We start from the raw sequence: 115,343 nt of genomic DNA on the forward strand, positions 1-115,343 counted from the left end.
CCGCGAGCTAAAAATGCAGCAACCTCATCTTCCAATGCTTGGCGCTGTTTTTGTTTCGCAGTTACGGTAAGCGTTTCTGCTTCTGCAAGATCGGCATCCGTTAAGTTGCCTGCTTCTTCATCAGCCGCGCCGCTCTCAGCCGCTTTGGCTTCATCTTCATCTACAGCAGAATCTTCTGCATCTTCATAATCATTGATATCTGTCATATTTACACTCCCCACAATGATTTGTATTGCATCATCGCTATGGCCTTTGAGACCTCAGAAATTTAGCAATCTCTTTGCATTTAGCAAAGAGCCAAATTGGTCAAATCCGTATCTTTTCTGACCGAATTGGTAATGATATATAAATGATTGTTTAAAAAATATCTACTGATATTTATTTAGACCAGTAGAGCATAAACTTCGTAATTATTTTAACGACTATACAGGGTGTTTTGTAAAGCCCCTAAACCGTTCGCTTGTTGCATAAAACGCTCTTTTAAGAACGAAATTTGTTCAACCTGCTTAAGTCCCGCATTTCGAGCCAAAATAAATGGGAACAACTCAGAACTTTCTAGCCAACCAATCGCAGACATGCTGTGCATCATCGCATCGTTTTGTCCTTTACGACGGTGTTCATAACGTCTTAATGTTTGTTCATGCGCCCACACACCACGGCCTAAATCATGCAGTAGCGCATCACAGAGTACAGCGGCATCTAAACAGCCAATATTTACCCCTTGTCCAGCAAGCGGATGGATAACATGAGCGGCATCACCGATTAGGGCTAAACCAGCCTTCACATATTGTTTTGCAGCACGAGCCTTAAGTGGGAACTGTGCTCTTGAACGAACATCGAGCACTTCACCCAACATATGCTGGCTTTCACGAGTTAGAAGCTGCATAAATTCAACATCACTTAAAGCCGAATATTCATCGGCATAATCATCTGGCAGTGTCCAGACAATTGACTGCCAGTAACCATTTTCACTTGCATCCAGACTCGCCATTGGCAAATATGCCAAAGGTCCAGTAGGTAAGAAAATTTGACGAGCAACATGCTGATGCGGCTTAGACGTTTTAATTGCACAGCTGATGGCTGCTTGTTTGTAATCTAGGACATCTAGGTCAATAAAAGCTTGCTCACGTACAAATGAATTGGCACCATCTGCACCAATAAGCAGTTTAGTTTTAAGTGTAGATCCATCAGCCAATTGGATATGCCAGCACCCAACACCTTGCTCAATACGCGTAACACGAACTTCAGCACGATAATCGGTTAACTGCTCTAGCATCTTTTGCTGAATGGCAACATTCAATACGCTCGGCTCAACCATAGAACCTAAGGCTTGCTCTGGCATTGGTCTTTGTACAGACTCATGGCCAAAATTAATTTCACCATAGCCATTTAGATTCCACACCTGCATGCCGGTATAAGGCATTTGACGTGCTAAATCATCCCAAACATTCACTGTTTTAAGTAAATGAATCGTCGCTTGGCTAAGTGCTAAAACACGTGGGTTCATCACACTTAATGTTTTTTCAACATCAAGTACAGGGGCAGCATCAAGCACGGTAGGCTGTACACCACCTTGAGCAAGTAATAAAGCAGTTAAGCCACCGACCAGTCCACCACCAACAATAACGACATCTAAGACTTCACTCATGCTTTTAGCCCCATTGCATAGTTCGCTACCAGTGGCTTAACACCCGGAATAACATCAAATGCAATTAATCCCGTATTACGGATTAATTTTAATAATGGGTTTTGGTTACTAAAACCGCGAACAACAGTATCGCAGAACTTAATTACTCGCTGTTGGTCTGATAAACGGGCTTGTTCATAAGCAAGCAAATTATCTGGGTTACCAATATCATCAGATGCGCTTAGCTGGTTTACCAAATAACGTAGCAATACATCTGCATCACGTAGGCATAAATTAAAACCTTGGCCTGCAACTGGATGAATGGTGTGCGCTGCATTGCCCATTAAAATAACGCGCCCAACCGCTTGTTTATGCGCAAGCACTTGTGAAAGCGGATAGCTAAAGCGTTTACCTGTTTTTTCAAATTTACCCGCTCTGTCACCATAAGTTTTTTGCAAGGCATCTAAAAAGTGTTGGTCATTTTCTTCGCCTAACCATTCATCTTCAGTGCCCTTTTTAACAGGCCATACTACCGAGCGACGGTATTCACCCGGTAATGGCAATAAAGCCAAAGGCCCTAATGCGCTAAAACGCTCAAATCCCACCTGCTCATGTGGTTTCGATGTTTGTACAGTCGTAACAATCGCAACTTGATCATAGTCGTGGACATCAACACCAATACCAATTGCTTGACGACAGAAAGAATCACGTCCATCTGCTGCAATTAATAATTTTGACTCAAGCTTTAAGACTTCATCACCACGCTGAGCTTCAATATGTACTTGTTCAGCATCTTGAGTTAGAGCAGTAACTTGTACGCCATCAATTAGCTCAATCAAAGGCTGTTGGCGTACTTGAGTTAATAAAACACGACCGAGCCATGCATTCTCAATGACTTGTCCAAAGCTTTCGACTTTTTCTTGTTCCGCAACTAATCGTGCTTTACCAAAACTACCTTGCTCAGTAATGTGAACTTGTAAAATTGGAGTGGCATGTTGTTGTAATGCATCCCATAACCCTAGCTTCTGATAAATCTGTACGCTACGACGTGACAAAGCCGTATTACGTGCATCGAAACTAGAATGGTAAGGGGCAACATTTTGATCATCATAGTTTGGGTATTTCACAGCTTCTAATAGCTTGACTGCGATATTAGCCTTCGCCAGCATCAGGGAAAGGCTCAAACCCACCATACCCCCACCTACAATAATCACTTGTTGTTGCATCGAATTTGCTCCTTTGGCGAATACGTTTAATTATGCTTTAGCTTGCGCCATTAAATGTTCAATATCTGCAATATCTTTAACTACATTAGCAGTTAAAACTCGTGGGCCTTTTGAGGTTGCGACCACATCATCTTCAATACGAATACCAATACCACGCCATTTTTTATCTACAGTTTCGTCATCTGGTGCAATATATAAACCTGGTTCAACAGTAACCACCATACCTTCTTCATATTGGCGCCAATCGTCATCTTTTTTATAAGAACCGACATCATGTACATCCATACCTAACCAATGGCCTGTACCATGCATATAAAATTGACGATATGCTTCAGTTTCAATCAGCTCACTCACATTACCCTTGAGCAAACCTAAATCAACTAAGCCTTCAGTTAAAATTTTGACTGCAACCTCATGAGGCTCACGGTACGAATTACCAATACGTACTGCATCAATCGCCGCATATTGAGATGCCAGTACCACTTCATACAATGATTTTTGTTCTGGACTAAATTTTCCGTTCACTGGAAAAGTACGGGTAATGTCCGATGCATAAAATTCATATTCGCATGCAGCATCAATTAAAACCAAATCACCGTCTTTAAGAGGCTGGTTATTTTCAACATAGTGCAAAATGCAAGCGTTAGCACCACCACCGACAATACTGTTATATGAAGGCACACAGCCGTTTTGCCCAAATATATAATTAAGCTCGGCTTCAAGTGCATATTCCATCATGCCGGGGCGAACAGTTTGCATTGCACGAGTATGTGCCTTAGCACTAATTGTTGAAGCAATTTGCATTAGCTCAATTTCTTGCGGTGACTTGATTAAACGCATTTCATCAATAATGCGATCAAGTTGAACCAACTGAGCTGGAGCAGCTTCATGACGATGCTCGGCATTCGCTTTTTTAATCCATTGGCTTACTCTGGCGTCAAATGCAGCATTGTGCCCAATTCGATAATAAAGGCATTCTTTGTTTAATAATTTTTCAATAATTTCTTCATCAAGCAAATCAATTGCATAGGCTTCATCTGCCTCATACTCTTCAATTGCGCCATCAATTCCCGCACGGTAACCATTCCAGATTTCCATCTCACGGTTACGTTCACGACAAAACAGACTATAGCTATAGTCAGTAACGTCATCAAAGGTTTCTATAACAGCTACTGCCTCAGGCTCTGCAAAACCAGTCAAATAGAAAAAACTACTATCGGCACGGAATTTATAATCCGCATCACGATTACGGTACATTTCCTCACGCGTTGCAATAATCGCAATGCTGTTTGGACCCATTTTTTCTGCTAGACGATTTCTGCGATGTTGAAAATCAGCTTGAGGCAATTTCATAATGATCTACTTGATTTAGAATTTTAAAGTCAAAAAATTAAACACAGCCAATAACACATCGCCTCAATTAACTTGGGCGATGTGGTGTAAACATTTCTACAATATTTTGATCTGTAGTGCCTACAGCAGAAGTTTTACTTTTTGCATAAAAGTTTTTCAATAATGAACTTTCAGCAACTGTTACTTTCTTTCTGCCAATAGATAAACTCACAGGAATAAGGCGTACAAATTCGTACAATTCTTCGTAACTGCTTTCGCCTTCTTCGTCGTTATCAGAGTCTTCAAACTCTACTGCTGCGACATCTTGTAGATGTTCAATTAATTCGCTCTCATCAGCACGGACATGACCCGATGCCAAACCAAAGCCAAGAACAACACCAGCACACCAGTCTGATAATGCTTGTACGCGATCTTGTAGGGTGTGTTCATCATCTGGAAGTATTGGCAAATAGTCCAATTCATCTTCCGATAAAGCATGCGCTACATCTTCTGTTTCATCAGTTAAAAGCGCTAAAGCTTCTTCATTTAAATCAGGTACATTAAGAGTTGTTAAAATTTGTGTCCATTCTTCACGCGTTGGCGCTTCTGTCACACAAACAATACCTGTTAGTAAACCATGTAACTCACTAGGGCTTGAAATTTCTTCAATTCCTTCAAAATGAGCGTTCCATTCTGTCCAGCCTGAAATATCGTCTTGCATTCGTTTATCCAATCTCTATACTTCGTATATATTACCTTTGATTGCAATTCTGTGCGACCTCGTTATGTTAGAACAATTACAGCGGCTACAAGCGCATATTGGCGTTTTAAAAACACGCTTACATCATCTAGAGAGTGAAAATTCTACTCTCTCGGAAGCTAAAGAACTGGCTGAAACAGAGCATCACGCACAAGTTGTGCAAAAAAATAGCATCATTACTAAAAAACAAGAGGAAATTGAGACATTAACTGAGCAATTGACTCAGTTACAAGGCCAATTTCAACAATTGAATCAAGATGCTAATACACTTGCTGAACGTTATAGCCGTCTAGAAAAAAGTACCACTGATTTAAAAAATCGTTTTCAAGAAATTTTGGCAGAGCGTAATGAGTTACGTGTAACCAAAGAAAAACTTCAGTCACATCAACGACAGACTCAACAAGAGTTGCATGATTTACAGCAAGATCGTGACCGTTTGTTACAAAAAAATGAACTTGCCAAAGCCAAAGTTGAAGCGATTATTCAACGTTTAGCAATTTTAGGTACAGCTCAAGATCAAAATGCACAAGAAATTCAGCAACTTGCTCACCCAAATGCTGAAACTGGCGAGGAGACGCAATCATGAGTGAACAAGTCATGGTAGAGCTTCGGCTTATTGAGCAAACTTTTAGACTTGCGACTACCTCTGATAAAAGAGAAGAACTTGAGCGTGCAGCTGAACTTCTCAATGAGAAATTTAACGAAATGCGTCGCAGTGCTCCCCGTGTTGAGCACAACAAACTGGTCATTATGGTTGCCCTACAGCTCACCCAAGAAGTATTAAGCTTGAATAAATCTTTGCAAGAATATACACACTGTGAACGTCTACTACAGGCAATTTTGGAAGATGTTGAACAAACTGTTTAATTAACCTCTTTCAACAAAAAATGCCTTGCGCTATAAGTAATAGAGCAAGGCATTTTTTTATTGAAGTTACCTCGTGTGTCTCATGATTACTATATGTACTTTTAGTGTACAAAGCTTCATCAAATGAAGACTAACTTTACAGTTCAATAAACTCAGACGATTGCCAACTGAATAAGATCGTTTATAATTAAGCTATCTCTGGGATGTTCGCCAGCGGGTCTATTCCCCTGCCGATACTTAAACTTATGGATTGCGTTCTGTATATTTAGAGTGTATGCCTACCTTCGAGTAGGAAACCCAGCAAGTGTACGTCGCGTCCACCTTGAACTCATCGGGTTCAGGGTAACGACACATGCAGCGGCATCTTCGGAGTATTTATTTTCTAGAAAATAAGTATAAATATAATTTTTATTTCAAATTAAAGTCTCTATACAGACCTGTCAGTCTAGTACTCAATTTCATTTTTATTTATTAGTTAAACTTAAAAATTAGTGAATTATCATTTATTAATTATTGTGCATTTCTTTTCAAACATTCTTGATACCACCCTGTTTGAAAATCTTCGATAGCTTTCTGTTTAAAAAAACTCGTTTTAAATATTTTTGCAGCATAAGCTGAATTAATTAAGTCTTGATAAAACTGCTTTGCTTTTTGATCTATAAGACTATCAGCAATTTGTTGCAATTCCTGCGCTGGTACTTTTTTCTGCCGAGCTTCCATTACGTTGTAAGCAACTTTTTTCACGATATTACAAATATCTGGATCATCTGTATTGTCATTAGCATAGCAACCCGTTGCAATAAAACTTATTAATAATATTTTAAATTTCATATCCCTACCTTGTATTAATTATTCAACTTCCATTTAAGATAACGAATAGATAAAATGATTTTTCTTTAAATGTTCATGCAGGATTGATGACATAAAAGTAAATCATCATGACCACTAACAAGATAGAAGCAAGTGTTAAATAGGTACCAATCGTATTAAAACTCCGCAAAAATTTTATGATTTGCATTTCAAGTCCAGTGAAAAATTTAAATAATGAACATCAATAAATTTAGCATATCTAAATAATGCCAATCAATTCACAATTATTGATTTTTACGTGACACTATGCATTTTTTCAATTATCGCATTTTATTCCTAAACTTCCTTTATAGTAATCCCTTGCACTTTTCAAATCTGAAAGTAGTTTCTCTTCAGTATAGGGCTTTGGTGAAATTTTCATTAAGGCAGGCATGTACTTTTTTTTGTAAAGATCAGGATAGTCGTGACATAAAATTTTAACCTTAACTTCCTGCGGTGTTTTAGGATTATCCAATTGGTCTAAATACTCGCCAATTTTTTGGTCAGATTCTTCAAATTGAGCTTTATAGTCAACTTGAGGAGCTTCTGAGTCTGCCTGTTTGGTACAAGCACTCAGTAAAGCAGTACACATCATCATCGTTAAAATTTTTAACTTCATAGCCTTCACAGTTTCATATTCATCTTTAAATATACTTATCCTGATTACATGTAAATAAATACTGTAGATACGTAAAAAAGCTAAAAAACTTATATAGATGCCTTTTTTAGAAAAAAGTAATTTTTATGCTATCGATTAAACTATATTGTTTTTTTATAATACTTAAATTTCGGTAAAACTATAGAAAAATAGGTATAATTTTGGACGACTGATTTCAAATCTTTATTAGATTTATACATGAACGAACTAAGTTTTATTAGAAAAAATTTAAGATCTAAAAGACGTTCTTTAACCCAATTTGAGCAAAAACAGGCTCAACTTAACGTTTTACATTACCTAAATAGACTTCCTATTTTTCACTCCTCAAAAAAAATTGGCTTATATCTACATGCTTTCGGTGAAATTCATACTGATCTTATTATCAAACTCTGCTTTAAAAATAACAAAAAAGTCTATTTACCTATGATTTGTTCAATGAATCAACGTTTAGTATGGATAAAGATCAATAAAAACCAATATTTAAGTCGACGTTTTTCTCATCATCCACTCGGAATGAAAGAACCTATGGCAACGCGAGGAAAACATGTCTCAGAGCTTGATTTACTGCTTATGCCGCTTTTAGCTTGTGATCACTACGGGACACGTATTGGTATGGGAGGTGGCTATTATGATCGTACATTGGCAAGTACTGAGCATAAACCTTACCGTTTAGGATTGGCTCATCAATTTCAATTTATTGAACACACGTTAGAACGTCAAAGCTGGGATCAACCCTTAGATGGCTTACTCACACCACAGAACTTTTATTATTTTAAAAGATGATTTTTATATAAAATTTATAAAAAATAATATTTTTAAATATATCCTTTTACTTTGTTAGTCCCTTAAAACGAAAAAGTAACCACCTTATGGATGATTACTTTGCCGTGACAGACCGTTTTACCAATTGATATTAACACGTCTATTTGGTGCTAAACATTGAATAAGTTGTGAACTATTGTTACCGCTACACTGTTTATATAAATCGGTCTGACTATTTGCCTGTATTTGGATTCGACTTGCTACAATACCCTGTTGCACCAATAATTTGGCAACAGTATTAGCACGTTGTGAAGACAATTGTTGGTTATAGCTAAATTTACCTAACCGATCCGTAAAGCCTGAAACAATAATAGGATTCCTTGTTTGACTTTTTTTAATCTGCTCAGCAATTTTGGTAATGCTCTCAGCACCTTTTTCAATAGCACTCGCATCAAATCGATCAAAGGCAAATAAGACACTCGCTGTACGATCTGCAATTACAGTGCTATGTGCTGATGCCTGATTATTTTCTCCCCAAGCAACCAACCCTTCACAAGCCTCACCTTTCCAAGATAAACGTTCTGCTAAATAGCGCTTATCAAAATCAACACGTAACTGGCAACGTTGGTACTGGTTTGTGTTAGGAATACGGACATCTAATACATAGTTCCAAACTTTTACTGCAAAAAGTCCTTCACTAAATTGCGGATTGCCTAGTAAAGCTCGAATTTGGTCTTTATTTAGGCCTTGGTCTAAACGTACAACATCTTGGTATTCATAACGTTTTACTTGTTTCAAATAGCTTTTTTCAATCGCTGGAAAATGAATTTCCTGTGGCTGAGCTGGTTCATTTGCATAAGTTGTTACCGTGAAACCAGCAAAAGCTGCTACGACTAAGCTTTGGATTGTTTTATTCATTTCTATAATCTCTTTAATCTGTCGAGTAAGGAGAGCATTGCTACTCTCCTAACCAGTTTCTTAGTTAATAACACCACTAATACCAATACGAACGCTTGGCTCACCTTGAGAAGCAGCTGCTACACCACCTGTGATTGACCAACGGCCATTGTCAGAGGTTTTACGTAAGGTCACACCGACTGCGTTCTCACCACCATGATATGCAGCACCAACAGCATAGGTATATTTACCTGCTACAAATGGCGCATTTTCTAAAGCCATAGCAGCAGCAATACCCGCATTGGCTTTTTTCTCAACGTCATCAATACGTTTATTGGTGTCATAGAATACTTGTTGTAACTGATCTCCCAGATTGGTAATTTTGTTGCCTAATTCTTGGTTCGACTGATTTAACGTACCAATGGCATCATGAATATTGTCTTTACCTGTTCCACCAATATTCTTAGTCGTGATTGAACCATCACTATTTACTGATGTATTTCCACCAATACTGTTTTTAATACTGTCTGAAATATTGTGAATCTGACCACCATTTACGGCTTGGTTCGAACCAGCTTTAATCTCGCCATCTTTAACACCTTGGATAACTCGATCACCGTCTTTACCAGCCATATTTACGCTAGTACCACCCGTGTCTTTACCGACCGTGATTTCAGCATTTGGTTTTTGCTGTTGAACTAAACCGGCTTTACCATTAGAAATGTTGTCAATGTTGTTCTGAATGTTCTTAATATCATTCGAGTTCTTATCGACCTGATTTTGAACATTCCACAATTGGCCACCATTTACGGCGTCTTTAGAGCCTTCAGCAACTTTACCATCAGCTACATTTTTCAGATTGGTACCTTTATCTCCACCACCTAAAGTGACTGAGTTCTTGTCGACATTGCCATTTTTATCTTTGTCATACTGCACAGCATGATCAGAAAGTTTGCCAATATCTTTACCAATTTGATCTTTAATTTCATTAATTTGCTTATCTAACTGGCCTTTATTGACTACGTCTTTTGCATTAACCCCATCTGCAACATTGGTGATTTGCTTACTTCCAGCATCAATACCATTAATTGTGACACTTGGACCGTCTTTAATGATGAGACCTTGCTGATTCAAGATATGACCACCGACATTTACACTGTCGAATTTCACATCTTTTAGCATCTCAATTTTGATGCCATCTTCTGTGGTACGAGTAATAATGTTTTCACCACTGGTTTTATCTTCAGCAGTTTCTGGATTAGCACCACCTACAATATTAATGGTGTCACCAAGCTTACGATGAACAGCTTTACCCTGAGTTGCTTTCTGGTCATTTGCACCAAAATTCAGCCCTTTTTGGGTCAAGTCATTTACACCATTAGTGACTTTGTCATCTACCGACTTGATTGCGTCATTGATATTGTTTTTACCCGTGCCACCAATGTTATTAGTCGTCAGGCTACCGTCTGGGTTTACAACTGTATTTCCACCAATGCTATTTTTAATACTTGTTGAGATGTTATGAACCTGATTGCCATTTACAGCATCTTGAGAGTTTTGTGCAATAACGCCATTCGCGACATCAGTAATTTTCTTACCGCCGGCATTAATGCCATCTTTAGTCATGCTTGGACCATCTTTAATAGTCAAACCATTATGATTAAGTATGCTATCGCCTGTAGTAACGCTATCTAAAGTTAGATCTTTCTTGGTCGCTACCTCGTAGTTAGTACTACCATCTTTATTAACAGATTGTTTTACAACAATGTTGTCACCTTCAGTTACGGTCGTTTTTGCTTTAGTCGCAGTATTTTTTACTTCACTAATTGCATCATTAATATTGTTTTTACCTGTTCCACCAATGTTATTGGTCGTCAGGCTGCCGTCTGGGTTTACAACGGTATTTCCACCAATGCTGTTTTTAATACTGTTTGAAATATTGTGAATCTGGCTGCCATTTACTGCTTCTTTTGAAGTCGATGAAATGTTGCCAGCTTTCACGTTATCTAAAACCGTGCCGTCTTTACCTTTTAAGGTAACTTTATCTTTGGTTTTGGCGTCATCGTATTTCACCGCAGCATCATCAGTTGCATTTTGCTTGGCAGCAAGATCATCTAACTGACCTTTATTCACTGCATCTTTAGCATTTACACCATCAGCTACATTGGTAATTTGTTTACCACCTGCATTAATACCGTCTTTAGTAATGCTTGGACCTTCTTTAATAGTCAAACCGTTATTGTTCAAAGTGGTATTGCCAGTAGTCACACTGTCAAACTTCGAGTCTTTTAATAGCTCAATCTGAATACCATCTTGAGTAGTACGGGTAATAACATTTTCACCACTGGTCTTGTCTGCTGGAGTTGAAGCAGCTGCACCACCTACAATGTTGAGCTTCTCACCAAGTTTACGGTGGACATCTGCTCCACTGTTGCCAGCAAAGTTCAGGCCTTTGTTTTCAAGCTCAACCTTGGTATTGTCGATTTTGCTATTCAGCTCAGTTTTTGTGTTACCAATCGTGTTGTTTAACTCATTCTTGGTATCGTTAATCTGAGTCGTTAACTGATCTTTAGTCATGTCTAGCTTGGTGTTGGTATCAGTGATTTTGCCATTTAAGCTGTCTTTGATTTTAGTTACCTGATCAACATTCACTGCATCTTTAGCATTTACACCATCTGCCACATTGGTAATTTGTTTGCTACCAGCATTTATACCGTCTTTAGTAAGGCTTGGACCTTCTTTAATAGTTAAGCCATTATTAGTAAGTACGCTATCGCCTGCAGTTACGCTGTTTAATGTCAGATCTTTTTTAGTCGATACTTCGTAGTTAGTACTACCATCTTTATTAACAGTTTCTTTTACAACGACATTATCACCTTCAGTTACAGTGGTTTTTGCTTTAGTTGCAGTATTTTTTACTTCACTAATTGCATCATTGATATTATTCTTGCCTGTTCCACCAATATTATTCGTGGTCAAACTACCATCTGGATTTACAACTGTATTGCCACCAATGCTGTTTTTAATACTGTTTGAAATATTATGAATCTGGCTACCATTTACCGCTTCTTTTGAAGTAGATGAAATGTTACCTGCTTTCACGTTATCTAAAACCGTACCATCCTTACCTTTTAAGGTAACTTTGTCTTTGGTCTTGGCATCATCATATTTTACGGCAGCATCATCAGTTGCATTTTGCTTGGCAGCAAGATCATCTAACTGACCTTTATTCACTGCATCTTTAGCGTTTACACCATCAGCTACATTGGTAATTTGTTTACCACCAGCATTAATACCTTCTTTAGTAATGCTTGAACCATCTTTAATAGTTAAACCATTGTTGTTTATAGTCGTGTTACCGGTAGTCACACTGTCAAACTTCGAGTCTTTTAATAACTCAATCTGAATGCCATCTTGAGTGGTACGAGTAATGACATTTTCACCGCTTGTTTTAGCTGCTGGAGTTGAAGCATCCGCCCCACCCACAATATTGAGCTTCTCACCAAGTTTACGATGGACATCTGCTCCACTATTGCCAGCAAAGTTCAAGCCTTTGTTTTCAAGCTCGGTCTTGGTGCTGTCAATTTTGGTATTTAATTCAGTTTTCGTATTACCAATCATGTTGTTTAACTCAGTTTTAGTGTCATTAATCTGAGTTGTTAACTGATCTTTGGTATTGTTTAACTTGGTGTTGGTATCGGTAATTTGATTACCAAGATCATTCTTAGCATCATTTAAATTCTTGTTGGTATCTGCGATCTGATTACCCAAATCGTTTTTCGCATCATTTAACTGATTATTTGTATCAGTGATTTTGCCATTTAAGTTATCTTTCACTTTGGTGAGCTGATCAACATTCACTGCATCTTTAGCATTTACACCATCTGCTACATTGGTAATTTGTTTGCCACCCGCATTAATACCTTCTTTAGTAATGCTTGGACCGTCTTTAATTGTCAAACCGTTATTGTTCAAAGTCGTATTGCCAGTAGTCACACTGTCAAACTTCGAGTCTTTTAACAGTTCAATCTGGATACCATCTTGAGTGGTACGGGTAATGACATTTTCACTGCTTGTTTTTGCAGCTGGAGTTGAAGCATCCGCCCCACCTACAATATTGAGCTTCTCACCCAATTTACGGTGGACATCTGCACCGCTATTACCGGCAAAGTTCAAGCCTTTGTTTTCAAGCTCGGTCTTGGTGCTGTCAATTTTTGTATTTAATTCAGTTTTCGTATTACCAATCGTGTTGTTTAACTCAGTTTTAGTATCATTAATCTGAGTCGTTAACTGATCTTTGGTATTGTTTAACTTAATGTTGGTATCAGTAATCTGGTTACCCAAGTCAGTTTTTGTATCATCTAACTTTTGATTTAGATTGGTAATATTCTGAGCATTTTTACTAATATTGCTCGTGTTTTGGTTTACACGTCCATCAACATTTTTAAGCTGGCGTACTGTTACCGCATCTGAGTCAGCTGAGCCATCTTCAACATTGGTAATACGGCGTTCTTTTCCAGCCGACCCAACAGAAATAACACCATTAGATTTAGAAGCATCACGATTGGTCAGGAAAGAGCTTCCTGTCGCTTCGGTTGCTACAGCATCTTGGCCTAAAGCAACACTATTTTTAGCTTCTACTTTACTACGTGCACCTAAAGCGACACCACCTTCAACTAAAGACTGGGCACCTTGACCAACTGCAACTGCATTTTCTTGGTCGGCAATTGCACCACCACCAATGGCTGCAGCATTTTTACCAGCTGCTTTTGCACCGCCGCCGACAGCAGCAGCATTTTCATTTGTAGCCTCAGCCCCTTTACCAATTGCAGCCGAGTTATCACCTGTTGCTTGTGCAACAGCACCGAATGCAGCAGCACCTTTACCTGAAGCATTAGACATGACGCCAAAAGCAGATGAAGCATCACCAGTTGCTTTAGATGTCATACCGAAAGCCGATGAAAATGCACCAGTACCTACAGCTTGAGTACCTACAGCAGTTGAGCCGTGATTCGCTTCAGTTGTTGGATACTTACCTGCTTTAAGTATCCCTCCCGTAATTTCTGTATAGGTTTTACTCAGCTCAGCATCTTGTGCAATTTTATCTACATCATCACCACCAATAGCAACAGAAGAGTTTCCTCTTGCAATGACATCGGCACCAATCGCAATCGACTGATCTCCAATCGCTTTGGTCTGGTCACCAATCGCAATTGATTGGTTGCTATAACCAGACGGTGTCCCTTCTGCTCCTTTAGTCGATGCATTACGGCCAATCGCAACATCACCACTGCCAACTGTTTGGCTGCTGCTACCCATTGAAATTGCACCAATTCCCGTTGCTCGTGCATATCCACCAATCGCCATTGCATCACGAGCAGTAGCAGAAGTATTCACTCCAACAGCAATTGCATTACGTCCAGTCGCCCCATCATTTTCAAAATTGCTGCCTTGCTGACCATTATCATTAATACTGACATAATGAGTACGAGCCGCTTTTAACTGACGTATGGTGGCAGCATCCGAATCTGCTGAACCGTCTGCTACATTTTGAATACGGCGTTCACTTCCCACATCACCAATTGATAAAACACCAGTTGGAGCTGATTGTTTAGTTAAGAAACTTTCACCCCTAGCTTGGACTGCTTTTGAATCTTTACCTACAGCAATACTATTTTCAGCTTCTGAACGTGCACCTTTACCAATTGCTACACCACCATCAAAAGTAGCTTCAGCTTGGTCTCCAATCACAACGGCATTATCTTTTTGTGCTTTTGCGCCTGTACCAATTGCAACAGATTTTTTACCTTTAGATTCTGAAAATGCACCAATCGCTAAAGCATTTTCTTCAGTGGCCACTGCGCCACCACCAAACGCAATCGAGTCTTTACCCGTTGCTTTTGTTGCCATTTTAGGTTGATAAGCAGCACCCGCCTGTCCCGCAACTGGGTCAGCGTTTTCAATATCTGGCGAACCAATTGCAATTGAACGGTAACCTTCTGCCGTTGCCGAGTGACCAATTGCTAAAGAGCCTTTACCTGTAGCTGCTGCAACATTACCAATGGCTTGAGAAAAATCGGCAGTCGCCGCAGATTGGCGACCAACCGCAAGAGCAGTATTTCCAGAAGACAAAGCTCCAGTACCAATTGCTACACCTGAAATACCTTGAGTTGTCGCATAAGAACCAATTGCAGTACCTAAACCTTTCTCAACTACAGCGCCAGTACCGACACTGATTGCTCCACCTTGTTTCATTGCACCAGCGTAAGCACCAGTAGAATTATTATAAGGATTGTTACGGTTTGCGATGTTAGAGCCTGTTCGGTCTTGAGTTTGGGCTCCACAACCAATAGCGACATCTTTTTGATTGGCAGTACTTGCATTCCCTTCACGACAAGAAGTGGTACCTGAAATAGATGTTCCTTGGCCTACTCCACCCTCGGTATTTGTTCCTGCAAAAGCATTTGGCGTAAAACTAATTAAAATAGTTAAAATAATCGCTGATGCATTTAAAGTTTTTGATTTAGTCTTTGTTTTACCTTTTGCAATTTCAGATGTTGCAACCCATGCTCCAATCGAAGCATTCCAAATGACCTTATAAACTTTATTCATAAAAATTCTCAGACAAATACCAAACTCAAAGACCAATAAAAATGTACAAATACATTTTTAAAATTTTCGGCCCAAAAAAAGAGGCGGCATCCTAATTGAATAAATTTAAAGGGTAAATATAAAAACAAAATAATGATAAGAAAAATTGTGATTTTAATCACAAATTACATTTTTATAATTAATTTCAAATTACTGAATTTAATAAATAAAAAATTAATTAACGATAGAGTGTTTTGTTTTTGTTAAAAATAAGTAAACTTATTTTAAAATAGAATAATAACTCTAAATATATGATTAATTTTTATAAAGTTAATAAAAATAAATACATTTTAAAATACATCTGTATATTATAAAAATAGAATATTAACTCTAAAATAAATATCATTATTAATATAATTATTTTGCAAAAATCATTTAATTTAAAATACACCTGTATATTATAAATAATAGTGTATTTATTTCACTCATAATAAATTATAAAATAAATAAAATTTTAAATATACTTAATAAAAATACTTATTATAAAATAAAACTAAACAAAACATTTGTTTCGAAAACTGACCTCCTTACTTGTACGGCAAAGAGTAATTATTAAGTAAAAATGCTTAGCTTCACTACAAAATTTTATTCTTCTTAAGAATTAATCTATTGATTCATAACATTTTAAAAAAAAAGTTGACTAAATTAGTCATTTTTTCAACATTTTCTATTGTCATGCCCTTGTAATTTTTGAAATACACATCACTATAAAAAACATGGCAACCTCGTTGTCACTCATTAGGAGTGCCCATGTCTGAACTTATTATGAATGAAAAAACTGACTTAGAGCCTCAGGTTCCAAGTGTATTACCACTATTAGCCTTACGTGATGTTGTGGTTTATCCACACATGCAAATTGCGCTATTCGTGGGTCGTGAAAAATCGATCAATGCAGTTGATGTGGCTCGTAACAGTGACAATTTAGTATTTGTAGTTGCGCAAAAAGATTCGCTTACAGAAGAAATTGATCACGACAATTTATACCAGTACGGTACAGTCGCTAAGATTGTACAAGTAGTTAATCATGAAAATGATGAAAACTGCATTAAAGTACTTATTGAAGGCTTACATCGTTCTAAGCTCACAAAAATTATCGATGAAGATAGTTATTTGACTGCTGAACATGATCTAAGTCCAATGACTATTAATGTAGATAAGGCAACTCAAGAAACTCGTTTACAAGAGTTACGTAACTTATTTGCTCAATATGCAGAAGCAAAATTACGTAATGCACGTGAACTCGTTGCTGCTGCCAATAAAATCGAAGACTTATTGCAACTTATGTTCTTCGTAGCAACTCGTGTACCTCTAAATATTGAAATTAAACAGAAGTTTTTAGAGCACGATGAGTTTGAAGCACATTTGCAAGAGTTAATGAACTACTTGATGAATCAATCTGCTGAACAGCAAATTGAGCAAACTTTACATGACAGCGTAAAACGCCAAATGGAAAAGAACCAACGTGAATACTTTCTAAATGAAAAAATGAAAGTCATTCAACGTGAACTTTCCGATATGAATGGCGGTGCTGAAGACGACGTTGCTGAAATTGAGAAACGTCTTGCTGAAGCTGATTTACCTGAACACGTACGCAAAAAAGCTGAAGCTGAGTTCCGTAAACTTAAAGCAATGCAGCCAGCATCTAGTGAAGCTGCCGTTGTACGTAACTATCTAGAAGTGATTTTAGATACGCCGTGGAACAAAGCAAGTAAAGTCAGTATTAACTTAGCTAAAGCACAAGAAATTCTTGATGCTGACCACTATGGTCTTGATGATGTTAAAGACCGTATTGTTGAATACTTAGCTGTTCAATCACGTGTGAAAAAACTCAAAGGCCCTATCCTCTGTTTAGTAGGTCCTCCAGGGGTTGGTAAAACTTCACTCGGTGAATCAGTAGCTAAAGCAACAGGTCGTGAATTTGTTCGCATGGCGCTTGGTGGCGTACGTGATGAAGCAGAAATTCGTGGACACCGTCGTACTTATATTGGTGCGATGCCAGGTAAAATTGTGCAGTCTTTAACAAAAGTTGGCGTGAAGAACCCATTGTTCTTACTCGACGAAATTGACAAGATGGCGCAAGACTACCGTGGTGACCCAGCTTCTGCATTGCTTGAAGTACTTGATCCATCACAAAACAGTAAGTTCAACGATCACTATTTAGATCTTGATCTTGACCTTTCTGAAGTAATGTTCATCTGTACCGCAAACAGTATGAATATTCCAGAAGCATTACTGGACCGTATGGAAGTCATTCGTCTACCGGGTTATACCGAAGATGAAAAAGTAAATATTGCTGAGCGTTACCTTGTTCCTAAAGCAATTAAGAACAACGGATTACGTCCAAAAGAGTTAACAATTCATGAAGAAGCGATTCGTGACATTGTTCAACGCTATACACGTGAAGCTGGTGTTCGTAGTTTAGAACGTGAAGTCTCTAAAATTGCGCGTAAAGTGGTAAAAGAAGCGGTAAGTAAAAAGTCTAAAAACTTACAGCTTGACGTTACCTCTGCCAATCTTCCTGAATATCTAGGTCCACATAAATTTGACTTTGGTATGGCTGAAGACGAAGCACAAGTAGGCCGTGTAAATGGCTTGGCGTGGACTTCTGTTGGTGGTGAGTTACTAACTATTGAAGTTGCAGCTGTTAAAGGTAAAGGTAAATTTATTACAACCGGTTCACTCGGTGATGTAATGAAAGAATCGATTACCGCAGCAATGACTGTAGTACGTACACGTGCTGACGAACTTGGTATAGAAGCATCTCGATTTGAAGAAACTGATGTACACGTTCACTTACCTGAAGGTGCAACTCCAAAAGATGGTCCATCTGCTGGTTTAGCATTAACAACTGCACTTGTATCAGCATTTACTGGTATTGCGATTCGTCCAGACATCGCAATGACAGGTGAAACAAGTCTTGGTGGTCGTGCGATGCGTATCGGTGGCTTGAAAGAGAAACTTCTTGCTGCACATCGTGGTGGAATTAAGCTTGTCTTTATTCCTCAAGATAACGTTCGTGATTTGGCAGAGATTCCTGACAATGTTAAAGAAGGATTAGAAATCAAACCTGTGAAAAGCATTGATGAAATCTTACCTTTAGCATTAACTGCAATGCCAAAGCCTTTACCCAAAACACCGATTGTAAAACCGGTGGAAGGTTCAAAAGCAGCGCGTCACTAATTGAAAAATAAAAAAAAGAGAGCTTCGGCTCTCTTTTTTTGTTACATAATTTGATTGAAAAATATCCAACCATCCTCATAATAAGAAGTAAGAGTGATTAATTTTATTATTTACTCTTATCTATCTTATGTTACAGATAGCCTTGTTTTTATTCTCTATGGTCATCTGAACTCCAGACAGATGATCATTTGATCGCAGTCCAACACCATTTTTTGGACTGCGTTTTTTATGCCCAGTTGCACCCCGCGGTTATCATCTCCTCAGGTATAATGTGTCAGCTGTTTTGACTGAATAGACCACATGAAAATTCGTATTCTGACCATTGGTCAAAAAATGCCTGCTTGGGTACTTACTGGTTTTGAAGATTATTTCAAACGCATCCAGCCTTTTGTCCAGACTCAAGTGATTGAACTTCCAATGGCAAAACGCGGTAAAAATGACTCGGAAGCGGATATTTTAAAATACTGTCAAATTGAAGGTGAAAGTATTTTAAATGCGTTAAAACCAAACGAGACACTCATCGCTTTAGAGGTGGGTGGCCGTGAACTCAGCACAGAAAAGCTAGCTGACACCATGAAACAATGGATGCTTGAAGGTAATGATGTTGCACTGGCTATTGGTGGCCCAGATGGTTTGTCAGATCAAGTACGTAAAGCGGCTGCTTGGCATTGGTCACTCTCAAAACTTACCATGCCCCATCCTTTAGTACGTGTTTTATTAATCGAGCAGCTTTACCGAGCGATGAGCATTAATCATAATCATCCTTATCACCGTGCATAAAAAGAACAAACGTTTCATTTTAAGAACAATCCGTTGAAATCAGAATACTTTTAACATGTCCTGATTTTGGCATAATGACTATTATTCTGCTTTTCAACTCAGGTGTAATGAAATGGAACTACAAACCCTTCCCGGACTGTTTATTTCACATGGTTCACCCATGCTTGCACTTGATCCAGAACAAGTGGGTCCTGCTTTACATCGTCTTGGTATAAATCTACCTACTCCAAAGGCAATCATCGTGATGTCTGCTCACTGGGAAAGTAAAGCACTTGAAGTAAGTAGTTCGACTCGTCCGGAAACATGGCATGACTTTCGTGGTTTCCCACCAGAGTTGTACGAGATTCGCTATAGCGCACCTGGTCAACCAGAGCTTGCCGAAGAAATATTGAAGTTATTGGCAGATGCTCATTTTGTTGCACACGCCAATAGTACTCGTCCTCGCGACCACGGTGTATGGATGCCTCTTTTACACATGTATCCAGATGCAGACATTCCCGTTGTTGAAATTTCTTTGCCGATGACCTTAAGTGCTCAAGAAATTTATCGAATTGGACAAACGCTTGCACCTTTACGTGAAAAGCAAATTTTATTGATTGGTTCTGGAAGTATTACCCATAATCTTGCTGAGTTGTCTTGGCAAGGTGACAATTCAAAAGTTCCTGAATGGGCTTCAACTTTTAGAAATACTGTCGTTAATAAGCTTTCACATCAAGATTACGATGGCGTGTTGGAATGGCAATCACTGCCTTATATAAAACGTAATCATCCAACTCTTGAACATTTTGCACCGTTATTTTTCGCTATGGGAACTGGTCATCGTTTTACGATTGTTCATAGCAGCTTCACAATGGGTTCATTAGGTATGGATATATATCGTTTTGATTAATTTTTAGGAAATACCCCGTTTTCGCGGGGTATAGCATTATTTTTATTAAAAATTCGAATAATTTACAAACTTATACATTTTAAAAACCGAAACAATCATATGTTTACATTTTCTTTTTTTAAGAATGTTTTAAGCTTAGTGCTGTTGTTTTTTTTACTTGAAGTTTTTAAATGAAAATTAAATATTTAATTCTTGCGTTATTACCTTTTTCTTTGATGGCGTGTCAAACAGTTTCACATACTCAAGCTCCAATTGTATCTGAGCAACAACAAAATCTTGCAGCAACTCTAAGTGAATATACTTGGACTTACCAAAATGTAAAAGCATCTAAGCCACTTGTTCTTAACTTTAATGCAGACGGCAAATTAGCAATTAACACAGGTTGTAATGGTCAAGGTGGTACTTGGAAAGTTGAAGGTAACCAGCTTGTAACCTCTCCACTTGCATCAACAATGATGGCTTGCCAAGACGATTTAATGAAACAAGAACAATTGTCTAATAGCATCTTTAGTGAAGCAAAATTGCCAATTGAAATTAGTAACAGCAATGGTCAGGTAATCTTAAGCATGACAGATAAAGCAGGTCAAAAGCATATTTTCCAAGGCGTAAAAGCAACTAATACTCAAGCTTTAACTGATTATTCTTGGTCATATCAACCTGAAAATACTAAAAAGCCGATTGTTCTTAACTTCACAAACGACCGTTTATCTATCGCAACAGGTTGTAACCGCCAAGGCACTACTTGGAAAGTTGAAAACAATACCATCGTAACTGCTGATGTAATGTCGACTATGATGGCCTGTGAACCTGCATTAATGAAACAGGAACAATTCTCTAGCAGCCTGTTCCAAAAACGTGCGATTCCATTTGAACTTAATACATCAAATGCCGATCAACCAACATTGACAATCGTTGATGCTCAAGGTCAGAAATATACGTTCACAGGTAAAATGACACCTGAAGCAAAATACCAGTCTGAAGGTAAAACTGTTTTTCTTGAAGTAGCGCCAGAAACTAAATCTTGTACGGGTGTTGCGCCACAAACTTGCTTGCAAGTTCGTGAAGTTAAATATGATGACAAAGGCGTTAAAACTTATGCCGACAAAAACTGGTCATTATATTATGGTCAAATCGAAGGTTTTGAACACAATCCAAACCAACGCGTAATTTTACGTGTAAAACGCTTTGAAGTGAAAAACCCAGCAGCAGATCAATCTAGCCAAGCAGATGTGTTAGATATGGTTGTAGAGCAAGAAATGGTTAAAAAGCCTAAAAAATAATTTTTAGACTAAAAAAAATCCGATGCTTTTGCATCGGATTTTTTATTTCTATATTTTAATAAATACCTTGTGCAAGCATCGCATCAGCAACTTTTACAAAGCCTGCAATATTGGCACCATCTACATAGTTCACAATACCGTCTTCTTTAGTACCGTATCTAACACAATTGGCATGAATGTCTTTCATGATTGCATGTAAGCGTTCATCAACCTCAGCATGTGTCCAGCCCAAACGAATTGCATTTTGAGACATTTCTAAACCAGAAGTGGCCACCCCACCCGCATTAGATGCTTTACCCGGAGCATATAAAATCTTAGCTTCAATAAAATGTTCAACAGCTTCAAGTGTAGATGGCATGTTAGCGCCTTCAGCTACACAAATGACACCATTAGCGATCAGTGTTTTAGCATCTTCATCGGTTAATTCATTTTGTGTTGCACATGGTAAAGCAATATCTACAGGAATATGCCAAGGTGTTTTACCTTCAAAATATTCAAAGCCATGCTTAGAAGCAAACTCTGAAATACGTCCACGTTTAACGTTTTTCAACTCCATAACTTCAGCCAGCAACTCATCTGTAAAACCATTTTTTAGATAAACAGTACCATTAGAGTCCGATAAGCTGACCACTTTTGCGCCCAAGAACATTGCCTTTTCCGCAGCATATTGAGCAACGTTACCAGAACCAGAGACCGAAACAGTTTTACCAGCAAAAGATAGCCCACGTGTTTTTAGCATTTCTTCTGCAAAATAAACCGTACCATAGCCTGTAGCCTCCGGACGCATTAAGCTACCACCAAATGAAATTCCTTTACCAGTAAATACACATGCAGTGTCATTACTGAGTTTTTTCATCATGCCAGCCATGTAGCCCACTTCACGCGCACCCACACCAATATCTCCAGCAGGGATATCGGTATTTGGACCTAAATGACGGTAAAGCTCAATCATGAGTGCCTGACAGAATCGCATAATTTCAGCATCAGATTTACCTTTAGGGTTAAAATCTGAACCACCTTTCCCACCACCCATTGGTAAAGTGGTCAGTGAGTTTTTAAAAGTTTGCTCAAAACCTAAAAATTTCAAAATAGATAGGTTGACCGACGGATGGAGACGCATTCCCCCCTTGAATGGACCAATTGCTGAATTATATTGAACACGAAAAGCACGGTTCACTTGAGTCTGGCCTTGATCATCCATCCATGAAACACGAAATTGAATTACACGCTCTGGTTCAACCAAACGCTCTAACAATCCCTGCTCTGCATATTCCGGATTTTTTTCAATAAATGGCCACAAGCTTGTCATGACTTCTTCGACAGCTTGTAAAAACTCAGGTTGATGCGGATCACGCGCTTGCACGTAATTCAGGAATTCATTCAGGTTGTTATATTTCAATGCACGGTCCTCAGCATAGTAATGAATTAAATTGGTGCAATACATTTTAAAATGCATCATTTAGCAGCAAAATATTAAATCCCTTTCCATCAATTTTAACAATAGTTATTTTAAATTATTTTATTTTTCTTAATTATCATAAAGTTAATTTTAGAAAAACTATCTAAAAATCAATAATAGTCATTTATCATTTCAATTTTTTTGATCTATTATTGTGCAATATTAGCTACATTTTAGGTCAATCAAAAAGCCTATAAATTCGTTAAAATCCATTGACCTTACTTAGGTTTTTCTTCATTATCGCATCGTTTTAAACAAGCTATTTTCCTCTATGAATCCATCTATTTCTCTCATACGCGAGATCGATGCGTTATTGCCACAAACACAATGTGGTTTATGTGGACACCGTGACGGTTGTCTACCTTACGCAAAGTCAATTGCTGAAGGTGAAGATGCAAATAAATGTGTTCCTGGTGGACAGCCAGTGGCCGATGCGCTCGCAAAACTATTAAATCGCTCGTCGTTACCTGCTGAAACAAGTGTATGGCCTGTACAAGCCGATGGACGCCCACAACGTATGAAAGCGATTATTCGTGAAGACGAATGTATCGGATGTACAAAATGCATTAATGCCTGCCCTGTAGATGCCATTATTGGTAGTGGTAAGCTCATGCATACGATTTTAACTGATCTATGCACAGGTTGTGAGTTATGTATTCCACCCTGCCCAGTTGACTGTATTGATCTGGTCGAAGACACTCAAGCTTTACCAAATGAACAGCAAAGAATTGCGGAACAAAATGATTTAAGACAACGTTACTACGCGCATATTCAACGCGAAGAGAAACGTCGTATACATCGCAAAGGCCCTGTCGTACGCGCTGAAATTGACACACAATTTTTTGCAAAGTTCTCTCAAGCACTTGATGATCTGCCTTCAATTCAAATCATTGAGAAGCCGAAAGAAGTAATTGTAAATGACGCAAAAACGACTATTGAATTAGCTAAAATTCGCACACAAATTAAAAAGTTGGAAAAGCAGCTCAGTGTTCGAGAAGATTCAAAAAAGCGTCTTCAACTTGATGAATTACACCAGCAACTCACTCAATTACAGGAGGTCTGAATGGCCGTCAAAAATATGACGAAAAAGCAGATTCAAATTTTCTTTGAACGCCTTCGTGAACAAAGACCTTCTCCAGAAACCGAATTAAAATATTCATCACCTTTTGAATTATTAATTGCCGTCATGTTATCGGCACAAGCGACCGATGTTAGCGTAAACAAAGCAACAGATAAGCTTTATCCTGTCGCCAATACTGCTGAAAAAATCTATAACTTAGGCGTAGATGGACTTAAAGAATATATAAAGACCATTGGCCTTTATAACGCCAAAGCTGAAAATGTCATAAAAACCTGTAAGATTTTAATGGAGCAATTTAACGGTGAGGTTCCAAGCAATAGAAAAGATTTGGAAGCTTTACCAGGTGTAGGACGTAAAACAGCCAATGTGGTTTTAAATACTGCTTTCGGACAACCAACTATGGCTGTCGACACGCACATTTTTCGTGTGGGAAACCGTACTGGCTTAGCAGTAGGCAAAAATGTACTTGAGGTTGAACACCGTTTAGTTAAGGTGATTCCTAAAGAATTTATTATAGATGCACATCACTGGTTGATATTACATGGCCGTTACTGCTGTATTGCCCGTAAACCGAAATGCTCAGAGTGTGTGGTTGCCGATGTGTGTAACTGGCCAGACCGCTTTGAATTTGGTGCTATAAAAGCAATTCCAACAAAGAACCTCAGTTAATCCTGAGGTTTTTTAATCTGCTGCAATTTAGGATGTAGTTGACGTTCTCGTCCGTTCTTTTTATTTTCCAAAGCCTGTTGTTTCTGCACATGACGTAGCATTTTTTGACTTTGATATAGTAAAAATAACAGTAGAGCTAAACTTAAAATTACCACTACAATCAAAATAATTTTCAGCAAAGAAGTATCCTCAATCCACTCAAACTTTGAGTGTTATATGCCATAACATAATCTTTAACTACTATTATGTCAGATTTTGTTGGCTTGCATACCATGCATGAATATCCTGTTTTTCAATTGCAGTTGCCATGAGTTCGGGAAATTGATCAGGTGTACAGGCAAACGTTGGAATCCCCATATCAGCAAAGATCTGTGCATGTTGAGTGTCGTACCAAGGGGCACCATCATCAGACAATGCCAGTAGCGTAATGACTTGTACCCCACTGTCCAGCATTTCAGCCACTTGTTTGAGCATTTGCTTAGCATCACCACCTTCACATAAATCGCTAATGAGGATAAAAATCGTGTCTTCTGGGCGAGTAATTTTACTACGGCAGTATTTAATCGCTTTAGCAATATCGGTTCCCCCACCTAACTGTGTGCCGAATAACACATCCACAGGATCTTCTAACAAAGGGGTTAAATCAGCTAACTCGGTATCAAATACAATCATTTGCGTACTGACTGCACGGATACTTGCCATCACCGCCGCAAAAACACTGGAATAAATCACTGAAGGAGCCATCGAACCACTCTGATCAACACAGAGTATAATGTCTTTTAAAGCCGTTTGTTGACGTGGATGTCCATGTAACTCATGTGGAATAATGGTTTTAAAATCTTCTTGCCAGTGTTTCAAATTGGCCTGAATAGTGCGCTTCCAGTTAATGTCTTGCATGCGTTTAGGACGTCGTGTATGGGCTGAACGGTTAATACTGCCTCTAATCGCTTGCTGCAATGGTTGTTTTAGTCGGTTTTCAAGCTGCTCTACCAACTGACGTACCACAATACGTGCAGTTTCTTTGGTTTTCTCAGGCATCAAATGATTGAGTGAAATCAAAGTTGAAACCAAATGAATATCAACCTCAACACTCGCCAACAATTCAGGCTCTAACAACATTTGCTGTAAATTCAAACGCTCTAAAGCATCTTTTTGGATGACTTTCACTACCGAGGATGGAAAATACTGACGAATATCACCTAACCATTGCGCAACTCGAGGACTCGAATGCCCAAGACCACCTCGGCGATTAGGCTGCTGCGTCTGATAAAGTTCATTCAAACACTCTTGCATCTTACTATCTTGCATCGACCAATTCGGTAAATGCGAAGTCGAATTTGGGACTTGTCCTAAAATCAAACGCCAACGTCGTTCTTGTTCCGCAAAGTCTGATTGTTCTAAAGTGATTAGTTCTTCATTCATGTTCATCACTTAAACCTCGACAGAAACAGGCTGTAAATATGTGTATATTTCATCTAATACCGTTTGAGCACGTTCGATGTCTAAAGTACCGAGCTCTTGTTTGATTGTGGTCGATTTTAGCGTCACTTTCTGAATTAATTGCTGTGATTCAGCAGGACTAAAACTGGAGGCTGTTCTCGCCAAAATTGGCAATAACTCAATAAATTGCTGCTCTTGTAATTGATTGACCCATTGGCTCACAGTATCCCAAAGGCTTTGCTCATGAATCAATAACAAAGCTTGATGAGTCAGAAAACCTTCAAACCAAGCGGCACTAAAGTCGGCTGTCTGCCCAATCGATAAAGCTCGTGAGAGAAATCCCTGTGTCTGTTCCACATCAATTAACTGCTGTTCTCGTGCTAAACGTACACAACAACCATGCAAATAACCTTGCATATATTCCAGCTGCAATAACTGTTGTAAGGTCTCCTGCCAGAGCTGCAATAATTCATCATGTTGCAATTGTTCTAAAAGTTCATATAAGGCTTGTAGTTGTTGAGCAAACTGCTGCGCCATTTCGGCATTCAGTTGTACACAATAACTTGGCAAACTCAACATCAAACGAATCGCTAAATGTTCTACCACTTGATGCAAATGTTGCATCGAAAACTGGCGCACGCTGCCATAACGAATTGCGGTAATTAGTGGCTTTAAGGTTGCCAAAATAATACTTGGATCTTGATGCTGGGTGGTAAGTTCATTCAGTTTATCCAAAGCCAAATTTAAGCTTTGGTCCAAACCAGACAATAAAATGCTTTCAATCAGTTGAGCAATTTGTCCCACATCTTCACACTGTTTGATCTGATGTTCTACATAACTTTGCGTAGCAAGTTGCACGCTATTGCCCCACAATGACATTTCATTCAGATATAAACTACTTTCAGGCTGCCAAGACAACTGCCAAATTTCTTTAAAATTCCCTTGCTTCGCACCTGTATCTGCTAACTCTGCCCAAGCAACGCCAAGTAATTTAATACAATGCAGAAATTGACTTTTTGCCAAGTCGAATGCTTCACGTAAATCTAGCGTAATATCACGATGTGGTGCTTCAAGTTTTAAGCGAAAATGCTTCACTTGCTGTAAAAAGTCTTTTTGAATTGGCAACTCAATCAATTCAGCAGGTACTTGTCCCAATTGCTCATCTTCAAGCAATTTAGCTAAAATCGGTTGTGGAATATCTAAACCATGATTCAAGACCGAGCGAATTACCTCAAACAAATCTTCCAAATCAGGGATACGGCGTCCACGTAATTGCAATAAAGATTGGATCAGTTGTACCGCATCAATAATTTGGGCACTAGAGGCGTCATGACCTGCTTGGCGTAAGGCTTGGGCAAATTGACTTAACCAATCAATGGTAATTTTTTCGCCATCAACATTTCCGTCTAAAGCTTGTTGGTAATGCTTCCAAAGATGGGTATACCACCCAACCGCTTGTACACCTGCGCCATAACCATTATCTCGGCTCAATCGTCCATGTGTCCACGCAATCCATGCAGCATCAACTTTGATTTTAGGCAAACCTTTCAGTAAAGCGGTATCCGCTTTAGTTTGAGCTTTTAAATCCACCAACACTGGTGCATGCCATGCACCACAAATCACCACAATATTTTGATAGCCTTGCTTTTCTGCCTGCTTAATCACTTTGCGCATATAGGCTTCACGATACTGCTCCAGTAATTGATCTTCGCTACTGTAATTTTCAGGTTGCTGGCTTAGTAAATGATCACGTAAAGCTGCCATCGCATCGCTAATAGCAGTGAACATTTGTCCAGCATGTGGTTGCTGTTCGACTAGATGTTCCCAAAACCGTTCACTATCTTGATAGCCAGCCTGTTCAGCCAATAATTGAATTGGATCTCGACGAATCGAAAGATAATGTTGTTCCAGATTATATTCTGACTCAATATCATCTTGCTGATTCAGCTCAACCTCTTGTTCATCTGTTAATGCCTGTTCATCCACCGAAGCTTTCTGTAGACGTTGTTCTGCCCATTGTTTTTCTAATGCAAAACGATGTTGCAAGGGTAGATCCATAAACTCTACTGCAACTTGCTGACGCAGCGCATATTGTAAAGCTTGCCACTCAGGTGAAAACTCAGCAAAAGGATAGAAGACCGCCTGTGATCGTACTTCTTTTTGTACAGGAGTATTCAACAACAATGCTACAGGCGGCTTAAAATCGGCATGTTGTAATTGAGCAATGATTGGATTGGCATCAGGTGGTCCTTCAATCAGAATACAATCGGGTTGAATCGAAGCCAAAGCATTACATACACTACGTGCCGAACCAGGCCCATGATGACGAATACCGAGAATATGCAGCATTTTTCTATCCTTTATTTCAATCACATCTTCTCCTTTTCAAGGAGAAGATTGGGATGAAGTCATTTATTATTAGGTTTTATTCTAAATCACGACAAGCACGATACAGGTCTTGCCAACCCTCACGTTGTTTAATCACGGTTTCCACATATTCTTTCCAAGGCACAAGATCTTGAACTGGATCTTTTAATACAGCACCCTGTAAACCTGCTGCTAATTCATGGTCAGTTAAATTACCTGAACCAAAATGCCCAGCCATTACCCAACCATGACTCATCACAGAAATAGCTTCAGCTGTTGATAAGGTACCCGTAGTGGTTTTTAGCTTTTGCTTACCATCTAAAGTTTGTCCATGACGCAACTCTCTAAAAATCGTCACCAATTTTTGAATTTGAGCATCCAAAGGCTGAATCTCGGGAAGTTGCAAACTTTTACCTAATGACTGAACACGCTTTTGTACGATCTCGACTTCTTCTGAGATTGTGGCAGGCGGCGGTAAAATTACCGTATTAAAACGACGCTTTAACGCAGAGGAGAGTTCATTCACCCCTTTATCACGGTTATTGGCTGTTGCAATCACACTAAAACCTTGTATCGCTTGATACTCAATACCGAGCTCAGGCACAGGCAGATTTTTTTCAGAAAGCAACGTGATTAAAGTATCTTGAACATCTGCAGGAATACGAGTTAATTCTTCTACACGAGCGATCTTTCCTTCTTGCATCGCGCGCAACATCGGGCTTTTGACTAATGCATCTTCACTAGGACCTTTAGATAAAAGTTGTGCATAGTTCCAGCTATAACGTAAAGTATCTTCACTAGTGCCAGCCGTACCTTGAATCAGTAATGCACTATTTCCAGAAATAGCGGCTGCTAAATGCTCAGATACCCATGATTTTGCCGTACCCGGCACCCCTAATAATAACAATGCTCGGTCAGTTGCCAAAGTTGCCACTGCAATTTCCATTAAACGGCGATTACCAATATATTTAGGTGAAATCACAGTTCCATCAGCTAAAGTGGTCCCCAATAAATAATCTACAACAGCTTTCGGTGAAAGTTGCCATTGTGGTGGTTTTGCTAAATGGTCATGTGCCTTTAATGCATCTAATTCATGAGAAAACTGTTGTTCTGCACGTGCACGTAAAACTTGTTGAGACATGTTGATTATCCTAATTTATGATTTATTGATCATTAAGAAATAAGTTTTTGTTTATACTGAATAAAATTACTCATTTGTTTCCATTCAGAAATAGAAAAAAGAGGTTGTAGACAACTGAAGTCTATTGGATAAGCTTCCAAAATCAGCCATTGCGCATGCTCTTTTAATAATGCAAATTTATTTTGATCCTGCTGCAAGTCCAAATTCCCATACGCGTGTTGTATTAACACAGCTGCCATTTCTGAAATTTTCTGATCTTGATGTAAAACTTTTGCTCTTTGAAATACATAGCAAAAATGTTCTAAATCTTGATTTCGATAATAGGACTCAAGTTGTTCTAATAATAATTTGCTTGCTGGCTCCTGATCTAGCAAACCAAAGATTGTCTCACGCTCGATCCTGCTTCGAGTTGATATTGTCACAGCTTCATACCATTTGGTCTGATGTTGATAAAACCATAAAGCTAGATCACGGCGCTGCTCTCGGTAACAGCACAAAATAAATGCGCTCCACAGTGAATCTTTTTGTCGCGAATGTAATAAAAATAAATGATCCCAAGTACCAAATAATTCTAACCAATAGGCAAGTGGTAATTGGATTAAAATTCTTTTGAGATAAAGTACGCCCTGTGAACTTTCACAAAACTCCTGATAAGCCTGTTCGACTTGAGAACTTTGGTAAGCCGTTTTTAAACTTTTACGGCTTTCAACCAAATTTGCTTCTCGATCAAAGAAACCATAATCATTCAATGCATCATCTTGATCTAAGTTAATGTTGAATTTAACTTTTCTGGCTTGAACATCGTAGCTTAAACATGCACGCAGTAACGCCATAACCTCGTTATAGAGGGTATTATCTTGATAATATAAATAAAAGCTTAATGCTGCATTATTACGTACTGTCGCTGCATTCTGGGGTTCTAGTGTTTTCACATGCTGGTATAAAGCTTCAAATTGGGTTACTGGCATGTTATATGTCACTAGACTTTCAGCATGACTTTGCAAATGATTTTTCTGAATAGATTGTGACCAGAATTCCGCAATATACTGGTTAATAAAGTCTGGTAATTGACCGCACAATTGGCTCATCAATAAAGACCAATCACTATTTTTTGATTTCAACAACTGACGGATCAATGGTTCGGCATTTTGTTGTTTCAAATATTTCCACACTCTTTTCGCATCATCTACACGTGTTGTCACATCTCCCTGAAATGCAAACTCAGGTAAGACTGATGCCAATAACACTAGGTTCCGACACAGTGGTAAAACTTTCAACACCAAATAACGTGGAATCACTTGCTGCTGTTGTTGAGCAAGTTTTAAAATTTGATTAACCCAATCCTGATATAAAAATGGCGACTCTTGTGCAACAATCCATTTCAAAATTTGCACGAGCCCATCATCTAACTGCTTTTCATTTTCTATCTGATCAATCTGTGCGATATTTTTCTGAAATGTTTCGGGCATCTCTTGCAGTTGATAACCTGCTTGTTGCATCAGCACCCAATATTGGTTCAAGACCAATAAATCTTGGGCTGAATCAATCTCTTTAGGTACATAAACCTGCAATTCCTTAGGAGTTTTGATAACCTGCTTAAATTGCAGCCCTAAAGTCAGCTTGAGTAGTAACTGCTGATTAAACTCACTGTATGATGGAGTTAAAGACATTCAAATTGCCCTCCTTGCCAAATACTAACGAGTTTTAGTTGTAATCCATTCCATTCAACGCCTGCACTAAATGGCTCAGCCCCCACTAAAAACCATAACTCAACAAATTGTTTAATCTCAATTTCACACATTTTTTGATTCTGATCGACCAAATAAATTACTTTGTCATGTTTAACTAAGTGCAATTGCTCAAGCCAAAAAAAGCGTACTAACTGTAAAGGATATTGTTTTAAGCCATTCGCATATTGAGTAAATGCCTGATCAAAATTTTTAAAGCCTTTTGGCGCAACGAGCGTTAGGCTCAAATCATTGAACGACATTAAATTATCTTCTAAACGAAGACGTTGTTGGCTTATCACTGGATAAAGCTTAGCATTTAAAGCCAATTGTTTTTGATAAGGTAAGGTCACTCCAAAACTTGAATGAGGAGGTATTTCAAAATCCAGTATCAAGTAATCACGTAGGTTCTGACTATCCCATAACCATTGACGACGATAACGTCCACGAGTATTCACCAACTCCTGTGTTACTTGTCCTAAAGCGTATAGACCAAATTTATGAACTGGTATGTTATCCCATATATCAGCTGGCAAATTAATACCAAATAACTGTTTTACCTCTTCATACAGCTCAGGTTTAAGATGATGACGATTCTGCCATAAATGAATAGCAGTTTGTAATTTAGCCAACCAGAATGAACTTTCTATTTGCCAGTTGGTTTGATACAAAGCACTAGAAAATTCATCTAAATAACTCACCAAACCTGCAACTTGAGCATCTACTAAACGGCTTTGAATATCTCTGAATTTTTCGTGTTGTTGTTGGCGTAATCTTGCTAGCCCTATAGTAATTACATCATTTAGCCATGTTTGTAATGCATAAATCCCAGCATCCATTTTTTTCTCACGCGCCAATTGGCGTTTAAGTCGAGCTTCTTCATCAATAGGTTTATCAATCTTGTTTTCTTTTTTCTCAAGTGTTTTCGTTTTTTTATCACGCCATTTTTGTACACGATCAGGTATGTTTTGTTGGTCTGATTGCACAATAAATTTATCTTGATACTCGGTATACACTAATAATAATGCTAAGGCATGTTTACAAGGCCGTTTAAAACTTGGACAACTACATTCACACTTCAATTCAGGTAAAAAAATTGCACTTTGATAAATTGAACTACCTTGAATTTCTCCCCAAATCCATTGGTCAACTGAACCAGATATATTATTCCATGCTTCAAATTTCGCTAGTTTTTTAGCTGATTTCGCTGAACTTGCATCTGGAATAATTTGTTCCACCTGATCAGACTGAATCGTCAGCAACATAATTAACCCTTTAAAATAATTTTTTAATTTCAATGTTTTGGTTTATAGAATGGGACACACTATAAATGTTTTAAATTTAATTTTACATACTATTATTACATAGTGCGACATCTTATGTCGCCAACTATTCTTGATATAAAAAAACTGCTCAATGTAAACATTAAGCAGTTTCAATAAAAATAAAATTATTTGTCTAAGATGTTGAACAAATCTTTTTGTACATCTTCAATTGTACGTAAGCCATCAAGCTTGTCATAAGTTGGTGCATTTTCACCAGAAGCAGCACGACCTTGGTAGAAACCAACTAATTGCTCTGTTTCAGTATGATAAGACGCTAGACGCTTACGGATTGTTTCTTCTTGGTCATCTGGACGTTGAACAAGATCTTCACCAGTTTCGTCATCTTTACCTTCCACTTTAGGTGGATTGTATACAGTGTGGTAAACACGACCAGAAGCTGGGTGCTGACGGCGGCCAGAAAGACGTTTTACGATTTCTTCGTCAGGCACATCAATTTCAATCACGTGATCAATGCTGATGCCTTCTTTTTCCAATGCTTCTGCTTGAGGAATAGTACGTGGGAAACCATCGAAAATGCAGCCATTTGCACAGTCAGGTTGAGCAATACGTTCTTTTACTAAACCGATAATAAGTTCATCTGAAACTAAACCGCCAGATTCCATTACGCTTTTAGCTTTTAGACCAAGTTCAGTACCTTCACGAATCGCAGCACGGAGCATATCACCGGTTGAAATTTGTGGGACATTGTAGCGCTTACAGATCAACTGAGCCTGAGTACCTTTGCCTGCCCCAGGTGGTCCGAGTAAGATAATGCGCATAAAAAACATCCTCATTTAAAACAATGAATGAAGTCTGGCAGAAAAAGTCTCATTAATCTTCAATAGATCCTGCCCGACGTCGAATTATAAGAAAGCTACAAACAAATGTATTGTACCAGCAATAAATCCGGTTACCCCACCTAATACAATAAGAATCCACTCGTCCTCTTGAAATGCAGGACGTAATAAATTCTGAAACTCTTTTGGTGTTAGTTCACGAATACGCTCTTTAAACATTTGAAAAATCTTCTGTGCCCGGCTTGCATTTAGTGCAGGGTCACATACGGGTCCCATCGTAATTTCAATTGAACGATCAATCAAGTCCGTCTTTAATCTTGCGTACTCTCTTGGCCCTAAAGAAAGCTGTAAAGATGTACGAACAAGTGGTGTTTCCATAATTTCGTTAATATGACGCTTCACAATACGGCGCGTCTTATCTTTACGCGGCCCATACATCATTTCAGTCATAATCGATTTTAAGGTGATCAGATCTTCTGTAACTACACTTGAGAACACATCAGAGACTTCCTCTTGACGCTTCATGAAAGCACCTTGGAAATTATACGTTCCAATTCGAAGAACGGGTACAATCCAAGGGAACTTACGGTCTTTTGTTAATCTAAAAATCTGTGGGTAACGAATATAATTTGGTTCAATTGGATTAAATACCATCCAGATTGCAATCCAGTTGGTTAAAAAACCCCAAATTGAAGCCCAAAACGGAACAGTCCAGTGCCAAGGTACAACGAACCAAACAACCATTTGGAAAATACCAAAGAACATCCCGATTAAAGCACTAATATGCCAAATAAAGTTGATCTCTTTTTGGCCTACTTTTAAAAACATACGTACCATTAAACGGCGATCACCTTCCATCTGGCTCACGACCATTTCACGCATATTCACCAGCGACTCGACGTTCATGGTCAGCTCAGTCACTAATTCTCTTAATACACCGGGTAATTGTTTATGCGCCTGTGCATAAATACGGCGTTTAATTGAATAAGGCAAATTTTCCCAAAGTACGGCATTACGATCGATCATCACCTCATCAATCAAATGCTCAAGTTCAAATCCGACTTGCTCACCAATAATACGTGCCATGTCTTCAGGGTCCATGGCCTCTAAAAACTCACGTAAAGAACCTAATTTAGATAAAGTATTATCGGTGATAATTCCTGAAATACGTCCAGCTTTGCGCGGCACAATTCCTTGCCAACCGACTGGTAAAGGGCCTAAATGAAAACCCCAAAATTTGATTGGGTAAAATACCATTTTTAACGCCATCCACACATGTGCCCATGTGACAAAGGCAGTAACTGGGATGATACTTAAAACGGCCCAAAAATCAGGTCTGTGTAAAAAGGTCTGCCACAATCCGCTGACGTACTCTAACATGTAAGACTCTCGTATTTATTTGTGCTCTGCTTATGGCGAGTTAACGATAAACTGCTTTGTTTTATAAACCAAAACTTAGAGAATAAGAAAATTGAATTTGTGGTTTAGTCTTCGCAGCAACTGCTCCGTTCTTGTCAGTCAGTTTTTCAGCTGCACCAATACCGACACTAAAAGTACTAATTCTTTCTGAATTCAACAATACATATGCCAAATCGACACCAGCACCTAAACGAGATTTATACTCTCCATCTACCGGCTTACTATCAAGGTGTCCAGCATAAAAGCCAATATAGTAGCCATTTTTATCTGTTCCAGTCAGATAGTAAGGATAGCGAAATCCAACCTGCCCACCAGCAGTTTTATCACCATTTAAAAATGCGCCAACCTTGGCATAGGCAATACCATAAGGATTTACCCACTCACCATTAAGATGTAACAATTTTTGAGTAAAACCTGCACCTACATTCCAAGTAGATGCTTTGTGATCTGCTAATTTTGCTTCTGGAAGAAATGAATAATCTTGAGCATTTGCCCAACTGCTTACTGTCAAAACTGCAAGTAAGGGATAAATTTTTCTCATTATTTTCTCCATTTTCCCTAATCGTATAGTGAGAACAACCCTATTCTATTGAATGAAAGACTTTAACAGAATTATTTTGCTTCTTATATACAAGACTCTACAATTTTGTTGTCTACAAAGTCAAAAAAGCCAATTTTCCTCTTCACTGAAACTTTGAAAATTATGCAATATTTTAACTGCGCTTGCGTTAGAATAAGCAGCTATTTTTCTCACCCTATGTCATTAAGTCGATCCGTATGAAACAGCACTTTCCTTTAAAAGATATCCAGCAAGAAAAGCGCATTTATCGAGGTCGTATATTTTTTGCCGTAGGTCTTGTGATTATCTGTCTATTGGTACTAGCCAGCCGATACGCTTATCTGCAAATTTTTCATTACGATGAGTTCTCAACTGCATCGGATAAAAACCGTATTCGTTTACAACCGCTCCCCCCTGCTCGTGGTTATATTTATGACCGTAATGGGGTTTTACTAGCAGATAACTATCCGGTCTTTACCGCAACATTAAGTAAGGCAGATGTTGAAGATCCGGATGCAGTTATTGAACAATTACAGCCTATTTTAGAACTTACTCAAGAAGATGTAGACCGCTTTAAAAGTCGTATTAAAACGGCACGAAAAACTGAACGCGTTGCAATTAAGCTAAACTTGACCGAGACAAACATTGCCAAGTTTAGTGAAGTTAAATACAAATTCCCTGGGGTTAGAATTGAAACCCAAATGACGCGCTATTATCCGCATGGTGAATTGTTTGCTCATGTGATTGGATATGTTGGCCGTATTAACGATAAAGAATTAAAAAGTATTGATAAAGACTTATACGCTGGAACAAACCTGATTGGTAAAATTGGCGTAGAGAAAAGCTATGAAGATTTACTTCATGGAACACCTGGTTATGAATCAGTAGAAGCCGATGCTCATAGTAATGTATTGCGTCATTTAGGACGTAAAGATCCAACTCGTGGTAATGACCTCTATTTATCATTAGATTATGGTTTACAAGTCGTAGCATCACAGCAACTTGCTGGTCGTCGTGGTGCAATTGTTGCGATAGACCCACGTACTGGTGAAATTCTTGCGTTGGTTTCAAGCCCAAGCTTTAACCCAAACCTATTTGTGACGGGTATTAATCATAAAGATTATAGCTCTCTACGTGACAACATCGACCAACCTCTTTATAACCGTGCTGTTCAAGGCGCATACCCTCCTGGTTCGACTATTAAACCAATGGAAGCAATGGGCGGTTTACATTATGGTATTGTCGACTGGTCTACTGCTATTTCTGACCCAGGTTATTTCCATTTACCTGGTGACTCTCACAAATTCCGTGACTGGAAAAAAACTGGTCATGGCATCGTGAACATGCACAAAGCCATTATCATGTCTTGCGATACCTATTTTTATATTTTGGCAAATCAAATGGGCATCGACCAGATGAACCAATGGATGCGCCAATTTGGCTTTGGTCAAAAAACAGGTGTCGACTTACCAAGTGAAAGTGAAGGTTTATACCCAAGTCCAGAATGGAAAATGCGTACGCGCAAAACTAAATGGATGAAAGGTGAAACAATTTCAGTCAGTATTGGTCAAGGTGCATTTACTGCAACTCCATTACAACTTGCAATGGCAACTGCTATTACAGCGAATCACGGCTCTCATGTAGTTCCACATGTTTTACGTGCATCACATGGTGCAAAACCTTTTACAGTCCGTAATGCGCCTGATGGAAAAATTAATTTCAACGGTACAGACGAAGACTGGGTAAAAATGCGAGAAGCCATGATTGATGTAATTCAATCAGGTACTGGACGAGGTATCCGTACATCGCTTTATCAAATTGCCGGAAAAACAGGTACAGCACAGGTTAAAAGTATTGCACAGGGTAAACGTTATAACGAAGCTGCGCTTAGTGAACGCCAACTTGACCATGGTTTATTCGTTGGGTTTGCACCTGCTGACAAACCTGAAATTGCTATTGCGGTCATTTGGGAAAATGGTCGTCATGGTGGTTCCGCAGCTCAACTTGCTAAGCCGATATTTGATTACTGGTTATTAACCCGCAATAAAAATCCGATTCGTCCAGCCAACCATCAAGTTAATGGTGGCCTTATGACGGCAGGAATTAAACCAGGTGAGCTTCCAAGTGGCGGCGAAACTGCTAGCTCTACGCCAGCACCTGCTACAACTACCGCAGCAGCATCTGCTCCACAAGCTACTCCTGCTCGCCCTGCTACAAATGAGATCGATGAATAATGAAAAATCAATTACGCATTATTGGGGGCGAATGGAAAAGACGAGTTTTACCATTCGCAAGTATTGAAGGTTTAAGACCCACCCCAGATCGTGTTCGTGAAACGTTATTTAATTGGCTCATGTGGGACATTCAAAATGCTCAGGTTCTCGATATCTGTACAGGTTCTGGTGCATTAGGCTTTGAAGCGCTTTCACGCGGTGCCGCATCTGTTTATATGATTGAACCTGATAAGACTCAAGCACGATTTTTAAAAGAGAATATCCAGCTTTTAAAAGCGCAGAATTGTCATTTATTCAATGCAACTGCTCAGCAAGCATTACCGCGCTTAAAAGAACAATTTGATGTCGTTTTTTTAGATCCGCCTTATAGTCTCGATCTATGGCAAGAGCTCGCTCAATTGGCAGATTCACATATCAAAAATAATGGATACATTTATGTTGAAGCTGACCGAGATTTATCTCAGCTTCACCTTCCTGCATCATGGCAACAAGTGAAAACCACTAAAGCAGGTACTGTCCACGCGGGGCTTTACCAGAAAATTTAAACATGTAGGATTTTATAAAGAATTAATTTACCTGATCTATTTATTTGAATTAGATTATTTTAATTTTTTATTTCAGAATAAATAGATCGTAAAAAATCGAATGAGTTGACCTCGATCATAAGGAAAACTCGAAATATATTCATAACCAATTTTCAGTCTTGGATTAACACTATAATTAACTCCATACCCAACTGAAATGGATAAATCTTGAATATTAAAATGATTCGTTAAACCATTGCTGTTTTTGTTCTGAAGTTGCCCGGTATCATAGGCCGTATAATTATAAATTACCCAACGCTCATTTGAATAAAACTCGTTTTTGAGCACATTATAGTTATTAACTTCATCATCATGCTCAATGGCTAACCGCCTTTGTTCCAAGTTTAAATCTGATTGATCTAACAACTGCTCTGTATCTAGTAAAGTAGAATCACTTTCTGGTTGAAAAAAATCATAGGCCTGAACATATCCACTGTAAAAGATAATCAGCGCTGTAAAAATAGGATAAATATTTTTATGCACACACATTTTATTTTGCAAATCCAAAAAGGTAGCTTAAAGCTACCTTTTTTTGCAAGGGTTTAATTAACTTAAACCAATGACTGCAACAATTGCTGCGCAAGTACCCATAATTTTTTTGCCATAAGGTACATATCGCGTAAACAATGCACCTAGTGCTAAGCCACAGCAATAGATAAGTGCCATACCAGTAACCATACCAGCTACTAATGCAACAATATGTCCCGCATGTGCGAGTTCAACACCATGCGCTATACCATGAAAGCTTGCAAGTAATGCAGCAGCAATAGGCAAAATCCGATTTGATTTTGTCCATAGTGCAATCGCTGTAACAATCAAAGAAGCAATAATGCCGTATTCAGCAATACTGGCTGGTACTAAACCTTCAGAACCTACTAAAAAACCTACAATCAAAGTAATGCTTAGTGTAATGACACCAGTAATTTTCCATTGTTTAGCGGCTGACCATAACAAGATACCAAAACCTAAAGCCATGACTAAATGATCAAGCCCAGTAAAAGGGTGAATAAAACCTGCCATAAACCCTGAATGTGCATGATCATGTCCCGGATGTGCCATGGCTAATGCCGGTAACATGCTAAGGAGCCCAATGCCCCATTTCTTAATGAAGTTCATAGTTACTCCTTAAGCCTTAAACAGCCCTTGTTTCTCAATAAATTGAATAATTTGTTCAAGACCATCTTGTGTTTTCATGTTTGAAAATAAGAATGGCTTTTCCCCGCGCATGCGTTTCGCATCTTGGTCCATGACATCAAGGTTTGCACCAACCATTGGCGCAAGGTCAGTTTTATTAATAATCAGTAAATCTGACTTGGTAATACCCGGCCCGCCTTTACGAGGGATTTTTTCACCACCTGCTACATCAATCACATATAAAGTTAAATCAGAGAGCTCTGGGCTAAATGTAGCGGCTAAATTATCACCACCACTTTCAATAATAATAAGCTCTAAGCCATCAAATTTTTCGCATAGATCATCAATCGCAGCCAAGTTAATTGAGGCATCTTCACGAATTGCTGTGTGTGGGCAACCACCTGTTTCCACACCCACAATACGATCTGGCGACATCGCTTCATTACGGGTTAAAAAGTTTGAGTCTTCTTTAGTATAAATATCGTTTGTCACTACAGCCATATTGTATTTATCACGCAAGGCACGGCATAAGTTAAGCGTAAGTGCTGTTTTACCCGAACCTACTGGTCCACCAATTCCAACTCTTAACGGGCTACGTTCTGTCATGATTTTTATCCTTCTTTCCTAAACTTAAGATCTGAATAACCGTGAATATTGTGTTTCGTGTTTCATGCTCAGCATGGCATAACGAGGTAAAGCGCTGCTTAATTGTTCATCATTAAGTTTCAAAGCTTTCTGTACTGCCTCTGGTACTAAACCATGCAAGTGCCATAAAATTCTTTGCCCAGCCATTTGTCCCAATGGAACCGTTTTTACTGCTGCCAAAACCTGATTTTCTAAAACGGTAAAGGTATATGCCGTAAGCACATCCTCTTCTTTAAGCTTTAAACGACCGCAAAGCTGTGCATAGACAGGCACAAAACCAAACTGCTTTTTAACCTCAACCGTTTTTTTTAAAACATCTTTAATCCATGCATTTAAAGAAAATGCCAACTGCTGTGATTCAGCCAAAAGCTCTTTACTTTCTCGACTCGCCTTATATAAATTTGCCCAAGTCAGGAACTCGTCTGGTTCATCATAATGTTGCATAAGACGTTTGAGTACCGGTAGCTCAAACCTCACTAACAGCATTTCAAGAACTTCTTCAAAGTAAGCAATTGCCGAACTTTCATCGTGTATTAAGCCAATATCGATGGCTGTTTCCACGCCTTGCGAATAACAATACGCTCCAACTGGCAGTGCCGTTGAAGACAGTGTCAGCAATTGCAGTAATTGCGCAGCATTATGAATGGACATGGTGTAAAGCTTTGATTGGGCTTAAGCGATGGTCATGACTATGCTGAGCATAGGCACCGCTTTCAGGTTCAAAAGGATGATCCGTTTCTGTCACTGTAAGCCCCAATCCTTCTACCATTTCTGCAAGCACATGATCAGGCTCAAAATACAAAGCTGTAGGTGTGAGCATTAATGGTACATGTCTATTACCTAAGTGATAGGCAGCTTTAAGTAAATCAAAATCGGTTTTAGCACTAACTTGCATTAAACGTTCAGGTTTTGCGTCAACACGTAATACATCACCCTCTTGGGTTGCAATATACGAACCACTACGCAAAATTCCAGTACGCGGCAAATCAGCTCCAATATCTACGCCACTTGCCAAGGCCGCTCGAAAACGTGATTTTTGACGGGTATCAAAAGTTAGTTCAACCGTTTCAAATGCCTGATCAGGAGAAATATCTTCAAGACGTTGGGTATAGATTTTCATTTAATTTTTCTCTCCTTTATTCAGTTCATATATATAAGTTCATAAAACAAAATCATCTCAATAAAACTTATCAAAACAAGAAATAACGCTGAGCCATTGGTAATACGTCAGCAGGTTCACAAGTTAATAGTTCACCATCTGCTCTTACTTCATAAGTTTCCGGATGTACATGCATAACTGGACAATATGTATTATGTTTCATATCCGCTTTAGTAATTTCACGTGTATTTTTACAGGGGCTAATTAGCTTTTTAAGATCTAACTTTTCAGCAACTTTTTCATCAATGGCTGCTTGAGATAAAAAGGTAATACAAGTGTTATGCACACCACGCGGATAGGCACCAAACATTGGACGATAATGAACTGGTTGAGGTGTCGGAATGGAGGCATTAATGTCACCCATCGGCGCCGCCGCGATCATGCCGCCTTTAATAATCATGGAAGGCTTCACACCAAAAAAGGCCGGCTTCCATAACACCAGATCAGCAAGTTTTCCGACCTCAATCGAACCAATTTCATGACTTAAACCATGGGTAATGGCTGGGTTAATTGTATATTTAGCAATGTAACGTTTAACGCGATTGTTATCATGAAACTCGTTGTCACCCTCTAGAGGGCCACGTTGAATTTTCATTTTGTGTGCAGTTTGCCAAGTTCGTAAAATCACCTCACCCACGCGCCCCATCGCCTGAGAGTCAGAAGACATCATGGCAATTGCACCTAGGTCTTGCAGAATATCTTCGGCAGCAATGGTTTCACGGCGAATACGACTTTCTGCAAAAGCAATATCTTCAGCAATTGCAGGGTCTAAATGGTGACATACCATGAGCATATCTAAATGCTCATCAATAGTATTAATGGTATAAGGTCGCGTTGGATTCGTTGAAGATGGCAACACGTTACTTTGTCCAATTGCTTTTAAAATATCTGGAGCATGTCCACCACCCGCACCTTCTGTATGGTACGTATGAATGGTACGGTCTTTAAATGCGGCCAGTGTTTCTTCTAAAAAGCCACCCTCATTTAATGTATCCGTATGAATAGCGACCTGAACATCAAATTCATCTGCCACACTCAAACAGTTATCAATCGCTGCTGGTGTTGAACCCCAGTCTTCATGCAGTTTTAGCCCAATTACTCCAGCCTTAATTTGCTCACGAATTGGGTCTGGTAAACTCAGATTACCTTTACCTAACAGACCAATATTCATAGGTAAATCATCAATCGCCTGCAACATGGTCGCAATATGCCAAGGACCTGGAGTCACTGTGGTTGCCGAAGTTCCTGCTGCTGGTCCTGTACCGCCGCCCACCATTGTTGTTGTACCAGACATAAGCGCGGTTTCAACTTGCTGAGGACAAATCCAGTGAATGTGGGTATCAATACCACCTGCTGTTAAAATTTGCCCCTCACCCGCAATCACTTCTGTTGCTGCACCTAGAGGAATGGTAATGTCAGGTTGAATATCGGGGTTGCCAGCTTTTCCAATTTTCCAGATTCGGCCATTTTTTAAGCCAACATCAGCTTTTACAATTCCCCACCAATCCACAATTAAAGCATTGGTAATGACCGTGTCAGCAACTTCATCGGCTAAAAGTTGAGATTGCCCCATCCCGTCACGAATGACTTTTCCACCACCGAACTTAACTTCTTCACCATAGGTCGTTAAATCTTGTTCAACCTCAATAAAAAGCTCTGTATCAGCTAGTCGAATACGATCACCGACCGTTGGACCAAACATTTCAGCATATGCACGACGTGACATTTTCATAATTTTTTACTCATATCTTTCATTATGGTTGTTATGTTTAATCCAACTTACCCATGACTCGGCCTGCAAAACCATATACTTCTCGCTTACCAGCTAAAGCGACAAGTTCCACTTCTCGGCTTTGGCCCGGTTCAAAACGGATTGCAGTACCCGCTGCAATATTTAAGCGAAAACCCTTTGCAGCTTCACGGTCGAACTGTAGTGCATCATTGGCTTCATAAAAATGAAAATGCGAACCTACCTGAATAGGTCGATCACCAACATTAGCCACCATAACTTTTAAAGTTTCACGCCCAACATTTAGCTCAATGTCAGTCTTTGGAGTAATGATTTCGCCGGGGATCATAACTGCTCCTTTTATACGATTGGCTGATGAACAGTGACTAATTTCGAACCATCTGGAAAAGTTGCTTCGACCTGAACCTCAGCAATCATTTCCGCTACACCATCCATAACATCTTCACGCTTTAACAAAGTCGTTCCAAAGTGCATGAGTTCACTCACTGTCATTCCATCTCGTGCACCTTCGAGTAAGGCTGCTGAAATAAAGGCAACTGCTTCCGGATAATTCAGCTTTAAACCTCGTGCTTTACGACGCTCAGCCACTAAGCCTGCGGTAAAAATGAGTAACTTATCTTTCTCTGTTGGATTGAGTTCCATATCTCTTTCCTAATAGCATCTAGTTTTCTTTAAGCAAAATGCGTGCTCAAAAGCAGCATACTTGTTCTAATCGTTTTTAAAATACGCAATTTAACGTAAGTTAGGTTTTCCAAATTCTTGGAAATTCTTCATCTAAATCAAACCAATAACGTCTTAATCTTGCGCGTATGGCAGCAAATGCATCATGACAATGCCGTACATCATTCCCTAAAAAACGTGCACAGAGCACATCTTCCAATAAAGTCAAAGTAACCGGGGCATCCATACGCATGATTAACTCACGGACAAGTTCAACATGTTGTTCTAAATAAAATGGAGAGCGAAATTTTTCAGGCGGTACAGCCCAAAAACTTGCCATTACAGCCTGATTATTCATTCCTAAACATGAGCTTAACCAGCGATCTCCTCCCTCAAAATATAATGTATCGGCAACTAATAATTTATTTTCACGCCATAACTTAAACTGGTTGTGATAACTGCCCTGAACAAAATTTTCAGCTCGAGCTTGCCGTCCCAATACCAGCATATCCCAACCAATGAAACTTGCTGTTTGTTCAAGGTGAATATGTGTTTCTGAGTACGCTACAGCACCATCAAACAACATCGTTTCTTGAGGCATCCACTCTAGAATAGAGTCGTTTTTTACAGTCAAATAAATATGTTGAAAAGCCTGTTTACCATTCGTTCTATACCATTTTCCAGCCCCAGGCGTGGTAATAACGGCATGCGCCTGTTCAGCTGTTTCAATTTGAAAAGTAAGATGATCGCCTCCTGCAATGCCTGCTGGTGGATGAACAATAATAGCGTGGCAAACTCCAGTTTTTTCAGGCCAGAGCATTTTTTGCACCCGAACAGGGCCATAATGTTTTCTATGATTCATTATGGTGCGACTTTCTTTAAAACAAAAACCAAGTTCTAATTGCGCATACCAAAATGGTGCTAAAGAAGTGTGAGAAAATTGTTGAATCCGATTCATTTTGGCTCATTTTTATTAATGGCTTTATTTAATAAGCAAAATATGCACCATATACAAAAAGAGGTCATTACAAACTTGGAAACAATTTTTTTATTTTAATGAGTTAAAAAATCATCAATGTCTAACATAAAACCACAGTAAAGCATGGAATTATTTATACAATAGCGCCCATCCTCGCTCTTATAAATTTTTTTCCATGAAAATCTTTTTCGTGTTAGTACCTTTTGTATTTTTAACTGGGTGTATTTTTGGCCAATCTAGTGAGGTCAAACGCGCAGAAAAACTTCTAAATAATTTCCAATGTAAAAACGTAGAAACCAGGGAGATTTCAAATAGCTCAATTAATTCTTATTACCAACAAACTTTAGCAGTAAGTAAAGAAAAAGCGACCTCTTATGTAGAAAGCTATAAAGATGGTGAGGAATTATTTGCAATGCCTTTAGACGAAGTAGTAAAAAAACAATATGAACTCTATAAATCAGCGTGTGATTCTCTAGGTGGAGTTTCTGCTCATCCATAATTTTTTAGATGTATCCATTAACTCAGTTAGTGGATACTTTTTTTACTCGTTATAAATTTCAATAAAAATCGTTTAAATGAACAAAAAAATATACACTTTACCTTTTGTTAAATTTTGACTACATACAAACGCTTTTATTTTTTATGATCTTTTTCTAGGCTTTAAAGACTTTTTATTTTTATTTTTGAGGTTTTCTTCATCATGAAAAAATCATTATTAGCAATTGCACTTATGAGTACTCTTCTTGTCGCATGTAACAAACATGAAAATAAAACAGAGACAACTTCTGATGCTTCTGCCCCTGTACAAACAAGTGAAGCAAGTAGTGCTGTTGCTGTAGATACTGAGCACACAGCAGAAAATTCTTTAGATTGGAATGGTAAATATACAGGTACCCTTCCATGTGCAGACTGTGAAGGCATCAAAACAGAACTAAAATTAAAAGATGATAAAACTTACGAATTGACTGAAACTTACTTAGGCAAAGGTGATACAAAACCATTTGAAACACATGGTAAGTTTGCTTTCGATAAAGACAATACTTCTATCATTACCTTAGATAATAAAGCTGAAAATCGTAAATTCTTTATTGGCGAAAATACTGCAACTGCTTTAGATATGGAAGGTAAAAAAATTGAAGGTTCTTTGGCAGAGCACTATGTGTTGAAAAAACAAGATTAATAAATTTTCAATATAAAAAACCCGCTCATTTGAGCGGGTTTTTTATGGAATCAATTCTTAGTTAGCTGCGAATTGGTTCATTGTGTTTTTAGCATCGTCATGTGCTTTAAGAGCATTATCACCAGAGAAGATTTCTTTGTGATCATCACCGATGTCAGAACCCGCCATTGCTTGGTGTTTAACACAAGCGATACCACCACGGATTTCTTTACGTTGTACGCCAGCAACATAAGCCAACATACCTTCAGAACCGAAGTAACCTTGTGCAAGCTCATGAGTAGAAAGCGCAGCAGTGTGGTAAGTCGGAAGTGTGATCAAGTGATGGAACACACCTGCTTCACGAGAAGCATCTGCTTGGAATGTACGGATCTTGTCATCAGCATCAGCAGCTAATTCAGTATTGTCATATTCAGCACTCATTAATTTAGCGCGGTCATATGCAGAAACATCTTTACCTTCAGCAACCCAACGGTCGTAAGCTTGTTGACGGAAGTTTAAAGTCCAGTTAAATGATGGGCTGTTGTTATAAACAAGCTTAGCATTTGGAACAACTTCTTTAACACGGTTAACCATGTGTGCGATTTCTTCTACGTTTGGAGTCGCAGTTTCGATCCAAAGAAGGTCAGCACCATTTTGAAGGCTAGATACACAGTCAAGTACAACACGGTCAATTTGAGTGTCAGCACGGAACTGATATAAACCTGAAGGTAAACGTTTAGGACGGTGTAACTTACCATCACGCTTGATTAAGATTTCATCTTCTTGCGCATCAGCAATGTCAATTTCTTGAGTATCTAAGTAGCTGATGTATTGAGAAGCGATGTCACCTGGCTCTTTAACCACTGGGATTTTTTGAGTCAAGTCAGCGCCTTCAGAGTCAGTACGCGCAACAATGATACCTTCTTCAAGACCCATTTCTAAGAATGCATAACGTAATGCATGGATCTTAGCAATAAAGTCTTCGTGTGGAACAGTTACTTTACCAGCTTGGTGACCACATTGTTTAGCATCAGATACTTGGTTTTCGATTTGAAGCGCACAAGCACCAGCTTCGATCATTTTCTTAGCAAGTAAGTAAGTTGCTTCTTCGTTACCGAAACCAGCATCGATGTCAGCAATAATTGGCACAACGTGAGTTTCAAAGTTGTCGATTTGAGCTGTGATTTCAGCTGCTTTAGCAGTATCACCAGCTTCTTGTGCTTTTTTAAGGGCACGGAATAAATCGTTTAATTCTTTTGCATCAGCTTGACGTAAGAAAGTGTAGATTTCTTCGATCAAAGCAGGAACAGAAGTTTTTTCGTGCATAGATTGGTCAGGAAGTGGACCGAACTCTGAACGAAGAGCAGCAACCATCCAACCAGAAAGGTAGATATAACGTTTGCTTGTAGTACCGAAGTATTTTTTGTTCGCAATCATTTTTTGTTGTGCGATAAAACCATGCCAGCAACCTAATGATTGAGTGTATTTGCTTGAGTCAGCATCGTATTCAGCCATATCACGACGCATAATCGCAGCTGTATACTTAGCAATATCTAAACCAGTTTTGAAACGGTTTTGAAGTTGCATACGAGCAGCATCTTCTGGGCTAATGTCTGCCCAAGTGTTGCCAAATTTTGCTTTTAATTGACGTACTGCATCAATCGCTGTTTGATATGTAGTCATGATATTGTCCTGTATTCATTTTAGGATTTCATCGATTGAAGCCTAGAGTCACGTTACTTAAATTTCTTATGACACCAGCTGCTTCCTCATGAACACAGCTTAGACTTAGCCAATCAATTAATCCAATATCCTTCGTTAATCTTCAGTATTTATTTAAAAAATATACCAATAAATCGATATTATAAGTAAAACTAAAAAACATAACACTTTGTTTATAAAAACAAAATAATCCTAAAGGAGTATAGTATTTTGATCAAAAAACTCTCCAAGTTTTATTTTTATACAATTTTTGAGATTTTTCCATTCATTTTTAGTATCAAAAGTCAATTGTAAATTAGGCGATTTTTGCCAATGTAAAAAGTCAATTTTAATGATAGAACATGGTTAAATATAAAAGAAAAATTTTACGTCTATAAAGATAAAGTCAAAAACAGATCAAAGATAATAAAATCGAGCATTTGAGGTCCTTTTCAAGCATACTTAATTTCAACAAAAAATGTCGTTTTTCTCATCATTTTTTCACACAATGTTCTTTAAATATGGCATAATTTGAAACAATTTTAGGGTTTTATTTTCGGTATTTTTTTTATGAATCTGGAACGGGTAGATCTTAATCTATTAATATATCTTGATGTTCTTCTTCGTGAAAAAAATGTTACACGCGCAGCAGAACAGCTTGGCGTTACTCAACCAGCCATGAGTAATATTTTACGTCGCTTGCGTAATTTATTTAACGACCCTCTTCTAATCCGCTCATCGGAAGGAATGACACCGACAGAACGCGCACTCGAATTACAACCACGTATTCGCGATGCCCTTTCTGATCTTTCCATGATTTTGGAACCGCGTACCGAATTCCGCCCTTATACCAGCAATCGCGTTTTTCGCATTATGACTTCTGATTATGCAGAAGCAACTCTGGTTCCTCGTCTTGTAAAAGCTTTACGTTCTGAAGCTCCAAATGTAGTGCTCGACTTTCTTACCCCAAGTGATGTGTCATATAGAGACATGGAACAAGGTAAAGTTGATCTGGCAATTAATAGATTTAATGAAATACCGCAAAGTTTCCACCAAGTGTTAGTTTGGCGTGATAGTTTCAGCTGTATTTTGAATGACAAACACCCTGCTGTTACTCATTTAAATCTTAAAAGTTACCTAGATGCACAGCATATTTGGGTATCTAAAACAGGTATGGGTGTTGGTTTTGGCGTAAACCCAGATAAACAAGGTGGTTTAGGCTGGATTGATCAAGCATTAGAACGTATTGGTCAACGCCGTAAAATTTCAGTATTTACTCGCCACTACCAAATGCCAGCCTTGCTTGCTCAAAATGTTGACCTCATTGCAACGCTTCCAACTCGAATGGCGCGCCTACAAACTCAAAATCCAAAACTGGTTATAAAGGATCCTCCTTTTTATATTCCAGAATTTGAACTTAAAATGGCTTGGTGCCCACTATTACACCATCACCCTGCTCATCGCTGGTTACGCCAACTTATTCTATTCGTTGCTCGCCAAATGATCGAAGAAGAAAATCGTGAATTTCTTACCAACAATTCACAATTTTCTCACTATTAAATAAATTTTAATTTAATTGTCTCTTTCAAACATTATCTTTAAGCGCTGAGCAATCAATCTGATCACCTCAGCGCTTTTTTGTGTTAAAACATAGTCATAATAATGATGAACCTCGGGTGATTTGTGAGTCTCTTTCAAAATATCATTATCATCGTACTGCTCATCATCGCAGCAGGCTTTTTATCTTTAACTGAAATTGCACTGGCTGGTGCCAGAAAAGTGAAGTTAAAAATTTTAGCTGAAGCTGGTGAGGAACGTGCTCAACAGGTACTTGATTTACAAGAACAATCTGCAGACTTTTTTGCAGCATCCCAAATTGGACTAAATGCTGTTGCAATTTTAGGCGGTATTTTAGGCGAAGCTGCTTTCCGTCCTTTTTTTGTGACTTTAGTTGACCGCTTCTATGTAGGTCCCTGGTCGCAAACAATTGGTTTTGCTCTATCTTTTACTTTAGTAACATCGCTATTTATTTTATTTGCCGATCTTATGCCAAAACGCTTGGCTATGATTGCCCCAGAAAAAATTGCAATTAGTGTTATCAATCCAATTCAAGTTTTTATTAAAGTTTGCAAACCTTTGGCTTGGGGAATTAATGCCATCGCGAACCTGTTATTCCGCTTATTTAAAGTAAATACAACTCGCGAAGACAATATTACTTTTGACGATATCTCAGCTGTTATGGATGCAGGTGCCCAAGCAGGTGTACTTCAAAAACAAGAACATCATTTTATTGAAAATGTTTTTGAACTAGAGGAACGCAACGTACCATCGAGTATGACAACGCGTGAAAATGTTGTTTATTTCACTTTAAACGAACATGAAGACAGTATTCGACAAAAATTAGCAGAATATCCTTATTCTAAATTTTTAGTGTGTAATGAAAATATTGATCAGGTTATTGGGTATGTAGATGCCAAAGATTTTCTTGTTCGTATTTTAAATAACCAATCACCCACTCAATTAAATGAATCTACTATTCGTAATGTTCTGATTATTCCTGACACATTAACGCTTTCTGAATTACTTGATCGCTTCCGATCAACAAAAGAAAAGTTCGCTGTTGTAATTAATGAATATGCGCTTGTAGTTGGTGTTATCACCTTAAGCGATATCATGATTACCGTAATGGGTGACTGGGTCACCCCAATTGAAGAAGAACAGCAAATCATTAAACGTGACAATAACTCTTGGTTAATTGATGGCAGCACACCAATTGATGACCTGAGACATGCTCTCGAAATTGACGAAATGCCCGATGAAGAGAATTATGAAACGCTAGCAGGTTTTATGATGTATCGTTTACGCAAAATTCCTCGTCCAGCCGATTTTGTCGAATTTGGTGGTTATAAATTTGAAGTTGTCGATGTGGATCATTTTAAAATCGATCAACTATTAGTTACTCGCGTATTAGAAAAATCTGAATTACATTCACCGCCTGACGAAAATTGATTTATTTTGGTGCAAAATATCCTGCCAAATGCAGGATATTTTTTTAATATGAATAAGTAATTATTAAATTCACGCTTTCATTTAATATTCTTCATTATTAAAAGTTTAATTAATTATGCTAATCATATTTATAAATATAAAGATTAACCTCTTAATTAAAATAAAAAAATTAAGTTCAATTGAAATGAAAATTTGCGAATAAAGCATTTACAACCCCATCAGCCTTAGGTAACGTAGGCATTACAAGCCTTGTAAATGGATCTTCTTCTCATCTCAACGCTCAAAGCAAGTATAATTCTTCAAAATATATGATAATTTTAAATATGATAAAACCTTTATATAAATATAAAAGCTACTATATATAATAAATAAACTAAGCCATTAATATATATGTTCAGTATTTCCTGAGAATATACCTTTTAATTGAATATATATTAACCAAATAAACTAAATATATTATTTGTTTTTTTAATAAAAATTCATAAGAATAATAAAAGTCAAAGTTTGGAATAAACTTGTTCAGTAAAACTAAAGGCAAAGGATTGATTGTATGCTGACATTACTTGGTGTTGGCATGATTTTGTGCTTCATGTACTTAATCATGTCCAAACGTTTAAGCCCTATTATTGCTTTAATTCTTATCCCATTTATTTTTTCTCTTATTGCTTGGGGCCTAGGTCACTACTTTGAAAGCTTAAGTCATATTGAGCTTAAAGGTCTCAGCGAGATGATGCTAGAAGGCATCAAAAAACTTGCACCTACTGGTGTAATGCTATTATTTGCAATTTTATATTTTGCCTTAATGATCGATGCAGGTCTTTTCGATCCCCCGGTTAAATGGATTTTGAAAAAGGTTAAAGGCGATCCTCTAAAAATTACATTAGGGACCGTTTTTTTAACGACGTTAGTTTCTCTTGATGGTGATGGCTCAACGACATATATGATTTGTGTCGCAGCGATGCTTCCTCTCTATCAGCGACTTGGTATGAATACACTGATCATGACAGCACTTATGTTGTTATGTAGTGGTGTAATGAACCTTACGCCATGGGGTGGACCTACTGCCCGCGCAGCGAGTGCACTTCAAGTCGACCCAAGCCATATTTTTGTACCAATGATTCTTCCAATGATTATTAGTATTGGCTGGTTATTCTTCTTGGCATATTTATATGGTCGCTATGAGCAAAAACGTTTAGGCGTGATTGAGCTTGAAAGCCATCATGGTGACAATATTACTGTTTCAAAAGATCCAGAAGCGACTCGTCCACATTTGCGTAAAGTAAATATGGTACTCACCATTATTCTTATGATTGCGTTGATCAAAGGTATTTTACCAATGTCAGTGTTATTCATGCTGGCGTTCTGTATTGCGATGCTTATCAACTATCCAGATGTTGATATGCAGAAGAAACGTATCGCTATGCATGCAGATAGTATCTTGGCTGTTGTAGGCTTAATTTTTGCGGCTGGTATTTTTACAGGTATTTTATCTGGCACAGGCATGGTTGAAGCGATGTCTAAAGAGTTTGTCGCAATGATTCCTGCAAGTATGGGTCCATATCTGGCACCAATTACAGCGTTGGTAAGCATGCCTTTGACGTTCTTTATGTCAAATGATGCATTCTTCTATGGTGTATTACCTATTCTTGCTGAAGCTGCTTCACATTATGGTATTAGTCCAGAAGCGATTGCTCGTGCATCAATTGTAGGTCAACCTGTACACTTATTATCACCACTTGTTCCATCAACTTACTTGTTATGTGGTCTTGCTAAAGTCGATTTTGCAGATCATCAAAAGTTCACTTTTAAGTGGGCATTTATTACTTGTATGGTGTTAATGGGTACAGCTTTGGTGATTGGTGTTTTCCCACTTTTTAGTGCGATCTAACTCTACTCTGCTATAAAAAATAAAAGCCCCAATTGGGGCTTTTATTTTTTATTTATTTACGTACTCAATCATGGCATCTAAGAACGCATGAAAGTGCAAAGTAATATCTTCTTCTAAAATTTTATAGGCATTATCAAATTGCACCATTGGCCAACCTTCTTTCCAAAATGGGAAGATATCATGTAAGTCATGGGTAACTATTGCATCTTCACGAACAATTGCTTGTGAAATTTGTGCCAAAACTTGCGCTGTTTCTGCCCCATCAATAGCTAAATAATCAATACCACGCGCTTTTAAAATACGAATTCGATCTTTTTTATAGCGAATTTTTTTAGCTTGAGCTGCATTTAAACCTAGTGCAAGAGTCACTGCCTCTACAAACTTCTCTTCAAAATTTGTATTTAGTGCCACCAAAGCCTGTTTATGCGCTTCCTGACGTCCCGCTTTTCCCCCGCTACGGATAATCTCATTTGCTTCCGTATCCAGCTTATCTTTTTTCATCGACTGTAAAATGTCTAAAATTTCGATATCGCTTAAAGATTCAGGAGATTGCTCAAACATAGGAGTCCTTATACATACAACTAAAGGCACATTCTCTCATAAAAGCGATATTAAAGCAGAACAAAATTTTAAATAGCCTCTTACCTTGACTATTTTTATAGCCTTAATTTCAGAGATACCACTCATAAAATCAGATAATTCTTTGGTTATAAATTTTAATGTTTGCCAAATTAGTTTTACCCTGATAATATTATTTTACCCTGATAAAAATATGTGGCAAAAATGAATACTAAAATCACCTATACTGCTTTCACTGGAAGCACACTTATTGCAAGCGACTCCCTTGTTGAACTTGCAAAAAAACTAAAAGATCTTCCAAAAACAACAGAAAATATTCTGATTTTTAATGATCAAACCGGTCAACAAATCGATCTTGACCTTTCTGGTTCAGAACAAGATTTTCAACAACGTTATGCTGAACCTGAAGAAATTAAAAAAGTTGGTCGACCTAAACTTGGCGTAATTTCGCGTGAAATCACTTTACAGAAAAAACATTGGGATTGGTTAGATCAACAAAGTGCGAGTGCATCAGCAGTAATTCGTAAGTTAATTGATAAAGAGTTAAATAATCCAAATTCTGAAGGCAATATTATGCTTGCCAAACAAGCCATCGACCGTTTTATGTCTGCTATGTTAGGCAATATGCCAAATTACGAGGAAGCAACACGCGCTTTATATCAAGGTGATCGAGATACATTCTTAAACATGATTCAGAACTACCCTAAAGATTTAAGAGAATATTTAACTTTAAAAACTCAAAGTATTTTCTAAACTCAATAAAAAAACCCGCTTACGCGGGTTTTTTGGAATTCATTTTCAATCTATTAAAGACGAACCAATTCCACGATTTTTTCTACTGCTTCTTCTACTGTTTCAGCAGTTATCTCAGTATCTGTACCATCCACAGAAGTTGTAATAGTTACAACACCAGTCTCACGTAACAGAACCAATTGCTCAGCTGTTAAACTTGCTTTCGCGATCGCAACTACACCTTGCTGAATCAGCAAACTTTCTAAGACTTGAGCTTTTTCAATTAATTGTGCAGAAACACCAATAGCAGCAGGTTTTTGACCTAAACGAGCAGCACGGTCTTCGGCAGTAACAGCATTGCTATGAGCAGTCCATTCTACCGCAGCTTCTACCATGCCCGCACCAACAGTCACGTTACTTAAACGGTCAATAAAAATAAATGAACCTGTATAACGCGAATCTTGATAACGGTCAAACACGACTGGAGCATCGAACTCAACTACCACATCGGCAATTGCATTTAACTCAAGTTCTTCTACCTGAGTATGCTCGAGTGTATTTACATTCACACGGTAGTGAATGTTGGTCACTTTTGCTGGAACAGTTTGAGTACCAATCTTAATGTTATACAACTTACCTTTTACAAGCGGATGTTCATTCATCCATACCACAGAAGCACGAACGCTACGTGAAATTAATGGTTGCTCACCTGCACGTACCAGCACGTTACCACGGCTAATATCAATTTCGTCGTTTAACGTTAATGTAACTGCTTGACCAGCCACTGCTTGCTCAAGGTTACCGTCAAAAGTAACGATTTCTTTAACCGTAGAACGCTTACTAGAAGGTAACGCTACAATTTCGTCACCAACTTTAATTTCACCTAAAGCAACAGTACCCGCAAAACCACGGAAGTCGAGGTTTGGACGGTTCACATACTGAACAGGGAAACGGAATTCGTGTTTGTTTGATTCGCGGCTAATTTCCACAGACTCAAGAATACTCATCAAGGTTTGACCCTTGTACCAAGGAGTATGAGCAGATGGATTTACAACGTTATCGCCATTTAAAGCAGAGATTGGAACAAATAAGATATTAGCTGGGCGACGCTCACCTAACTGGCTCACGAACGCATCATATTCAATCTGAATTTCATTAAAACGCTCAGGTGAATATTCAATCAAGTCCATTTTATTAATGGCAACAACAATATTTTTAATACCAAGCAAACTAGCAATAAATGTATGACGACGCGTTTGTGTTTGAACACCATAGCGCGCATCAATCAAAATAATTGCAAGATCAGCAGTCGATGCACCAGTAGCCATGTTGCGGGTATATTGTTCATGTCCCGGTGTATCAGCAATAATAAACTTACGCTTTTCAGTCGAGAAATAGCGATAAGCTACATCAATAGTAATACCTTGCTCACGCTCAGCCTGTAAACCGTCTACAAGTAACGCCAAATCTGGTGCATCACCCGTCGTACCTACTTTTTTACTATCACGTGTCACTGCTTGTAATTGATCTTCATAAATCAATTTTGAATCGTAAAGTAAACGACCAATTAAAGTACTTTTACCATCATCTACGTTACCGCAAGTCAAAAAACGCAAAAGGTCTTTTTGTTCATGCTGTTTTAGATAAGCCAGAATGTCTTGGCTAATTAAGTCTGATTGATGAGACATTGCTCAAACTCCACAAATTTAGAAACTGTCTTAGAAATAGCCTTCTTGCTTTTTCTTTTCCATTGAGCCTGCTTCATCATGGTCAATCATACGACCTTGACGCTCAGAACTTGTTGCCAATAACATTTCCTGAATAATTTCTGGCAATGTATCAGCTTCAGACTCAACTGCACCTGTTAATGGGTAACAGCCAAGCGTACGGAAACGTACAGACTTCATTTGTGGAACTTCACCCTCTTTTAAGCGCATGCGTTCATCATCCACCATAATGAGCGTACCACTACGCTCAACTACTGGACGAACAGCAGAGAAATAAAGAGGAACAATTTGAATATTTTCTAAATAGATATATTGCCAGATATCTAACTCTGTCCAGTTAGATAAAGGGAATACACGAATACTTTCGCCTTTGTTTACTTTACCGTTGTAAAGGTTCCAAAGTTCAGGACGTTGGTTTTTAGGGTCCCAACGATGCTTACTATCACGGAATGAATACACACGCTCTTTCGCACGCGATTTTTCTTCGTCACGGCGCGCACCACCAAAAGCAGCATCAAATTGATATTTATCCAAAGCCTGTTTTAAAGCTTGGGTTTTCATAATATCTGTATATTTTGAGCTACCGTGATCAAATGGATTAATCCCTGCTTCACGGCCTTCTTTATTTTGATGAACAATTAAATCAAAGCCATGGGTTTTTGCCATGTTATCGCGAAACGCGATCATGTCTTTAAACTTCCAACCTGTATCTACATGTAATAAAGGAAAAGGAAGTTTCGCAGGATAAAATGCTTTTAATGCAAGATGAAGCATCACAGCCGAATCTTTACCAATTGAGTAAAGCATGACTGGATTTTCAAATTCTGCTGCAACTTCACGAATAATATGAATACTTTCAGCTTCAAGTTGCTTGAGATGTGTAAGTCTTGATTCAGTCATGAACACGCCCTTCTCTATCCATTTTGCCCATAAAATCTAGAAGTGGTATTAAACCACCACTTAGAAGACCATGTGGAGGAACGAGTGCCATAACAACTCCAATTTTTCGTGATAAATAATCCAACCACAAGCCCTTTATGAGGCTTATAGCATTAGTTATGCATTATAGTGATTTAAAACTGTTTTCTTTTGCTTGTTTTTTCATATTGATATTCAAATTCATCATATAAATGTAAAATACTGATTTGCATAACTAACCTGTCTATCGTAGCTCGCATTATTAGCTGAAGCAAATCACGATCTCATCTTTAGATTTCTTTAAATACAATAAAAAAGAGAAGCCATTTTAGCTTCTCTCTTGCTATAGCACTATTTAATTAATTAAAAACCAAACATTTTACGTTCTAATGGAATTTCAATACCAATAGATGCACCTGAGTCATTACCTTCTAGGTCAGAGTCACTAATCCAACCATTAATTTTTAATGGAAGATCTGGTTTGATGTAATGCGTCCAAGTTAAATCAAGTGCTTTGATTTTATCTTCTTTAGGGAAGGCTTTATTAATTGCCAAGTTAGATTCATTTACCTTCACAACCATTGCACGGCCACTTAAGCGATTCATCGTGTCAAAGCGAATATCACCACCGACAGAGTACATTTGACCATCACCACCCATTGCATGGCCTAGAGGGAAACCATGCTGGTAATAACCATCTTTATAAATATAATGACTATAAGAGATTCCTTTTACATCGCCATTAGTGCGTGTATCTGCCCACTCAGCATAAAGTTGATAAGGCATATCTTTATAGCTAGAAGAATAATCAGCACCAGCTAAATACATTTTCTTCGATGGTAAGAGCCCTGCTTCATCTTCACCTACATATTGACCATAAATACCAACAGGAGCATTTAAAAGTGATTGCAGATTTAATCGAGCATCAAATCCAGCAATTTGGTTAGATCTATCTTCAGCTGCATCATAAACATTATCATTACCTTTAATCGCATTCCATAATGAATTCCAACTTTGAGAACGCCCTTCTCCTCCCCACTGTAAAGTTCGAGAAGCTCCCAGTTCTAAATATGGTAATGGACTTGCGGTAACACGCAAACCTAACAACTTAGCGTGAGGAATAGCTTTATAATCATCTAACTGCCCTGCAAATGCTTGATATTGCCAAGGTCCAATCCAAGACAACCACTTGGTATCAAAAGCATTTTGTATAGCTCGCTGCGCTGTTACACCATACACAGGACGACTCGCATCACCACGGATTAAGCTGCCATCATGTCCAGGTCCCCACCACGTTGGAATTTGACCTGCAACAACCCATTGATTCCAGAGCTTACCAGCAACATACGAACCTTCTACATTTACATCACGCCCACTATCAATTTGTGGATCTTTTTCAGCGTTTACACGAATTTTTGCATCCCAGTTTTCACCGCCCGCATTAAACTCTACAGAACCTTCATATTGTGATTTATGATTATTTCCAAATGCTTGAGGAATATCTTTGATATCTGTTCCAGCGAAAGCACCTACTTTAACTGTATCGTTATCTGCTTTTAATGCATTAAGAACTGAATTAATAACTTTTTGTTGAGCTGGATGAGTTACTTTAGCCTGAGAGAGTGCGCGCTGAATTTCATCACCGCTTAAAGGCCAAGTAGAAGTGCTGATGTTAATAACACCTTGTTGATTCAACCAATTTAAATCTGTACGCAAATCATCATTATTAAGCACCAAACCTTGGGCAAAAACAGCTGAAGAGGCAGCTGTTAATAATGCAATTGAAAGTGTTTTTCTTAAAAACATGTCAGCACAATTCTCAAAGTTATTTATGAGCAACACATTAATTTTTTTATCACAAATTTGCAATTGTTAAACTGTGCAATTACATTTTTTAACGTGGTCTTAAGTTTTCTATAATTTTAGTGTTTTTTATATATAAATAGTGAATAAAAAAAGGCAGTATAAACTGCCTTTTTGTACTTTGAAGATTAAATTAACCTTCTTTACGACGCATATGCGGGAATAAAATTACATCACGAATACTTGGCGCATCAGCAAAAAGCATAACCAAACGGTCAATACCAATACCTTCACCAGCTGTTGGAGGTAAACCGTATTCAAGCGCTTCAACAAACTCTGCATCGTAATGCATTGCTTCATCATCGCCCGCATCTTTTTCAGCAACCTGAGCTTGGAAACGCTCTGCCTGATCAATTGGGTCATTTAACTCGCTAAAGCCATTTGCCAATTCACGTCCACCGATGAAAAATTCGAAACGATCGGTAATGTGCGGATTGTCATCATTACGACGAGCAAGTGGAGACGTTTCCGCTGGATATTCAGTAATAAAGGTAGGTTGACGCAGTTTAGTTTCAACTGTTTCTTCAAATACGATTGTTTGAAGTTTACCTAAACCAAAACCAGGTTTAACTTGCTCTTTTAATTCCTCACGCACAAATTTTGCAAGGAACTCACGATCACCAACGTTTTCTGGGGTGAACTGAGGGTTATTCTCTAAAATGGCATCAAACATAGAGATTTTCTTGAATGGCCCTTTAAAGCTAAACACTTCACCTTGGTAAGGCACATCAGTCGTACCTAAAATATCAAGAGCTAGCTTTTCAAGCATGTTTTCAGTTAAAGCCATCAAGTCTTTATAATCAGCATATGCCTGATAAAACTCGATCATTGTAAATTCAGGGTTATGACGTGTTGACACCCCTTCATTACGGAAGTTACGGTTAATTTCAAACACACGCTCAAAACCACCAACAACCAAACGCTTTAAATAAAGTTCTGGTGCGATACGCAAGAATAACGGCATATCTAAAGCATTGTGATGCGTTTCAAACGGACGTGCAGACGCACCACCTGGAATTACATGCATCATTGGCGTTTCGACTTCCATGAAACGCTCATTTGTTAAAAATGCACGAATACCTGCAACAACTTTGGCACGAATTTCAAAAGTCTTACGAGTTTCTTCATTCACGATTAAGTCGAGGTAACGCTTACGGTACTTAACTTCTGTATCATTCAAACCATGAAATTTATCTGGTAACGGACGAAGCGATTTTGTAAGAAGTTCAAAGCTTTCAAGGTGTACATATAAGTCACCTTTGCCAGAACGACCAATATAACCTTCAGCAGCAATAATATCGCCTAGGTCCAAACCTTTAATGGTCTCAAGAATATCTTTTGGTAAACCTTTACGGTCAACATATAACTGGATACGCCCAGTCATATCTTGAATCACCATGAAAGAACCACGGTTTAACATGACACGGCCAGCAACTTTTACATAGACATGTTCAGCGCTTTCAATTTGTTCTTTCGACTGATCTTTAAATTGTTCTTGTAAATCGGCAGCGTAGTGTTCACGTTTAAATGTATTTGGCCAAGGACTCTTTCCAGTATCCTTTGCAACATCTTGGATTTGCTTTAATTTGGCATGACGCTGTGCAATTAAATCGTTTTCGGAAATAGTTGGTTCAGAAGTCGATTGAGCGTTTTGTTGCGTCATCTCTGCCTCGATTAAGTAAAAATGAAGTGGCATAGCTTAACAGATTGCAGAAGCTTTTCGAATGATTTCAACAAAACAAAAATGAAAAAAGTCAAACCACTCACACTAAATCAGTATTCAATGACGAAAATTACTTAGACCAATCGCTAAGATCATTTTTTTTTGCTTTAAGTAAAATATAAAAAAATCCAAATGACCTCGATATTAAAAGGCTTTTTTCCTTTTATTTTATCCATGAGATTGTGTAGTAAATAATGAAAATTCTATTTTTACATGGCTTGGATTCTTCTCGTGAATCAACAAAGTTCCATGCCATCTTGCATCCTGAAAAATTTTGTATTGATGTTGATTATCGAAACCTAAGCTACTCTTCAGTTAAAGATTTTTATCACCAAGCGATCGAAACAATTAAACCTGACTTATTGGTTGGACATAGTCTTGGCGGCTACTGGGCATTGAAAACAGCCGCTCAACATAAATTAGCGGTGATTGTTGCTAACCCAAGCCTTAATCCTAGTTTTCGTAATGATTATCCTCACCTTTGTGATGAGGATCTTGATCACTCTCATCCTAAAATGGCTTATTTAGAGTTAGGAGACGAGCAACTTGATATGTATCAAGTACAGGAAAAGCTTTCACCTTATATGACAGTAGAAACATATGACGGAGGCCATCATCGTCTTGCTTATCCTTCTCGTCTCAATGATCTGATTTCTAAAATTCATAAAAAATACTTTGCCTAAACAACGAACTGAGTAAGATAAACTAGCTCCCTTCAGCAATATGTTTTACAACTTCAAATCCTTGAATAAAGCCACTTTTTAACATACCGATATATTCAGGTAAGGTGGCCAATTCAACTTTTAAAGTTGTAGTATTCCCATTTTGGCTTAAAAAATATTTTTCTAGCGAACCACTCCAGCCCTTCACCTCTTCACTTTCTAAGTCTTCCTTACCCTCTTTAATCATTCCTAAATGTTTAAAAATTAGCACTTCAGGCTTTTTCATTTCTTCAATGGTCGAAACCATTCCATTTCCTTCTCCGTCTAGAAAATATGTTTTACCACCAATTTTCCAGTCAGTGCGCATTGAAGAATCCGGCGCAAAGAATTTCGTCCATGCATTATATGTCTCGCTATTCCAGAGTACATTCCATACTTTTTCTATAGGCGCGTTAATCTCTACTTCATATACTAGAATTTCCATACTCAACTTCCTTATCTCTGTTACTCAAGTATTCAACAAACTTTATCGCTTTATATAAATATCAATTTATCTGTCTATTTATTAATCAGCTTATGTTTTTAAGAACTTTATTTATATAAATGCTTTGTTCTTTTTGTAACCCTTCATATCACTTAAAACCTTATTAGATTAATAAGTGAATAAAAAAATATGGTTTATTATGTGTTTATGTTGAAGTTTTGCCTAAATAACCAGTTATTTGTCTCGATATGCCATTCATCTTTGCTTACGAATGATTAAACTCCCTTATGTGCTTTACTTTAAATGTAGAACTGCGTAAAAATTTGATACCCGATCAAAGCTACATTAGTTATTATTGAACGGATCGTAGTTACATTATTAATAGATGGAATAGTTTTACTGAAAGGCAGCTTTGAGCAAACTTATCAGTGCGGAGAGTCTCATGAAAAAATATCAATGTATCGTTTGTGGATGGATTTACGATGAAGCAGAAGGTTGGCCACAAGACGGCATTGCAGCTGGAACAAAATGGGAAGATATCCCTGATGATTGGACTTGCCCTGATTGTGGCGTTTCAAAAGCTGACTTTGAAATGATCGAAATCTAATGTCTTAAATGAAAAGGCCATGATTTACATGGTCTTTTTTATATATCACCAATCACCGTATTAAATGAACAATTCTAATTCTGGAGAAAAAAATGCATCCAATCGTCATTATCGGATCAGGCATGGCGGGTTATACCTTAGCACGTGAGTTCCGTAAGCTTAACCCAGAGCAAGAACTTGTAATGATTTGTGCGGATGATGCGGTGAACTATGCAAAACCAACGTTATCTAATGCCTTTGCAGGTAAAAAGGCTCCGGAACAAATTCCGTTAGGTGATGCTGCAAAAATGAGTGCACAGCTCAATATGCGTATTGAACCTTTTACATGGGTAAAAGAAATTTTAGCTGAGCGTCATGAGCTTGTTCTGGAAAAAGATGGTGTTGTTTCTCAACAACCCTATTCAAAATTAATTTTGGCTATTGGTGCCAACCCGATTCGTCTTGCAATTGCAGGAGATGGCAGTGATGACATTCATGTAGTGAACTCACTAATTGACTATCGTACCTTCCGCGAAAACCTTGCTCAACGTAAAGATAAACGTGTTGTAATTTTGGGTGCTGGTTTAATCGGTTGTGAATTTGCCAATGACTTACTTCATAGTGAATATGATGTAACGGTAATTGATTTAGCGCCTCAACCATTGGGCCGCTTATTACCTTCACACATTGCTTCAGCTTTCCAAGAAAATCTTGAAGAAGCTGGGGTTAAATTTGCATTAGGCACTACCGTTGAAAAAGTAAGTAAAATCAATAACGGTGAAGATTACGCAGTTACATTAGCAAATGGTCAAACTTTAGTTGCTGATATCGTACTTTCAGCAATTGGCCTACAACCAAATATTTCTCTTGCTCAAAGCGCAAATATTCAAACCAGCCGTGGTGTAATTACCAATAGCTTGCTTGAAACGAATCAAGCAGATATTTATGCGATTGGTGACTGTGCAGAAGTTAACGGTACCCTACTTCCTTATGTAATGCCAATTATGCAGCAAGCGCGTGCTTTAGCAAAAACATTAAGCGGCCAACAGACAAATGTACATTACCCTGCAATGCCAGTTGCGGTAAAAACCCCGGCTGCACCACTTACAGTTTTACCGGCACCAGTTGATGTCGATGTAAATTGGGAAACTGAAGAATTCGACGATGGTATGCTTGCTAAAGCACTTGATAATGACGGAACATTACGTGGTTTCGTATTGTTAGGTGCGACAGCAGGCAAGCAACGTTTAACTTTAACTAAGCTTGTTCCAGATCTTATTCCTGCCCAAGCATAAAGTTTAAATTAGGAATACTCGTTAAAGAGTATTCCTTTAAGGTATGAATAACATGAATAGCGCCTTACAATTTAGTATTTCACCCTACACTCCTTTTATGCAGGAAACCAAAGTCAACTTAGGCAACGGTATTGAATTGCATGTAGAAGTAGGTGGTAAACCAGAACACCCGACCATTTTGCTGATTATGGGCTTAGGTGCTCAAATGCTATTTTGGCCGGACTTTTTCTGTAAATCGCTCATTGATCAAGGTTTTCGTGTTATTCGTTTTGATAACCGTGATATTGGCCTTTCTTCAAAAGTTCGTCATCAGGGTAAACGTTTAAATACCATGAAGTTGATGGGACGTTTTGCTTTAGGGTTAAGTAATCAAGGCGCACCTTATACATTGTATGATATGGCTGACGACGTATCGATGCTTCTTGACCGTTTAGGCGTAAGTAAGACTCATGTAGTCGGTGCATCAATGGGCGGTATGATTGCCCAAATTCTTGCTGCAAAATATCCAGAAAAAGTAGAAAAGTTAGGTTTGATGTTTACAAGTAACAATCAACCGTTTTTACCCCCACCATTTCCTAAACAACTTTTAAGTTTGATTGGCAAACCAGAATCACGTGATGAAGAAGGGATTGTTAATCACAGCTTAAAATTATTCCAGTTAATTGGTTCTCCTGGTTATATTAACCATATTGAAGCCGTTCAAACCGCACGAAAACTTTATCAACGTAGCTATTATCCTGCTGGTGTACTTCAACAGTTTTTAGCAATATTATGTACAGGTTCCTTACTGCAACTGGACCGTGAAATTAAGCAACCCACAATAGTCTTACATGGCTCTCGTGATCGCTTACTTCCACCGAGCCACGGTAAGGCTGTAGCAAAAGCAATTTCCGGTGCTAAGTTTGAATTAATTGATGGAATGGGGCATGATATCCCTGCCCATTTTATTCCACAGCTTAGCGGTTTATTTGCGCATCATTTTAAATCATCATACTAGGACACTATGGCTGCATTACCCTCACTAAGACAGCTATCATATTTAGTTACGTTGTCGGAAACTTTGCATTTTACTGAAGCAGCACGTCGCTCTTTTGTTACCCAATCGACTTTATCGGGCGGCATTATGGAGCTAGAAAGGCTACTAGGTGGCGTTCTGGTTGAACGTGACCGTCAGAATGTGCGTTTAACGCCATTAGGTGAGCAAGTCGTTGCTCGAGCCCGTGTATTGCTAGCAGATGCTCAGGATTTAATGCGTTTAAGCCGTGAAATGAGTGAACCATTAACTGGTGATCTTCATTTGGGTGTTATTCCAACCATTGCACCTTTTATCCTGACACGGTTACTTGATGAAGTGCATCACCAATTACCAAAAATTCAGTTGCATTTACATGAAGCTCAAAGCGAGAAAATTGTAGAGCGATTAGAGCATGGTAATTTGGACATGATCGTTCTTGCACTACCTTTTGACACAAGAAGTCTAAAAGTAGCTGAAATTTCAAAAGAAAATTTGTATCTTGTTTGCAGTAAACAAGATACAAATGCGCTTCAAGCAAACTCTCTAGATGACCTCGATTTGTCACGACTGATTTTACTTGAAGAAGGCCATTGCTTACGTGACCACGTATTAAGTGCGTGTCCAATTGGTGAGCGTAAAAACGATAACCGTTTAAAAGCAAGTTCATTACCTACCTTAGTTGAGATGGTGTCTTCTAATTTAGGTTTTACGCTTTTACCAGAAATCGCAATTGAAAATAGTATGATCAAGTTTAATGATCAGATTACTGCAAAACCAATTGAAGATGCACCAAGTCGTACTCTGGCACTCGTTACACGTAAAAGTACACCACTACAAAGCGAATTTGATGTACTCCTGCAAATCATGCAGAAAATCACAACAAATTTACATGAATAAAAAAAGGAGTCTTCGGACTCCTTTTTCTTTTACTGCGCTGTTAAAGATGCCCATTTGAAAACCCAAGCTGATTTCAAATCTAAATTCTCATCTGAAATGATTTTTTCTCGAATGATTTGTGCAATCGCATAATCATTCGCTGGGTCTATCATGACCCGTATTCCTTTTGTGGTTGGACTAGTCACCACCTTATATCCTTTAGCGTGCAATTGTGACTGGAGCATATTTGCTTTATTTTGATTAGGTGCTAATGCGACTTGTACCATCCATTTTTTTTCACCATTTTCTAAAATTTCTTTAGCCACTGCTGCATCAAGCTGTTTTTTATTATCAAGAGTTTTCTTTTCTTCTATTTTTTTTGATTGAGTCTCTTCGGCCTTCTTTTGTGCTAACTGCTCATCTTGAGTCGTTTTTCTTTTTTGAATGTTTATAGATTTATTTTGTGTTTCATTCTTCTTATTTTTTTCCCTAGGCGGCTGTACAAAATAGGGATATATCATTTGATCATCATATTTATGAAATACAATAATATCTCCATAGCACTTTTGATCTGCATAAGCAGTCACTGGCATTACCCCTAAAAATATTCTAATAAATAAACTTTTAATAAAGCATTGCATATTATTCACTTACCAAAGTTAAGTATATTTAATGCGGCGTATTAAAGTAGATTTCTCGTGATTTGTATATTTTTAATATTCAAAGTTTTATGCAAAGAATCACATATTTTTTAAACATCTTGCGTTAATTCAAATTATTATTGTATATCCTGCAACCATTTAAGTATTCAGACTAAAATACTTTGAATTTCATATAATTAAAAAAACCGACATAAAGTCGGTTTTCTAATATTAAGTTTTATTTAAATGTTTCTAATAATTCTCTTTGAGCATTATGCAGTTTTTCACCTTCAGCAGGTTGTGCACGAACCCAAGTGCCATCACCTTGTAATAACCAAGCTTGCTGATTATCTTGCAAATAATTAAGAAGACCTTGTTGATAAATTCGTTTCTTCAATGCTGGGTCTTCAATTGGGAAACATGCTTCAACACGATTAAATAGGTTACGATCCATCCAGTCTGCACTTGAACAGTAAATACGAGCATCGCCGTTATTACTAAAGTAATAAACACGCGTATGCTCAAGGAAGCGCCCTACGATTGAACGTACTCGAATGTTTTCCGATAAATTCGGTAATCCTGGACGTAAGCAACAAATCGAACGAATAATCAGATCTACCTGCACCCCTGCTTGAGAAGCTTCATACAATTTATTGATTAACTGAACTTCAGTTAAAGCATTTACTTTCACAATAATTTGGGCTTTACGACCAGCCTTAGCATTGGCAATTTCTTCATCAATAAAGTTGATGAGCTGAGCATGCAAAGTAAAAGGTGCATGGAGCAACTTTTTCAGTTTTGCCATTTTGCCCATACCTGTTAACTCTTGGAAGATACGATGTACGTCTTCACATAAGTCTTTATCGGTCGTCATAAGACCATAATCGGTATAAATACGGGCATTCATCGCATGGTAGTTACCTGTTCCTAAATGAACATAACGTACCAATTTATTATTTTCACGGCGTACTACCATAATCATTTTGGCATGAGTTTTATAACCCACAATGCCATAAACGACTACCGCTCCTGCTTCTTGAAGCACATTTGCCACTTCAATGTTTGATTCTTCATCAAAACGGGCACGTAACTCAATAACTGCCGTTACTTCTTTTCCATTCCGTGCAGCTTCGGCCAAGACTTGCACAATTTCCGAATCAACACCACTACGGTAAAGCGTTTGTTTAATTGCAAGTACTTGTGGATCACGTGCTGCTTCGCGGAGTAACTGAATAACTGGAGCAAAAGATTCAAATGGGTGATGAAGCAAAATATCCTGCTTTTGCATAGCCGAGAAAATACTCTCAGTCTTTTTAAATACTTTTGGTACGACCGGTGTATGTGAGTCATAACGCAAATGAGGACGTTTAAAGTTTGAAACCAGACGAGCCAAGTTTACAGGACCATCAACTTTGTATAGTTGCTCATCGGTTAAATCGAATTCTTCTAATAAATATTCATAAATATGCTGTGGACAGTTATGAGTCACTTCTAAGCGAACTGCACGACCAAATCGGCGTGAACTTAACTCACCTTTTAAAGCTTTAGCTAAATCTTCAACGTCCTCATTGAGCGCCAAATCGGCATTACGGGTTACACGGAATTGGTAACAACCCGTTGCAGTCATGCCTGGGAACAAGTCTGATACATGTTCATGAATAATGGCAGATAGCATGACATGATGCTCTTTACCGCCCGTTAACTCATCTGGTAATCGTACAACACGAGGTAATGAGCGTGGTGCTGGTACAACGGCTAAATCAATTTGACGACCAAACGCATCTTTACCTTCTAAGGTCACAATAAAGTTCAAGCTTTTATTGACTAAACGCGGGAATGGATGAGCTGGATCTAGACTAATTGGTGTTAAAACAGGTGCGACTTGTTCCTGAAAATATTTTTTAACCCAAGCTGATTGAGCTGGTGTTAACTCCCCACGACGTAAGAAGCAAATATCTTCTTCACGGAGTTTAGGCAAGATTTCTTCATTTAAAATACGATATTGACGTTCAATTGCAGCATGAGCAGTCTCAGAGATTTTTTGTAAGACTTGTCTAGGTGTTAAACCATCTGGACTTCGACTTTCATTGCCTAAAGCATATTGCTCCATGACACCAGCTACACGAATTTCAAAAAACTCATCTAAATTACGTGAAAAAATAAGCAAGAAATTCATTCGTTCAAGTAATGGATGTAAAGGGTCGACTGCCTGTTCCAATACACGCAAATGAAAGTCAAGAATAGACAATTCACGATTAATATAACGGTCGTTATAACTATATTCTGTTGGGGTCGTTGCTGTAATCGCTGTATTCATGTCTAACTTAATCTCTTTCCAACCAAAATCTCTGCAAAATAGTATGCTGCAAAATTATGTCAATTTGATAAAAACTAAAAAAATAACACATCTTTAAGACAGAGTTATTCAGGAATCTGGGTGCTATTCATATAACGTAAAATAACGCGTTTTCGATATTGTAGTTTATGGTCATTACGGTGATCTTGATAATATTTTGGATCAGGCAATAACGCGGCTAAAAAAGCAGCTTGTTCACGTGTTAGGTTTTTAGCACTTTTACCATAATAATATTGGGCAGCAGCTTCAACACCATATAAATGTTTGCCAAATTCAACAGAGTTCATATAGACCTCAAGAATTCGGCGTTTTGACCACATGCGCTCCATCATCCATGTCGCTAGTGTTTCTTGGCCTTTACGAATAAATGAACGCTTATTATATAGGAACAGATTCTTTGCAAGCTGTTGAGACACGGTAGAACCACCCGCAACAACTTCACCCTCTTCATTATTACGCTCAAGGGCAAAACGAATACCTTGCCAATCAAAGCCATGATGATGGATAAATTTTGCATCTTCACCAGCTAAAATCGCATGTTTGAAATTATCGCTTATATCATCATAGTCGAGCCATTCATGAATGATCGGCCGAGATGTATCTGACCAATAATCAATTCGCATAAACATGGTAGTATCAACTTCATGAGTACGCCACCAAACTAAACTTGAGAAAATCCAAAGCTGAATTAGGAGAATTAGACCAATAAAAATTAACAACACGCGAACAATAAAAGCTTTCATGTTCGTCCCAATCTCCTGTATTCAACTTTTTTCATGTTAAGCTGTAAAGCATGTTCATATATAACAAAAGCATAGCATGACTCAATCTCAGCCTCCGCACATTAATCGTAAACTGAATGTACAAGCATGGTGGCTGACGGCCCTACTGATCTCAATCAATGTAGGTTTGTTCATCTGGCAAATTATATCTGGAGTCGACATTAGCGACCCAGCCATAAAAGATGCTCTTCACTGGGGTGCAGATTTTACACCACTTACTTTTTCTGGACAGCCCGAACGTTTATTTACCAGCATGTTTTTTCACTTTGGTATCATTCACCTTATGCTTAACATGGGGGCCTTATATATTTTTGGTAATGTCGCCGAAGCTTTATTTGGCCGATTATATTTGATTATTATGTATCTACTTGCAGGCTTATTTGGCAGCCTTTTAAGTAGTTATATCAATATTCAAAATGGGTATGAATTATTACAACACTTCGATGAGAGCTTAGCTCCCCATGTAAGTGCCGGAGCATCAGGCGCCATTATGGGATTAGGTACTGCATTAACTGTTCTTTCTTTACTTCCACCTCCGCCACATCAAATACGTATACTTAATAAAAAAGTATACCTGATAACAATGGCGATTAACCTTATATTCGGTCTGGTTGCCACAGGTATCAATAATGCTGCACATGTCGGCGGTATGATTATGGGTGCATTACTCGCGCTGATTTGGTATTTAAGTTACCGTACTAAACTTAGTACGACCTTAAAATTTTTGGGTTTAATGGGAGGACTCTTATTAACAGTCGGCTTCTATATTTACTGTAATCAACTGAACTCACCATTACTTCCACTTTGGCATGAAATTTTAATTCAAAACCCAGAAATACTGCCTTAACTTAAATCTGGTTCAGCTCTCGCAAACTTTGTAGCGGCGGTAAATTACAAAGATAACCAAGTCGATATCGACCAATGAGAGCGCAAATGAGCATCATGGCAAGTGGTAAAATCAACCATATTTCAATATGCCACTGTAGAGCCATATTCATTTTATAACTTGCTATTGCACTAATTACTTCGGCAAAACAGCAGGCAACAATGCCTGCTAATAGCCCTAAAAATCCAATTTCTAAACTCAGCATTTGCTTCATTTTATTTTTAGACAAACCAAATGAACGTAATAAAGCAACCTCTCGACGGCGCTCATCCATTAACAGGTTTAGACAAGCAATTAAAACGAGTATTCCAGAAAAGCCAACTAAAGCCGCAAGTACAGTCACGATTTTGACTAATACATTCATTAAACGCTTTACTTCATCCAAAATACGGTCAACATCAATAAAAACTGTATTTGAAAATTGCTGAATAATATTAATCATTTTAGGCTGATCTTGTTTAGGCACATAAAAGCTACCCAAGTAGCTACCCGCATTTTCATCTAAAGTTTTGGGCGAAAAAATAAAGAAGAAATTTGGACTAAAACTTTCCCATTCAACACTTCTAAAATTCACAACTTTAGCCTGCAAAGTACCGTCTGGCATGCTAAAAGTCAGCTTATCCCCAATCTGAATACCTAAACTTTCAGCAGTTTTTGCCTCGACTGAAACTTGTCCTACGCCATTAAAAGTGGTTTGTCCTTTTCTAATGACATTATCATTTGGCAAAGTGTTTGACTGAGTTAAATTTAATTCACGGCGTAAAGAATTATTTTGCTTGATTGCATCTTCAGAAAAAGGAACATCATTCTTTGCAAGTAATCGTCCACGAATATTTGGATACAGAGGCGTACTTTGCCAACCATTTTGTTTTAATTGCTGCTCAAAAGCTTTTAAATCAAATGGTGGTAGACCATAAACAAACTGGTTTGGTGTGCCTTCTGGTAACTGCTGTTGCCAACGTTCTAATAAATCTGTCCTGAGTACGCTTAGCACGGTAATAAGGCTTAAACCCAAAGCCAGTGCTGTAATTTGTAAGGCACTTTGCGATGGTGAACGAATATAAAAAGATAAACGGGTTTTCATCTTCTTTAAGCTACGAAGCAAAACCCAAACAGCAGTGTACAACAAAACACACAGAACGATAATTGCAGCTAGCACCATAATGCTGAGCATCAAGTTTTCACTTAAAACTAAGCTAAAAATAACAAGACTGGTAATACCCGCAAAGAACATAAAAAATAGTGATTTTCGAGATTTTGCTTGCTCTCGAATAACTCGAATTGGAGGTGTATTTAACAACTCCCAGATACTTGGCAAAATAAATCCAAGTAGCACAATTACACTCGTAAAAATAGCAATTGGTAAGGGGCCAATTAAAAAGCCGACTACCGAGAAACTTAACTCTAGTTGTGGAATGAGCTGCAACATAAGCTCAAGTAACCCATAACCCATCATTATTCCTAATATGCTACCGATCACAATCGAAATTGTACTGACTAAGAAAAGTAGCCCGATATATGCCCATAAAATTTGGAACTTACTGGCACCCAAACAACGCATTAAAGCAATATGGTCTTGGTTTTGCTGAACATAACGTTGACTCGTTAAAGCAATCGCAATGCCACACAATAAAATCGTTAAAATATTGGCAAGTTGTAAGAAAGTATCAAGGTTTTCTAGTGGGCGTAATAATCTACTATTTGACTCACTGGCATCGCGTAAACGTAAACCTGCGTTTTCTTCCTGATCATTTACGGGTTTATGTTGCTGTTTAAATTGCTTGCTAAAGTTTTGTACCTGATCAGATTGACCAGACATTAACAGTCGATAATCGATTCTACTGCCAGTTTGAATTGCATGCGTTTTAGCTATATCAGCTTGATGAATAATCACAGTAGGCGAAAAACCTGAAAAGCCGAGTTCCTGATTCGAATCTCGTACGATGACACCACTAAAACGAAATTCGGCATCTGCAATAGAAACCGTATCGCCTAGTTTAACTTTAAGTAAATCGGCTGCTCTTTGACTTAACCATACTTGGCCGGGTTGAATACTCTGTGCACTAGGTACAATCTCAAGCTGTCCTCTTAATGGAAACGCCGGCTCTATTGCTTTGACATTGACCATGACAAACTGATTTTGAGTATGCGCCATAGAACTAAACATGGTCACATGAGTCTGTCTTAAACCAAGCTGCTCTGCTTTTTTCTGCCATTTAGTGTCTAGAGGTTCATTATTCGACAGAACTAAATCCGCTGCTAACATTTGTGACGCTTGTAGGCTTACCGCATTTTTAACCTGATCATTACTGAACTTGAGAGCTGTTGTTGCACTAATCGCAAGTGAAAGCGCAATAATGAGTAAATATAACCCTCCGGTACGAAAGCTTTGTAGCAAAAGTGGTTTGAGAAGATTGCGCATAATTCAACCACCCTGTACCGTCTTTAGTCGACCATCATCTAACTCAACATGACGTTGACAAAGCGCTGCCAAATTACGGTCATGTGTAACCAAAATAAGCGTTGTACCGAGCTCTTTATTTAAATCAAAAAGTAGAGTTTCAATTTCTTGAGCTGTTTGCCCATCTAAGTTCCCAGTTGGCTCATCGGCAAAAATAATTTGTGGTTCGGCAATCAGAGCCCGAGCAATTGCTACACGCTGCTGCTCACCTCCAGATAAGACTTTAGGCGTTTGTTCGGCTTGTCGACTCAACCCTACTCTATGCAACCAGTTTAAGGCTTTTTGCTCAGCAATTTTATAATCAAAGTCTTTACGCAACCGAAGCGGTAACATCACGTTTTCAAGCGCACTTAGTTGCGGTAAAAGTTGGAAAGACTGAAATACAAAACCAATATGCTGCATTCTGATTTGGGCACGTTGTTCCTCTGTTAACTCATGAATAGCCTGTCCACATAACCACACCTCTCCTTCCGACGGTTGGTCTAAAGTCGCTAAAATGCCCAACAAAGTCGATTTACCTGAACCAGAACGTCCTGTAATTGCTACCTGCTCACCTTCATAAATCTCTAAATCAATGTTTTTTAAAATCGTAAACTGATTTTGGTTAATCTGAATAGTTTGTGTAACTTTATGGGCAGCAATAATAGGTTGTGGCATGATGTGGACAGTCCTATATGTTTAGTATTCGAGTTGAAACACAAATGTATAAATCTTATTTGTTTGGTTCTAAAAGCCTCTTACTCATCTCATTGAGCATGTTGCCCATGTTGGTCTCAGCAAAGACTATTTTAATTTTAGGAGATAGCATTAGTGCCGGTTATGGAATAGACCCTAAACAAGGTTGGGTACAATTACTACAAAAACGCTTAGACCAACAGTATCTCAAACAACATAAGGTGGTCAATGCAAGCATGAGTGGTGAAACTACAAGTGGCGCTTTAGCGAGATTACCTAAACTTTTACAAACTTATAAACCAGAGGTTGTTGTTATTGAGTTAGGTGGCAATGATGGTTTACGTGGGCAACCACCACAAATGATTCAACAAAATTTGTCTCAGCTTGTCCAATTAAGCCAAAAACAAAAAGCGCAGGTTATTCTTTTTGGTATGAAAATTCCGCCAAATTATGGAACTGCTTATAGCAAAGCATTCGAGAATAATTATAAAACTGTAAGTCAAAAATATCAGGTGAAACTGCTACCGTTTTTCCTTGATGGCATCGCTGGTCAAAAACAACTAATGCAAAATGACTTGATTCATCCAAATGCTCAAGCACAAACAAAATTACTTAATTTGGCTTATCCATACATAAAAGGTGCCCTATAGGCACCTTTTAGTTTTAAATTTTTTCAATCTGCTCAGAAGTCAAAAAAAGTAACTTCTCCAGTTTCTAACGAATATTCAGCACCAACAACAATCAACTCGCCTTTTGCGATTAGGCTCTCTAATACAGCAGAACCATGACGTAATTGATTTACAGAAGCAAAAACGTTTGAACGTACTGCATGACACGAAAGTTTCTTCAAATCATTTTTTAAGTCAGTTTGCATTAAAATTTCAACTGATGGACGAACACGGTTCACAATTGACATTAAGTTAGATGACGGTGGGTGATCAGGATTCATCAACGTATCAATTGTTGCTTGAATCGCGCCACAATGACTGTGTCCCAATACAATTACAACTGGACAGTCATAACGCTCTGCTGCGAACTCGACACTACCCACTTGTGAAGGAGCAACCACATTACCAGCAACACGAATTACGAATAAGTCACCAAGACCTTGATCGAATACCATTTCTGCTGGTACACGAGAATCTGAACAACCTAATACAATCGCAAACGGATTTTGGTCCTTTGCCATTTCAGCACGTTCATGGTGCGATAAGGTTTTTGCAAGGGAAGTATTTCCATTTACAAATCGTTGATTACCAGCTTTCAGACGATCTAAAACTTCTTGCGCAGTAGGCATTTTATATTTCCATTGTTTTTTCAAGGTTAGAAATTATTTTAATGTGTCAAAATTTGAATGTCACTGACAAAAAATAAATCCTTTGTTATGAAAAAATTTAAAAATGCCTAATCGATTTTAATCAGCTATTACTGCTCAATTCCCTACTGTTTAGTGAAAAAATAGACATACTTTAGTTCCTAGATTGACTATAATTTTCTTCATTCCAAACGTTTGGCAAATGACTCATTGGCAAAGTTTTTCAATAATTTTTCAAACTCGTTTAAGCTTCAAGGATGAAAACTATGACTAGGCTGTCTGCATCAATTAAAGCCTCCATGAAAAAAACTGCTACTATATTGACTATAGCTTCTTGTAGCTTATTTTCAGTGATGAGTATTTCTCAAGCACAGGCAGCCGATAATATTGATATCAACTTTCAGACCGTATTACAGCAAGAACGTAGCTGGGCTGGACTGCAAAGCAAAAAATTAAAAGTTGGTGATATCACTTGGTCATATAGTGAAGGTGGTTCTAGCACAAAGCCAACTTTAATGCTCATTCATGGGTTAGGTGGTAGTCGAGATAACTGGAACCGAGTAGCACATTACTTAACTACAAATTATCATGTCATTATTCCTGATTTACCGGGGAGTGGCGAAACAATCGTTGCTCAAGATTTCGATTATTCTGTTCCCAACTTAGCTGAAAAATTACGTCGGTTTGTTGAAGCTGAAAATTTGAAGGGCCCAATCCATATTGCAGGACACTCACTGGGCGGTTCCATAGCCTTGCTGTATGCTGGACAATATCCATTTGAAACTAAGAGTCTATTTTTAGTTGATAGCGGCGGTATTTTCCGTTCTGCCAACACAATTTATCTCAAAGATCCTACCTATCTAAAACAACTTTTAGTCTCTAAAAAAGGTGACTTTAATTATTTATTAAAACACACCATGTTTAATCCTCCGTTTATTCCTAAAGAGTTCTTACAAGCTCAAGAAAAACTGATGATTAATCAGGCACCACAAACTCAAAAATTAGTCGACCAACTCATTGCACTCAATAAAGTCTATACTCCAGACTCATTTGCGGTACTCACCAAAACCATTGATGCACCCACACTCATTTTATGGGGCAAACAAGATAAGATTATTAATGTTGAAGTGGCGAGTGAACTAAAACGACTTTTAAAAAACGCACAGCCTCCAGTTATTTTAGAAAACGTAGGCCATATGCCAATATTGGAAGCTGAGCAATTAGTTATTCAACAATATGTACCGTTTTTACTAAAAGTAGAAACAGATCAGACGTCAAAAACGACCGCACCTTAAATAAAACTTCGGACTTGTGAGACCTTATGTCTACCCAACCAATCATAGAAAAACTTATTGAAGCTCATCTAGATTTTTTAGATGAGCAATTTGCTCAGACTCAGGTGATCCAACAAGAGTTTGAACAATTTTATCATTGGTTGAGTAGTCGACAATTACAGCACCTTTGGACCTTTGACCAGATTCAACAGCTCATTCAAAAGCAGATTTTAGATACACCTGCTTCTGATTTTTTGATTGAACAGATTGCCGAGCATATTCGCTTTGCACTCATTCATCCTGCAAATGATACAGCAACAGTTGAAGACGTTATTCCTGTTTTAACCATTGACCGCATTGCGCAATATATTGCAAGTAAAGAACAGCACCGTAAAAAACTCATTAAAACAATTGTGAATAACCCTGCCTTTTCTGCACTGTTGACTCAATTGATTCAGCAAACAATGCATGATTATTTAGATGAATCTATGTCAAAACGCGTACCAGGTGTAGGCCGTTTTATGAAAATGGGTAAATCTGTATTAGAAACAGTCACCGATTCTAATCTCGACGATACCATTAACCATTATTTGCAAAAGAATATTTTAAAACTCAGTCAAATGAGTGAACGCGTTTTAAACCAACATTTTGACAATGATAAGCTCTACCATTTTCAGGCAAATGTTTGGCACAAAGTTAAAACGATGCCTCTTTCTGTTTTGAAAAATTATGTAGAAGTTCAAGATTTAACAAAAACAGTGGGCTTAGGACATGAGATTTGGGACCACATTCGTCAAACTGATTACCTGAAACAACAAGTACATGATGGTATTTATACTTGGTACGTCCGTAATCAGGAACGTAACTTTGACTTATTACTACGTGACCTTAATATTGATGAAAGTCTAGTACAACGCGAACTCACTCAGTTACTTGTACCAGTATTACAGCAATTAGTGACAACAGGACATTTAAGACGCCGTGCTCGCGTGTATCTAGAGAAATTTTATTATTCTGAAAAAACATTAGATATTCTAAACAACAAAGGCACTTAAAGCGCCTTTGTTGTTTAACTATTTAAAACTTATAAATAATCCCTAAATTATAACGGCGTCCGTCTAAAACATAATTGTAAGTTGCTACATCAATATCTTTATCAAATAAGTTATAAATACCTGCTGCAACTTGGATTTTATCAGTCGGTTTATAGTTCATACCAATATCAACCAACCCATAAGCAGGTTTTCCTTCAGCCATTGAAGTTCGGCTTAAATATTCAGAAGTTTTACTACGGAAATTCAAACGGCTCCACATCCCCACCAAATCATTCATTTGCCAATCTAAAGTGGTATTAAACATGTGTTCCGGCATTTCATTTAAAGGTTGGCCTTTAAACTCTCCACTCTTTTGCTCTGTATCGGTATAGGTATAATTAGCATTCAACTTTAAGTCAGGTGAAATGAGCCAACCAAACGTCGCTTCAATCCCTCTCATACTGGCTTTATCTACATTTGTGCGTTGACTGACAAAATCAAATTTTGTACCTAACCAATCACAATTATAAGTACCTGCATCTCCTGAACAGGTTCTAACTTCTGTAATTTTATCCTTAAATTCACTATTAAAAAGCGTTAGGCCAGCATTCAAGTTATCTAAATTATCCCAAGAAAATGACAGCTCATAGTTGGTACTTTTTTCTGGTTTTAGATTTGGATTACCAACAATTACCCCTGCCGAACGTCCTCCGCCTGTCGCTTGTCCCCATTCCGCTACTGTCGCTCTTAGCGCAGGTGTTTTATAGCCTGTTGATACACCGCCTTTAATGATCCAGTTATCATTTAAAGTCCACACACCGTAAACTTTAGGAGTGAAATGATCTCCAAATTTTTCGTCCTGATCCATACGCAGTGACATTGTTAAAGTAAAAGGATCAATAATATTCCATGCATCTTCTGCAAATAATGCCCAGCTATAACGATCTAAATTAGAAACAGGTTGTGACCCGCCCACTTTTAACTGGTTTCCTAAATCATCTAATTCTTCTTTTAAATAACTGCCCCCAACGCTCAGTGCATGATTTGCGAGTGTGATCTGGTTAAGCGTATTAAAAGTAGTATTCACCGCTTCCATATTTCTAGATGGGTTCTTGTTCTCTTCACGTTGAATATAAGAATGAGTTTTCACAGGACCAATGTCACCACGATGGGTCAAACTATATTCGGTACGATAATAATCCGTTATTGAATCCACTGGTGGATTACGTCCAGTTTGAATAGGCGAAACTGATTTTCCAACTGTAGCATTACGATTTTGAATAGAACGCTGATATTCAAGTTCAATGGTATGTTGGTCATTCGGAGTCAGACTTAAAGTGGCCCCACCTGCACGGATTTTTTGTTTGCTATAACCACCAATAATTTCATCTTCATCTCTTTGTGAAAATGTGCCGTTGGCTTTTAACCCAAGTAAATTCTTAATTAATGGCCCTGAAACATAAGTATTAGCTTGGTAAAGATTTCCAGATTTATTGTTTTCTTGGATGGTAGTATCCAACTTAACCGAGCTACTCCAAACATCTGCAACTTTTTTAGTAATAATATTAATTACACCACCCATCGCATCTGAACCGTAGAGTCCAGACATTGGGCCACGAATAACTTCAATACGTTCGATACTTTCGATTCCCGGTAACCAACCTTGTTCAATACCTGAATTATCACTATTTGGTCGTACAGAACGTGTGTTTACTTTCTTACCATCGACCATAATAACGGTATAGGCACTTCCCATTCCACGAATACTGATATCAGATGAACTTCCGCCCCCTGTAACCACGACACCAGGCACATCTTTAAGTGCATCAGTGACATCACGATATGCTTTTTTATTAATTTCATCTTGAGTTAAAACAGAAATAGAAGCGGCTGCTTTTTTTATATTTTGTTCAAAACCACTTGCTGTCACGACTATTTTTTCTAATTGTGCAACCTCACTATCTTTTTTATTTTTTCTGGAAGAATCAACTAAAATATTTTCACTTTCAGCGGCATAAGCCGCAGGAAACATTCCTGTAAGTACCGAAATTGATAGTACAGATTGGAAAATACGCTTAGTCATATCCTGCTCCAACAGATTAAATTATGAATAAATATTAAGTTTTACTTAAACAAATGTAACAAATTTAAATAATAAAATAAATAATATTGATAATTATTTTCAATTGATAAAAATAAAAAAACCTCAGGAAGAGGCTTTTTTATTTCACTTTTCAAATAATTTTATTATTTGAAGTAAGCGCCTTCTGCTTGCGTATGGTCTGTTTGGTCAACCACACGTTGAAGCTCAGGAATGTTTTCTTTCAAGGTTGTTTCTACGCCTTGTTTTAAAGTCACATCAATTGCAGAACAACCTTGGCAACCACCACCGAATTTCAATACAGCAGTTAAACCATGTTCTGAGTCATCTTGCACTTCTACTAAGCTACAATTACCGCCATGCCCTGCAAGACCTGGGTTAATTTCTGCTTGAAGAATATAAGTAATACGTTCTTCAATTGAAGCATCTGGTCCTACACGTGGCACTTTTGAATTTGGTGCACGGAAAGTTAACTGACCACCGAAACGGTCTTTGTTGTAATCAATTACAGCGTCTAAAAGATATGGAATAGACGGTGCATCAATGTATGCAGGAAAATCAGGATAGTCCTGTTTATAGTCCGTTGGTACCACTTCTTCTGGTGCGCTATATGCCATACAGCACTCTGCACGTGGTGTACCCGGATGTTCAACAAAAATTCGAACGCCAATTCCCGGAGTATTTTGCTTCGCCAATAATTCGTGCAAATACTCTTGTGCAGATGGTGTAATCAAAAGGTTCGGAATTTCTTCTGCAACAGCAGTGTTGGTGTTCTCAGTCGACATAACAATATTCCTCAAGCTGATGCCTTTATATTAACCGAAGATGAGGTGGATTTAAAAAAAATCAACTAAATTTGTCGGATTTATACACAACAGGGTTTCAAGTTGTATTTTTAATGGCATTATTGACCCCAGTATTGATCATTTTTTAAATATTTCTTATGTTGAATTTGCCCTTTAACCATACCATTACCCTTATTATTATTACGGTCGTCGTCTCTTTACTTGCTTTTAGCAATCAAAATGTTATGAATCGTCTGATCTTCTGGCCACCTGCAATGCAACGTGGACAATTTGATCGCTTCATTACACATGGCTTTATTCATGCAGATGGGACACATTTACTGTTCAACATGATTACCCTGTTTTTCTTTGGCAGTATTATTGAGAGTTTTTATCGCCAATATTTTTATGACATGGGCTTTGTGTTGTTCTATTTAGGCGGTTTAATTTTTGCGATTTTACCAAGCTATCTACAACATAAAAATGATGCAAACTGGGCAAGTCTTGGAGCTTCAGGAGCGGTATCTGCTATTCTATTTGCTTATATTCTGTTTCAGCCATGGAAGCTAATTTTTGTATTTTTTATTCCTGTACCAGCGATTATTTTTGCGGTTTTATATGTCGCTTATAGCATTTGGGCAGGCAAACGTGGCAATACTCATATTAACCATAGTGCCCATTTATGGGGTGCGGCTTACGGCGTAATTGTAACAATCTTGATTGAACCAAGAGTGATTCCGCATTTCCTAGATCAACTTACCCGTTTGCCATTTTAAACTGAATATTTCTGAAAAGCCCATTACGGGCTTTTCTTTTTTTCTCATTTATTTATGAATATAAATGCTCAGACATTTTTCTGATTTTCTTTGATCAATTCCTTGTTTTGATTGCAAAAACCATCTGATTAAACTCGTGCACAATTCTCTTAATAATTCAGATGATACAATGAAGTACAAAGCTCTTTTATCTAGTCTTTCCATTGCTTTATTTAGCTTATCTTTAGCTGGCTGTAACGATAATAATTCACAAGAAACTGCAACAACTACATTAAAGCAACCCAATATTCTGTTCATTATGGCCGATGACTTAGGCTATTCAGATTTAGGAGCCTTTGGTGGTGAAATTCACACGCCTAATATTGATAGTTTGGCGCAAGAAGGTCGACTTTTAACGGACTATCATACTGCACCAACTTGTTCCCCTACTCGCTCGCAACTCATTTCCGGTACTGATCATCACCTAGCAGGTATAGGCGCTATGGCAGAGCTTACACCAGACCATTTAAAAGGGCAGCCAGGCTATGAAGGTTATTTAAATGAACGCTCTTTATCGATTGCTCAGGTGCTCAAAGACAATGGTTATCGGACGTATATTAGTGGTAAGTGGCATTTAGGGTTAACCCCTGAAACCAATGCACACGCCAAAGGTTTTGATCATTCATTTACTTTATTACAAGGTCTAGATCATCACTTTAAACAAGCTCCAAGTGCCTTTAAACGCAACTCGACTTATACAGAAGATGGTCAAATTATTCCTGTTTCAGCATTACCTGATGACTTCTTCTCAACCAACTATTTTACCGACAAATTACTGAGCTATTTAGAATCAGGTAAAAATAGCGGTAAACCATTCTTTGCTTATGCTGCCTACACGGCACCCCACTGGCCTATACAGGCTCCAGCAGAATATCGTGACAAATATCGTGGCGTTTATGATGTTGGCTACGATGCTATTCGTAAAGCACGTATAGCTCGCCAAAAACAGCTTGGAATTATTCCGGCAAACTTTGAAGCAGCAGAACCAATTGCGACCCAAAACGCACCACAAAAATATGGAAAATGGGATGAGTTAACAGCTGAACAAAAAGCACTTGAAGCCCGAAAAATGGAAATCTACGCAGGTATGGTAGAAAATCTTGATGCCAACGTGGGCCGAATTATCCAATATCTAAAACAAAATAATCTTTATGAAAATACTTTAATTTTCTTTGTTTCTGACAATGGCGCAGAAGGTTTTATTCGTGGTGGATATGGTAGTGAATCTGGTTTTGATAACTCTGTAACAAACGTAGGTACGCCTACTTCATACCACTATATTGGACCACGTTGGGCCGAGGTCAGTGCGGCACCTTTCCACTTATGGAAAGATACGGCTGGCGAAGGTGCAACGACTGCCCCTGCTATTGTGAAATTACCAAATCAGAAAAAAGCAGAAGCAACCAATCATAGCTTTGCATCTGTACTCGACGTTTTTCCAACCTTATTAGATTATGCCCATATTCAAGTCCCTCAAGGCCAATATAAAGGTCGAACTATTAATACACCGAGCGGTTATTCTTGGAAATCTGTACTTGAAAATAAATCACAAACCATCCGTCCAGCAAATTTCAGCTTTGCCGATGAACTCCATGGCAGTAAATATGCCAAACAAGGCGAATGGAAAATTGCGCTTCAAGGTCGCCCTGAATTAGGCACGAGTACTTGGGAACTCTATAACATTGCCACTGACCGTGGTGAAAACCACAATGTTGCGCAGCTTTACCCAGCAAAAGTACAAGAGTTGCTCTCGGTTTATCAAAAATACACTGAACAAAATGGCGTACAGGAATATAACGCCAAATGAAATTGAAACTGGTTCTAAGCACTACAATCAGCCTGTTATTCATCACAGGCTGTAGTAAGTCTGAACATAGCTCTGACACGAAAAAAATTGTACCAAAGCAAGCCATCCCATCGGCTGCTTTGGGTTCTATTGAACAGTGTAAAAGCTATACAGGCCTTCCTACAGGTTGGCTTAAAAATACAACGGCTGGAATGATGTTCATTCCAGATGGACATTTTAATTTTGGCTCTGAAAAAGCTTATCCAGATGAGCTTAACTTTGGGAAAAAACAGCGCGAAGTTAAAGGTTTCTGGATTGATCAAACTGAAGTTACTGTCGCTCAGTTCTCAAGTTTTGTAAAAGCCACGGGTTATATTACCGATGCTGAAAAACAGAAGCAGGCTGCTGTTTTTTCTCCTGACCCACATCATCCACAGCAATGGTGGCAACTCAAATCTGGATATACTTGGAAAACCCCAAACGGCCAAAATGGTACACTTCCTAACCCTCATGAACCTGTAAGCTACGTGACAAAAAATGATGCTGAGCATTATGCAGTTTGGCTAGGACGCGATTTACCAACAGAACTTGAATGGGAATACGCCGCTAAAGCAAACTCACAGACCGACACGCCTTTACACCAAACACCTACTGATGAACATCAACACCCCCAAGCAAATTACTGGCAAGGTGCATTCCCTTTTGAGAATTTGAATCAAGACCATTTTACTGGTATTGCTCCTGTTGGCTGTTTTAAACCTAATGGCTTTAAACTATTCGATATGATTGGAAATGTTTGGGAATGGACATCCTCTCCCTACCAAGGCGCACATGATCAGCATATGGGTAATTATTCTGATTTAAGACAAAAAGAAATGAGCAGTACCCAATATGTCATTAAAGGAGGCTCATTTTTGTGTGCTGAAAATTATTGTTCACGTTATCGAAATAGTAGCCGTTACCCTCAAGATTTTGATTTAGCTGCTACCCACGTCGGTTTTCGAACAATTTTACGTACACCTTAACAAGTTAAAACTATTTTGTAGTATTGATATTTCTTAACCAAAAATAGATCGAAAAACAAACTAATAATTTCTATAGTAAATACTGAATGGGAGAATGATAAAAAGTGAGAACAATATGAAAACATTTCTAGTTTGTGCAGCTGCAATTTTCACATTATCACTATCGGCTTGTGCAGTTTACACCCCTGCTGGCAGTGTTGTGGTCGATCCAGATTCACCACATTACGGACATCCAGGAGACTTCTGTCCACCAGGACAAGCTAAGAAAGGCCGTTGCTAAAGATTTAGATAGACTGTAAGCAAATTAATTTTTCTTTATGGAAAAATAACTTATATGGAGGGTTTCACCCAAAATTAGATGGGGCGAAACTAGAAAATTATGGTGCAAAAAAATCACCATATCCCCAAGATTTTTAAAAGACAATCTTACGTTGTCTTCCATCTAGTTTCACCCCAATTCTTTCTTATTCCGTTTCACTAGTCTTATCGTTTAATAAAAAAGTCTAGTTTTTCATCATCATCGTATCTTTTTTATTGATACATTTTGAACATTTTATCTTCAGTTTAGACCTGATGACTTTGCTCTGTACAAAATAATCATTTATGTAACGTAAGTCTATAAAAATGTTCTAAAAATGTGAAAAAAAATGAGGTAAAAATGAGATCGAATTATCACAAAAATTCACTCAAACCACCTCTATCACATAAATAATTTAATTTTCATTTTGTCAGTTATTGCCACTCGTTTCTTTACGTTGGCATAGATAATGTATACACCTGTATATTAATGATACCGTACAAGTGAGATATTTTATGTCCAGTCAGAGTCAAGTAGAAGGTCTACAATTTCCAATACACGCTTCAACAAAAAAGCAAAGTACTTCTCGCACAGGCCAAGAGATTTTGTCAGAAGCTTTATCTATTGTAGATAATAAAACTGCTCAACAGATTTTGACTGAGAAAAACTGGCGTAAAAATTATCCAACATACTTTAAATCGCTTGTTCAGCATGGACTTTCTAATAGCAACAATCCAATCACCATTGCAAAACAAGGGTTACATAAGGCACATCATCTTTTTGATTTTTTTAGAGATGGCAAACATTACCTTTTAAAAGATGCTCTTCGCATTCCTGCGTCTGCACCTTTAAATACAGTAAAGTTCAAAGGCGAAAGTGAATCGGCACCGGAATGGTATGTTCCATATAAAGGTCAGAAACTCAGTGGACAAAGTCTCCTTGACCAAATTCAAAAATGGGAAAATGCAGGAATTATTGAACCAAGTCATGCAAACGCATTGCGTGAAGCTATTGCACATCCTGAATGGTTTGATTTATCAGATCGTACTATGGTGTTGTTTGGTGCAGCATCAGAAGCGGGTCCCTTACCTTGGCTGGCAAAATGGAAAGCTAATATTATTGCAATAGACTTACCAAATTCACGAGTGTGGGACAAAATCTTAAATACGATTAAAAATGGAAATGCAACGCTTATTGCCCCTACGATTGAATCAGTTGACTCGTCAGCAAAAGCCTCAGAGTTAAAAGATAAATTAGGTGCCAATTTACTGACTCAACTTCCAGAAATTGCACAGTGGTTAGTTCAATTTCCACAAAAGTTAGATTTAGCTGCTATTGCGTATTTAGACGGTGAAAAACATGTCCGTGTTTCAATGGCAATGGACAGTATTATGCAATATGTGAGTGAACATAAATCAGATACCAGCTTAATGTTCATGTGTACTCCAACCGATGTTTACGCAGTGCCTCAGGAAGTTGCCGAAGCAGCTCAAGAGAAATTTAAATCGCGTTCACAACTACAAAAAATGGCTGCGAAAGGGGTTTCTGCTCTTTCACTTAAACGTTTTTTCCAAGCGCCTTATCAAGATTTAATTACCAGTGAGAATGGTAAAACTTATGGCATTGCAGACTGCTTAGTAGTTGAACAAGGACCAAACTATGCTTTGGCAAAACGCATTCAACAATGGCGTGCAACACTTGCTCGTCATCAAGGCCAACGTGTAAGTATTAATATTGCTCCGTCTACCACAACTCACTCGGTGACCAAAAACCCATTACTTAAAGCAGCATTTAATGGTGCCGAACTTTTTGACGTTGAAGCATTCAGCCCTGAAACGACCAATGCGATTATGGCAGCGCTATGGATTCATGACTTAAGAAGTGAGTCCTCTGTAGCAAACCCAGAAACTGTACTTGATCATCCCCTAGAATTAATGATGGAAGGTGCCAATCACGGTGGACTATGGCGTGTGGCTTATTTAGCCCGTACAGCTCTCCCTTTTGCTGCTATTTACGGTTTTGCAGCAGAGAAACTTCCTTTTAAGAAATTCTCTAAAAAATAATGAAATTAAAAGCCCAATTTTCGAATTGGGCTTTTTTTCGATCTAATTATTTGTTTTGACTATGTGTCAAATATTTTTGCATTTCATCCGGTGGCACCATACCGCCACCAGTTGCCCAAACCACATGTGTCGCCTGATTTAACTTCTCTGCTGACAATTGATGTAAAGCTAAATAATCAGGAGTAGTTTGCACATAATATGACCCCATCATGCCAGCCGCTGCTGAGGGCTCAACTTGAATATTTTCCGTTTGATTTAAAAGTGCAATCAGCTCATATAAACGTTCATCATGAATCGTGTAGTAACCATCAATTAACTGTTCCATAGCCCGCCCTACGAACCCAGAAGCACGACCAACAGCTAACCCATCTGCAGCAGTAATGTTATCTAAACCAATATCATTTACTGAAATCTCATCGTGCAGTCCTGTATGCACACCCAATAACATACAAGGTGAATGCGTGGGTTCTGCAAAGATACAATGTACATGCTCACCAAAAGCAAGTTTAAGCCCAAAACTCACGCCACCGGGGCCACCACCTACGCCACAAGGTAAATAAACAAATAATGGATGTTCAGCATCGACTTTAATCTGCTTTTGCTCACACTGCTGTTTTAAACGTAACCCCGCAACGGCATAACCTAAAAATAATGTTGTTGAATTTTCATCGTCAATAAAAAAGCAATTTGGATCTTGTTCTGCAGCTTTACGTCCCTGCTCTACAGCAACCCCATAATCACTGTCATATTCAACCACGTTAACGCCCAATGAACGCAATTTATCCTTTTTCCATTGCCTTGCATCGGCAGACATATGCACTGTCACTCTAAAGCCGAGCTTCGCACTCATAATACCAATAGATAAACCAAGATTACCTGTAGAGCCTACTGCAATTTGATATTTGGAAAAAAATGTCCGAAATGCATCTTGGTCGAGTTTACTGTAATCATCTTCTAACTTAAGAAGCCCTGCCTCAATTACTAGTTTTTCAGCATGAGCCAAGACTTCATAAATACCACCACGTGCTTTAATTGAACCTGAAATCGGTAAATGACTATCTTTTTTAAGCCAAAGGCTCCCTGTAAGTTCCTTTTGCTCTTTTACAGATAGGGCGTGTTGCATATTTGCAATTTCAACTAACTCGGATTCAATTTTTCCGTGTTGCGTTTGAGTTTCAGGAAAGACTTTTGCCAAGTAAGGAGCAAAACGGTCTAGCCTAGCCTCGGCGTCTTTTACATCTTGCTCGCTAAGACCAACTTTCGCGAGTGCATCTTTTAAAGGATAACGATTCGGGTTAAACCAAAATGTTTCTTGGTAATCTTGTAATGTTTGAATGAGTGGGAATTGTTGTTTTAGCTGATCAAGTTGAACCGTTTTCATTCTATATCCTTTCATCAATTTTTTGAGCTAGTCACACAGCAATAAGTATTTGCAATAATCATTCATTCTTTACTGAATTTATCTGAAAAAAGCGATCTTTTTTTTTAAATATGCCAATAAAAAAGCCACTAATAATAGTGGCCTTTTAGATTTAAACAGACAACTTAAATGAACTTTAAGAACAACCAATATAAACCACCTGACAAACAGATAGTCGCAGGTAAAGTAAATATCCAAGCTGATAAGATTGTTTTAACAGTATTAAAGTTTAAACCTGATTTATTTGCAACCATGGTACCTGCAACAGCACTGTTTAAAACATGTGTAGTTGAAACTGGCATACCTAAACCATCTGCTGCTGCAATTGTACTCATTGCAATAAGCTCAGCAGACATACCTTGACCATAAGTCATATGGTCCTTACCAATACGCTCACCTACAGTCACCACAATGCGTTTCCAACCGACCATAGTGCCAAGACCAAGCGCTAATGCAACTGCAACTTTCACCCAGTTTGGAATGTACTGTAAGAATGAATCCAAGCTACCACGATAATCTTTCACAAGCTTTTTCTGTGAATCATCCATCTTTGGTAAAGCATCTGCTTTGTCCAAACGTTTAAACGTCGTTGTACTTAAATACATGTCATTACGAATTTCACTAATCGCAGCTTCTGGAATATCTTTTAAGTCACGATAGCTAGAAACACGAGCACCTAAATGGTCAGTCATACTTGCCAATGCAGGTACAACTTCAGGTGTTTGTTGCTTGGTTTGAATATATTTAGTTAAAACTTCACGCGCTTTTTCATCAGTCAATTCTTGCTGATTATGGTTTAACAAAACAGCAGTTTGAGAAGAAAGCTGGTGGAATGATTGAACCTGTTGTGTATCGAGGTTTTTATTGATTGAATAAGCTAAAGGTACTAAACCAACCAAAATGAGCATGATGAGTCCCATACCTTTTTGGCCGTCATTTGAACCGTGTGCAAAACTTACACCTGTACAGGTAAAGATTAAAATTGCACGAATGATTGCTGGTGGTGGCTTATTACCTTCAGGTGGCTGAAATAGTTCTAATTGGCGTTTAAAAATAGTTTTAACCAACAAGAATAAGATTGCTGCAAAAGCAAAACCAATTAAAGGTGAAAATAATAATGCCTTACCTACTTTAATCACCTGATCCATATCTACACCACTGGTCGTTACGCCAGTCGATGCACTCAATAGATGGTTCATAATACCCACGCCCAAGATTGAACCAATCAAGGTGTGAGAGCTAGAAGCTGGGATTCCTAAGAACCAAGTACCAAGGTTCCAAAGAATTGCAGCGATTAACAATGCAAAAACCATTGCAAAGCCAGCACCGCTACCCATATTCATGATAAGTTCAACAGGAAGCAATGCAATGATGCCATAAGCAACAGCACCACTTGCGACCATTACCCCAAGGAAATTACAAAAACCAGCCCACATGACTGCAACTGGTGCCGGCAATGCATTTGTATAAATGACCGTTGCAACTGCATTGGCAGTGTCGTGGAAACCATTTACAAATTCAAAGCCCAATGCAATGAAAAGCGCAGTAGATAAAAGAATAACCGAATAAAGGCTCAAAGGTGGAACATGCGCTAAATCAGCACTAACCTGAAACCCAATATAAATAAGTGTTGCAACAATAATCGTCAGAAACACCGGCATAAAAAATTTCGGTGTTGGGACGTGTACATTCGTCGATTTTGCTTGCAGGTTTGCCGCAAGTTTTGAATCCGAAACAGGGGGTAGATTAGAATTCATGCAGACGGTAAGAGGATAATAAAATCCTCTGTATTCTTAAATTAAATTATGACAATTATATGACAAAGAGCCGCCTGATGAAGTCAATTTTTTATATTTTGACCTCATTTGATGCACCTTTCCTCGCTATTTTTTATTTTTTTATTAAAATACAATAACTTAAATCATTATTTACGAGCTCCTTTTGTGCTTATTTTTACAGCAAAAAAATAAATAAAATGACCCATATGTTTATTTTTCATACAAAACAACTGTAATATTTCGGCATATTGGGCATGAAATATTTCAATATCATGATCATTTGATGAATATTTCATGAAAATTTTTTTGTTTTTGTCATAAAACCGACTCTTTTTACTAATTTTTTACTCATCGACTCGTGACCTTCGTAGGTCATCATTTGTGCTGCTATTCTGTTACAATAGCGCCGCATTTTTAAATTCATATAAAAGATCGGGGTTTTTTATGTCTACGCTTGCCACCCTAAAAGCGCTTCTTGCTAAACGCATTCTGATTATTGATGGTGCCATGGGAACGATGATCCAGCGCCATAAGTTAGAAGAAGCCGACTACCGTGGTGAGCGTTTTGCCGATTGGGCACATGACTTAAAAGGTAACAACGACCTTTTAGTTTTGACACAACCTCAAATTATTCAAGGCATTCATGAAGCTTATCTTGATGCTGGTGCAGACATTATTGAAACCAACAGCTTTAACGGTACGCGTGTTTCAATGTCTGATTACCATATGGAAGATCTTGTTCCAGAGATTAACCGTGAAGCAGCACGTTTAGCCAAAGCAGCTTGTGAAAAGTATTCAACTCCAGACAAGCCGCGTTTTGTAGCAGGTGTACTTGGGCCAACTTCGCGTACTTGTTCAATTTCACCAAATGTAAATGACCCTGCTTTTCGTAACATTACCTTTGATGAGCTAAAAGAAAACTATATTGAAGCGACTCATGCGCTGATTGAAGGCGGTGCAGATATCATTCTGATTGAAACTGTATTTGATACCTTAAACTGTAAAGCGGCAATTTTTGCGGTAAAAGAAGTCTTTAAACAAATTGGTCATGAATTACCAATCATGATTTCAGGGACCATTACCGATGCATCGGGTCGTACCTTAACAGGTCAAACTGCCGAAGCGTTCTGGAACTCTGTACGTCATGGTGACTTACTATCGATTGGCTTTAACTGTGCGCTTGGTGCAGATGCAATGCGTCCTCATGTAAAAACTATTTCCGATGTCGCAGATACGTTTGTTTCAGCACACCCAAATGCAGGCTTACCAAACGCTTTTGGTGAATATGATGAAACACCAGAACAAACTGCTGCATTCTTAAAAGAATTTGCAGAAAGCGGCTTAATTAATATTACTGGTGGTTGCTGTGGTACCACACCTGATCATATTCGCGCTATTGCTAATGCAGTAAAAGACATTGCACCTCGCCAAGTTCCTGAAACAGTCCCTGCTTGCCGTTTAAGTGGTTTAGAGCCATTTAATATTTATGATGACTCACTTTTCGTGAACGTGGGTGAACGTACTAACGTTACAGGTTCGAAAAAATTCTTACGTCTCATTCGTGAAGAAAACTTTGCCGAAGCTTTAGAAGTTGCACAGCAGCAAGTTGAAGCTGGCGCACAAATTATTGACATTAACATGGATGAAGGGATGCTCGATTCGCAAAATGCGATGGTGCATTTCTTAAACCTTGTAGCTTCTGAACCAGATATTTCACGTGTGCCGATCATGATTGACTCATCAAAATGGGAAATCATTGAAGCTGGCTTAAAATGCGTACAAGGTAAACCAGTTGTTAACTCGATTTCTTTGAAAGAAGGTTATGATGAGTTTGTCGAAAAAGCTCGCCTGTGCCGTCAATATGGTGCAGCAATTATTGTGATGGCCTTTGATGAAACAGGTCAGGCCGACACTGCTGAACGTAAACGTGAAATCTGTAAACGTTCTTATGATGTTTTGGTTAACGATGTAGGCTTCCCTGCTGAAGATATTATTTTTGACCCGAACGTATTTGCTGTGGCAACAGGGATCGAAGAACACAATAACTATGGCGTCGATTTTATTGAAGCCACAGGTTGGATTAAACAAAACTTACCACATGCCATGATTTCTGGTGGCGTGTCGAACGTTTCATTCTCGTTCCGTGGTAATGAGCCTGTTCGTGAAGCGATTCACTCTGTGTTCTTGTACCATGCTATTAAACAAGGCATGACCATGGGGATTGTAAATGCTGGTCAAATGGCGATTTATGATGATATTCCTAAAGAACTCAAAGATGCTGTTGAAGATGTCATCTTAAACCAAAACCAAGGTGAATCTGGTCAAGCTGCGACTGAGAAACTGCTTGAAGTCGCTGAAAAATACCGCGGACAAGGCGGTGCTGCCAAAGAAGCCGAGAACCTTGAATGGCGTAATGAGTCAGTCGAAAAACGTCTTGAATATGCGTTGGTTAAAGGGATTACTACCTACATTGACGAAGATACAGAAGAAGCTCGCCTCAAAGCAAAACGTCCTTTAGATGTAATCGAAGGCGCTTTGATGGATGGTATGAACGTGGTAGGTGACTTGTTCGGTTCGGGGAAAATGTTCTTACCTCAGGTTGTGAAATCTGCACGTGTTATGAAGCAAGCTGTGGCTTGGCTCAACCCATACATTGAAGCTGAAAAAACAGGCAGCCAATCTAAAGGTAAAGTCCTCATGGCAACTGTTAAGGGCGACGTACACGATATTGGTAAGAATATTGTTGGCGTAGTACTTGGCTGTAATGGTTACGATATTGTTGACCTTGGCGTGATGGTACCTTGCGAGAAAATCTTGCAAACTGCAATTGATGAAAAATGTGACATCATTGGGTTGTCTGGTCTGATTACTCCATCTTTAGATGAGATGGTATTTGTTGCGAAAGAAATGCAACGTAAGGGTTTTAACATTCCTTTATTGATTGGTGGCGCGACTACTTCTAAAGCGCACACAGCAGTAAAAATTGACCCTCAGTATCAAAACGATGCAGTGATTTATGTTGCAGATGCTTCACGTGCTGTAGGTGTTGCAACCACTCTCCTTTCGAAAGAAATGCGTGGAAACTTTATTGCAGAGCATCGTGCTGAATATGCCAAAATTCGTGAACGTTTAGCCAACAAACAACCAAAAGCGGCCAAACTGACTTATAAAGAGTCGGTTGAAAATGGTTTTAAAATTGATGAGAGCTATGTACCACCAAAACCAAATCTTTTGGGAACACAAGTCCTCACCAACTACCCGCTTGCAACCCTTGTAGAATATTTTGACTGGACACCATTCTTCATTTCTTGGAGCTTGGCAGGTAAATTCCCGAAAATTTTAGAAGATGAAGTGGTGGGTGAAGCGGCAACTGACCTTTACAACCAAGCTCAAGCAATGTTGAAAGATATTATCGACAACAACCGTTTTGATGCTCGTGCTGTATTTGGTATGTTCCCAGCACAGCGCACTGACGCAGATACAGTGAGCGTATTTGATGAAGCGGGTCAAAATGTTACTCATACTTTTGAGCACTTACGTCAACAATCTGACAAAATAACAGGTAAACCAAACTTGTCTTTGGCAGATTACATTCGTAATAACCGTGAGCAACAGGACTACTTAGGCGGATTCACTGTATCAATTTTTGGTGCAGAAGAATTGGCAAATGAATACAAAGCCAAAGGTGATGACTACTCTGCAATTTTAGTGCAGTCATTGGCAGACCGTTTTGCTGAAGCTTTTGCAGAACACTTACATGAACGCATTCGTAAAGAGTTCTGGGGCTATAAAGCTGATGAACAGCTCAGTAATGAAGAACTGATTAAAGAGAAATACGTCGGTATTCGCCCTGCACCGGGCTACCCTGCTTGCCCTGAGCACTCTGAAAAGGCAGTGTTATTTGATTGGTTAGGTTCTACCGGAAAAATCGGTACTAAACTGACTGAACACTTTGCAATGATGCCGCCATCTTCGGTAAGTGGTTTCTATTATTCACATCCACAAAGCGAATACTTTAACGTGGGCAAAATCTCTCAAGACCAACTTGAAGATTATGCAAAACGTAAAGGTTGGACACTAGATGAAGCGAAGCGTTGGTTAGCGCCGAATTTAGATGATTCGATTGCTTAATTAATACTTTTATATTGATTCCCTCAAACTCAAGGGAATCAATATACTAAATGAGTTCAAAATGGTAAATCTGGGTCTTCTTGATAATACTGATTAAAGAAATCCAAATTTAAATTCTCAAGAAAATTTTTAGCAAACTCATTAACAAAAATTAATCTATTATCTTCAATATTTTCCGTTAAGAATTTTTCTCTAACTGTTCTCTCATATAATTTTTCCTCATTATCAGGCGCAATTATTATTAATTTTATCAACTTCCTTTGTAAAAGAGATTGCTGTATCAATCGATTTATGTGGTCATCACTAAAACTATATCCTATTATGACAATGAATCTTAAATTCTCATGTAATGAGTATTTTCTTAACTCATATAGATTAAATAGATATGGATCCAAAGATCTAAGTTTGACAGCTGTACCAAAAATTACCTGTGGATCATCTTTAATAGGTGTTTCTGAATACTTAGGCAATCCTGAATCTTGTTTTTCCCAGTCGATAGAACCATGAAGTTTATATAAATATGCATCAGGTATTTCATTATCAGGTAAATCATCGAACCGAAGTGAAGACCACTCATATGTTTCTGGAGAGATTCCAGTTTCAATTCTCATATCAGAGATGCGAAACGCTTTTTCTACACATATATCATAATTCAAACTAAAAATACGAATTGAAGTATTAATATCTGTAGCAAGTCGGCCTATGTTTGAAAAATATTTTGATTTTCTATAATCATTTAAAGTAATCCATGAAAATAAAAGTTCTCTAATTTTTACATCTAATTTTCTTACATTTTCAAAATCTGCACCCGAGGTTTTTAAAAAATGTTGAGACCATGTACCAATATATGGATAAAGAATATTATCTTCTTGTAAATTAAGTGCCTCAATAACATTAAGTATTTCTTCAATACTTACAGAAACATTAGGTGAATAACACTTCAAACCTCTCTGAAAAATTATAGCGCTTTTAAAATATGAATAGAGTTTTTTGAGTTCATTATCATTTTTAATCCTATCTTCAAAGTCAGACACCATTTTATAGGCTGTAGGAATACCTGCATCAATACTACTTCCAGCACCTAAAATAAAAAGCAATGTATTATCTTTAAAGTAATCTTTATTCATATTATAAAAACCATGGACTAGAAACTTTCGAAGTTGGTAATTCTTGCAATTTTTTTAACAAACCACTTTCATGTACATAATAAATAAAGTTTGCAATATCTTTAGAATACACAAGTGTAATCGGTAATGAGTTTGTTTTAAAACCATGCCAGTTTGCACTTGAAAGTTTAAAGATATCCTCTAAAAGATTTTTTACAATTACATCTTTAGGACTGTGCAGTATCTCGATGTCAATTGGTTTTGAAGGCCTATTACTATAAATATTTTCATTACAATGCCCATCTGTCCACAATAAGAATTTTCTAGCATTTAACTTTATACATACACCTTTAGCAACTACACAATCATTCCTCTCTGAGAAACCTATATATTTAGAAGATTTATTTAGTTTCAAAATTACTAAATCCGCACGATCATTAAAGATATTTTTGATAATGTCACTTAATATTCTCATATCAGAGTTACTAATTTTATTAGTAAGATGAAAAACTACTTGCTTGTAATTACTAAGGTTTGAGGATTTCTTCAATTCAGTTAAATTTTTCTCTATATCACTGAAATAATTATTTTTTATTTCAGAATGGGCGAGTGTCATGGATGAGCTAAAAATACCAGATGAATCTGTACACATAGCAAATGCATGAAAAATTGTTTTTTCCTCATTTAGTCTCTTATGACTAGTACCAATACCAATAATTAGACTTTCTTTTTCATCAGATCTATTAGTAACACTCCATGGTATTCCATTTGCTTTACAAAAGATCTGTAAAGCAACATTGGAAATACTATATTTTAAAGTATTTTCATTAGAAAGCTTATCACTATATAAAAATTGTGATCCAGCATCATACTTTAAACAAAGTAACTTAATTGCAGTATAAAATTGACTAGATATATACTCTTCTCTACCATGTAAACAAATTACTAAAAAAGCATTTTTATCTTTTTTAAGAATTTCCTGCTCTATATTTTTCAAATTTCCGAGGAGATTACCTTTCAACTCGTATTTTTTCACATTCCCCTTATCAATACTCATATTAAAAAAATCCTTCATTCCTGAAAAATAATTTTTAAATAATGCTCCAGCTAAAGCCTTATATACATTTCTAGCAAAAAAAACATTCCTTTCATCAAACAAAAAGTAAAAGTTTTTATTGTCTGCAAATTTTATTTTTTCTGGATATTTTCGTATTAAGTCTAAATTAGACAACAACTCAACTTGACCATTTGAATAAAAGCATTTATTCAATAAAGAATATTTTTTCACGTACCATTTCTTTACTATTTTAATATCTATTTTTTCTAAAATTTTATCGATATAATTTTTAAAATTCCTCTCTATAAACTCTCTTATATTTTTATTTTTAAACCCATTAACCTTACCATCGGGGGTTAGTGAGAAAGATAGTTTTTGAATCTGTTTGTAATCAGTATATGAATCAGATTTATTAAAATGAAAATCTATTAAAAATCCTATTTTATTATCCACTTCTATATATTCAGGCTGTATAGTAATTTCTTGATCCCCTGCTATATTTGAATTAGTTTTTATAAAAAATTTAAGCTTATTTTTTTCAAATTTTTCGTATCGATCATAGAAATAAGTTAGTCTAATTAATTGTGATATATACCACAAAGTTAGATAAGGACTTTCTAAACTTGATATAGTTTTTTCCTCAAAATTAGCGTGCTTTTCCATCACAACTTCATAGAGTTTTTTTTGATCAGATATAGATAAATTTACTAACCTAGAATTTTCAACTGTCAATTTTTTTTCATCTTTATCATTTACTTCTCTTACAAAAAGATTTAATTCAAAATTTTGTTTTTCTAGCTCAAAAAAATTAATTTCTATATCCATATTAACGTTATTTTAAAGTTAGTAATTAATAAAAATTATGCACATTTCTTAATCAATTACAACTTTCTAAACAATTATTTATTAATATCTTTTTCTCATTCGTAAACTTAAATTTTAAGCTTAAAAAATCTCCCAGTCCTTAGGATCGAGAAATTTCAATGAGTCTACTGCAAGACTCTCTACTTCATGTAGACATTCCTTTAAATCTAACTTAGCCAGCCTTCTCTTTAACAGTCTCATTACCAGATTAACAAAGTGATTTTTTAAAAGATCTTAATTTCCTCAACTCTTAAGTGATGCATCATTTCTCGAACAAATACAAAGTAGGTAAAAACATAAAGCTGATCTGGAGCCACTTGGCTTGTGTAGTAGCTCAAACGCTCAATAAAATCATTGAATCCATGCTCAAGCTCGATACGGCTGATTTGCTTTTTTGCACTAAAAAATAACTCACTCAGTTGTGTCATGGCTGCATCAGACGTAACGGCTAAACCACTTATCTTTAGATTTCTGAGTAGCTGTGACTCGATGATTTCTTCAATAAAATAAATCATCTTTTCGATAGCCAGCTCATCAATAACACCATGACTCATACTTTTTGCATCAACAAAACTCAAGCCCTGCTCAATTCGAATGTGCTGTTTGCCTATTTCGAATGACAAGCCATTAAGACCAAGCGAAAATTTTAAAACCGAGTCGGGATGATTCATAAAAATAGCTTACCGTTGAATTTTACTAATCGAGTTATTTTGTTCATAGCCTTAAGCTGTGTGAGTTAGTTCAATACTTAGCATTAACTACTCGATTATTATTAACACTATATATAATAAAAACCTCTTTAAAAAGATGAAAAATCAATCTTATATTCATCCAGTCCAATTATTAAAAAATAGAGTATAAGCATGAAAAAATTAGTAATTTTAGGTATTACGATTTATAGCTTTGCACAACTTACCAATGCAGCCACATTAAATGTAAAACCATATGGTACGACTCAAAACGGCCAAAAAGTTGATTTATACACCATGAGCAATAACAAAGGAGTCTCAGTTTCTTTTATTAGTTATGGTGGTGTAATTACCCAGATTTTGACTCCCGATGCACATGGTAAACAAAATAATATTGTTTTAGGCTTCGATGACCTAAAAGGCTATGAAGTCACTGATACCAAGGAAGGCATTCATTTTGGTGGGTTAATTGGCCGTTATGCGAACCGTATTGGTAATGCTAAATTTAGCTTAGATGGAAAAACGTATAATCTTGAAAAAAATAATGGGCCGAATTCATTACATAGCGGGAATCCTGGTTTTGATAAACGTGTTTGGCAAGTTAAGCCCCTCGTTTCCAAAGGTGAAACCGTTAAAGCTTCTCTGAAGTTAACCAGTCCAAATGGTGATCAAGGTTTTCCTGGGAAATTAGATGTGGAAGTAATTTACAGTCTTTCAGATCAAAATGAATTCAAGATTGAATATAAAGCCAAAACTGATCAGCCTACAGTCGTCAACCTCACCAACCACAGTTATTTCAACTTATCAGGCGCTGGCAACAACCCTTATGGTGTGCTAGATCATGTTGTACAACTCAATGCAGACCGTGTATTGGTAACCGATCAAAACTCATTACCAACAGGTGAAATTGCTTCAGTTGCAGGTACGCCTTTTGATTTTCGAACGCCTAAAGCAATTGTGAAAGATATTCGAGCGAATCATCAGCAATTGGCCTATGGATATGGCTATGACCAAACTTGGGTACTTAATCAAAAGTCTCAAGGAAAGTTAAATCTTGCAGCTCATGTTTTTGACCCAAAATCTAAACGGACACTGCAAGTCTTGACTACTGAACCAAGCGTTCAAATGTATACAGCCAATCATTTACTAGGGAATGTTGCTGGTGCAAATGGCGTACTCTATCGACAAGCAGATGCGCTAGCATTAGAAACACAGCATTTTCCAGATAGCCCGAATCAACCATCCTTCCCTTCTACACGTTTGAATCCAAATCAAACTTATAACAGTGTCACCGTATTTAAATTTGGTATTCAGAAATAGTCTTTTTAATTGGAACTATATTTATCTAAAAAAACTCTCAGCCGAATATGACTGAGAGTCTTTTCATTTATTTAACTTTTGTGTTGGGTAAAAATGCAGTTGCAAATCCAAGTAATGGCAAGAATGAACATAAACCAAATACCCATTCAATGCCGTTAATATCAGCTAAATGCCCTAACCCAGCTGCGGCAATACCACTTACCCCAAACATAAGACCAAACATTAAACCGGCAATCATACCCACACGGCCCGGAACAGCTTCTTGCGCATACACTACCATCGCTGCAAAGGCCGATGACAACACCAAACCTGCAATAATTGAGAAAACTGTTGTCCAGAATAAGTTTGCATACGGCATCATTAATGCGAACGGCGCCATACCAACAAATGAAACCCAGATCACCGCTTTACGGCCAATTTTGTCACCAATTGGGCCACCTGCAAATGTACCTAAAGCAACGGCTGCCAAAAAGGCAAACAAATGCAACTGAGCGGTCTGAATACTAATATGGAACTTTTGAATCAAGTAAAAGGTAAAGTAGTTACTAATGCTCGCAATGTAGGTAAATTTAGCAAACATCAACACACTAATTGTGCTCAAAGCAATAATGAGCTTACGGCCATGCAATTTACTCTGTGCTTGAGTAACACGTGCAACCACCTGACTTTTTGCATTACTTACCGTCCAGCGGCTTACACCAAATAAAACCCAAATTGCCAAAAGTGCAAATATCACCAAACCCGCAACTGCATGCTGCCCAAATGGAACAATCAATAATGCTGCTAATAATGGGCCAATGGCTGTACCCGTGTTTCCGCCCACCTGAAAAGTCGACTGTGCCGTACCAAAGCGCCCACCCGATGCCATTCGCGCCACCCGTGAAGCTTCAGGATGAAATGTTGCAGACCCGACCCCTATTAGCGCCGACGCACATAACAACACAGCAAAACTAGGTGAAAATGCTAATAAGATAATGCCGCAGAATGTGACGACCATTCCGAGCGGAAGAAGATAGGGTTTTGGATGTTTATCGGTATAAAGTCCAATCCAAGGCTGGAGCAGTGAACCTGTAATTTGATATACAAACGAAATCAGGCCAACCTCCGCAAAACTCAGCGAAAAGTTTGCTTTTAGCATTGGATAAATAGCGGGTAGCACTGCTTGAATTAAATCATTCAGTAAATGTGCGACTGCCACAGCGCCTACAATTTTAATAATCATTCCTTGAGGCTGATCATTTGCAACGGTATTGGCAATACCATCTTTCAATTGTATTGAAGACGTCATACCTGAAAAACTCCAATATTTTTAAATGAGATGCTTATTGTAAATTGTCGCTTACAAAGTTATCTTCCAATAATCATCGTATAAGTGACAATTTTTAGGATAGTTTATGTCCGATTCTCTTATTCAGTCTGATTTGTCTGAACTTGTGATTGGGCTATCTTCTGAGCATTCTTACCGAGAAATCACACCTACCCATACGCATACACGTGCGCAGTTTTTATATGCGTCCACTGGCAACATTCAGGTGTTTACACCTAATCATGTGTGGATTGTGCCACCCATGTGTGCCTTATGGATTCCTGCTCATGTCGAGCACAGTGTGATTTCACTGAGTCACGTAAAGTTAAATACGGCGTTGGTTGAAGTAAATGCAGCCGCTCTAATGGGTCAGCATTGCTTTATTATTCGGGTAAGCAACCTTCTACATGAACTTTTGATTCGTTTAAATGAAATTGAGCGAGAAGACACGCCAAATACGGCGACGTCTCAAGAGCTTTCCCGTTCTTTACAAATTTTGATTTTTGAAGAAATTCATCGGGCCAATTTATTGCCTATTCAGATTCCATGGCCGAAAGACAAACGACTCTTAAAAATTTGCCAAGAGTTATTACATACTCCTGATCATTCAAAAGATTTGACAGATTGGGCTGATGAGATTGGTGCGAGTTCTAGAACCCTAATGCGCATGTTCCAAAAAGAAACTGGACTGTCTTATCGGGCATGGGTCCAGCAAATGCATATTGCACTTGCCTTAAGTAAAATCGCGAATGGTGAATCTATTGCTCAAATTTCAGAATCACTGGGGTATACAAACCCCAGCGCGTTCAGTGCAATGTTTAAGCGACATCTAGGAAAAACACCTCAGCAGTTTAGAAGTGCCGCGATGTCGCTATAAGTCTTTTTTTTTGCAGGTAGGTCATGCTTTTCGAGCAAATCATCAAAATCATGATAGACATGAAGCTCACGATCTTTACCAGTTCTGGCATGGTCTAAGCGCTGTTCAGGGTCGACTAAAACAAGCGTATGTCCATCATCAATCAGACGATCAACACCTTCTAAGAACATACGTTTACCCACATCGTGGATAAGTGAAATCTGGGTTAAATCAATGACGATTGTGCTTTGGTCAGTTGTCTCGTCTTGTAAAATGCGCAACAACATTTCAGCTTCAGTAAATTTCAATACACCGCGAAGCACATATACACTTAATGAAGCATCTTTTCCTGTGCGGTAATGACTTTGTACAATCGTTTGTGCAGAAGGTGTACCTTCCATGAGGTGTAATCCCATGTCACGAGATAGTCGCTCTAAAATATCGATGCCTCGAATACTATGCCCATGCTCATCTAAACGAGGTGAAAAAGCAGCAATACTGACCTGACCCGGCAGCACACCTAAAATACCGCCTGCTACACCACTCTTAGCAGGAATACCTACAGTCGACAGCCAGTCACCTGCGGCATCATACATACCACAGCTCATCATGACACTGAGTACTTGTCTAACCACAGATCGGTTCAATAAGCGCTTTCCAGTTTTAGGGTCGACCCCACCATTGGCAAGTACACTGCCCATACGTACCAAATCTTTAACTGTAACCATAATCGCACATTGGCGAATATAGCCATTCACGATATCTACAGGGTCAGTTTCCAAAATTCCGACAGTTCGCAACATATAACCGATCGAAAGATTACGGTAGGCTGTTTTGACTTCCGAATCATAAACAGACTCATCAAAACTTAATTCGCGGCCTGCAAGCTCGCTCATAAAACGGCGTAGAATTTCTGCGCTATGTAAACCATGCTTGACCTGAATCAAGGAATGTACAGTAATTGCGCCAGAGTTAATCATCGGGTTTTTCGGGCGTCCGTCTTTACCCAATGAAATTTCATTGAAGGCTTCCCCCGAAGGCTCTACCCCTACTTTCGCAAGTACTGCATCAATGCCAAGTTGTTGTAAAACATAAGCATATACAAAAGGTTTAGAAATCGACTGTATGGTGAACTCGACATCATCATCACCAACCGAATAAATTTCGCCATCTACCGTAGACATTGCTAAAGCTAATCGATCTGGGTTTGCATTTGCCAACTCAGGAATATAATCGGCGAGATGACCACTGTTGTCGATGTCACAGGCTTCTATAACATTTGCCAAATATTCTGGGAGAGGGGTTTTCATGGTCAGTAACCTTAAATGAGGAGATTCACAACATAGCGCAAAATTTCAGCACAACCTGCTGATAATATTAAAATTATATCTTTTGTAATGATTTAAATATCACGCTATAAGTATTGTAATTGCTATGTCTTATTCATTTCAAGCTCATTATAGATTTTTCAAAACTTTAAACTGAAGATTAGCTTATTCTTTCTACAAATAAGATTCCATTTAAATGATCCACTTCATGTTGAACAATGCGAGCTGGGAAACCATGAAAAATTGTTTCAACCATCTCCCCTTTGAGTGTTAGATATTTAACCTTAACCATTTCTGCACGTTCGACCTGTCCACGCTCATCAGGCACACTTAAACAACCTTCTTCACCCAAAAGTGTTTCATTCGAAAATTCTAAAATTTCAGGATTTACCATCACCACAGCATCCATTTCAGGCGCATCTGGATAGCGTGGATTTGGTCGCGATGCCACAATAATGACGCGTTTAGAGATATAAACTTGCGGTGCAGCAATCCCTACCCCATTACGCTCAAGCATGGTTGCTTGCATAGCAGCAGCAAGCTGATAAAGCCAATCACTGTTTAGTTCATTTGCCGAGACAGGAGCCGCAATCAGTTTTAAGATATCTTCACCACGCTTTGCGACTGGTAAAACTACACTCATCCTTTGAATCTCTCATTAAGCTCGATATGACAAGTTTTATTGTGTCGCTGAATAGCCCAAAAGAAAAGTCATTCCTACATCTGTTTTTGTTTCATCTAATACATTTTTTGTTTTAAAGCTTTTTTATTTGAGTAATGAAAATCTAACCTTCTTGATAGAACAAATTTCCTCCATTTACTTTTACTTCACTTTTCCATTAATATCCAAACTTCAATTACAACAATTAAGTAAAAAATGGATCAGGACTTAACTTTGCAGGATGCGAACTATCTTAATAAAGAAGATAAACGAACGCTGGCCCTTTCTTCATTGGGCGGTGCTTTAGAATTTTACGATTTCGTGATTTATGTCTTTTACGCCAAAATCATTTCTGACCTGTTTTTCCCAAGTACGCTTAGTCCTTTTTGGGCCATGCTTAACACTTACGGTATTTTCGCAGCAGGTTACTTTTTTAGGCCTTTGGGTGGGGTTGTCATGGCCCATTTTGGTGATCTGGTCGGGCGCAAAAAACTATTTTCGCTTTCTATTTTGCTGATGGCGCTGCCTACCCTGTTTATTGGGATATTGCCCACCTTTGAAAATATTGGATATTTGGCACCGCTACTTTTATTACTTATGCGTGTGGTACAAGGGATTGCGATTGGGGGGGAAATTCCAGCTGCATGGACCTTTGTGTCAGAACATGTACCCGAAAGAAAAATCGGACTGGCAAATGGTTTACTTACCGCTGGTCTGTCTTTAGGAATTTTACTAGGCGCACTCATGTCTTTATGGATTTCACTGAATTTTAGTGAAGGACAAATCCATGACTGGGCTTGGCGTATACCCTTTATTGCAGGCGGTATTTTTGGTCTAGTCGCACTTTATTTACGGACTTATTTAAAAGAAACGCCTGTGTTTAAAGCTATGCAGGCTCGTAAAGAAATTTCCAAAGAAATGCCAGTCAAGCAAGTGTTAAAAACGCATAAAACAGCCGTTGCCATTGGCATGTTATTTACATGGTTTTTAACGGGCTGTGTGGTGGTGGTCATTTTAGCCATGCCAAATTTATTGATTGGTTCATTTGGCTTTGAGCGCGCCCAAACTTTTGAAATGCAAAGTGCAGCAATTGTTATGCAAATGGTCGGCTGTATCTTGGCTGGCTATTTTGCTGACCGTTTTGGCTGTGGCAAAGTCATGATGGTCGGTACACTTGCCGTAGCACTCACAGCAGCAGTTTTTTATAACAGTTTAGGACATGCCGCACATTCAACCATTTTTGGTTTATATATGTTGTTGGGTCTATGCTCAGGTACTGTCGGCATGGTATCGAGCAGTATGGTTAAAATGTTCCCCGCGCCTGTGCGTTTCTCGGGCATTTCATTTTCTTATAATTTGTCATATGCGATTGTTGGCGGTATGACACTGCCTCTCGTTCATTGGCTCAGTCAATATAGTGATATTGGTGCGGTGTATTATATTTTCGCGCTGACTATTTTGGCCTTTGTGACTGCTTTTGTATTTTGGAATAAGTTTGAAAAAAACAGGTATTAAACGCTTTAACTTATTAAATAAAAAAACCACGCCGATTGCGTGGTTTTTTAATGCTACTTACTTTAGAAAGTAAAGCCGATATTAAAGTTAATACGGTATAGCCATTTATCGCTATTTGGCGAGGTTGCAGAGGTATAACCTGTTGAGTTAGTCGAACCACCAATAATATTGGAGTTTTTACCCCACGTATAATCTGCCCAAACCATAAAGGGTGAAGCAATAAACATCATACCTGTGGTATTCATTTGCGAATCTGACCAATCATCACGTTTTTTATCAAGGTAACTATAGTCATTATAAAACTTGATGGCTTTTAGCTTGCCCATATTGGTCACAGGCAAGGTATAGGCAAGGTTTAAACTGGCAATCGTCCCTTCCGAAGCAATGAAATAAGCAGGTGTAAAGCCATTATTGCCCATTAAGGTCATGTCACTATTTACACCATCCGGATTTTTCGCATCGTATTGATAGTGAATAACCGAACTTTGTAAATTAAAGCGATTGTAATTATTTTCAGTATGCAAACCGACTGCATAATATTTGCCGTCTTTATCAGTCACTTTGTTATGTAGTTGTGCAATTGCACCAGAAACACCAAACTCTTGCTTACCAAAATCGGTCTCTAACTTACGTACAATACGGGTATTCACCTGATTGCGTTTTTCATTTTGATAGGCTTTTTGAGATGGAAATGCATTTCCTGCCAAGTCATCATAAGTTGCACTATCAGGTGAATAACGTAAGTTGGTCTCTAACATTTGTGGGTAATAACCGAGTTTTACATCCCAGTCTTTGTCGTGATAATTCCAGTTAAGTCCTGGTGCAATATTATTGCCATAACCTAAAAAGAATGGAATGTGGTAAGTCCAACCATTTTGCGGATAGGGATAAATCGTGAAAGGTTTATAAACCAAACCTGCTTCAATGCTGTTATTGGCATTTAAGTTATAACCCACATAGGCTTTTTCAATAGCAGTTTTCTGTTGATCTTGAAACAGATAGCTGGCATTGATGTAAGCATCATCAAACTTACCTTTCAGATCAACCCTGAACACGTCGAAATAGAGCTTACCAAAACCACGGTTTGGTCCTTCCCAATCTTCATAACGTTGATTTAACCGAACCACCCCACCCAACTTTAATGACTCAGTTCCATCATCACTTTTCCACTCAAGTAATGAATCTTTTGCAAAAGCATTGACGCTTACCCCCAGCGTAACCGGTGCAATGAATGCCATGATCAATGAAGTCTTTTTCATCTCTACATCCTTTATTGAGTTCCAGCGTCCTGCTGGAACTTTATTTGTTTTACCTGTAAAACTTAGTTTTTATTGTTTTTTAGACAAAAAAATTTATCTAAAAAAAGGATGGCTTAGCAGCTCCCATCGCATATGTACTAAACCATCCAAACTGGTTAATACAGTTTCTTTTGCGGTGGACCCGCGAAGTTTAATGGTCCAATCGAGTTCATATCCAGCTCAATCACGGTTGGCCCTTCAAAAGCGACAGCCTCTTGAATAACCGTTTTAAACTCATCTGCACTACCTACTTTCCAGCTTTTCACACCCATTGATTCGCCAAGAAGTTTGTAGTCAGGCGTATGCAGTTCATTGAAATACTGGCGACCACCGAAATAATTATTTTGAATGCCACGCATTACGCCATAACCACCATCATTCATAATCATTAAGATCATATTGGTCTTTTCTTGCACCATGGTTGCAATCTCACCAATACCAAGCATTAAGCCGCCATCGCCGACTAAACCAATCACTTTTTTGTCAGGGTTAGCAATTGAAGCGCCGATTGCTGTTGCAAGGCCTAACCCAATTGCACCCGCAAGTGAGTGGATGTTTTGGTTTGGTGCTTGTACAGGGAATAAACGACTACCCCATGTACTACCCGACATGGTGATGTCACGTACAAAAATACCGTCTTGAGGTAAAGCTGCACGTAAGTGATCACAAATTAAAGCGTACTGATCGATTTGTTTACGCAGTGCATCAATTGCAGCCTGCTTAGCAGCTACTACAGCAGCATCGTAGTCAGCATCAACTTTTGAAATGCCTTGAAGCTGTTCTAACACACGTGTTAAGACATCTTTGGCATCGCCACAAATGAAGTTGCGAATTTTGTAATTACGTTGCTGAGCCACTGGGTTGGCATCTACCTGAATAATATTTTCAGGGAATTCAACCGAATAGGTTTTAGTTTCATTACTACGTAAACGAGAACCTACGACTACCATTAAGTCAGCATCTTTTAATAACTGCTCAACACCTGCCGAGTTATGGAAAGCACCTAAGCTACGTGGATGATCATCTGCCAACACCCCACGAGCATGAGTCGATGAAACAACCGGAATACCTAAATCTGCAATTGCTTTCACTTCTGCAATACTATTTAAAGTTCCACCGCCAATCCAGAAAATTGGACGTTTTGCTTTTTTGATTTCACTGACAAGAAGATCAATTTCTGCTTGCTCTGCCTGTGGTAACTCAAGCGCTTTGACTGGTCCTAAGTTAAGTGGCAAATCAATTTCTGCTGCCTGCACATCAATCGGCAGCTCAACACTTACTGGTCCCATTGGAACTGTGGTTGCTACACGGATTGCTTCACGTATTACACCAACTGCATTGTCTGGGCTGCTAATACGGAACGCTGCTTTGCTCGATGCACGCAAGAATGTAAGTTGGTCTTTGGTTTCATGGATGAAGCTTGCATCACGGTCGAGATATTCACGCTCAACTTGACCTGTTAAATGCAATACAGGACTACCTGCATTCATTGCTTCAATCAGTGAACCTACCGCGTTACCTGCACCAGCACCTGTACTGGTCAGCGCAACACCTAAGCCTTTAAAGCGTGAGTGTGCATCTGCCATGGTGACTGCACCCGCTTCACCACGGGCTGCGACAAAGCGCATTTTTTCACGGCGCCCTACTGCATCGGCAATCGGTAAATTGTGGATGGAAATAACACCATAAATACTATCAACTTGGTGCGCTTCTAAAACTCTTGCGATTGCTTCGCCTACATTTACACGTTCAGTCATGTCTGTTCCTCAAAATTTGTTTTCAGTCCTTGAATTTATTAATCGCACCAAGGGTTAGGCTGTTCATTCAGCCCCATATAAATACTCTTTTGTTGCATATACGATAAAATGCCCAAACGGCCTTTTTCACGCCCGATACCACTGTCTTTAAAGCCACCAAACGGTGCACTAATCGAGAACTTTTTGTAGGTATTAATCCATACCGTTCCCACTTCTAAGGCACGTGCAATACGCCAAGCTTTGCGATAGCTTTCAGTCCAGATACCTGCAGCAAGGCCAAAACAACTGTCGTTGGCTTGGGCAATTAAATCTTGCTCGTTGTCATATTTCATAACCACTAAAACAGGACCAAAAATTTCTTCCTGACAGGTTTGAGCACTGTTATTTAAGCCCGTAATAATGGTCGGTAAGTAATAGCTCCCTTTGGCATAGTCACCAGCCGTAAGCGCTTCACCACCAATTAGAACCTGACCACCTTCACTTTTAGCAAGCTGCACATAGCGGTCAACTGACTGCAAATGTTTGTCATTAACCAGTGGCCCTAAATGCACACCAGCTTGTTCCGGGTGGCCCACACGTAAGCCTTTGGTTATTTCAACCAAACGCGTTAAAAACTGATCGTAAAGACTGCTATGAATAAACAAGCGAGAACCTGCGATACACGCTTGGCCTGCTGAGCTAAAAATACCGTACGCAACACCTTTAGCAGCAAGTTCTACATCAGCATCTGGTAAAACGATGGTTGGTGACTTTCCACCTAACTCAAGCGAAGTGGTAATGAGTTTATCTGCGGCAATGTGTGCCAAATGACGACCCGTGGTTGTTCCACCTGTAAAAGAGATTTTGCGAACCAATGGATGTTGAGCAATTGCGTCACCAATCACAGAACCGCGACCAACTAACACACTGAGTAAGCCTTTTGGTAAGCCTGCTTCTTCAAAAATTTTGGCAAGCTCTAAAGCAATCAATGAAGTTGCTTCTGCTGGTTTTAACACCACGGCATTTCCTGCTGCCAAAGCTGGAGCAAGCTTTTGAACTTCACTCGCGATTGGAGAGTTCCAAGGTGTAATTGCTGCTACCACGCCGACAGGTTCATGCACACTCATGGTCATAAAGTCTGGAGCACGTTGAGTGGTAAGCTCATCGTTCAACGTTTCACATGCCGCAGCAACATAACGTGCAGTTGCCGCCGCGCTCATCACCAAGCCACGAGTTTCGGTTAAAGGCTTACCATTATCACGTGTTTGTAATTTCGCTAACTCATCTACACGCGCTTCAATAATGTCTGCAACTTTGTAGAGAATACGTGCGCGCTCATGCGGCAAGCTGTTTCTCCAGCTTGGTTGACGCCAAGCCTGATCTGCTTTCTCAATTGCTTCATTTACATCTTCAAGCGTTGCTGTTGAAAGCTCAGCGTTTACCGACTGATCTGCCGGAAACAGGCTTTGAATGACTGCACCACGACCTAATCGCCATTCACCTGCAATATAAATTTCCTTCGCCATGATCAAATCCTTCTTAAATCTGTATTGCTTCTACACTGTTGCGACAAGCACGAATCACGCTAAGCGCAGCCAAAGTTGATGTTTTTGGATTACTTGGTAACGGCACGCCCACCAGTTCAATGGTCATTTGTCCAAAGCCACCTTCTGCCACAATGGTGTGTTTGTTTTTGTTGATGGTTGGATCAACAGTTAACTCAACCATGGTTTCATCCATTCCAAGCCCTGCAAGTGCAATCGTTGCTGCAACGTTGGCATTGGCCGGAAATTTCATGGCAGCTTCACGCGCAGTTCCTGTAAAAAAGACCGTAGGTTCTGAAACATGGTCTAAATCGACCAATTGCTCTGCATAACTGCCCTTCCAGCTTTTTGGACTTTTACAACCTTTATAAGTGACCTTTTGCAAGCCACCTTCTTTAGCAGCAGAAATACCGTCAATACCTGCGATAGCCCCTGCCAGTAAATGCAGATGGGCATCATTTTTTTCGGCAGTTTGCTTAAGCTGAACCAAAAATTCACTATCAGCCAAAGTACCCACCGAAATCAGACCAATGGTCCAGCCTTTCGCTAAAACTTTTTGAGCATGCTCTTTTACTGCTGCTTGACCTGCCACCTCAATGACATAGTCTGGGGTACCATCACATTGCTCAATATCTGAAATCACCTGAATCTCGGAAGAGACTTGTGACTGCACTTTTTCAATGCTGCGAGATGGCACTACAATCCATTTGAGTTGCAGATCTTGAGGCAAGTGGGCATACACTTCTGCTGCCATTGCGCCAAAACCAATCATCATCAACTTTTTCATGACAGCACCTGGTATTTATAAATGTTTGTTAAAACCACCCGAGACATCTATTGCCGAACCTGTGGTGTAAGATGCCAATGGTGATGCCAAGAAAACTAAAGCACGTGCAGGCTCTTCTGGGCGGCCTAAACGCTGCATTGGAATACCGCGATTTTTTGCAATATTGCCGGTCCACTCTTCCCATGACAGATTCAAATCTGAACGGGTTTCATAACGGCGTTTCCACTGCGCAGATTCGACCATTCCAAGTAAAATCGAGTTCACACGAACGCCATATTGAGTAAACTCATGCGCCAATGAATGGGTTAAATTCAACAGCGCAGCACGTGCAGATGAAGTCGCAATCATGTGCGGTTCTGGTTGCAATGCCAGTAACGAGTTCACATTGGTAATTGAGGCATTTGCCGACTGTTTTAAGTCGTCGAGAAAAGCCCGTACCGGATGTAAAACACTGAAATATTTCAGCTCAATTTCTTTCATCCAGTCTTCATCTTGTGTGTTTTCAAAATTTGAAACACGGCCTTGCCCAGCATTGTTAATGAGCATGTCCACATTGCCCAAATTGAGTTTGACCTCTTTGGCAAATTGCTGGACTTCTTCTTTTTTCAACACATTACATGCTTTGGTAAAAATATTGGCATGTGGAAATTTTTCTAAAATATAGTGCTTAGAAGCATTTAAACGTTCTTCATCGCGACCACACCAAGCAACTTTTGCACCCTCTGCAACCAGTATTTCAACAGCAGCCAGCCCAATCCCAGATGAGCCACCGGTAACAACTGCAACTTTTCCTTCAACTTGGAAGCTCATAATCCTTAATCTCTCTTACGATTGTTCCTGAATCGTCAACATAATTTGGTTAAATGCTTGCGGTTGGTCGACATAACTTAAATGCCCTGCATCTTCTATGATGAAGCGCTGTTCCAACTGCAATTCCTGAGCAAGCTCTTGTATACCTAACGCAGGAGTGATTTGATCTTGCTGCCCTGCAATGACTGTGCATGGGACTTTTAAATCGGTTAAATAATTACGTATTTCGTCATATGCGAGTAAGTACGATGCATGGGTGAAACCTTGTAAGGTCAACTGCTGCATCACCTCTGAAACTAAAGCTAAGGCTTGTGGCTCTTGTCTATAAATCAAATGAGGTCCACGGCTTTCGGCCATTCCTTTAGCACCAAGTTCTTTCAACATTTTTGGTCTTTTTTCAAAAACCTGAATTTGTGTTTGTTCATCGTGGCGTTGGTAGCCTTGAGCCAAGTTAGCAACAACTAAGTGCTTCACTCGCTCTGGGTAAAGTGCAGCAAATGCACTCGCCTGTAAGGCACCTAATGAGTGTCCTACCACAATTGCTTTTTCAATTTTTAAAGTATTGAATAACACTGCCAAACGCTTTGCGTAATCGGTAGCATTCGGTTGATCCGTTAAAAGTTCATCTGATTTGCCATAGCCCGGTGCATCCCAGGCAATGACATGAAAATGATGAGACAGCACTTCAAGTTGGTTCACCCATGAAGCAGAACCTGAACTAATGCCATGCAACAGCACAAGGTACTCGCCCTGACCGGCTTCCCGATAGGCTTGCTGCTGGCCTTGAACAGTAACGGTTTTCACCGGAAATTCTGCTAACTTTTCAATGAGTGTCATCATTTTCGATTATTTCCTTTCATTCACTTCATCAAACAATTAACGTTTGATTTGAGACAGCGGATGCTCTGGTGGATAGTTAGGAATGGTTGGTTTACCTGTTCCCAACATCACACACATCAAGGCATCTTCTTGACCTGGGTTAAAAAGACCACGATAGATTCCCGGTGGAATTGAAATCAGGTCACGCTCTTTTAAACGGGTCTCAAATTTTTCGCCGTTGTGCTCAATGAACAAATCAATTTCGCCGCGAAGCATAAAGAACACTTCTTCAACATCGTGGTGAATATGCAAAGGACCTTCACACTGTGCAGGCAAAACCATTGTGGAAAATGTGAAGTTTTCTGCTGGAACAGTGTTACCGTCATTTGCAACACCTGTTGCACCCGTACCCATGTAACGCATTTGTGCACGGCGATACTTCGGATCGTAATCTGCTTGGAACTTCAAAGCATCGAAGTCGTATTTACGTGTCTCAAAGCGAGCAATACGCGTATTTAACCAATCTTCTAAAGAAGCACCCTCTGGTTGTGCCCACGATTCGAATTGTTGTGTAGTCATTTTTTAAACTCCTATACAGTGAATTAATAACGTTTTAAAAGAGGAACCAAGAACAACGACCCAATGACAGCGACAGCAGCCAAGAAGCTAATTCCTAAATTAAAACTATGTGTTTGCATCACGATGTAACCGATAAGAACAGGCGCAATTGCACTTGCAAAATTACCTAAACCGTTAAATATTCCACCCGCAGTCGCCCCTACATTTGAGGTGGTTACTCGGGCAAGCAAAGCAAATACAGCTGCTACTCCAAAACCCCACGCCATCGCACTTAAAGACATGGCAGCAATAATCAATAATGGTTGAGTCATAATGACCATCACATACATGAAGATGCCCGCGAGTAATAAACCGCTAAAGACTTGAATTGCTCGGCGGCCTAACTTGTCAGATAAAAACGCACCGATGATTTCGCCAATTAACATGGCAATGAATGGAAAGCTTGAATACATCCCAAACTCTTTGAGATTGAATCCTTTGTCTTGAATAAGATAAGAAGGAACCCAGCTGTTTAAGCCCCACAAATAAGTCATTAATGCAATGTTAAAGAGGCAAACCAGCCAGAACGCGCTGTTGCTGAGCAGCAATTTAGTATTAGCAATGTGGCCTTTGAAATTGGTACGTTTACTCTCGCCCTCAATTTCGACAGTTTTCTTGAGCTGTAAGTTACGCAAACCAAAAACAATACTGAAAATGGCAATTAGGGTTAGCGCAGCCATCACAAAAAAAGTGGTGTGCCAGTCGTGATGAGCTAAAACATTTGCAGTGATCGGGAAACCAAGGAATGCACCAATCGGTGTACCCAGTAAGAACATAGTAGAAGCACGTGCCTGCTGACGGTCTGTATAAGTCTGCTTAACAATGGTATACGCCAAGGCAAATAACGGACCTTCTGCCAAACCAAGCAGTACACGTAAAATCAACATGCCTGAATAACTGGTGGTGAAGCCCATACAGAACATGAGTAAACCCCATGATGTTACGCTCCAGAACAGCATTTTCTTTGGGTTAAAAATGTCACCCAAGAAGCTTAGAAAAACCGATGAAAAGCCATAAGCAAGCAAGAAACTTGTCATGAGCCATCCAAGCTTGGCCTTATCTTCAGCAATTCCCATTGCAGTTTGAAAATGAGGATCTGAAAATAAAACCGCAATACTAATCTTGTCGAAAAATGCCAGTACCACACACACCATAAGGACAAAAGCAGGCACCCAATGCTTCAATCCACTTTTTTCTTCATTACTCATGCGTCATTCCTTCGATTTGGTAATGAGAACCAGATTTAATGCTTACGGTTTTAACTTCATGACATTAAATTCGGCATCTGCTAATAATTTTGGATCTAAAACGGTGTTGGCTTGCATCCAACGTTTTGCCAGTTTGATCAGCTTCGAATCATTAATGGCAATCATATTCAGCAAACGATTTTCATGGTCGAGATATAAATAACTCACCTGATCCTCACCACCTTGGCGAATCACTACTTCTTTGGTTCTATCTGGTTGATACGTACCTAAAATCTGAATATTGAAGTGGTACTGATCAGACCAGAGCCATGGAATATCGGTATATTCAGTATCAATTCCGAGCATTGACTTTGCTGCTGCAATCGCTTGATTTTGTGCATTTGCCCAAGACTGAATGCAATAACCCAAGCTCGGATGAATTGCGACATCACCTGCAGCATAAATGTTTTGATCTGAGGTTTGCCCAAAACAATTCACCACAATGCCATCTTTCACATCGAGACCAGCGTGCACACCTAACTCTTTGGCAATTTCAGCACCAGCACCTACCACAACACAGTCAAATAACTGGCTATGTTGAGGATGGTTCACCACTTCAACTTTCTGATTCGGTGCTTCAACCAAATGAAGGCTTTTGCTGTCTAAATGAATTTTTGTGCCTTGTGTTTCATGCATATTTTTTAAAAATGCAGAAACTTCCGGACTCACACTTCTTGCACATAAGCGGTCGCCATATTCAAAAACATGTACCTCTTTACCTTGCTTACGTGCAGTTGCAGCAATTTCTAAACCAATCCAGCCGCCGCCAATCACAGCGACATTTTTTGCATTCTTTAAAATTTCAGCCAAACGTTCACAGTCATGCACATTACGTAGGGTCACAACATTTGGAATAAACTGCCATGTATTGACGGGTACACGTGCACGGCTTCCAGTTGCAATCAGCAATTTGTCATACGGTAAAACTTGGCCACTTTCTAAATGAACCTGTTTTTGCTCACGATCGACTTTTGTTGCAATTTCTGGTTTATGCCATTGAACGTTGAACTCTTGAACCTGTTCAGGTGAGAACAGATTCAAACTTTCATAAGTAGCTTCTTTTGAAAGTACTTGCTTAGACAGTGGTGGACGCTCGTAAAACACCTGGTCTTCATTTGAAACCACGTGAATTTCGCCCACATAACCATTTTGGCGTAAGGTACTTACTGCCCAACCCGCTGCCTGTCCGGCACCTACAATTACGATCTTTTCCATAGCCATCTTCCTTGTTCAGCCACACCTGTTAAACAGGCTTCACCTGACGGCGGGTTGTGTCATCAAGACCACCTTCAATCGCCCATTCGGTGAAAAGCTCTAAACGATGCTCTTCTACACGTGGCTGCCATTCTTCTGTCAAATAATCATCATTGGTGTAATATTCAAACGCACCACCTAATGGCGAGTTGACGTACCAGAAATAAGCAGAAGAAATTGGATGACGTCCCGGTCCAATAAAAGTTGACCATTCCGAACGATTCATATTTAAACCGCCCCCAATCACCTCATGGATATCACGTACTACAAACGCAACGTGATTTAAGCCAGCAGGTTTATTTGGAACACTGAGCAAGAATAAATCATGGTGATAACCTTCACCGCGGCAACGTAAGAATGCACCGCGATTTTTATAGGCATCAGATAAATGGAAACCTACTTTTTCAATATAGAAGTTTTCAGTTGTTGCCAAATCTGGTGTGAAGAACACCACGTGTCCAATCGCAACAGGTTGACCCTTTTCATAGACAGGACTTGCTGCATTAACACGTTGAATGTTGCCGTATTGGTTAATACCTTCCGTTTTAAGTTCAGAGACATCTTTAACAAAACTTTGTTCAAAACGAATCGTCATGCCATTTGGGTCAAGACACTGAACTGTATGTTCAGAACGTTTAAAACCTGCTACATCAGCCAAACGAACTGCCAAGTCATCAAGGTCTTGAGCACTTTCAACACCCCAAGTGACTTCACGTAAAGTTGAGCCTTGTTCAATCGCAGGTGGCAAACGATCATCATCACAATTAAATAGATAAATCTTGCTGCCATTTTGAGTTTGGTATAAATCTGTACCTTCAATATCCGAAGTACTTTGGCTTAAACCAAAATCTGCTAGAAACTTGTTTGAAGCGGCTCTATCCTCAACTCCAAACTTTAAAATCTCGATCCCTGTAATCATTTGACTACTCCTTAGTTAAAGACAAAACCGCCATTGACCGGAATATTTTGACCTGTCACAAAAGAGGACAAATCCGACAGTAGATACAATGCTGTTCCATTTAAATCTTGTGGAAGTTGCTGACGTTGAATCGCTCTTCCATTGACATATAAATCGTGACGTTCCTGTGGTACATACTCGGTTGCTTCAACCAGAGTAAGTCCCGGTGACAATGTGTTGACACAGATATTAGATTGTCCCAACTCTCTTGCCATTGAACGCGTCATGGCAACAATTGCACCTTTACTTGCAACATAAGCCATCAGGTTTGGTGCGCCCCAAAGTGCTGTATCGGAAGCAACATTAATGATCTTGCCTGCAACCGATTGCTTTAAATGGGGAACGCATGCCTTACTGATGAGCCATGTGCCTTTCACATTAATATTCATGACCCGATCCCAAAGTTCAGGATCGTAATCAATCATATTTTTTCCACCAACATTGGTTGCCAGTGCCGCGCAGTTCACAAGGCCATCTAGTCCTTGGAGTACGTCAACACTTTTTGCAACCGCATTTTCAATAGAGTCTGCATTGGCAAGGTCAACGGTAACAGCATGAACATTCAGTTCTTGTTTTTGCAAAGCTTGTGCTTCTTGTTGTACCATGTCAGATAAAATATCTGCCATTACAACCTCAGCACCAGCCTCGGCAATAGCTTGAGCAAAATCTCGGCCTAAACCGCGTGCTGCACCAGTTACTAAAACTTTTTTGCCTTGCAACAACGCTACATTAGCCATGAGCTTCTTCCTGCATCTCAATACGGTTTGATGCATTTAGCGCAGCAATTTTCTTTAATTGCTTTTCAGCTTCTTTTTTCATTAAACGGCGTAAACGAGCAAG

100 protein-coding genes and 1 other RNA gene (2 of these 101 cut by a window edge) are annotated in these 115,343 nt (G+C 38.5%); 36 read left to right on the top strand and 65 right to left on the bottom strand.

All coding sequences use genetic code 11. From position 1 onward, the window contains the following. The 5 genes from ABFY81_RS05975 to ABFY81_RS05995 form a co-directional block, all read right to left on the bottom strand. Positions 1-206, bottom strand: partial view of a hypothetical protein gene (locus ABFY81_RS05975; RefSeq protein WP_004703010.1) — the 5' portion only. 46 nt of this gene lie to the left of the window's left edge; only the first 206 of its 252 coding nucleotides appear in the window; it begins with the start codon at positions 204-206; the stop codon falls past the left edge of the window. 209 nt (positions 207-415) lie between these two features. Then, positions 416-1,648 carry an FAD-dependent monooxygenase gene (locus ABFY81_RS05980; RefSeq protein WP_343570042.1) on the bottom strand — a complete coding sequence of 411 codons (1,233 nt, stop codon included), beginning with the start codon at positions 1,646-1,648 and terminating at the stop codon, positions 416-418. After that, positions 1,645-2,853 (bottom strand): 2-octaprenyl-6-methoxyphenyl hydroxylase, encoded by a 1,209-nt coding sequence (ubiH, locus tag ABFY81_RS05985; protein ID WP_347913315.1) that lies wholly within the window; start codon positions 2,851-2,853, stop codon positions 1,645-1,647. The genes ABFY81_RS05980 and ubiH overlap by 4 nt, the downstream gene beginning before the upstream one ends. A 30-nt stretch (positions 2,854-2,883) precedes the next feature. Beyond that, a complete protein-coding gene (gene pepP / locus ABFY81_RS05990; RefSeq protein ID WP_347913316.1) occupies positions 2,884-4,206 on the bottom strand; it encodes a Xaa-Pro aminopeptidase in 1,323 nt (440 codons plus the stop codon). Positions 4,207-4,273: 67 nt separating this feature from the next. Beyond that, positions 4,274-4,906 (bottom strand): UPF0149 family protein, encoded by a 633-nt coding sequence (locus tag ABFY81_RS05995; protein ID WP_347913317.1) that lies wholly within the window; start codon positions 4,904-4,906, stop codon positions 4,274-4,276. A 64-nt stretch (positions 4,907-4,970) separates the two neighbouring features. Between ABFY81_RS05995 and ABFY81_RS06000 the strand changes: the two genes are divergently transcribed. The 3 genes from ABFY81_RS06000 to ssrS all read left to right on the top strand — a co-directional run bounded on the left by ABFY81_RS06000 (position 4,971) and on the right by ssrS (position 6,188). Further along, the gene (locus ABFY81_RS06000) at positions 4,971-5,531 is read left to right on the top strand and encodes a hypothetical protein (protein WP_004703019.1); all 561 of its coding nucleotides are present in this window, start codon (positions 4,971-4,973) and stop codon (positions 5,529-5,531) included. Next, entirely contained in the window at positions 5,528-5,812 is a 285-nt protein-coding gene (locus ABFY81_RS06005) for a cell division protein ZapA (protein ID WP_004703022.1), read from the top strand. The genes ABFY81_RS06000 and ABFY81_RS06005 overlap by 4 nt, the downstream gene beginning before the upstream one ends. Positions 5,813-6,004: 192 nt before the next feature. Continuing rightward, positions 6,005-6,188: non-coding RNA, 6S RNA (gene ssrS / locus ABFY81_RS06010), on the top strand. A 134-nt stretch (positions 6,189-6,322) separates the two neighbouring features. Here the strand turns inward: ssrS and ABFY81_RS06015 are convergent. From ABFY81_RS06015 to ABFY81_RS06025, 3 genes are all read right to left on the bottom strand, one after another. Further along, positions 6,323-6,643, bottom strand: a complete 321-nt coding sequence (locus ABFY81_RS06015; protein ID WP_347913318.1) for a hypothetical protein — start codon at positions 6,641-6,643, stop codon at positions 6,323-6,325. A 73-nt stretch (positions 6,644-6,716) separates the two neighbouring features. Beyond that, positions 6,717-6,830 carry a hypothetical protein gene (locus ABFY81_RS06020; RefSeq protein ID WP_081400373.1) on the bottom strand — a complete coding sequence of 38 codons (114 nt, stop codon included), beginning with the start codon at positions 6,828-6,830 and terminating at the stop codon, positions 6,717-6,719. 108 nt (positions 6,831-6,938) lie between these two features. Then, a complete protein-coding gene (locus ABFY81_RS06025; RefSeq protein ID WP_347913319.1) occupies positions 6,939-7,280 on the bottom strand; it encodes a hypothetical protein in 342 nt (113 codons plus the stop codon). Positions 7,281-7,517: 237 nt separating this feature from the next. Here ABFY81_RS06025 and ABFY81_RS06030 point away from each other — a divergent pair, with 237 nt between their 5' ends. Further along, entirely contained in the window at positions 7,518-8,102 is a 585-nt protein-coding gene (locus tag ABFY81_RS06030; protein WP_019458269.1) for a 5-formyltetrahydrofolate cyclo-ligase, read from the top strand. 117 nt (positions 8,103-8,219) lie between these two features. On the opposite strand, the gene ABFY81_RS06035 is transcribed toward ABFY81_RS06030, so the two are convergent. Together ABFY81_RS06035 and ata are read right to left on the bottom strand one after the other, a co-directional pair. After that, positions 8,220-8,999 (bottom strand): OmpA family protein, encoded by a 780-nt coding sequence (locus ABFY81_RS06035; protein ID WP_347913320.1) that lies wholly within the window; start codon positions 8,997-8,999, stop codon positions 8,220-8,222. 60 nt (positions 9,000-9,059) lie between these two features. Next, positions 9,060-15,590, bottom strand: coding sequence for a trimeric autotransporter adhesin Ata (gene ata, locus ABFY81_RS06040; protein WP_347913321.1), 6,531 nt, complete (start codon positions 15,588-15,590; stop codon positions 9,060-9,062). Between the two features lie 789 nt (positions 15,591-16,379). On the opposite strand from ata, the gene lon reads away from it, so the two are divergent. The 4 genes from lon (at position 16,380) to ABFY81_RS06060 (ending at position 21,758) form a co-directional block, all read left to right on the top strand. Beyond that, entirely contained in the window at positions 16,380-18,809 is a 2,430-nt protein-coding gene (lon, locus tag ABFY81_RS06045; RefSeq protein WP_347913322.1) for an endopeptidase La, read from the top strand. 300 nt (positions 18,810-19,109) lie between these two features. Continuing rightward, entirely contained in the window at positions 19,110-19,589 is a 480-nt protein-coding gene (gene rlmH, locus ABFY81_RS06050; protein WP_002054393.1) for a 23S rRNA (pseudouridine(1915)-N(3))-methyltransferase RlmH, read from the top strand. Positions 19,590-19,701: 112 nt separating this feature from the next. Then, complete coding sequence (locus ABFY81_RS06055; RefSeq protein WP_263613187.1) at positions 19,702-20,478, top strand: class III extradiol ring-cleavage dioxygenase; 777 nt, start codon at positions 19,702-19,704, stop codon at positions 20,476-20,478. A 170-nt stretch (positions 20,479-20,648) separates the two neighbouring features. Beyond that, positions 20,649-21,758 carry an META and DUF4377 domain-containing protein gene (locus ABFY81_RS06060; protein ID WP_347913323.1) on the top strand — a complete coding sequence of 370 codons (1,110 nt, stop codon included), beginning with the start codon at positions 20,649-20,651 and terminating at the stop codon, positions 21,756-21,758. A 55-nt stretch (positions 21,759-21,813) separates the two neighbouring features. On the opposite strand, the gene gdhA is transcribed toward ABFY81_RS06060, so the two are convergent. Then, complete coding sequence (gdhA, locus tag ABFY81_RS06065; RefSeq protein WP_347913324.1) at positions 21,814-23,217, bottom strand: NADP-specific glutamate dehydrogenase; 1,404 nt, start codon at positions 23,215-23,217, stop codon at positions 21,814-21,816. 271 nt (positions 23,218-23,488) lie between these two features. Here gdhA and ABFY81_RS06070 point away from each other — a divergent pair, with 271 nt between their 5' ends. Together ABFY81_RS06070 and nth are read left to right on the top strand one after the other, a co-directional pair. Next, complete coding sequence (locus tag ABFY81_RS06070) at positions 23,489-24,280, top strand: RnfABCDGE type electron transport complex subunit B (protein WP_347913325.1); 792 nt, start codon at positions 23,489-23,491, stop codon at positions 24,278-24,280. Then, positions 24,281-24,967, top strand: a complete 687-nt coding sequence (nth, locus tag ABFY81_RS06075; protein ID WP_004703053.1) for an endonuclease III — start codon at positions 24,281-24,283, stop codon at positions 24,965-24,967. On the opposite strand, the gene ABFY81_RS06080 is transcribed toward nth, so the two are convergent. From ABFY81_RS06080 to ABFY81_RS06120, 9 genes are all read right to left on the bottom strand, one after another. Beyond that, on the bottom strand, positions 24,964-25,146 hold the full coding sequence (locus ABFY81_RS06080) for a hypothetical protein (RefSeq protein ID WP_019456871.1): 183 nt from the start codon (positions 25,144-25,146) through the stop codon (positions 24,964-24,966). The two genes, nth and ABFY81_RS06080, sit on opposite strands and share 4 nt — an antisense overlap. Before the next feature lie 64 nt (positions 25,147-25,210). Beyond that, a complete protein-coding gene (locus tag ABFY81_RS06085; protein WP_347913326.1) occupies positions 25,211-26,395 on the bottom strand; it encodes a VWA domain-containing protein in 1,185 nt (394 codons plus the stop codon). Between the two features lie 3 nt (positions 26,396-26,398). Beyond that, on the bottom strand, positions 26,399-28,756 hold the full coding sequence (locus tag ABFY81_RS06090) for a DUF5682 family protein (RefSeq protein WP_347913327.1): 2,358 nt from the start codon (positions 28,754-28,756) through the stop codon (positions 26,399-26,401). Positions 28,757-28,832: 76 nt separating this feature from the next. Next, positions 28,833-29,915, bottom strand: a complete 1,083-nt coding sequence (locus ABFY81_RS06095) for an AAA family ATPase (protein WP_060465434.1) — start codon at positions 29,913-29,915, stop codon at positions 28,833-28,835. Between the two features lie 32 nt (positions 29,916-29,947). Continuing rightward, positions 29,948-31,585 carry a hypothetical protein gene (locus tag ABFY81_RS06100; protein WP_347913328.1) on the bottom strand — a complete coding sequence of 546 codons (1,638 nt, stop codon included), beginning with the start codon at positions 31,583-31,585 and terminating at the stop codon, positions 29,948-29,950. Then, positions 31,576-32,907, bottom strand: coding sequence for an SWIM zinc finger family protein (locus ABFY81_RS06105; protein WP_347913329.1), 1,332 nt, complete (start codon positions 32,905-32,907; stop codon positions 31,576-31,578). The genes ABFY81_RS06100 and ABFY81_RS06105 overlap by 10 nt, the downstream gene beginning before the upstream one ends. Before the next feature lie 185 nt (positions 32,908-33,092). Then, on the bottom strand, positions 33,093-33,746 hold the full coding sequence (gene adk / locus ABFY81_RS06110; RefSeq protein WP_002117671.1) for an adenylate kinase: 654 nt from the start codon (positions 33,744-33,746) through the stop codon (positions 33,093-33,095). A gap of 84 nt (positions 33,747-33,830) precedes the next feature. Beyond that, positions 33,831-35,144, bottom strand: a complete 1,314-nt coding sequence (locus ABFY81_RS06115; protein ID WP_004703059.1) for a hypothetical protein — start codon at positions 35,142-35,144, stop codon at positions 33,831-33,833. 61 nt (positions 35,145-35,205) lie between these two features. Further along, positions 35,206-35,724, bottom strand: a complete 519-nt coding sequence (locus ABFY81_RS06120) for a hypothetical protein (protein ID WP_347913330.1) — start codon at positions 35,722-35,724, stop codon at positions 35,206-35,208. A 236-nt stretch (positions 35,725-35,960) separates the two neighbouring features. On the opposite strand from ABFY81_RS06120, the gene mrdA reads away from it, so the two are divergent. Together mrdA and rsmD are read left to right on the top strand one after the other, a co-directional pair. Continuing rightward, on the top strand, positions 35,961-37,976 hold the full coding sequence (gene mrdA, locus ABFY81_RS06125) for a penicillin-binding protein 2 (protein WP_077163550.1): 2,016 nt from the start codon (positions 35,961-35,963) through the stop codon (positions 37,974-37,976). After that, positions 37,976-38,521 carry a 16S rRNA (guanine(966)-N(2))-methyltransferase RsmD gene (gene rsmD, locus ABFY81_RS06130; RefSeq protein ID WP_019456864.1) on the top strand — a complete coding sequence of 182 codons (546 nt, stop codon included), beginning with the start codon at positions 37,976-37,978 and terminating at the stop codon, positions 38,519-38,521. The genes mrdA and rsmD overlap by 1 nt, the downstream gene beginning before the upstream one ends. 72 nt (positions 38,522-38,593) lie before the next feature. Here rsmD and ABFY81_RS06135 read toward each other — a convergent pair whose 3' ends face one another. The 9 genes from ABFY81_RS06135 to ABFY81_RS06175 all read right to left on the bottom strand — a co-directional run bounded on the left by ABFY81_RS06135 (position 38,594) and on the right by ABFY81_RS06175 (position 44,866). Beyond that, on the bottom strand, positions 38,594-39,049 hold the full coding sequence (locus ABFY81_RS06135; RefSeq protein ID WP_151761407.1) for a hypothetical protein: 456 nt from the start codon (positions 39,047-39,049) through the stop codon (positions 38,594-38,596). A gap of 57 nt (positions 39,050-39,106) precedes the next feature. Continuing rightward, positions 39,107-39,676: a HupE/UreJ family protein gene (locus ABFY81_RS06140; protein ID WP_347913331.1), complete on the bottom strand. Its 570-nt coding sequence runs from the start codon at positions 39,674-39,676 to the stop codon at positions 39,107-39,109. Between the two features lie 9 nt (positions 39,677-39,685). Next, entirely contained in the window at positions 39,686-40,300 is a 615-nt protein-coding gene (gene ureG / locus ABFY81_RS06145) for an urease accessory protein UreG (protein ID WP_039248672.1), read from the bottom strand. Between the two features lie 24 nt (positions 40,301-40,324). Then, a complete protein-coding gene (locus ABFY81_RS06150; RefSeq protein ID WP_347913332.1) occupies positions 40,325-40,990 on the bottom strand; it encodes an urease accessory UreF family protein in 666 nt (221 codons plus the stop codon). Beyond that, positions 40,977-41,459, bottom strand: coding sequence for an urease accessory protein UreE (gene ureE / locus ABFY81_RS06155; protein WP_004703074.1), 483 nt, complete (start codon positions 41,457-41,459; stop codon positions 40,977-40,979). Before ureE ends, ABFY81_RS06150 begins: the two co-directional genes overlap by 14 nt. A 70-nt stretch (positions 41,460-41,529) precedes the next feature. Continuing rightward, entirely contained in the window at positions 41,530-43,230 is a 1,701-nt protein-coding gene (gene ureC, locus ABFY81_RS06160) for an urease subunit alpha (RefSeq protein WP_049066263.1), read from the bottom strand. Positions 43,231-43,267: 37 nt separating this feature from the next. Continuing rightward, positions 43,268-43,576, bottom strand: a complete 309-nt coding sequence (locus ABFY81_RS06165; RefSeq protein ID WP_347913333.1) for an urease subunit beta — start codon at positions 43,574-43,576, stop codon at positions 43,268-43,270. Between the two features lie 11 nt (positions 43,577-43,587). Next, complete coding sequence (gene ureA, locus ABFY81_RS06170; RefSeq protein ID WP_002054385.1) at positions 43,588-43,890, bottom strand: urease subunit gamma; 303 nt, start codon at positions 43,888-43,890, stop codon at positions 43,588-43,590. A 100-nt stretch (positions 43,891-43,990) separates the two neighbouring features. Further along, positions 43,991-44,866: an urease accessory protein UreD gene (locus ABFY81_RS06175; RefSeq protein ID WP_213074389.1), complete on the bottom strand. Its 876-nt coding sequence runs from the start codon at positions 44,864-44,866 to the stop codon at positions 43,991-43,993. 196 nt (positions 44,867-45,062) lie between these two features. Between ABFY81_RS06175 and ABFY81_RS06180 the strand changes: the two genes are divergently transcribed. Both ABFY81_RS06180 and ABFY81_RS06185 read left to right on the top strand, forming a co-directional pair. Next, positions 45,063-45,386, top strand: coding sequence for a hypothetical protein (locus ABFY81_RS06180; protein WP_004703079.1), 324 nt, complete (start codon positions 45,063-45,065; stop codon positions 45,384-45,386). 201 nt (positions 45,387-45,587) lie between these two features. Next, on the top strand, positions 45,588-46,067 hold the full coding sequence (locus ABFY81_RS06185) for a copper resistance protein NlpE (RefSeq protein ID WP_347016354.1): 480 nt from the start codon (positions 45,588-45,590) through the stop codon (positions 46,065-46,067). A gap of 57 nt (positions 46,068-46,124) precedes the next feature. On the opposite strand, the gene ABFY81_RS06190 is transcribed toward ABFY81_RS06185, so the two are convergent. Beyond that, positions 46,125-47,729 (bottom strand): isocitrate lyase, encoded by a 1,605-nt coding sequence (locus ABFY81_RS06190; RefSeq protein ID WP_004703081.1) that lies wholly within the window; start codon positions 47,727-47,729, stop codon positions 46,125-46,127. 588 nt (positions 47,730-48,317) lie between these two features. Here ABFY81_RS06190 and ABFY81_RS06195 point away from each other — a divergent pair. From ABFY81_RS06195 to ABFY81_RS06205, 3 genes are all read left to right on the top strand, one after another. After that, positions 48,318-49,307, top strand: coding sequence for a LysR family transcriptional regulator (locus ABFY81_RS06195; protein ID WP_004703082.1), 990 nt, complete (start codon positions 48,318-48,320; stop codon positions 49,305-49,307). Positions 49,308-49,430: 123 nt separating this feature from the next. Beyond that, entirely contained in the window at positions 49,431-50,756 is a 1,326-nt protein-coding gene (locus tag ABFY81_RS06200) for a hemolysin family protein (protein WP_019456855.1), read from the top strand. A 550-nt stretch (positions 50,757-51,306) separates the two neighbouring features. Beyond that, positions 51,307-52,644: a CitMHS family transporter gene (locus tag ABFY81_RS06205; RefSeq protein ID WP_004703084.1), complete on the top strand. Its 1,338-nt coding sequence runs from the start codon at positions 51,307-51,309 to the stop codon at positions 52,642-52,644. A gap of 48 nt (positions 52,645-52,692) precedes the next feature. On the opposite strand, the gene ABFY81_RS06210 is transcribed toward ABFY81_RS06205, so the two are convergent. Next, on the bottom strand, positions 52,693-53,205 hold the full coding sequence (locus ABFY81_RS06210) for a hypothetical protein (protein WP_049065783.1): 513 nt from the start codon (positions 53,203-53,205) through the stop codon (positions 52,693-52,695). A 213-nt stretch (positions 53,206-53,418) separates the two neighbouring features. Here ABFY81_RS06210 and ABFY81_RS06215 point away from each other — a divergent pair, with 213 nt between their 5' ends. Beyond that, positions 53,419-53,976: a DUF2239 family protein gene (locus ABFY81_RS06215; RefSeq protein WP_347913334.1), complete on the top strand. Its 558-nt coding sequence runs from the start codon at positions 53,419-53,421 to the stop codon at positions 53,974-53,976. A 53-nt stretch (positions 53,977-54,029) separates the two neighbouring features. On the opposite strand, the gene cysN is transcribed toward ABFY81_RS06215, so the two are convergent. The 5 genes from cysN to lysS form a co-directional block, all read right to left on the bottom strand. Beyond that, positions 54,030-55,643 carry a sulfate adenylyltransferase subunit CysN gene (cysN, locus tag ABFY81_RS06220; RefSeq protein WP_347913335.1) on the bottom strand — a complete coding sequence of 538 codons (1,614 nt, stop codon included), beginning with the start codon at positions 55,641-55,643 and terminating at the stop codon, positions 54,030-54,032. A 30-nt stretch (positions 55,644-55,673) separates the two neighbouring features. Then, entirely contained in the window at positions 55,674-56,582 is a 909-nt protein-coding gene (gene cysD, locus ABFY81_RS06225; protein WP_000140408.1) for a sulfate adenylyltransferase subunit CysD, read from the bottom strand. Further along, on the bottom strand, positions 56,575-56,706 hold the full coding sequence (locus ABFY81_RS06230; RefSeq protein ID WP_081401316.1) for a hypothetical protein: 132 nt from the start codon (positions 56,704-56,706) through the stop codon (positions 56,575-56,577). The genes cysD and ABFY81_RS06230 overlap by 8 nt, the downstream gene beginning before the upstream one ends. A 257-nt stretch (positions 56,707-56,963) precedes the next feature. Continuing rightward, positions 56,964-58,406, bottom strand: a complete 1,443-nt coding sequence (locus ABFY81_RS06235; protein WP_134262856.1) for a capsule assembly Wzi family protein — start codon at positions 58,404-58,406, stop codon at positions 56,964-56,966. A gap of 190 nt (positions 58,407-58,596) precedes the next feature. Beyond that, positions 58,597-60,126 (bottom strand): lysine--tRNA ligase, encoded by a 1,530-nt coding sequence (gene lysS, locus ABFY81_RS06240; protein WP_004703097.1) that lies wholly within the window; start codon positions 60,124-60,126, stop codon positions 58,597-58,599. 254 nt (positions 60,127-60,380) lie between these two features. On the opposite strand from lysS, the gene ABFY81_RS06245 reads away from it, so the two are divergent. Continuing rightward, positions 60,381-60,869: a YqiA/YcfP family alpha/beta fold hydrolase gene (locus ABFY81_RS06245; RefSeq protein ID WP_004703099.1), complete on the top strand. Its 489-nt coding sequence runs from the start codon at positions 60,381-60,383 to the stop codon at positions 60,867-60,869. Between the two features lie 22 nt (positions 60,870-60,891). On the opposite strand, the gene ABFY81_RS06250 is transcribed toward ABFY81_RS06245, so the two are convergent. Beyond that, positions 60,892-61,332, bottom strand: a complete 441-nt coding sequence (locus ABFY81_RS06250) for an SRPBCC domain-containing protein (protein ID WP_004703100.1) — start codon at positions 61,330-61,332, stop codon at positions 60,892-60,894. Between the two features lie 442 nt (positions 61,333-61,774). On the opposite strand from ABFY81_RS06250, the gene rubA reads away from it, so the two are divergent. The 4 genes from rubA (at position 61,775) to oxyR (ending at position 65,125) form a co-directional block, all read left to right on the top strand. Beyond that, entirely contained in the window at positions 61,775-61,939 is a 165-nt protein-coding gene (gene rubA, locus ABFY81_RS06255; RefSeq protein ID WP_000760495.1) for a rubredoxin RubA, read from the top strand. 92 nt (positions 61,940-62,031) lie between these two features. Beyond that, entirely contained in the window at positions 62,032-63,213 is a 1,182-nt protein-coding gene (rubB, locus tag ABFY81_RS06260; protein WP_049065777.1) for a rubredoxin reductase RubB, read from the top strand. Between the two features lie 52 nt (positions 63,214-63,265). Further along, positions 63,266-64,210, top strand: coding sequence for an esterase EstB (gene estB / locus ABFY81_RS06265; protein WP_004703103.1), 945 nt, complete (start codon positions 63,266-63,268; stop codon positions 64,208-64,210). Between the two features lie 6 nt (positions 64,211-64,216). After that, entirely contained in the window at positions 64,217-65,125 is a 909-nt protein-coding gene (oxyR, locus tag ABFY81_RS06270) for a LysR family transcriptional regulator OxyR (RefSeq protein ID WP_004703104.1), read from the top strand. 29 nt (positions 65,126-65,154) lie between these two features. On the opposite strand, the gene ABFY81_RS06275 is transcribed toward oxyR, so the two are convergent. The 3 genes from ABFY81_RS06275 to mtgA form a co-directional block, all read right to left on the bottom strand. Beyond that, positions 65,155-65,745, bottom strand: coding sequence for an SPOR domain-containing protein (locus ABFY81_RS06275; protein WP_240062108.1), 591 nt, complete (start codon positions 65,743-65,745; stop codon positions 65,155-65,157). A 238-nt stretch (positions 65,746-65,983) separates the two neighbouring features. Continuing rightward, the gene (gene ppk1 / locus ABFY81_RS06280) at positions 65,984-68,062 is read right to left on the bottom strand and encodes a polyphosphate kinase 1 (protein ID WP_019456848.1); all 2,079 of its coding nucleotides are present in this window, start codon (positions 68,060-68,062) and stop codon (positions 65,984-65,986) included. A 104-nt stretch (positions 68,063-68,166) separates the two neighbouring features. After that, positions 68,167-68,844, bottom strand: coding sequence for a monofunctional biosynthetic peptidoglycan transglycosylase (gene mtgA / locus ABFY81_RS06285; RefSeq protein WP_347913336.1), 678 nt, complete (start codon positions 68,842-68,844; stop codon positions 68,167-68,169). A 76-nt stretch (positions 68,845-68,920) separates the two neighbouring features. Here mtgA and ABFY81_RS06290 point away from each other — a divergent pair, with 76 nt between their 5' ends. Then, positions 68,921-69,730 carry a rhomboid family intramembrane serine protease gene (locus tag ABFY81_RS06290; RefSeq protein ID WP_100291031.1) on the top strand — a complete coding sequence of 270 codons (810 nt, stop codon included), beginning with the start codon at positions 68,921-68,923 and terminating at the stop codon, positions 69,728-69,730. A gap of 1 nt (position 69,731) precedes the next feature. Here the strand turns inward: ABFY81_RS06290 and ABFY81_RS06295 are convergent, their stop codons facing one another. Both ABFY81_RS06295 and ABFY81_RS06300 read right to left on the bottom strand, forming a co-directional pair. Beyond that, positions 69,732-72,191, bottom strand: coding sequence for an FtsX-like permease family protein (locus ABFY81_RS06295; RefSeq protein ID WP_347913337.1), 2,460 nt, complete (start codon positions 72,189-72,191; stop codon positions 69,732-69,734). A 3-nt stretch (positions 72,192-72,194) separates the two neighbouring features. Beyond that, complete coding sequence (locus ABFY81_RS06300) at positions 72,195-72,887, bottom strand: ABC transporter ATP-binding protein (protein ID WP_347913338.1); 693 nt, start codon at positions 72,885-72,887, stop codon at positions 72,195-72,197. Positions 72,888-72,931: 44 nt separating this feature from the next. On the opposite strand from ABFY81_RS06300, the gene ABFY81_RS06305 reads away from it, so the two are divergent. Beyond that, entirely contained in the window at positions 72,932-73,555 is a 624-nt protein-coding gene (locus ABFY81_RS06305) for an arylesterase (protein ID WP_347913422.1), read from the top strand. A 32-nt stretch (positions 73,556-73,587) separates the two neighbouring features. Here ABFY81_RS06305 and ABFY81_RS06310 read toward each other — a convergent pair whose 3' ends face one another. Beyond that, positions 73,588-74,202, bottom strand: a complete 615-nt coding sequence (locus ABFY81_RS06310; RefSeq protein ID WP_019456843.1) for a carbonic anhydrase — start codon at positions 74,200-74,202, stop codon at positions 73,588-73,590. Between the two features lie 284 nt (positions 74,203-74,486). Between ABFY81_RS06310 and ABFY81_RS06315 the strand changes: the two genes are divergently transcribed. Both ABFY81_RS06315 and ABFY81_RS06320 read left to right on the top strand, forming a co-directional pair. Further along, positions 74,487-75,515 carry an alpha/beta hydrolase gene (locus ABFY81_RS06315; RefSeq protein WP_347913339.1) on the top strand — a complete coding sequence of 343 codons (1,029 nt, stop codon included), beginning with the start codon at positions 74,487-74,489 and terminating at the stop codon, positions 75,513-75,515. A gap of 26 nt (positions 75,516-75,541) precedes the next feature. Continuing rightward, a complete protein-coding gene (locus tag ABFY81_RS06320; protein ID WP_347913340.1) occupies positions 75,542-76,549 on the top strand; it encodes a hypothetical protein in 1,008 nt (335 codons plus the stop codon). Between the two features lie 22 nt (positions 76,550-76,571). Here ABFY81_RS06320 and ABFY81_RS06325 read toward each other — a convergent pair whose 3' ends face one another. Then, entirely contained in the window at positions 76,572-78,611 is a 2,040-nt protein-coding gene (locus ABFY81_RS06325; RefSeq protein WP_347913341.1) for a ligand-gated channel protein, read from the bottom strand. A gap of 164 nt (positions 78,612-78,775) precedes the next feature. After that, positions 78,776-79,414 carry a Fe-S biogenesis protein NfuA gene (gene nfuA / locus ABFY81_RS06330; protein ID WP_347913342.1) on the bottom strand — a complete coding sequence of 213 codons (639 nt, stop codon included), beginning with the start codon at positions 79,412-79,414 and terminating at the stop codon, positions 78,776-78,778. A gap of 158 nt (positions 79,415-79,572) precedes the next feature. Between nfuA and ABFY81_RS06335 the strand changes: the two genes are divergently transcribed. The 5 genes from ABFY81_RS06335 (at position 79,573) to ABFY81_RS06355 (ending at position 85,401) form a co-directional block, all read left to right on the top strand. Next, the gene (locus ABFY81_RS06335; RefSeq protein WP_200027634.1) at positions 79,573-80,190 is read left to right on the top strand and encodes a rhomboid family intramembrane serine protease; all 618 of its coding nucleotides are present in this window, start codon (positions 79,573-79,575) and stop codon (positions 80,188-80,190) included. 169 nt (positions 80,191-80,359) lie between these two features. Then, entirely contained in the window at positions 80,360-82,036 is a 1,677-nt protein-coding gene (locus ABFY81_RS06340; RefSeq protein ID WP_347913343.1) for an arylsulfatase, read from the top strand. Then, entirely contained in the window at positions 82,033-83,040 is a 1,008-nt protein-coding gene (locus ABFY81_RS06345; RefSeq protein ID WP_347913344.1) for a formylglycine-generating enzyme family protein, read from the top strand. The genes ABFY81_RS06340 and ABFY81_RS06345 overlap by 4 nt, the downstream gene beginning before the upstream one ends. A 115-nt stretch (positions 83,041-83,155) precedes the next feature. Further along, positions 83,156-83,320: a hypothetical protein gene (locus tag ABFY81_RS06350; RefSeq protein WP_019456973.1), complete on the top strand. Its 165-nt coding sequence runs from the start codon at positions 83,156-83,158 to the stop codon at positions 83,318-83,320. A gap of 533 nt (positions 83,321-83,853) precedes the next feature. Further along, the gene (locus ABFY81_RS06355; protein ID WP_347913345.1) at positions 83,854-85,401 is read left to right on the top strand and encodes a hypothetical protein; all 1,548 of its coding nucleotides are present in this window, start codon (positions 83,854-83,856) and stop codon (positions 85,399-85,401) included. Between the two features lie 46 nt (positions 85,402-85,447). Here ABFY81_RS06355 and ABFY81_RS06360 read toward each other — a convergent pair whose 3' ends face one another. Continuing rightward, the gene (locus tag ABFY81_RS06360) at positions 85,448-86,782 is read right to left on the bottom strand and encodes a D-serine ammonia-lyase (RefSeq protein ID WP_347913346.1); all 1,335 of its coding nucleotides are present in this window, start codon (positions 86,780-86,782) and stop codon (positions 85,448-85,450) included. A gap of 164 nt (positions 86,783-86,946) precedes the next feature. Next, a complete protein-coding gene (locus tag ABFY81_RS06365) occupies positions 86,947-88,578 on the bottom strand; it encodes an inorganic phosphate transporter (RefSeq protein ID WP_347913347.1) in 1,632 nt (543 codons plus the stop codon). A gap of 465 nt (positions 88,579-89,043) precedes the next feature. Here ABFY81_RS06365 and metH point away from each other — a divergent pair, with 465 nt between their 5' ends. After that, complete coding sequence (gene metH, locus ABFY81_RS06370) at positions 89,044-92,730, top strand: methionine synthase (protein ID WP_347913348.1); 3,687 nt, start codon at positions 89,044-89,046, stop codon at positions 92,728-92,730. 56 nt (positions 92,731-92,786) lie between these two features. Here the strand turns inward: metH and ABFY81_RS06375 are convergent, their stop codons facing one another. From ABFY81_RS06375 to ABFY81_RS06385, 3 genes are all read right to left on the bottom strand, one after another. Beyond that, positions 92,787-93,857 carry an SIR2 family protein gene (locus ABFY81_RS06375; RefSeq protein WP_347913349.1) on the bottom strand — a complete coding sequence of 357 codons (1,071 nt, stop codon included), beginning with the start codon at positions 93,855-93,857 and terminating at the stop codon, positions 92,787-92,789. A gap of 1 nt (position 93,858) precedes the next feature. Next, positions 93,859-95,718, bottom strand: coding sequence for a Piwi domain-containing protein (locus tag ABFY81_RS06380; protein WP_347913350.1), 1,860 nt, complete (start codon positions 95,716-95,718; stop codon positions 93,859-93,861). Positions 95,719-95,981: 263 nt separating this feature from the next. Next, entirely contained in the window at positions 95,982-96,428 is a 447-nt protein-coding gene (locus tag ABFY81_RS06385) for a hypothetical protein (protein ID WP_347913351.1), read from the bottom strand. A gap of 192 nt (positions 96,429-96,620) precedes the next feature. Between ABFY81_RS06385 and ABFY81_RS06390 the strand changes: the two genes are divergently transcribed. Further along, a complete protein-coding gene (locus ABFY81_RS06390; RefSeq protein ID WP_347913352.1) occupies positions 96,621-97,766 on the top strand; it encodes an aldose epimerase family protein in 1,146 nt (381 codons plus the stop codon). A gap of 67 nt (positions 97,767-97,833) precedes the next feature. Here the strand turns inward: ABFY81_RS06390 and ABFY81_RS06395 are convergent, their stop codons facing one another. Continuing rightward, positions 97,834-99,054, bottom strand: coding sequence for an MFS transporter (locus ABFY81_RS06395; RefSeq protein ID WP_288420650.1), 1,221 nt, complete (start codon positions 99,052-99,054; stop codon positions 97,834-97,836). 106 nt (positions 99,055-99,160) lie between these two features. Here ABFY81_RS06395 and ABFY81_RS06400 point away from each other — a divergent pair, with 106 nt between their 5' ends. Continuing rightward, a complete protein-coding gene (locus ABFY81_RS06400) occupies positions 99,161-99,949 on the top strand; it encodes a helix-turn-helix transcriptional regulator (RefSeq protein WP_288420649.1) in 789 nt (262 codons plus the stop codon). On the opposite strand, the gene ABFY81_RS06405 is transcribed toward ABFY81_RS06400, so the two are convergent. Continuing rightward, positions 99,916-101,238, bottom strand: a complete 1,323-nt coding sequence (locus tag ABFY81_RS06405; protein WP_191110181.1) for a glutaminase — start codon at positions 101,236-101,238, stop codon at positions 99,916-99,918. The genes ABFY81_RS06400 and ABFY81_RS06405 overlap by 34 nt on opposite strands. Before the next feature lie 178 nt (positions 101,239-101,416). Beyond that, positions 101,417-101,899, bottom strand: coding sequence for a peptide deformylase (def, locus tag ABFY81_RS06410; RefSeq protein WP_347913353.1), 483 nt, complete (start codon positions 101,897-101,899; stop codon positions 101,417-101,419). Positions 101,900-102,133: 234 nt separating this feature from the next. Between def and ABFY81_RS06415 the strand changes: the two genes are divergently transcribed. Beyond that, positions 102,134-103,432 (top strand): MFS transporter, encoded by a 1,299-nt coding sequence (locus ABFY81_RS06415; RefSeq protein WP_347913354.1) that lies wholly within the window; start codon positions 102,134-102,136, stop codon positions 103,430-103,432. 62 nt (positions 103,433-103,494) lie between these two features. Here the strand turns inward: ABFY81_RS06415 and ABFY81_RS06420 are convergent, their stop codons facing one another. The 12 genes from ABFY81_RS06420 to ABFY81_RS06475 all read right to left on the bottom strand — a co-directional run. Continuing rightward, a complete protein-coding gene (locus tag ABFY81_RS06420; protein ID WP_198071504.1) occupies positions 103,495-104,691 on the bottom strand; it encodes a hypothetical protein in 1,197 nt (398 codons plus the stop codon). 155 nt (positions 104,692-104,846) lie between these two features. Then, a complete protein-coding gene (locus ABFY81_RS06425) occupies positions 104,847-106,487 on the bottom strand; it encodes a thiamine pyrophosphate-binding protein (RefSeq protein ID WP_347913355.1) in 1,641 nt (546 codons plus the stop codon). 38 nt (positions 106,488-106,525) lie between these two features. Then, entirely contained in the window at positions 106,526-107,992 is a 1,467-nt protein-coding gene (locus tag ABFY81_RS06430) for an aldehyde dehydrogenase (protein WP_005803007.1), read from the bottom strand. A gap of 13 nt (positions 107,993-108,005) precedes the next feature. Then, entirely contained in the window at positions 108,006-108,797 is a 792-nt protein-coding gene (locus ABFY81_RS06435) for an aspartate dehydrogenase (RefSeq protein WP_000735782.1), read from the bottom strand. Between the two features lie 15 nt (positions 108,798-108,812). After that, entirely contained in the window at positions 108,813-109,607 is a 795-nt protein-coding gene (locus tag ABFY81_RS06440; RefSeq protein WP_000009973.1) for an SDR family oxidoreductase, read from the bottom strand. Between the two features lie 15 nt (positions 109,608-109,622). After that, complete coding sequence (locus ABFY81_RS06445) at positions 109,623-110,447, bottom strand: alpha/beta hydrolase (RefSeq protein WP_347913356.1); 825 nt, start codon at positions 110,445-110,447, stop codon at positions 109,623-109,625. A gap of 36 nt (positions 110,448-110,483) precedes the next feature. Next, entirely contained in the window at positions 110,484-111,005 is a 522-nt protein-coding gene (locus tag ABFY81_RS06450) for a cupin domain-containing protein (protein ID WP_019456955.1), read from the bottom strand. Between the two features lie 23 nt (positions 111,006-111,028). After that, entirely contained in the window at positions 111,029-112,252 is a 1,224-nt protein-coding gene (locus ABFY81_RS06455) for an MFS transporter (RefSeq protein ID WP_347913357.1), read from the bottom strand. Positions 112,253-112,294: 42 nt separating this feature from the next. Then, positions 112,295-113,506 carry an FAD-dependent oxidoreductase gene (locus ABFY81_RS06460; RefSeq protein ID WP_198071509.1) on the bottom strand — a complete coding sequence of 404 codons (1,212 nt, stop codon included), beginning with the start codon at positions 113,504-113,506 and terminating at the stop codon, positions 112,295-112,297. 28 nt (positions 113,507-113,534) lie between these two features. After that, a complete protein-coding gene (locus tag ABFY81_RS06465) occupies positions 113,535-114,464 on the bottom strand; it encodes a VOC family protein (RefSeq protein ID WP_347913358.1) in 930 nt (309 codons plus the stop codon). 11 nt (positions 114,465-114,475) lie between these two features. Next, positions 114,476-115,240 (bottom strand): SDR family oxidoreductase, encoded by a 765-nt coding sequence (locus ABFY81_RS06470; RefSeq protein ID WP_347913359.1) that lies wholly within the window; start codon positions 115,238-115,240, stop codon positions 114,476-114,478. After that, positions 115,233-115,343, bottom strand: partial view of an aromatic ring-hydroxylating dioxygenase subunit alpha gene (locus tag ABFY81_RS06475; RefSeq protein WP_004703167.1) — the 3' portion only. It continues 957 nt past the right edge of the window; the window shows 111 of its 1,068 coding nt (coding positions 958-1,068); the start codon falls outside the window, past its right edge; the stop codon is at positions 115,233-115,235. The genes ABFY81_RS06470 and ABFY81_RS06475 overlap by 8 nt, the downstream gene beginning before the upstream one ends.

Source organism: Acinetobacter sp. WA-87 (assembly GCF_039938935.1).
Lineage (GTDB): Bacteria > Pseudomonadota > Gammaproteobacteria > Pseudomonadales > Moraxellaceae > Acinetobacter > Acinetobacter seifertii.

Coding starts and splice junctions, on each gene's coding strand:
- ABFY81_RS05980 (WP_343570042.1), bottom strand. CDS start 1,648: ATGAGTGAAGTCTTAGATGTCGTTATTGTTGGTGGTGGACTGGTCGGT.
- ubiH (WP_347913315.1), bottom strand. CDS start 2,853: ATGCAACAACAAGTGATTATTGTAGGTGGGGGTATGGTGGGTTTGAGC.
- pepP (WP_347913316.1), bottom strand. CDS start 4,206: ATGAAATTGCCTCAAGCTGATTTTCAACATCGCAGAAATCGTCTAGCA.
- ABFY81_RS05995 (WP_347913317.1), bottom strand. CDS start 4,906: ATGCAAGACGATATTTCAGGCTGGACAGAATGGAACGCTCATTTTGAA.
- ABFY81_RS06000 (WP_004703019.1), top strand. CDS start 4,971: ATGTTAGAACAATTACAGCGGCTACAAGCGCATATTGGCGTTTTAAAA.
- ABFY81_RS06005 (WP_004703022.1), top strand. CDS start 5,528: ATGAGTGAACAAGTCATGGTAGAGCTTCGGCTTATTGAGCAAACTTTT.
- ABFY81_RS06015 (WP_347913318.1), bottom strand. CDS start 6,643: ATGAAATTTAAAATATTATTAATAAGTTTTATTGCAACGGGTTGCTAT.
- ABFY81_RS06020 (WP_081400373.1), bottom strand. CDS start 6,830: ATGCAAATCATAAAATTTTTGCGGAGTTTTAATACGATTGGTACCTAT.
- ABFY81_RS06025 (WP_347913319.1), bottom strand. CDS start 7,280: ATGAAGTTAAAAATTTTAACGATGATGATGTGTACTGCTTTACTGAGT.
- ABFY81_RS06030 (WP_019458269.1), top strand. CDS start 7,518: ATGAACGAACTAAGTTTTATTAGAAAAAATTTAAGATCTAAAAGACGT.
- ABFY81_RS06035 (WP_347913320.1), bottom strand. CDS start 8,999: ATGAATAAAACAATCCAAAGCTTAGTCGTAGCAGCTTTTGCTGGTTTC.
- ata (WP_347913321.1), bottom strand. CDS start 15,590: ATGAATAAAGTTTATAAGGTCATTTGGAATGCTTCGATTGGAGCATGG.
- lon (WP_347913322.1), top strand. CDS start 16,380: ATGTCTGAACTTATTATGAATGAAAAAACTGACTTAGAGCCTCAGGTT.
- rlmH (WP_002054393.1), top strand. CDS start 19,110: ATGAAAATTCGTATTCTGACCATTGGTCAAAAAATGCCTGCTTGGGTA.
- ABFY81_RS06055 (WP_263613187.1), top strand. CDS start 19,702: ATGGAACTACAAACCCTTCCCGGACTGTTTATTTCACATGGTTCACCC.
- ABFY81_RS06060 (WP_347913323.1), top strand. CDS start 20,649: ATGAAAATTAAATATTTAATTCTTGCGTTATTACCTTTTTCTTTGATG.
- gdhA (WP_347913324.1), bottom strand. CDS start 23,217: ATGATGCATTTTAAAATGTATTGCACCAATTTAATTCATTACTATGCT.
- ABFY81_RS06070 (WP_347913325.1), top strand. CDS start 23,489: ATGAATCCATCTATTTCTCTCATACGCGAGATCGATGCGTTATTGCCA.
- nth (WP_004703053.1), top strand. CDS start 24,281: ATGGCCGTCAAAAATATGACGAAAAAGCAGATTCAAATTTTCTTTGAA.
- ABFY81_RS06085 (WP_347913326.1), bottom strand. CDS start 26,395: ATGAACATGAATGAAGAACTAATCACTTTAGAACAATCAGACTTTGCG.
- ABFY81_RS06090 (WP_347913327.1), bottom strand. CDS start 28,756: ATGCTGCATATTCTCGGTATTCGTCATCATGGGCCTGGTTCGGCACGT.
- ABFY81_RS06095 (WP_060465434.1), bottom strand. CDS start 29,915: ATGTCTCAACAAGTTTTACGTGCACGTGCAGAACAACAGTTTTCTCAT.
- ABFY81_RS06100 (WP_347913328.1), bottom strand. CDS start 31,585: ATGTCTTTAACTCCATCATACAGTGAGTTTAATCAGCAGTTACTACTC.
- ABFY81_RS06105 (WP_347913329.1), bottom strand. CDS start 32,907: ATGTTGCTGACGATTCAGTCTGATCAGGTGGAACAAATTATTCCAGAT.
- adk (WP_002117671.1), bottom strand. CDS start 33,746: ATGCGCATTATCTTACTCGGACCACCTGGGGCAGGCAAAGGTACTCAG.
- ABFY81_RS06115 (WP_004703059.1), bottom strand. CDS start 35,144: ATGTTAGAGTACGTCAGCGGATTGTGGCAGACCTTTTTACACAGACCT.
- ABFY81_RS06120 (WP_347913330.1), bottom strand. CDS start 35,724: ATGAGAAAAATTTATCCCTTACTTGCAGTTTTGACAGTAAGCAGTTGG.
- mrdA (WP_077163550.1), top strand. CDS start 35,961: ATGAAACAGCACTTTCCTTTAAAAGATATCCAGCAAGAAAAGCGCATT.
- rsmD (WP_019456864.1), top strand. CDS start 37,976: ATGAAAAATCAATTACGCATTATTGGGGGCGAATGGAAAAGACGAGTT.
- ABFY81_RS06135 (WP_151761407.1), bottom strand. CDS start 39,049: ATGTGTGTGCATAAAAATATTTATCCTATTTTTACAGCGCTGATTATC.
- ABFY81_RS06140 (WP_347913331.1), bottom strand. CDS start 39,676: ATGAACTTCATTAAGAAATGGGGCATTGGGCTCCTTAGCATGTTACCG.
- ureG (WP_039248672.1), bottom strand. CDS start 40,300: ATGACAGAACGTAGCCCGTTAAGAGTTGGAATTGGTGGACCAGTAGGT.
- ABFY81_RS06150 (WP_347913332.1), bottom strand. CDS start 40,990: ATGTCCATTCATAATGCTGCGCAATTACTGCAATTGCTGACACTGTCT.
- ureE (WP_004703074.1), bottom strand. CDS start 41,459: ATGAAAATCTATACCCAACGTCTTGAAGATATTTCTCCTGATCAGGCA.
- ureC (WP_049066263.1), bottom strand. CDS start 43,230: ATGAAAATGTCACGTCGTGCATATGCTGAAATGTTTGGTCCAACGGTC.
- ABFY81_RS06165 (WP_347913333.1), bottom strand. CDS start 43,576: ATGATCCCCGGCGAAATCATTACTCCAAAGACTGACATTGAGCTAAAT.
- ureA (WP_002054385.1), bottom strand. CDS start 43,890: ATGGAACTCAATCCAACAGAGAAAGATAAGTTACTCATTTTTACCGCA.
- ABFY81_RS06175 (WP_213074389.1), bottom strand. CDS start 44,866: ATGAATCGGATTCAACAATTTTCTCACACTTCTTTAGCACCATTTTGG.
- ABFY81_RS06180 (WP_004703079.1), top strand. CDS start 45,063: ATGAAAATCTTTTTCGTGTTAGTACCTTTTGTATTTTTAACTGGGTGT.
- ABFY81_RS06185 (WP_347016354.1), top strand. CDS start 45,588: ATGAAAAAATCATTATTAGCAATTGCACTTATGAGTACTCTTCTTGTC.
- ABFY81_RS06190 (WP_004703081.1), bottom strand. CDS start 47,729: ATGACTACATATCAAACAGCGATTGATGCAGTACGTCAATTAAAAGCA.
- ABFY81_RS06195 (WP_004703082.1), top strand. CDS start 48,318: ATGAATCTGGAACGGGTAGATCTTAATCTATTAATATATCTTGATGTT.
- ABFY81_RS06205 (WP_004703084.1), top strand. CDS start 51,307: ATGCTGACATTACTTGGTGTTGGCATGATTTTGTGCTTCATGTACTTA.
- ABFY81_RS06210 (WP_049065783.1), bottom strand. CDS start 53,205: ATGTTTGAGCAATCTCCTGAATCTTTAAGCGATATCGAAATTTTAGAC.
- cysN (WP_347913335.1), bottom strand. CDS start 55,643: ATGTCTCATCAATCAGACTTAATTAGCCAAGACATTCTGGCTTATCTA.
- cysD (WP_000140408.1), bottom strand. CDS start 56,582: ATGACTGAATCAAGACTTACACATCTCAAGCAACTTGAAGCTGAAAGT.
- ABFY81_RS06235 (WP_134262856.1), bottom strand. CDS start 58,406: ATGTTTTTAAGAAAAACACTTTCAATTGCATTATTAACAGCTGCCTCT.
- lysS (WP_004703097.1), bottom strand. CDS start 60,126: ATGACGCAACAAAACGCTCAATCGACTTCTGAACCAACTATTTCCGAA.
- ABFY81_RS06245 (WP_004703099.1), top strand. CDS start 60,381: ATGAAAATTCTATTTTTACATGGCTTGGATTCTTCTCGTGAATCAACA.
- ABFY81_RS06250 (WP_004703100.1), bottom strand. CDS start 61,332: ATGGAAATTCTAGTATATGAAGTAGAGATTAACGCGCCTATAGAAAAA.
- rubA (WP_000760495.1), top strand. CDS start 61,775: ATGAAAAAATATCAATGTATCGTTTGTGGATGGATTTACGATGAAGCA.
- rubB (WP_049065777.1), top strand. CDS start 62,032: ATGCATCCAATCGTCATTATCGGATCAGGCATGGCGGGTTATACCTTA.
- estB (WP_004703103.1), top strand. CDS start 63,266: ATGAATAGCGCCTTACAATTTAGTATTTCACCCTACACTCCTTTTATG.
- oxyR (WP_004703104.1), top strand. CDS start 64,217: ATGGCTGCATTACCCTCACTAAGACAGCTATCATATTTAGTTACGTTG.
- ABFY81_RS06275 (WP_240062108.1), bottom strand. CDS start 65,745: ATGCAATGCTTTATTAAAAGTTTATTTATTAGAATATTTTTAGGGGTA.
- ppk1 (WP_019456848.1), bottom strand. CDS start 68,062: ATGAATACAGCGATTACAGCAACGACCCCAACAGAATATAGTTATAAC.
- mtgA (WP_347913336.1), bottom strand. CDS start 68,844: ATGAAAGCTTTTATTGTTCGCGTGTTGTTAATTTTTATTGGTCTAATT.
- ABFY81_RS06290 (WP_100291031.1), top strand. CDS start 68,921: ATGACTCAATCTCAGCCTCCGCACATTAATCGTAAACTGAATGTACAA.
- ABFY81_RS06295 (WP_347913337.1), bottom strand. CDS start 72,191: ATGCGCAATCTTCTCAAACCACTTTTGCTACAAAGCTTTCGTACCGGA.
- ABFY81_RS06300 (WP_347913338.1), bottom strand. CDS start 72,887: ATGCCACAACCTATTATTGCTGCCCATAAAGTTACACAAACTATTCAG.
- ABFY81_RS06305 (WP_347913422.1), top strand. CDS start 72,932: ATGTATAAATCTTATTTGTTTGGTTCTAAAAGCCTCTTACTCATCTCA.
- ABFY81_RS06310 (WP_019456843.1), bottom strand. CDS start 74,202: ATGCCTACTGCGCAAGAAGTTTTAGATCGTCTGAAAGCTGGTAATCAA.
- ABFY81_RS06315 (WP_347913339.1), top strand. CDS start 74,487: ATGACTAGGCTGTCTGCATCAATTAAAGCCTCCATGAAAAAAACTGCT.
- ABFY81_RS06320 (WP_347913340.1), top strand. CDS start 75,542: ATGTCTACCCAACCAATCATAGAAAAACTTATTGAAGCTCATCTAGAT.
- ABFY81_RS06325 (WP_347913341.1), bottom strand. CDS start 78,611: ATGACTAAGCGTATTTTCCAATCTGTACTATCAATTTCGGTACTTACA.
- nfuA (WP_347913342.1), bottom strand. CDS start 79,414: ATGTCGACTGAGAACACCAACACTGCTGTTGCAGAAGAAATTCCGAAC.
- ABFY81_RS06335 (WP_200027634.1), top strand. CDS start 79,573: ATGTTGAATTTGCCCTTTAACCATACCATTACCCTTATTATTATTACG.
- ABFY81_RS06340 (WP_347913343.1), top strand. CDS start 80,360: ATGAAGTACAAAGCTCTTTTATCTAGTCTTTCCATTGCTTTATTTAGC.
- ABFY81_RS06345 (WP_347913344.1), top strand. CDS start 82,033: ATGAAATTGAAACTGGTTCTAAGCACTACAATCAGCCTGTTATTCATC.
- ABFY81_RS06350 (WP_019456973.1), top strand. CDS start 83,156: ATGAAAACATTTCTAGTTTGTGCAGCTGCAATTTTCACATTATCACTA.
- ABFY81_RS06355 (WP_347913345.1), top strand. CDS start 83,854: ATGTCCAGTCAGAGTCAAGTAGAAGGTCTACAATTTCCAATACACGCT.
- ABFY81_RS06360 (WP_347913346.1), bottom strand. CDS start 86,782: ATGAAAACGGTTCAACTTGATCAGCTAAAACAACAATTCCCACTCATT.
- ABFY81_RS06365 (WP_347913347.1), bottom strand. CDS start 88,578: ATGAATTCTAATCTACCCCCTGTTTCGGATTCAAAACTTGCGGCAAAC.
- metH (WP_347913348.1), top strand. CDS start 89,044: ATGTCTACGCTTGCCACCCTAAAAGCGCTTCTTGCTAAACGCATTCTG.
- ABFY81_RS06375 (WP_347913349.1), bottom strand. CDS start 93,857: ATGAATAAAGATTACTTTAAAGATAATACATTGCTTTTTATTTTAGGT.
- ABFY81_RS06380 (WP_347913350.1), bottom strand. CDS start 95,718: ATGGATATAGAAATTAATTTTTTTGAGCTAGAAAAACAAAATTTTGAA.
- ABFY81_RS06385 (WP_347913351.1), bottom strand. CDS start 96,428: ATGAATCATCCCGACTCGGTTTTAAAATTTTCGCTTGGTCTTAATGGC.
- ABFY81_RS06390 (WP_347913352.1), top strand. CDS start 96,621: ATGAAAAAATTAGTAATTTTAGGTATTACGATTTATAGCTTTGCACAA.
- ABFY81_RS06395 (WP_288420650.1), bottom strand. CDS start 99,054: ATGACGTCTTCAATACAATTGAAAGATGGTATTGCCAATACCGTTGCA.
- ABFY81_RS06400 (WP_288420649.1), top strand. CDS start 99,161: ATGTCCGATTCTCTTATTCAGTCTGATTTGTCTGAACTTGTGATTGGG.
- ABFY81_RS06405 (WP_191110181.1), bottom strand. CDS start 101,238: ATGAAAACCCCTCTCCCAGAATATTTGGCAAATGTTATAGAAGCCTGT.
- def (WP_347913353.1), bottom strand. CDS start 101,899: ATGAGTGTAGTTTTACCAGTCGCAAAGCGTGGTGAAGATATCTTAAAA.
- ABFY81_RS06415 (WP_347913354.1), top strand. CDS start 102,134: ATGGATCAGGACTTAACTTTGCAGGATGCGAACTATCTTAATAAAGAA.
- ABFY81_RS06420 (WP_198071504.1), bottom strand. CDS start 104,691: ATGAAAAAGACTTCATTGATCATGGCATTCATTGCACCGGTTACGCTG.
- ABFY81_RS06425 (WP_347913355.1), bottom strand. CDS start 106,487: ATGACTGAACGTGTAAATGTAGGCGAAGCAATCGCAAGAGTTTTAGAA.
- ABFY81_RS06430 (WP_005803007.1), bottom strand. CDS start 107,992: ATGGCGAAGGAAATTTATATTGCAGGTGAATGGCGATTAGGTCGTGGT.
- ABFY81_RS06435 (WP_000735782.1), bottom strand. CDS start 108,797: ATGAAAAAGTTGATGATGATTGGTTTTGGCGCAATGGCAGCAGAAGTG.
- ABFY81_RS06440 (WP_000009973.1), bottom strand. CDS start 109,607: ATGAGCTTCCAAGTTGAAGGAAAAGTTGCAGTTGTTACCGGTGGCTCA.
- ABFY81_RS06445 (WP_347913356.1), bottom strand. CDS start 110,447: ATGATGACACTCATTGAAAAGTTAGCAGAATTTCCGGTGAAAACCGTT.
- ABFY81_RS06450 (WP_019456955.1), bottom strand. CDS start 111,005: ATGACTACACAACAATTCGAATCGTGGGCACAACCAGAGGGTGCTTCT.
- ABFY81_RS06455 (WP_347913357.1), bottom strand. CDS start 112,252: ATGAGTAATGAAGAAAAAAGTGGATTGAAGCATTGGGTGCCTGCTTTT.
- ABFY81_RS06460 (WP_198071509.1), bottom strand. CDS start 113,506: ATGGAAAAGATCGTAATTGTAGGTGCCGGACAGGCAGCGGGTTGGGCA.
- ABFY81_RS06465 (WP_347913358.1), bottom strand. CDS start 114,464: ATGATTACAGGGATCGAGATTTTAAAGTTTGGAGTTGAGGATAGAGCC.
- ABFY81_RS06470 (WP_347913359.1), bottom strand. CDS start 115,240: ATGGCTAATGTAGCGTTGTTGCAAGGCAAAAAAGTTTTAGTAACTGGT.